Annotated in this window: 114 protein-coding genes, 6 tRNA genes and 1 pseudogene (2 of these 121 only partly in view); 93 read left to right on the top strand and 28 right to left on the bottom strand. The window is 61.0% G+C overall.

The features are described from left to right. The 3 genes in view from relA to CAF90_RS15840 are tightly spaced (at most 26 nt apart) and all read left to right on the top strand, a layout consistent with a single transcriptional unit that may run on beyond the window. Positions 1-561, top strand: partial view of a GTP diphosphokinase gene (gene relA / locus CAF90_RS15850; protein ID WP_007957789.1) — the final stretch only. Its footprint begins 1,683 nt before the window's first position; 561 of the gene's 2,244 nt are visible here — the last part of the coding sequence; the start codon falls outside the window, past its left edge; it ends in the stop codon at positions 559-561. 5 nt (positions 562-566) lie between these two features. Continuing rightward, complete coding sequence (mazG, locus tag CAF90_RS15845; protein WP_045121848.1) at positions 567-1,400, top strand: nucleoside triphosphate pyrophosphohydrolase; 834 nt, start codon at positions 567-569, stop codon at positions 1,398-1,400. A gap of 26 nt (positions 1,401-1,426) precedes the next feature. Next, a complete protein-coding gene (locus tag CAF90_RS15840) occupies positions 1,427-1,969 on the top strand; it encodes a DUF2058 domain-containing protein (protein ID WP_007957793.1) in 543 nt (180 codons plus the stop codon). A gap of 97 nt (positions 1,970-2,066) precedes the next feature. On the opposite strand, the gene CAF90_RS15835 is transcribed toward CAF90_RS15840, so the two are convergent. The 6 genes from CAF90_RS15835 to CAF90_RS15810 form a co-directional block, all read right to left on the bottom strand. Further along, positions 2,067-2,255, bottom strand: a complete 189-nt coding sequence (locus CAF90_RS15835) for a hypothetical protein (protein ID WP_007957795.1) — start codon at positions 2,253-2,255, stop codon at positions 2,067-2,069. Positions 2,256-2,533: 278 nt separating this feature from the next. Continuing rightward, entirely contained in the window at positions 2,534-3,754 is a 1,221-nt protein-coding gene (gene fabB / locus CAF90_RS15830; protein WP_007957797.1) for a beta-ketoacyl-ACP synthase I, read from the bottom strand. Positions 3,755-3,765: 11 nt separating this feature from the next. Next, a complete protein-coding gene (fabA, locus tag CAF90_RS15825; RefSeq protein WP_003227150.1) occupies positions 3,766-4,281 on the bottom strand; it encodes a 3-hydroxyacyl-[acyl-carrier-protein] dehydratase FabA in 516 nt (171 codons plus the stop codon). A 247-nt stretch (positions 4,282-4,528) separates the two neighbouring features. Then, positions 4,529-6,430, bottom strand: coding sequence for an ATP-binding protein (locus CAF90_RS15820; RefSeq protein WP_085607384.1), 1,902 nt, complete (start codon positions 6,428-6,430; stop codon positions 4,529-4,531). Beyond that, positions 6,427-7,359: an ABC transporter substrate-binding protein gene (locus tag CAF90_RS15815; protein WP_085607381.1), complete on the bottom strand. Its 933-nt coding sequence runs from the start codon at positions 7,357-7,359 to the stop codon at positions 6,427-6,429. The genes CAF90_RS15820 and CAF90_RS15815 overlap by 4 nt, the downstream gene beginning before the upstream one ends. Further along, positions 7,360-9,483, bottom strand: coding sequence for a TonB-dependent siderophore receptor (locus CAF90_RS15810; RefSeq protein WP_085607379.1), 2,124 nt, complete (start codon positions 9,481-9,483; stop codon positions 7,360-7,362). It lies immediately after the preceding gene. A 196-nt stretch (positions 9,484-9,679) separates the two neighbouring features. On the opposite strand from CAF90_RS15810, the gene CAF90_RS15805 reads away from it, so the two are divergent. The 10 genes from CAF90_RS15805 (at position 9,680) to CAF90_RS29580 (ending at position 18,078) form a co-directional block, all read left to right on the top strand. Continuing rightward, entirely contained in the window at positions 9,680-10,705 is a 1,026-nt protein-coding gene (locus CAF90_RS15805) for an NAD(P)H-dependent glycerol-3-phosphate dehydrogenase (protein ID WP_007957803.1), read from the top strand. 18 nt (positions 10,706-10,723) lie between these two features. Beyond that, positions 10,724-11,071, top strand: a complete 348-nt coding sequence (locus CAF90_RS15800) for a DUF4389 domain-containing protein (protein WP_007957804.1) — start codon at positions 10,724-10,726, stop codon at positions 11,069-11,071. Continuing rightward, positions 11,068-11,520: a phosphohistidine phosphatase SixA gene (sixA, locus tag CAF90_RS15795; RefSeq protein ID WP_007957806.1), complete on the top strand. Its 453-nt coding sequence runs from the start codon at positions 11,068-11,070 to the stop codon at positions 11,518-11,520. Before CAF90_RS15800 ends, sixA begins: the two co-directional genes overlap by 4 nt. A gap of 81 nt (positions 11,521-11,601) precedes the next feature. Continuing rightward, the gene (locus tag CAF90_RS15790; RefSeq protein ID WP_085607377.1) at positions 11,602-13,257 is read left to right on the top strand and encodes an AMP-binding protein; all 1,656 of its coding nucleotides are present in this window, start codon (positions 11,602-11,604) and stop codon (positions 13,255-13,257) included. A gap of 31 nt (positions 13,258-13,288) precedes the next feature. Beyond that, positions 13,289-13,732 carry a hotdog fold thioesterase gene (locus CAF90_RS15785; RefSeq protein ID WP_007957810.1) on the top strand — a complete coding sequence of 148 codons (444 nt, stop codon included), beginning with the start codon at positions 13,289-13,291 and terminating at the stop codon, positions 13,730-13,732. 118 nt (positions 13,733-13,850) lie between these two features. Then, a complete protein-coding gene (locus CAF90_RS15780; protein WP_085607375.1) occupies positions 13,851-14,657 on the top strand; it encodes an alpha/beta fold hydrolase in 807 nt (268 codons plus the stop codon). Next, positions 14,654-15,508: an alpha/beta hydrolase gene (locus CAF90_RS15775; RefSeq protein WP_085607373.1), complete on the top strand. Its 855-nt coding sequence runs from the start codon at positions 14,654-14,656 to the stop codon at positions 15,506-15,508. The genes CAF90_RS15780 and CAF90_RS15775 overlap by 4 nt, the downstream gene beginning before the upstream one ends. Before the next feature lie 127 nt (positions 15,509-15,635). Continuing rightward, entirely contained in the window at positions 15,636-16,442 is an 807-nt protein-coding gene (locus tag CAF90_RS15770) for a DUF4892 domain-containing protein (protein ID WP_007957816.1), read from the top strand. 70 nt (positions 16,443-16,512) lie between these two features. Then, positions 16,513-17,553: an AI-2E family transporter gene (locus tag CAF90_RS15765; RefSeq protein WP_039772850.1), complete on the top strand. Its 1,041-nt coding sequence runs from the start codon at positions 16,513-16,515 to the stop codon at positions 17,551-17,553. Between the two features lie 243 nt (positions 17,554-17,796). Continuing rightward, complete coding sequence (locus CAF90_RS29580) at positions 17,797-18,078, top strand: hypothetical protein (protein WP_170929388.1); 282 nt, start codon at positions 17,797-17,799, stop codon at positions 18,076-18,078. 219 nt (positions 18,079-18,297) lie between these two features. On the opposite strand, the gene xopAW is transcribed toward CAF90_RS29580, so the two are convergent. The 3 genes from xopAW to CAF90_RS15750 all read right to left on the bottom strand — a co-directional run bounded on the left by xopAW (position 18,298) and on the right by CAF90_RS15750 (position 21,064). Next, positions 18,298-19,155, bottom strand: coding sequence for an EF-hand domain-containing protein (xopAW, locus tag CAF90_RS15760; protein WP_085607371.1), 858 nt, complete (start codon positions 19,153-19,155; stop codon positions 18,298-18,300). 110 nt (positions 19,156-19,265) lie between these two features. Then, positions 19,266-20,315: an ATP-binding protein gene (locus CAF90_RS15755; protein ID WP_085607369.1), complete on the bottom strand. Its 1,050-nt coding sequence runs from the start codon at positions 20,313-20,315 to the stop codon at positions 19,266-19,268. Further along, the gene (locus tag CAF90_RS15750; protein ID WP_085607468.1) at positions 20,315-21,064 is read right to left on the bottom strand and encodes a response regulator; all 750 of its coding nucleotides are present in this window, start codon (positions 21,062-21,064) and stop codon (positions 20,315-20,317) included. Before CAF90_RS15750 ends, CAF90_RS15755 begins: the two co-directional genes overlap by 1 nt. A gap of 295 nt (positions 21,065-21,359) precedes the next feature. Here CAF90_RS15750 and pyrF point away from each other — a divergent pair, with 295 nt between their 5' ends. Further along, positions 21,360-22,058, top strand: a complete 699-nt coding sequence (gene pyrF / locus CAF90_RS15745; protein ID WP_007960372.1) for an orotidine-5'-phosphate decarboxylase — start codon at positions 21,360-21,362, stop codon at positions 22,056-22,058. A 52-nt stretch (positions 22,059-22,110) separates the two neighbouring features. On the opposite strand, the gene CAF90_RS15740 is transcribed toward pyrF, so the two are convergent. Further along, on the bottom strand, positions 22,111-23,115 hold the full coding sequence (locus CAF90_RS15740; protein ID WP_085607367.1) for an NADP-dependent oxidoreductase: 1,005 nt from the start codon (positions 23,113-23,115) through the stop codon (positions 22,111-22,113). A 228-nt stretch (positions 23,116-23,343) separates the two neighbouring features. On the opposite strand from CAF90_RS15740, the gene CAF90_RS15735 reads away from it, so the two are divergent. From CAF90_RS15735 to CAF90_RS29910, 4 genes and pseudogenes are all read left to right on the top strand, one after another. Continuing rightward, positions 23,344-24,105, top strand: a complete 762-nt coding sequence (locus CAF90_RS15735) for an SDR family oxidoreductase (protein WP_007917441.1) — start codon at positions 23,344-23,346, stop codon at positions 24,103-24,105. 194 nt (positions 24,106-24,299) lie between these two features. Further along, positions 24,300-25,700: a PLP-dependent aminotransferase family protein gene (locus tag CAF90_RS15730; RefSeq protein WP_085607365.1), complete on the top strand. Its 1,401-nt coding sequence runs from the start codon at positions 24,300-24,302 to the stop codon at positions 25,698-25,700. Between the two features lie 108 nt (positions 25,701-25,808). Further along, positions 25,809-26,864, top strand: a pseudogene (locus tag CAF90_RS29915) (methyl-accepting chemotaxis protein); the annotation flags it as partial. A 27-nt stretch (positions 26,865-26,891) separates the two neighbouring features. Further along, complete coding sequence (locus CAF90_RS29910) at positions 26,892-27,773, top strand: methyl-accepting chemotaxis protein (RefSeq protein ID WP_371857318.1); 882 nt, start codon at positions 26,892-26,894, stop codon at positions 27,771-27,773. Positions 27,774-28,442: 669 nt separating this feature from the next. Here the strand turns inward: CAF90_RS29910 and CAF90_RS15720 are convergent. Next, on the bottom strand, positions 28,443-29,201 hold the full coding sequence (locus CAF90_RS15720) for a hypothetical protein (protein WP_011335462.1): 759 nt from the start codon (positions 29,199-29,201) through the stop codon (positions 28,443-28,445). Between the two features lie 388 nt (positions 29,202-29,589). Between CAF90_RS15720 and CAF90_RS15715 the strand changes: the two genes are divergently transcribed. The 6 genes from CAF90_RS15715 to CAF90_RS15690 all read left to right on the top strand — a co-directional run bounded on the left by CAF90_RS15715 (position 29,590) and on the right by CAF90_RS15690 (position 30,214). Beyond that, positions 29,590-29,665: transfer RNA gene (locus CAF90_RS15715), tRNA-Glu, on the top strand. A gap of 2 nt (positions 29,666-29,667) precedes the next feature. Further along, a tRNA-Gly gene (locus CAF90_RS15710) sits at positions 29,668-29,743 on the top strand. Between the two features lie 104 nt (positions 29,744-29,847). Next, a tRNA-Glu gene (locus CAF90_RS15705) sits at positions 29,848-29,923 on the top strand. A gap of 3 nt (positions 29,924-29,926) precedes the next feature. Then, positions 29,927-30,002: transfer RNA gene (locus CAF90_RS15700), tRNA-Gly, on the top strand. A 58-nt stretch (positions 30,003-30,060) separates the two neighbouring features. Then, positions 30,061-30,136, top strand: a tRNA-Glu gene (locus tag CAF90_RS15695). 2 nt (positions 30,137-30,138) lie between these two features. After that, positions 30,139-30,214 (top strand) — tRNA-Gly (locus CAF90_RS15690). A gap of 126 nt (positions 30,215-30,340) precedes the next feature. Here the strand turns inward: CAF90_RS15690 and CAF90_RS15685 are convergent. The 5 genes from CAF90_RS15685 to CAF90_RS15665 all read right to left on the bottom strand — a co-directional run bounded on the left by CAF90_RS15685 (position 30,341) and on the right by CAF90_RS15665 (position 35,849). Then, positions 30,341-32,080, bottom strand: coding sequence for a dipeptidase (locus CAF90_RS15685; protein ID WP_085607361.1), 1,740 nt, complete (start codon positions 32,078-32,080; stop codon positions 30,341-30,343). 202 nt (positions 32,081-32,282) lie between these two features. Continuing rightward, the gene (gene cqsA / locus CAF90_RS15680) at positions 32,283-33,548 is read right to left on the bottom strand and encodes an alpha-hydroxyketone-type quorum-sensing autoinducer synthase (protein ID WP_085607359.1); all 1,266 of its coding nucleotides are present in this window, start codon (positions 33,546-33,548) and stop codon (positions 32,283-32,285) included. A 173-nt stretch (positions 33,549-33,721) separates the two neighbouring features. Then, complete coding sequence (locus CAF90_RS15675; protein WP_085607357.1) at positions 33,722-34,360, bottom strand: LysE family translocator; 639 nt, start codon at positions 34,358-34,360, stop codon at positions 33,722-33,724. A gap of 1 nt (position 34,361) precedes the next feature. Continuing rightward, on the bottom strand, positions 34,362-35,132 hold the full coding sequence (locus CAF90_RS15670) for a 2OG-Fe(II) oxygenase (protein ID WP_007952184.1): 771 nt from the start codon (positions 35,130-35,132) through the stop codon (positions 34,362-34,364). 90 nt (positions 35,133-35,222) lie between these two features. After that, complete coding sequence (locus CAF90_RS15665; RefSeq protein WP_085607355.1) at positions 35,223-35,849, bottom strand: hypothetical protein; 627 nt, start codon at positions 35,847-35,849, stop codon at positions 35,223-35,225. Positions 35,850-35,939: 90 nt separating this feature from the next. Between CAF90_RS15665 and CAF90_RS15660 the strand changes: the two genes are divergently transcribed. After that, positions 35,940-36,935: a LysR family transcriptional regulator gene (locus CAF90_RS15660; RefSeq protein ID WP_064598590.1), complete on the top strand. Its 996-nt coding sequence runs from the start codon at positions 35,940-35,942 to the stop codon at positions 36,933-36,935. Between the two features lie 58 nt (positions 36,936-36,993). On the opposite strand, the gene CAF90_RS15655 is transcribed toward CAF90_RS15660, so the two are convergent. Both CAF90_RS15655 and CAF90_RS15650 read right to left on the bottom strand, forming a co-directional pair. Beyond that, positions 36,994-37,401, bottom strand: a complete 408-nt coding sequence (locus CAF90_RS15655; RefSeq protein WP_007950758.1) for a PA2817 family protein — start codon at positions 37,399-37,401, stop codon at positions 36,994-36,996. 74 nt (positions 37,402-37,475) lie between these two features. Further along, the gene (locus tag CAF90_RS15650) at positions 37,476-39,923 is read right to left on the bottom strand and encodes an acyl-CoA dehydrogenase (RefSeq protein ID WP_085607353.1); all 2,448 of its coding nucleotides are present in this window, start codon (positions 39,921-39,923) and stop codon (positions 37,476-37,478) included. A 248-nt stretch (positions 39,924-40,171) separates the two neighbouring features. Between CAF90_RS15650 and CAF90_RS15645 the strand changes: the two genes are divergently transcribed. The 4 genes from CAF90_RS15645 to CAF90_RS15630 all read left to right on the top strand — a co-directional run bounded on the left by CAF90_RS15645 (position 40,172) and on the right by CAF90_RS15630 (position 43,340). Then, positions 40,172-40,831: a transglutaminase family protein gene (locus CAF90_RS15645; protein ID WP_085607351.1), complete on the top strand. Its 660-nt coding sequence runs from the start codon at positions 40,172-40,174 to the stop codon at positions 40,829-40,831. A gap of 43 nt (positions 40,832-40,874) precedes the next feature. Then, on the top strand, positions 40,875-41,498 hold the full coding sequence (locus tag CAF90_RS15640) for a glutathione S-transferase family protein (protein WP_085607349.1): 624 nt from the start codon (positions 40,875-40,877) through the stop codon (positions 41,496-41,498). 133 nt (positions 41,499-41,631) lie between these two features. Next, positions 41,632-42,564, top strand: coding sequence for an ABC transporter ATP-binding protein (locus tag CAF90_RS15635; RefSeq protein WP_007950762.1), 933 nt, complete (start codon positions 41,632-41,634; stop codon positions 42,562-42,564). Further along, entirely contained in the window at positions 42,561-43,340 is a 780-nt protein-coding gene (locus CAF90_RS15630) for an ABC transporter permease (RefSeq protein WP_007950763.1), read from the top strand. The genes CAF90_RS15635 and CAF90_RS15630 overlap by 4 nt, the downstream gene beginning before the upstream one ends. A 54-nt stretch (positions 43,341-43,394) precedes the next feature. On the opposite strand, the gene CAF90_RS15625 is transcribed toward CAF90_RS15630, so the two are convergent. Continuing rightward, positions 43,395-43,913 carry a DUF2062 domain-containing protein gene (locus CAF90_RS15625; RefSeq protein WP_007950764.1) on the bottom strand — a complete coding sequence of 173 codons (519 nt, stop codon included), beginning with the start codon at positions 43,911-43,913 and terminating at the stop codon, positions 43,395-43,397. Between the two features lie 137 nt (positions 43,914-44,050). Between CAF90_RS15625 and CAF90_RS15620 the strand changes: the two genes are divergently transcribed. The 12 genes from CAF90_RS15620 (at position 44,051) to CAF90_RS15565 (ending at position 55,502) form a co-directional block, all read left to right on the top strand. Beyond that, complete coding sequence (locus CAF90_RS15620) at positions 44,051-46,294, top strand: DNA internalization-related competence protein ComEC/Rec2 (RefSeq protein WP_085607347.1); 2,244 nt, start codon at positions 44,051-44,053, stop codon at positions 46,292-46,294. Positions 46,295-46,372: 78 nt separating this feature from the next. Further along, complete coding sequence (locus CAF90_RS15615; RefSeq protein WP_007950766.1) at positions 46,373-47,008, top strand: MotA/TolQ/ExbB proton channel family protein; 636 nt, start codon at positions 46,373-46,375, stop codon at positions 47,006-47,008. Continuing rightward, positions 47,005-47,433 (top strand): biopolymer transporter ExbD, encoded by a 429-nt coding sequence (locus tag CAF90_RS15610; protein WP_007950767.1) that lies wholly within the window; start codon positions 47,005-47,007, stop codon positions 47,431-47,433. The genes CAF90_RS15615 and CAF90_RS15610 overlap by 4 nt, the downstream gene beginning before the upstream one ends. Then, positions 47,433-48,443 carry a tetraacyldisaccharide 4'-kinase gene (gene lpxK / locus CAF90_RS15605; RefSeq protein ID WP_085607345.1) on the top strand — a complete coding sequence of 337 codons (1,011 nt, stop codon included), beginning with the start codon at positions 47,433-47,435 and terminating at the stop codon, positions 48,441-48,443. The genes CAF90_RS15610 and lpxK overlap by 1 nt, the downstream gene beginning before the upstream one ends. Positions 48,444-48,467: 24 nt before the next feature. After that, the gene (locus CAF90_RS15600; protein WP_003174668.1) at positions 48,468-48,653 is read left to right on the top strand and encodes a Trm112 family protein; all 186 of its coding nucleotides are present in this window, start codon (positions 48,468-48,470) and stop codon (positions 48,651-48,653) included. Continuing rightward, the gene (kdsB, locus tag CAF90_RS15595) at positions 48,650-49,414 is read left to right on the top strand and encodes a 3-deoxy-manno-octulosonate cytidylyltransferase (RefSeq protein ID WP_064383500.1); all 765 of its coding nucleotides are present in this window, start codon (positions 48,650-48,652) and stop codon (positions 49,412-49,414) included. The genes CAF90_RS15600 and kdsB overlap by 4 nt, the downstream gene beginning before the upstream one ends. Further along, on the top strand, positions 49,414-49,878 hold the full coding sequence (locus tag CAF90_RS15590; protein ID WP_007950772.1) for a low molecular weight protein-tyrosine-phosphatase: 465 nt from the start codon (positions 49,414-49,416) through the stop codon (positions 49,876-49,878). The genes kdsB and CAF90_RS15590 overlap by 1 nt, the downstream gene beginning before the upstream one ends. Then, a complete protein-coding gene (murB, locus tag CAF90_RS15585) occupies positions 49,875-50,894 on the top strand; it encodes a UDP-N-acetylmuramate dehydrogenase (RefSeq protein ID WP_085607343.1) in 1,020 nt (339 codons plus the stop codon). Before CAF90_RS15590 ends, murB begins: the two co-directional genes overlap by 4 nt. Positions 50,895-51,140: 246 nt before the next feature. Further along, on the top strand, positions 51,141-51,611 hold the full coding sequence (locus CAF90_RS15580; protein ID WP_039770687.1) for a (2Fe-2S)-binding protein: 471 nt from the start codon (positions 51,141-51,143) through the stop codon (positions 51,609-51,611). Continuing rightward, on the top strand, positions 51,608-53,929 hold the full coding sequence (locus CAF90_RS15575) for a xanthine dehydrogenase family protein molybdopterin-binding subunit (RefSeq protein ID WP_085607341.1): 2,322 nt from the start codon (positions 51,608-51,610) through the stop codon (positions 53,927-53,929). The genes CAF90_RS15580 and CAF90_RS15575 overlap by 4 nt, the downstream gene beginning before the upstream one ends. Further along, on the top strand, positions 53,929-54,909 hold the full coding sequence (locus CAF90_RS15570; RefSeq protein WP_085607339.1) for an XdhC family protein: 981 nt from the start codon (positions 53,929-53,931) through the stop codon (positions 54,907-54,909). Before CAF90_RS15575 ends, CAF90_RS15570 begins: the two co-directional genes overlap by 1 nt. Next, positions 54,906-55,502, top strand: coding sequence for a nucleotidyltransferase family protein (locus CAF90_RS15565; protein WP_085607337.1), 597 nt, complete (start codon positions 54,906-54,908; stop codon positions 55,500-55,502). Before CAF90_RS15570 ends, CAF90_RS15565 begins: the two co-directional genes overlap by 4 nt. A gap of 67 nt (positions 55,503-55,569) precedes the next feature. On the opposite strand, the gene rne is transcribed toward CAF90_RS15565, so the two are convergent. Then, on the bottom strand, positions 55,570-58,818 hold the full coding sequence (gene rne, locus CAF90_RS15560) for a ribonuclease E (RefSeq protein WP_085607335.1): 3,249 nt from the start codon (positions 58,816-58,818) through the stop codon (positions 55,570-55,572). A gap of 699 nt (positions 58,819-59,517) precedes the next feature. Between rne and rluC the strand changes: the two genes are divergently transcribed. From rluC to CAF90_RS15545, 3 genes are read left to right on the top strand one after another with little or no spacing between them, the layout of a single operon-like run. Next, entirely contained in the window at positions 59,518-60,480 is a 963-nt protein-coding gene (rluC, locus tag CAF90_RS15555) for a 23S rRNA pseudouridine(955/2504/2580) synthase RluC (protein ID WP_007950779.1), read from the top strand. Then, on the top strand, positions 60,467-61,129 hold the full coding sequence (locus tag CAF90_RS15550; protein ID WP_085607333.1) for an HAD-IA family hydrolase: 663 nt from the start codon (positions 60,467-60,469) through the stop codon (positions 61,127-61,129). Before rluC ends, CAF90_RS15550 begins: the two co-directional genes overlap by 14 nt. Before the next feature lie 24 nt (positions 61,130-61,153). Further along, positions 61,154-62,143: a S49 family peptidase gene (locus CAF90_RS15545; RefSeq protein WP_085607331.1), complete on the top strand. Its 990-nt coding sequence runs from the start codon at positions 61,154-61,156 to the stop codon at positions 62,141-62,143. A gap of 46 nt (positions 62,144-62,189) precedes the next feature. On the opposite strand, the gene CAF90_RS15540 is transcribed toward CAF90_RS15545, so the two are convergent. Then, the gene (locus tag CAF90_RS15540; protein WP_085607329.1) at positions 62,190-62,768 is read right to left on the bottom strand and encodes a nucleoside triphosphate pyrophosphatase; all 579 of its coding nucleotides are present in this window, start codon (positions 62,766-62,768) and stop codon (positions 62,190-62,192) included. Between the two features lie 106 nt (positions 62,769-62,874). On the opposite strand from CAF90_RS15540, the gene CAF90_RS15535 reads away from it, so the two are divergent. From CAF90_RS15535 to CAF90_RS15405, 27 genes are all read left to right on the top strand, one after another. After that, a complete protein-coding gene (locus CAF90_RS15535; RefSeq protein WP_003204262.1) occupies positions 62,875-63,402 on the top strand; it encodes a YceD family protein in 528 nt (175 codons plus the stop codon). 13 nt (positions 63,403-63,415) lie between these two features. Continuing rightward, the gene (rpmF, locus tag CAF90_RS15530; RefSeq protein ID WP_003179396.1) at positions 63,416-63,598 is read left to right on the top strand and encodes a 50S ribosomal protein L32; all 183 of its coding nucleotides are present in this window, start codon (positions 63,416-63,418) and stop codon (positions 63,596-63,598) included. Positions 63,599-63,602: 4 nt separating this feature from the next. After that, positions 63,603-64,613, top strand: a complete 1,011-nt coding sequence (plsX, locus tag CAF90_RS15525; protein WP_085607327.1) for a phosphate acyltransferase PlsX — start codon at positions 63,603-63,605, stop codon at positions 64,611-64,613. A gap of 125 nt (positions 64,614-64,738) precedes the next feature. After that, a complete protein-coding gene (gene fabD / locus CAF90_RS15520; protein ID WP_007950787.1) occupies positions 64,739-65,677 on the top strand; it encodes an ACP S-malonyltransferase in 939 nt (312 codons plus the stop codon). 16 nt (positions 65,678-65,693) lie between these two features. After that, a complete protein-coding gene (gene fabG / locus CAF90_RS15515) occupies positions 65,694-66,437 on the top strand; it encodes a 3-oxoacyl-ACP reductase FabG (protein WP_007950790.1) in 744 nt (247 codons plus the stop codon). A gap of 196 nt (positions 66,438-66,633) precedes the next feature. Next, positions 66,634-66,870 (top strand): acyl carrier protein, encoded by a 237-nt coding sequence (gene acpP / locus CAF90_RS15510; RefSeq protein WP_003175607.1) that lies wholly within the window; start codon positions 66,634-66,636, stop codon positions 66,868-66,870. Between the two features lie 108 nt (positions 66,871-66,978). Further along, positions 66,979-68,223 (top strand): beta-ketoacyl-ACP synthase II, encoded by a 1,245-nt coding sequence (fabF, locus tag CAF90_RS15505; RefSeq protein ID WP_007908259.1) that lies wholly within the window; start codon positions 66,979-66,981, stop codon positions 68,221-68,223. Then, positions 68,223-69,038, top strand: coding sequence for an aminodeoxychorismate lyase (gene pabC, locus CAF90_RS15500; protein WP_085607325.1), 816 nt, complete (start codon positions 68,223-68,225; stop codon positions 69,036-69,038). Before fabF ends, pabC begins: the two co-directional genes overlap by 1 nt. A 3-nt stretch (positions 69,039-69,041) precedes the next feature. After that, on the top strand, positions 69,042-70,205 hold the full coding sequence (gene mltG, locus CAF90_RS15495) for an endolytic transglycosylase MltG (RefSeq protein WP_085607323.1): 1,164 nt from the start codon (positions 69,042-69,044) through the stop codon (positions 70,203-70,205). A gap of 19 nt (positions 70,206-70,224) precedes the next feature. Further along, positions 70,225-70,857, top strand: a complete 633-nt coding sequence (gene tmk, locus CAF90_RS15490; protein WP_007950797.1) for a dTMP kinase — start codon at positions 70,225-70,227, stop codon at positions 70,855-70,857. After that, on the top strand, positions 70,850-71,833 hold the full coding sequence (locus tag CAF90_RS15485) for a DNA polymerase III subunit delta' (protein WP_085607321.1): 984 nt from the start codon (positions 70,850-70,852) through the stop codon (positions 71,831-71,833). Before tmk ends, CAF90_RS15485 begins: the two co-directional genes overlap by 8 nt. Before the next feature lie 42 nt (positions 71,834-71,875). Next, on the top strand, positions 71,876-72,232 hold the full coding sequence (locus CAF90_RS15480) for a PilZ domain-containing protein (protein ID WP_007950801.1): 357 nt from the start codon (positions 71,876-71,878) through the stop codon (positions 72,230-72,232). Between the two features lie 15 nt (positions 72,233-72,247). Next, the gene (locus tag CAF90_RS15475) at positions 72,248-73,033 is read left to right on the top strand and encodes a TatD family hydrolase (RefSeq protein WP_085607319.1); all 786 of its coding nucleotides are present in this window, start codon (positions 72,248-72,250) and stop codon (positions 73,031-73,033) included. A gap of 341 nt (positions 73,034-73,374) precedes the next feature. Beyond that, positions 73,375-74,013 (top strand): TetR/AcrR family transcriptional regulator, encoded by a 639-nt coding sequence (locus tag CAF90_RS15470; RefSeq protein ID WP_007950805.1) that lies wholly within the window; start codon positions 73,375-73,377, stop codon positions 74,011-74,013. A 138-nt stretch (positions 74,014-74,151) separates the two neighbouring features. Further along, positions 74,152-75,120, top strand: coding sequence for a GTP 3',8-cyclase MoaA (locus tag CAF90_RS15465; RefSeq protein WP_085607317.1), 969 nt, complete (start codon positions 74,152-74,154; stop codon positions 75,118-75,120). 122 nt (positions 75,121-75,242) lie between these two features. Beyond that, positions 75,243-75,848, top strand: coding sequence for a DUF4823 domain-containing protein (locus tag CAF90_RS15460; protein ID WP_007950810.1), 606 nt, complete (start codon positions 75,243-75,245; stop codon positions 75,846-75,848). A 15-nt stretch (positions 75,849-75,863) separates the two neighbouring features. Beyond that, positions 75,864-76,424 (top strand): DUF1285 domain-containing protein, encoded by a 561-nt coding sequence (locus CAF90_RS15455; protein WP_085607315.1) that lies wholly within the window; start codon positions 75,864-75,866, stop codon positions 76,422-76,424. Between the two features lie 102 nt (positions 76,425-76,526). Then, positions 76,527-77,243 (top strand): FadR/GntR family transcriptional regulator, encoded by a 717-nt coding sequence (locus CAF90_RS15450; protein WP_007950814.1) that lies wholly within the window; start codon positions 76,527-76,529, stop codon positions 77,241-77,243. Between the two features lie 25 nt (positions 77,244-77,268). Next, on the top strand, positions 77,269-78,144 hold the full coding sequence (locus tag CAF90_RS15445) for an SMP-30/gluconolactonase/LRE family protein (protein ID WP_085607313.1): 876 nt from the start codon (positions 77,269-77,271) through the stop codon (positions 78,142-78,144). Between the two features lie 270 nt (positions 78,145-78,414). Beyond that, the gene (locus CAF90_RS15440; RefSeq protein ID WP_011335425.1) at positions 78,415-79,233 is read left to right on the top strand and encodes an SDR family oxidoreductase; all 819 of its coding nucleotides are present in this window, start codon (positions 78,415-78,417) and stop codon (positions 79,231-79,233) included. A 144-nt stretch (positions 79,234-79,377) separates the two neighbouring features. Further along, on the top strand, positions 79,378-80,382 hold the full coding sequence (locus CAF90_RS15435; RefSeq protein WP_007950821.1) for a substrate-binding domain-containing protein: 1,005 nt from the start codon (positions 79,378-79,380) through the stop codon (positions 80,380-80,382). Between the two features lie 56 nt (positions 80,383-80,438). After that, positions 80,439-81,983 (top strand): L-arabinose ABC transporter ATP-binding protein AraG, encoded by a 1,545-nt coding sequence (gene araG / locus CAF90_RS15430; protein ID WP_007950823.1) that lies wholly within the window; start codon positions 80,439-80,441, stop codon positions 81,981-81,983. A 12-nt stretch (positions 81,984-81,995) separates the two neighbouring features. After that, complete coding sequence (araH, locus tag CAF90_RS15425; protein ID WP_011335422.1) at positions 81,996-82,964, top strand: L-arabinose ABC transporter permease AraH; 969 nt, start codon at positions 81,996-81,998, stop codon at positions 82,962-82,964. A 185-nt stretch (positions 82,965-83,149) separates the two neighbouring features. Then, positions 83,150-83,863 (top strand): GntR family transcriptional regulator, encoded by a 714-nt coding sequence (locus tag CAF90_RS15420; protein ID WP_085607311.1) that lies wholly within the window; start codon positions 83,150-83,152, stop codon positions 83,861-83,863. Beyond that, positions 83,860-84,858: an ADP-ribosylglycohydrolase family protein gene (locus tag CAF90_RS15415; protein WP_085607309.1), complete on the top strand. Its 999-nt coding sequence runs from the start codon at positions 83,860-83,862 to the stop codon at positions 84,856-84,858. Before CAF90_RS15420 ends, CAF90_RS15415 begins: the two co-directional genes overlap by 4 nt. A gap of 203 nt (positions 84,859-85,061) precedes the next feature. After that, complete coding sequence (locus tag CAF90_RS15410; protein WP_085607307.1) at positions 85,062-86,528, top strand: cytosine permease; 1,467 nt, start codon at positions 85,062-85,064, stop codon at positions 86,526-86,528. After that, entirely contained in the window at positions 86,521-87,450 is a 930-nt protein-coding gene (locus CAF90_RS15405; protein ID WP_085607305.1) for a PfkB family carbohydrate kinase, read from the top strand. Before CAF90_RS15410 ends, CAF90_RS15405 begins: the two co-directional genes overlap by 8 nt. Positions 87,451-87,580: 130 nt before the next feature. On the opposite strand, the gene CAF90_RS15400 is transcribed toward CAF90_RS15405, so the two are convergent. The 4 genes from CAF90_RS15400 to CAF90_RS15385 form a co-directional block, all read right to left on the bottom strand. Then, on the bottom strand, positions 87,581-87,961 hold the full coding sequence (locus CAF90_RS15400) for a Rho termination factor N-terminal domain-containing protein (RefSeq protein ID WP_085607302.1): 381 nt from the start codon (positions 87,959-87,961) through the stop codon (positions 87,581-87,583). A gap of 88 nt (positions 87,962-88,049) precedes the next feature. Further along, on the bottom strand, positions 88,050-88,304 hold the full coding sequence (locus tag CAF90_RS15395; protein WP_011335416.1) for a hypothetical protein: 255 nt from the start codon (positions 88,302-88,304) through the stop codon (positions 88,050-88,052). Positions 88,305-88,356: 52 nt separating this feature from the next. After that, on the bottom strand, positions 88,357-88,701 hold the full coding sequence (locus tag CAF90_RS15390; RefSeq protein ID WP_039770633.1) for a hypothetical protein: 345 nt from the start codon (positions 88,699-88,701) through the stop codon (positions 88,357-88,359). A gap of 82 nt (positions 88,702-88,783) precedes the next feature. Then, positions 88,784-89,446: an HD domain-containing protein gene (locus CAF90_RS15385; RefSeq protein WP_139834516.1), complete on the bottom strand. Its 663-nt coding sequence runs from the start codon at positions 89,444-89,446 to the stop codon at positions 88,784-88,786. Positions 89,447-89,563: 117 nt separating this feature from the next. Here CAF90_RS15385 and CAF90_RS15380 point away from each other — a divergent pair, with 117 nt between their 5' ends. The 10 genes from CAF90_RS15380 to CAF90_RS15335 all read left to right on the top strand — a co-directional run bounded on the left by CAF90_RS15380 (position 89,564) and on the right by CAF90_RS15335 (position 97,931). Further along, positions 89,564-90,043 (top strand): GNAT family N-acetyltransferase, encoded by a 480-nt coding sequence (locus CAF90_RS15380; protein WP_085607298.1) that lies wholly within the window; start codon positions 89,564-89,566, stop codon positions 90,041-90,043. A 159-nt stretch (positions 90,044-90,202) separates the two neighbouring features. Then, positions 90,203-90,865 (top strand): hypothetical protein, encoded by a 663-nt coding sequence (locus CAF90_RS15375; RefSeq protein WP_085607296.1) that lies wholly within the window; start codon positions 90,203-90,205, stop codon positions 90,863-90,865. Then, positions 90,862-91,374 (top strand): PAAR domain-containing protein, encoded by a 513-nt coding sequence (locus CAF90_RS15370; RefSeq protein WP_085607294.1) that lies wholly within the window; start codon positions 90,862-90,864, stop codon positions 91,372-91,374. Before CAF90_RS15375 ends, CAF90_RS15370 begins: the two co-directional genes overlap by 4 nt. Beyond that, the gene (locus tag CAF90_RS15365; protein ID WP_085607292.1) at positions 91,364-92,104 is read left to right on the top strand and encodes an alpha/beta fold hydrolase; all 741 of its coding nucleotides are present in this window, start codon (positions 91,364-91,366) and stop codon (positions 92,102-92,104) included. Before CAF90_RS15370 ends, CAF90_RS15365 begins: the two co-directional genes overlap by 11 nt. After that, on the top strand, positions 92,097-92,591 hold the full coding sequence (locus CAF90_RS15360; protein WP_139834515.1) for a hypothetical protein: 495 nt from the start codon (positions 92,097-92,099) through the stop codon (positions 92,589-92,591). The genes CAF90_RS15365 and CAF90_RS15360 overlap by 8 nt, the downstream gene beginning before the upstream one ends. 148 nt (positions 92,592-92,739) lie before the next feature. Further along, on the top strand, positions 92,740-93,729 hold the full coding sequence (locus tag CAF90_RS15355; protein ID WP_085607288.1) for a 2-dehydro-3-deoxygalactonokinase: 990 nt from the start codon (positions 92,740-92,742) through the stop codon (positions 93,727-93,729). A gap of 19 nt (positions 93,730-93,748) precedes the next feature. Further along, positions 93,749-94,369: a 2-dehydro-3-deoxy-6-phosphogalactonate aldolase gene (locus CAF90_RS15350; RefSeq protein WP_085607286.1), complete on the top strand. Its 621-nt coding sequence runs from the start codon at positions 93,749-93,751 to the stop codon at positions 94,367-94,369. Positions 94,370-94,417: 48 nt separating this feature from the next. Next, positions 94,418-95,566, top strand: a complete 1,149-nt coding sequence (dgoD, locus tag CAF90_RS15345; protein WP_085607284.1) for a galactonate dehydratase — start codon at positions 94,418-94,420, stop codon at positions 95,564-95,566. 190 nt (positions 95,567-95,756) lie between these two features. Beyond that, positions 95,757-97,067, top strand: coding sequence for an MFS transporter (locus tag CAF90_RS15340; protein WP_085607282.1), 1,311 nt, complete (start codon positions 95,757-95,759; stop codon positions 97,065-97,067). 60 nt (positions 97,068-97,127) lie between these two features. Beyond that, entirely contained in the window at positions 97,128-97,931 is an 804-nt protein-coding gene (locus tag CAF90_RS15335) for an IclR family transcriptional regulator (protein ID WP_007950852.1), read from the top strand. A 4-nt stretch (positions 97,932-97,935) separates the two neighbouring features. On the opposite strand, the gene CAF90_RS15330 is transcribed toward CAF90_RS15335, so the two are convergent. Further along, on the bottom strand, positions 97,936-98,988 hold the full coding sequence (locus CAF90_RS15330; RefSeq protein WP_011335405.1) for an NAD(P)-dependent alcohol dehydrogenase: 1,053 nt from the start codon (positions 98,986-98,988) through the stop codon (positions 97,936-97,938). Positions 98,989-99,179: 191 nt separating this feature from the next. Between CAF90_RS15330 and CAF90_RS15325 the strand changes: the two genes are divergently transcribed. Further along, positions 99,180-100,070, top strand: a complete 891-nt coding sequence (locus CAF90_RS15325; protein ID WP_007950856.1) for an AraC family transcriptional regulator — start codon at positions 99,180-99,182, stop codon at positions 100,068-100,070. Positions 100,071-100,136: 66 nt separating this feature from the next. On the opposite strand, the gene CAF90_RS15320 is transcribed toward CAF90_RS15325, so the two are convergent. Then, on the bottom strand, positions 100,137-101,801 hold the full coding sequence (locus CAF90_RS15320; RefSeq protein WP_085607280.1) for an electron transfer flavoprotein-ubiquinone oxidoreductase: 1,665 nt from the start codon (positions 101,799-101,801) through the stop codon (positions 100,137-100,139). Positions 101,802-102,326: 525 nt separating this feature from the next. Between CAF90_RS15320 and CAF90_RS15315 the strand changes: the two genes are divergently transcribed. The 10 genes from CAF90_RS15315 (at position 102,327) to CAF90_RS15270 (ending at position 111,770) form a co-directional block, all read left to right on the top strand. Continuing rightward, positions 102,327-103,076, top strand: a complete 750-nt coding sequence (locus CAF90_RS15315; protein WP_007950859.1) for an electron transfer flavoprotein subunit beta/FixA family protein — start codon at positions 102,327-102,329, stop codon at positions 103,074-103,076. A gap of 2 nt (positions 103,077-103,078) precedes the next feature. Beyond that, positions 103,079-104,008 (top strand): electron transfer flavoprotein subunit alpha/FixB family protein, encoded by a 930-nt coding sequence (locus CAF90_RS15310; RefSeq protein WP_007950863.1) that lies wholly within the window; start codon positions 103,079-103,081, stop codon positions 104,006-104,008. Positions 104,009-104,088: 80 nt separating this feature from the next. After that, positions 104,089-104,925: an ABC transporter substrate-binding protein gene (locus CAF90_RS15305; RefSeq protein WP_085607278.1), complete on the top strand. Its 837-nt coding sequence runs from the start codon at positions 104,089-104,091 to the stop codon at positions 104,923-104,925. A gap of 9 nt (positions 104,926-104,934) precedes the next feature. Next, positions 104,935-105,291 carry a DUF4398 domain-containing protein gene (locus CAF90_RS15300; RefSeq protein WP_170929392.1) on the top strand — a complete coding sequence of 119 codons (357 nt, stop codon included), beginning with the start codon at positions 104,935-104,937 and terminating at the stop codon, positions 105,289-105,291. Beyond that, positions 105,288-106,100, top strand: a complete 813-nt coding sequence (locus CAF90_RS15295) for an OmpA family protein (RefSeq protein WP_007950867.1) — start codon at positions 105,288-105,290, stop codon at positions 106,098-106,100. The genes CAF90_RS15300 and CAF90_RS15295 overlap by 4 nt, the downstream gene beginning before the upstream one ends. A 201-nt stretch (positions 106,101-106,301) precedes the next feature. Continuing rightward, positions 106,302-107,741 (top strand): PLP-dependent aminotransferase family protein, encoded by a 1,440-nt coding sequence (locus CAF90_RS15290; protein ID WP_007950868.1) that lies wholly within the window; start codon positions 106,302-106,304, stop codon positions 107,739-107,741. 74 nt (positions 107,742-107,815) lie between these two features. Further along, the gene (locus CAF90_RS15285; protein WP_085607276.1) at positions 107,816-108,295 is read left to right on the top strand and encodes a translation initiation factor 2; all 480 of its coding nucleotides are present in this window, start codon (positions 107,816-107,818) and stop codon (positions 108,293-108,295) included. 166 nt (positions 108,296-108,461) lie between these two features. After that, complete coding sequence (locus tag CAF90_RS15280; protein ID WP_007950870.1) at positions 108,462-108,716, top strand: YkgJ family cysteine cluster protein; 255 nt, start codon at positions 108,462-108,464, stop codon at positions 108,714-108,716. A gap of 41 nt (positions 108,717-108,757) precedes the next feature. Next, the gene (locus CAF90_RS15275; protein ID WP_007950871.1) at positions 108,758-109,363 is read left to right on the top strand and encodes an START domain-containing protein; all 606 of its coding nucleotides are present in this window, start codon (positions 108,758-108,760) and stop codon (positions 109,361-109,363) included. Positions 109,364-109,676: 313 nt separating this feature from the next. Continuing rightward, entirely contained in the window at positions 109,677-111,770 is a 2,094-nt protein-coding gene (locus CAF90_RS15270) for an LTA synthase family protein (RefSeq protein ID WP_085607274.1), read from the top strand. Between the two features lie 60 nt (positions 111,771-111,830). Here CAF90_RS15270 and CAF90_RS15265 read toward each other — a convergent pair whose 3' ends face one another. Next, a complete protein-coding gene (locus CAF90_RS15265) occupies positions 111,831-111,989 on the bottom strand; it encodes a DUF3309 family protein (protein WP_169432680.1) in 159 nt (52 codons plus the stop codon). A gap of 256 nt (positions 111,990-112,245) precedes the next feature. On the opposite strand from CAF90_RS15265, the gene CAF90_RS15260 reads away from it, so the two are divergent. Next, positions 112,246-112,422: the beginning of an SDR family oxidoreductase gene (locus CAF90_RS15260; RefSeq protein WP_007950873.1), read on the top strand. It continues 639 nt past the right edge of the window; the window shows 177 of its 816 coding nt (coding positions 1-177); the start codon lies at positions 112,246-112,248; its stop codon lies off the right edge, out of view.

The following is a 112,422-nucleotide window of genomic DNA, read 5'->3' as shown; positions in this document are numbered from 1 at the left end:
CTGGCGCAACTGGTCAACCTGGCGCAACAGCTGGTCGAGCCGGAACGCGGCAACGAACAGCTGGAACTGATTCCGCGCAAGGCCACCGGCTACAAACCGGGCAAGCGCGGCGACATTCAGATCCAGGGTGTCGGCAACCTGATGACCCAGATGGCCGGCTGCTGCCAGCCGTTGCCGGGCGATGCGATCGTCGGCTACATCACCCAGGGCCGTGGCGTGAGCATTCACCGTCAGGACTGCGCCTCGGTGCTGCAACTGGCCGGGCGCGAGCCGGAGCGGATCATCCAGGTCAGCTGGGGCCCGGTGCCGGTGCTCACCTATCCGGTGGACATCGTCATCCGCGCCTACGACCGTTCCGGTCTGCTGCGTGACGTTTCGCAGGTGCTGCTCAACGAGCGGATCAACGTGCTGGCGGTCAACACCCGCTCGAACAAGGAGGACAACACTGCGCTGATGTCCCTGACCATCGAGATTCCGGGTCTGGACGCGCTGGGGCGGTTGCTGGGGCGGATTTCCCAGTTGCCGAACATCATCGAAACGCGGCGTAACCGGACTCCATGAAACCGATCTACAGCCTTGAAGACCTGCTGCACCTGATGAACCGTCTGCGCGACCCGCAGTACGGTTGCCCGTGGGACATCAAGCAGACTTACGCGACCATCGTCCCGCACACCCTTGAAGAGGCCTACGAAGTCGCCGACGCCATCGAGCGCGGCGACTTCGACCACTTGCAGGGCGAGTTGGGCGATCTGCTGTTTCAGGTGGTGTATTACAGCCAGCTGGCGCGGGAGGAGGGGCGGTTCGAATTCGCCGGCGTGGTCGACAGCATCACCCGCAAACTGATTCGTCGTCATCCGCACGTGTTCCCCACCGGCGATCTGTATGCGCCGCTGGACGTGCCGCGTCTGAACGAAGAGCAGGTCAAGCAGCGCTGGGAGGAGATCAAGGCCGAAGAGCGCGCCGAGAAATCCGCCGAGCCGCAGCAACTGTCACTGCTCGACGATGTGCCGGCTGCATTGCCGGCCCTGTCCCGCTCGGCCAAGTTGCAGAAGCGCGCCGGGCAGGTCGGTTTCGACTGGCCGGATGCCTTGCCGGTGCTGGACAAGGTCCGTGAAGAGCTCGATGAAGTGCTCGAAGCCATGTCCGAAAATGACCCGCAAGCGGTGGCCGACGAGATCGGCGATCTGCTGTTTTCCGTGGTCAATCTGGCCCGGCATCTGAAGGTCGATCCGGAAACCGCGTTGCGTGGCGCCAACGGCAAGTTCGAACGACGTTTCCGTTTTATCGAACAGGCATTGCGCGACACCCACCGACCCATAGAAGATTGCACCCTCGAAGAGTTGGACGCCCTGTGGGGCGAAGCCAAACGTCAGGAAAAGAATTTGCCCAGCTGCGGCTGAGCCGTTGCCTAAGTGAGTAAGCATCAATGAGCCTTTCCCTTCGCGACCAGTTGCTCAAAGCAGGGCTGGTCAACCAAAAGCAGGCCAAGCAGGTCAGCAAAGACAAACAGAAACAACAGCGCCTGGCCCACAAGGGTCAGATCGAGCTGGACGACTCCCAGCAGCGTGCTGCCCAGGAAGCCCAGGCCGAGAAGGTCAAGCGCGACCAGGAGCTGAACCGTCAGCAGCAGGAGAAGGCGGAAGCCAAGGCCCGCGCTGCACAGGTCAAGCAGTTGATCGAAGTCTCGCGTCTGCCGAAGCTGACGACTGAGGACTACTACAACTTCGTCGACGACAAGAAGGTCAAGCGCATCTCGGTCAACACGCTGATGCGCAACAAGCTCAGCAGCGGTTCGCTGGCGATCGTGCACCACGCTGGCGGCTATGAAGTGATTCCGCGTGAGGCGGCCCTGAAGATTCAGGAGCGCGATCCACAGCGCATCGTGCAGCTCAACGAGAAGGTCGAAGAGGTCAATGCCGAGGACGATCCGTACGCGGCCTATGTGATCCCTGATGATCTGATGTGGTAATCGGGTCTCGCCGGGCTGCGAAGCGGCCCTGAAGCAGCCAACAACGACAAACCCCGCTCATGGCGGGGTTTGTCGTTTTCAATGCTGTGGTATTGATTCAGGCGGATTTCAGATCCCGCTGGCGTTCTTGCAGTTCCAGTTCGGCCTTGTAGTTGTGGGCGTCGATCTCGTTGTGGAACATGCCGACCAGTAAGTCTTGTTGGTGCACATCCCAGATCCGTACGCCGGCGGCTACGCCTTCATGGGACATGTGTGAATCGTCGCGTTCAGTTACTTTTACAGTCATCTGCTAGCTCCAAATCTCAAGTTATCTGCAGCAAGGCGTGTGCAGGACTCTGTTATAAATTTTGTTAGCCTGCTAAGTAAACGCTCGATTTGTGCAATGTATTCTTGCGAAATCTGCAACAGCGCTGGAGCCCGCTGAATCCGCGACATTCAGTCGCAGGGCGGTAAGTTGCATGACAAACGTTTCATCTTGGCGCCGCTGAAAATGCTTTTCTCCAGGCGAAAAAAAACGCCCCGAACCAGTCGGGGCGTTTTCATGTGCGGCTCAGCGGGAGGGAATTACTTGCCTTCCCAGCGCTTCAGCACGAGGGTGGCGTTGGTGCCACCGAAGCCGAAGCTGTTGCTCATCACGGTGTTGATGGTGGCGTTCTCGCGGGTCTTGGTCAGCACCGGCAGATCGGCCACTTCAGGGTCCAGTTCGTCGATGTTGGCGGAACCGGCGATGAAGTTGCCTTCCATCATCAGCATGCAGTAGATCGCTTCGTGAACGCCGGCGGCGCCCAGGGAGTGACCCGACAGGCTCTTGGTGGAGCTGATGGCCGGGGCCTTGTCGCCGAACACTTCACGCACACCTTTCATTTCCGCGACGTCGCCGACCGGAGTCGAAGTGCCGTGGGTGTTCAGGTAGTCGATCGGGGTGTCGACGGTGGACAGCGCCTGCTGCATGCAGCGGATTGCGCCTTCGCCGCTTGGTGCCACCATGTCGTAGCCGTCGGAAGTCGCGCCGTAGCCAACGATTTCCGCGTAGATCTTCGCGCCACGGGCCAGAGCGTGTTCCAGCTCCTCGACCACCACCATGCCGCCACCGCCGGCGATGACGAAACCGTCACGGTCGGCGTCGTAGGCGCGGGAAGCTTGTTCCGGGGTGTCGTTACGCTTGCTGGACAGAGCGCCCATTGCGTCGAACAGGAACGACTGGCTCCAGTGCTCCTCTTCACCGCCACCGGCGAACACGATGTCCTGCTTGCCCATCTGGATCTGTTCCATGGCGGTACCGATGCAGTGAGCACTGGTGGCGCAGGCAGAAGCGATGGAGTAGTTCAGGCCCTTGATCTTGAACGGTGTGGCCAGGCAAGCCGAAACGGTGCTGCTCATGGTCCGCGTTACACGGTATGGGCCGACGCGCTTGACGCCTTTCTCGCGCAGGATGTCCAGCGCTTCCATCTGGTTCAGGGTCGACGCGCCGCCCGAACCTGCGATCAGGCCGGTACGCGGGTTGGATACCTGCTCTTCGGTCAGACCGGAGTCAGCGATGGCGTCTTTCATGGCCAGGTAGGCGTAAGCCGCTGCGTGGCCGACGAAGCGATAGATCTTGCGATCGATCAGCTCTTCAAGGTTGAGGTCGATGGAGCCGGAAACCTGGCTACGCAGACCCATTTCGGCATATTCCGGGTTGAACCGGATGCCAGGGCGGCTTGCACGCAGGTTAGCGGAGACGGTCTCTTTGTCATTGCCCAGGCACGAAACAATGCCCAGACCAGTGATAACGACGCGGCGCATGCGAATAACCCTTAGAAGTTGTCAGTGGAGGTGAACACGCCGACGCGAAGGCCTTCGGCGGTGTAGATTTCGCGACCGTCGACAGTCACCGAACCGTCGGCGATGGCCAGGTTCAGCTTGCCCTTGAGGACGCGCTTGATATGAATGTTGTAGGTGACTTTCTTGGCGGTCGGCAGGACCTGGCCGAAGAATTTCACTTCGCCCGAACCCAGCGCACGGCCACGGCCCGGCAGGCCTTGCCAGCCCAGGAAGAAACCGACCAGTTGCCACATGGCGTCCAGACCCAGGCAGCCCGGCATCACCGGATCGCCTTCGAAGTGGCACGCGAAGAACCACAGGTCAGGGTTGATATCCAGCTCGGCGACCAATTCACCTTTGCCGTACTTGCCGCCTTCTTCGCTGATCAGGGTGATGCGATCCACCATCAGCATGTTCGGGGCGGGCAGTTGCGCGTTACCTGGGCCGAACAGCTCACCGCGACTGCAGCGCAGCAGGTCTTCCCGAGTAAAGGCGTTTTGTTTGGTCATGCGAGCTCCTCAATAATCCCATGCGGCAGGTGGGGCAAATCTTCCCGGCCGATCGACGCGTTCATGCCTCGAACCGGCAGCCTACTCATAGACTATTGCGTTGTGGTGAAAGTCACAGCACCAAGGACATGAATGTACACTTGTGCACTGAAATTTTTAATCAAGCCCCTTTTGAGGCCCGTTCGGGTGCCTAAGACTGCCGCACTTTCGCTTTTCACGCCAGTCGCAGATGCTCGAAAGGGCCCCGTTACTGCACCCAGCGCTGCAGAATCTGCTGCAGATCATTGCGTTTGAATGGCTTGGCCAGGTAATCGTTCATGCCCGCCGACAGGCAGTTTTCCCGGTCGCCCTGCAATGCATTGGCGGTCAGGGCGATGATCGGCACATGGCCGCAACCGGGCAGGCGGCGGATCTGGCGGGTCGCCTCGTATCCGTCGATGAGCGGCAGGCGGCAATCCATCAGGATCGCTTCGAAACGGCTGTCCCCGGCGCTGCGTACCGCCTGCACGCCATCGGTGGCGACGCTGACGGTAAAGCCGAGGCTGCGCAACATGGCTTCGATCACCGTCTGGTTGACCGGGTTGTCCTCCACCAGCAGCACATTGCGCCCTTCGCCGTGACCGTCGCCGTTCAACGTGCGCGGTGCCGCCAGCGCGGGCAGGGCCTGCTTATATAAAGCCAGCGGTATTTCCAGGGTGAAGACCGATCCGCGACCTTCTTCGCTCTGAGCGCGCAAAGTACCGCCCATCCGCTCGGCGAGGGTGCGGGCAATCGGCAGGCCCAGGCCGGTGCCGCCATAACGACGGGAAATCGAGCTGTCGGCCTGCTGGAACGCGTTGAACATCAGCTCCAGGCTCTCCGGCGAAATACCGATGCCGCTGTCACGCACCGCGCAGGTGAACCACAGCAATTCGTGATCCAGTGACTGCCACTGCGCCTCGATGCTGACGCGCCCTTGTTCGGTGAACTTCAGCGCGTTTCCGACCAGGTTGACCAGAATCTGCCGGATCCGCGTCGGATCGCCCTGTACCTGCAAGTCGCGCATGTCTTCGGGGATACGCAGTTGCAGGGCCAGCCCGCGTTGCGCCGCACTGTGCTGGAACGACTGGGCGCAGGCGCCGATCACCTCGGCGAGGTTGAACGGAATGTGCTCCAGCTCGAGTTCCGAACGCTCGATGCGCGAGAAATCCAGAATATCGTTGATCACCTTGAGCAAATGCTCGGTGGACTCGGAAGCCAGCGCCGCGTACTCGACCTGCTCCTCGGTCATCTCGGTGGTTTCGAGCAATTGCAGCATGCCCAGCACACCGTTCATCGGGGTGCGCAGTTCATGGCTCATCATCGCCAGGAAATCCGATTTGGCGTTGTTGGCCTTCTCCGCCTCTTCGCGGGTCTGGATCAGTTGCGCCATCGCCTGATGCTGTTCGCGGCTGGCCTGTTCCAGCGCCTGGGCCAGGTTGTTGATGTGCTGGGACAGGGCGCCCAGCTCGGTGTCATCGACAATCGGTAGCGGGGTCTTGTAGTCGCCGTCCTGAATCGCCTTGACCGCATTGCCGATGTCGCGGATCGGCTGGGAAAGGCTGCCGGCCAGCCGCCGCGCCAGCACAAACGTGAAGAGCAGGGCGAACAACGCCAGAATCCCGGCCTTGAGCAAAATCTCCTGTTGGCGCTGGCTGAAGGCGTCATTCGACAGCCCGACGATCACCCGCCCCAGATAATCCTCGCTGGCCACGCCGGGATTGCTCTTGCCGTCCTGAAAGAAATCGTTGTGCAGGGCGATGCGTTGCAGCCGCACCGGCGCCTGGAACACCTCGACCTGATGCGGACGATTGTGCGCATCCGCCGGCTGTTCGACATAGGCCAGAATCCGGTTGGCGCTGTCCTGCACTTCCAGAAACCGCACGTTCGGCGTGGCCAGCGTGGCCTTGAGCAGGCTTTCAAGGACTTCGTTGTTGCCGGAAATCACCCCGTACTCGGTGGCCGGTGCGAGCTGGTTGGCGATCAACTGGCCGGTGTGGTTCAGCTCCTGACGCAAATCCTGAATGCGCACGAAGGTGAAAAAGCTGATCAGCAGCAAGGTCAGCAACAGCGCAGGGCCCAGGCTGATCAACTGGGTGCGGGTGTTGATGTCCCAACGGCGGAAAATCATGGGCGGCGCTCTCCTTCGGCCAGCTCTGCGGCGACAGACGCTTCATTCATCGGTTCTATCCCTAAGGAACGAGCCACCTGCGCATTACTTGAGACTTTAAAACGCCCGGGGTAGAGCGTGCGCGGCCAGGTGGCCGGTGGCCGGTCGAGCAGTTCGTCGAGGACGGCCAGCCAATCGTTCTGATCGCTGTAGGTACTGGCCAGACTGCCGGCACGGACGAAGGCGACATTCGGGCCGACCAGCGCCAGTTGCCGAGAGTAACTGCTGAGCAACAGGTTTTTTGCGGTTTTCGGGTTGTACAGGTCAGGGTCGTCGAGGCCCAGCAGCACGTCGCTGTTTTTCAGCACCGTCTGCAAGGGGCGGCTGTCGTGGGTGTCGTCCCAGCGTTGCGGGACGATTTGCAGATTCAGCGGCTGGGCGGCCGATTGCAGTTCCTTGAGCAGGAACTCGCTGTGCTGATCGAACAGCACGCCGACTCGCCCGGCCTGGGGCAGGATCCGGCGGATCAGTTGCAACTGACGGCTCAGCGGCGGATCGGCCCAGAGCAGGCTCAAGTGGGGCGGTTGCGTGTCGCCGAAGCGTTGTCGGGCTTGCAGGCGGCTGATGCGCAGCACCAACGTCGCCGGGCCCTGGCTTTCCTGCATGCGCCAGTCGAGGCTCGGCAGATCCAGCAAAATCAGGCGCAGGCTCGAAGGCAACTTGCCCGGCGCCGGCAAACTGGCCAGCGGCTGGAAATGCACGCGATCGGTCGGGCGCAGTTCGCTCAGGGCCTGAACGAAGGACTGCACGCCGGGGCTTTCCTCGGCGCCAGTCAGCAGAATGTCGGCCGCCTGCACCGCCACGCCATGCAGCCACGCTGTCAGGAACAGACAAAGCCCGGCCAGCCATTGGCCGAGAGTTGGCATCTTCCGTGACATGGCGTAGCGCATCTAGAACTCCAGCTCGGCGCTGAAATACACCACGCGGCGTTCGTCGTAATTGTTGTCGACGAAGGTGGTCGGCTCATGGTCGAGCCGCTGTTGCAGCACGCCGGCCAGTTGCAGTTGGGCCTTGCCCAGGGCGATGCGTTTGGCGATGCGCGTGTCGACCCGCTCGAAGCGGTAACCGTTGAGCGCGTTGTCACCGTAATAGAAGAGGGCGCTGTTCCAGCCGTGGCCCCAATCGCGCAGCCAGCCGGCCGAGCCGCTGTTGCGTGCGGTGAATTGCTGGTCCAGCGGGTTGCTCGCCTCGGCGTCGACGAAGGCGTAGGTCAGGCGCAGGCGGTCGGCCGCACTCAGGCGCCAGTCCAGTTGCGTCTCGGTGCCGCGAAAGCGCGAATCGTTGGCATTGCTGGCGATGTACTGATTGTTGCGCAGCGGCTCGCTGATCATCCCGGTGATTTCGTCGTAGAACAGCTTCACGTCCAGCGCCAGGCCCCATTCCGGGAAATAACCGTTGTAGCCCAGTTCCCGCGAGCGCATGTGCTCCTGGTCCAGATCGCCGGGGCCCCGGGTCTTGACGAAGTAGCGGGCCGAAGACTGGCCATAGGCGGCGGGCCGCAGGTTGGTCACCTGATAACTCCAGTTGACGTTGTTCTCGAACATGTCCGGCGAACGGATGGCTTCCGAATACACCGCGCGCAGGCTGTGGCGCAGGTTGAACAGGTAGTTGACCGCAAACCGGGGCGTCAGCGAGCTGCCGATCAATTGCGTGTCTTCGAACATGGCGCCGCCCTGCAACAGCCAGTGTTCGCTGGCGCGCCATTCCAGTTGGCCGAATGCGCGCCAGGTGGTGTCGTCCAGCGTGCCGTTGAAATAGGTCTCGGAATCGGCACGGTCGTAACGATAGTTCAGGCCGCTGACCAGACGCAGGCTATCGGACAGGCTGAGGGTGTCCTGCAATTCCAGGTCGTAGCGCGATTCCCGCGCACTCTGGTCAATGTCGCCGCACAGGGTCTGGCGCGCACCGTTGCGCCACTGGTCCAGCACCTGATTGGCCAGGGTCATTTCCTGCGGCGTGCCGGCGGGTGCACCGGGGCCGGTGAACAGGGTCATGTTGCGCGCCAGGCGTTCGGTGTAGTTCGGGTTGAGCTGCCACAGTTCCGTCAATTGCGGGCTGAACGAGACTTCGGCGTCACAGGCGCGCCAGGTCTGCTGGCGGTCCCAGTGTTGCGCCGAGCCTTGCACATAAAGGCTGTGATCGGGATTGAGATCCAGATTCCAGCGCACCGACCCGGCGTAGTCCTTGGCAACCACGTCGGAATTGTTCCCGGCAGCGGTAATCCCGGAGAACACCGGACGGTAGGTATAGGGCCGCTGATTGGTACCGTCCTTGGCGTTGACCTGCCAGTCCAGGCTCTGGTTATCGCTCAGGGTCTGGCTGACGGCGAGGCTGAAGCGGTTCAAGCGGCGGTTGTCGCGGTAATCGGCGCCGGTACGGTCGCTGTCGAAGCCGTCGTCTTCCTGGCCGGACAGCGACAGACGCAGGTCGCCGCCATTCCAGCCGGTGCTCTGACTGGCGTAGAAGTCGTTGATGCCGCGTTGGCCGTGCGTCAGCTTCAGTCGCGTGCCATGGCTGTCAGCGGGATTGCGGGTAATGATATTGACCACCGCCATCAGCGCGTTGGCGCCGTAGCTGACGGTGTTCGGGCCACGAAAGACTTCGATGCGCTCGATGTCTTCCATGGCCACCGGGATGTCACTCCAGTCCACGGTCGCGAGGCCGGCGCGGTACACCGAACGGCCGTCGATCAGCACCTGCATGCGCCGGGCTTCAGTGGCGTTGGTCCCGTGATAATTCACCACCGCCTGATTGCCGCTGATGTTGCCGACCATCATCCCCGGCACCAGCCGCAACAGCTCGCTGATGTCCCGGGCACCGCTGGCGCTGATCAGTTCGCTGTCGAGTACGGTCATGCTGCCCGGGACTTCCGCCGGCGACTGTTTCAGGCGCGTGGCGGTCAGGATCTGCGGCAAGGCCTCACTGTCGACAAACAGGTCGTCCGCCAGCAGCACCGGGCTGAACAGCAGCGCCAGCAGCAGGGACGAACGCGGGGAAGGGGGGCCAGAAAACACGACGCAGCCTTGATAGCAAAGAATTGGCGCGCATGTTAACCGAGGACGACCACTTTTCCAGTCACGTTGCAGGCATTTTCCTCGGTTTTATTGGTCTTCTTCCTACAAGTGCGGGTAATTGACGCCGGGGCTGTCCGAGAAGGGGACGCTCCGTATAATGCCGGCATCGCCACTGGTATGGATTAACGGATTACATATGACTGAACAGCGCCCGATTGCGGTCCTGGGAGGCGGAAGTTTCGGTACCGCCGTGGCCAATCTGTTGGCCGAGAACGGCCATCAAGTCCGGCAGTGGATGCGTGACCCCGAGCAGGCAGAGGCCATCCGGGTCAATCGCGAAAACCCGCGTTACCTCAAAGGCATCAAGATTCTGCCGGGCGTGACTGCGGTCACCGACCTGCAGGAAACCCTCGACGCCTGCGATTTGTGTTTCGTCGCGTTGCCGTCCAGCGCGCTGCGCACGGTGTTGGCGGCGCACGCCGAACGCTTGAGCGGCAAGATGCTGGTCAGCCTGACCAAAGGCATCGAAGCCCACACCTTCAAACTGATGAGCCAGATTCTCGAAGAGATCGCCCCGCAAGCGCGCATCGGCGTGCTGTCCGGGCCGAACCTCGCGCGGGAAATCGCCGAGCACGCGCTGACCGCCACCGTGGTCGCCAGCGAAGATGAAGAGCTCTGCAAAGCGGTGCAGGCCGCGTTGCATGGCCGCACTTTCCGCGTCTACGCCAGCGCCGACCGTTTCGGCGTTGAACTGGGCGGCGCGCTGAAAAACGTCTACGCGATCATTGCCGGCATGGCGGTGGCGCTGGAGATGGGCGAGAACACCAAGAGCATGCTGATCACCCGCGCCCTGGCCGAGATGACCCGGTTTGCGGTGAATCAGGGCGCCAACCCCATGACCTTCCTCGGTCTGGCCGGGGTCGGCGATCTGATCGTTACCTGCTCGTCGCCGAAAAGCCGCAACTATCAGGTCGGTTTTGCCCTCGGTCAGGGCTTGAGCCTCGACGAAGCGGTGTCGCGCCTCGGTGAAGTAGCCGAAGGAGTCAACACCCTGAAAGTGCTCAAGGCCAAGTCTCAGGACGTCGGTGTGTACATGCCGCTGGTCGCCGGATTGCATGCGATTCTGTTCGAAGGGCGCACGCTTGAGCAGGTGATCGGTCTTCTGATGAGAGGCGAGCCGAAAACCGACGTCGACTTTATTTCCACCAGTGGTTTCAACTGATTCAGCAGGGAGCAGGGCATGAACGATCCGAAAACCGAAGCCAAATATGAATCCATCCTCCTGCGGGTGTTGTGGATGATCGTCTACGTGCTGGTCTGGCAGGTAGCGCAGTTCATCCTCGGTGCGGTGGTGCTGGTGCAGTTGATCTATCGTTTGATCTATGGCGCCCCGAGCGCCAGCCTGATGAATTTCGGCGACAGCCTGAGCCAGTTTCTGGCGCAGATCGGTCGTTTCGGCAGTTTCCACAGCGACCAGAAACCCTGGCCGTTCGCCGACTGGCCGACGCCGCGTACTCCGGAAGGTGAAGCGCCACACGTTGTTGCGCCGGCACCGCATCCGGCCCGGGATGAGGAACCCAAGCTATGAAACTCTGGGTATTGCGTCACGGTGAGGCCGAGCCCTACGGCTCGCGCCCCGACTCCGAGCGAGAACTGACCGCCCACGGTCGCAAGGAAGTGTTGAGCAGTGCGGCCCGTTTGATGGGCCAGCCGCTGACCGCCATCTACGCCAGCCCGTACCTGCGGGCGCAGCAGACGGCGCAACTGGTGCGCGAAGCCCTCGGCTTCGAGCCGGAGATCCGCACCGTCGAGTGGCTGACCCCGGAAGTTGACCCGGACCGCGTGGCCGAGCAACTGGTGTCGGTGAGCAACGTGCTGCTGGTCAGCCACAATCCGCTGGTGGGCAATCTGCTCAGCTACCTGCAACACGGCGCGGGCTACCCACCGGAAAAGGTCAGCACCGCCGGGCTCGCCGAGCTTGAACACAGCGAATTGCTGATCGGCTCGATGACGCTCAACAGCCTTAAACATCCCTGAAATTTTTTGTACGAAATAGTCAACCAAGCACTTGCTTGGTTGACTACGCTTGCTCCAGACCAAAAAACAGGAGCGAGTCGAATGTCTTCCGCCTTCCGTTTGCCGCTGGACGTGTTTTACGAACGCGAGGCCCGGCACCCGCGTCAGCGTTTTCTGGTGCAGCCGATCGGCGGCGGGCAGGTCGAGACACTGACCTGGGCCGACGTCGGCCATCAGGCCCGCTGCGCCGCGCACTGGTTGCGCTCCCGGGAATTGCCGCAAGGCAGCCACATCGCCCTGATCTCGAAAAACTGCGCGCACTGGATCATCGCCGATCTGGCGATCTGGATGGCCGGGCATGTCTCGGTGCCGCTCTATCCGAACCTCACTGCCGAATCGGTGAATCAGGTGCTGACCCACTCGGAAAGCGTGCTGGCGTTCATCGGCAAGCTCGATGACTGGCCGGGCATGTCGCCAGGCGTGCCGGCGGGTCTGACGATGGTCAGCCTGCCGCTGCATCCACCGGGCACGTTCGATTTCAACTGGGACGACGTGCAGCGCAGCTCGCCGATCCAGGACGATCCGCGTCCCGCCGCCGAGCAACTGGCGACCATCATTTACACCTCCGGCACCACCGGCCTGCCCAAGGGCGTGATGCACAGCTTCGCCAATCTCGGGTTCGCGACGACGCGCGGCACGCAGCTGTTCGGTCTCAATGAGCACGACCGGCTGCTGTCGTATCTGCCGCTGTGTCATGTGGCCGAACGGATGTTCGTCGAGCTGGCGTCGATCTATACCGGGCAGACGGTGTTTTTCGCCGAGAGCCTCGATACTTTCCTTGCCGATCTCAAACGGGCGCGACCGACGGCGATGTTCGGTGTGCCGCGGATCTGGACCAAGTTCCAGATGGGCGTCTACAGCAAGATCCCGGCGAAACGTCTGGACTTTCTGCTCGGTCTGCCCTTTATCGGCAAACGCATCGGCCACAAGGTGTTGGCCGGATTGGGGCTGGATGCCTTGCGCGTGGCGCTGTCCGGTGCGGCGCCGGTGCCGCTGACCCTGTTGCGCTGGTATCAGAAACTCGGGCTCGACGTGCTGGAGGTCTACGGCATGACCGAAAGCTGCGGTTATTCGCACATCTGCCTGCCGGGGCAATACAAGGAAGGCTGGATCGGCCGGCCATGTCCTGACGTGGAAGTGCGCATCGATGAGTCCGGCGAAGTGCAGGTGCGCAGCCAGGCGAACATGCTCGGCTATTTCAAGGAACCACAGAAAACCGCCGAAACCCTCACCGAAGACGGTTTCCTGCGCACCGGCGACAAGGGCGAGCAAGACGCCGAAGGGCGTTTGCGCCTGACCGGGCGGCTCAAGGAAATCTTCAAGACCAGCAAGGGCAAGTACGTCGCCCCGGCGCCGATCGAAAATCGGTTGGCGGTGCATTCGCGGATCGAGCAGGTCTGCGTGGTCGGCGATGGCCTGAGTGCGCCGCTGGGGTTGTGCGTGCTGTCGGCCGTGGGCCGGGAAGAGGCCCGCGCGCCGCTGCATTCGAGCCTGGAAAAATTGCTGGAGGAGGTCAACGCCGTACTCGACAAGCACGAGCGTCTGCGCCGGCTGGTGGTGGTCAAGGACAGCTGGGCGGTGGAGAACGGTTTTCTCACGCCGACCTTGAAGATCAAACGCAACATCATCGAAGACACCTACGGGGCACGTTTCGAAGAATGGAGCGAGCGCAGCGAGGCGGTGCTGTGGCAGGATTGAGCGTCGATCAAAACAACAAAGGAAGCCTGCGATGACCTTGTGGCGCACCACTCCGAACATCGAGCAGTTGAACGCAATCCAGAAAAACACCATCGGCGAAGTGCTGGACATTCGCTTCGAGTCCTTCGACGAGGAATCGCTGACGGCCAGCATGGTCATCGACCATCGCACCCACCAGCCTTATGGCCTGCTGCACGGCGGCGCCTCGGTGGTGCTGGCGGAAACGGTCGGCTCGATGGCCAGTTATCTGTGCATCGATGCCAGCAAGTTTTATTGCGTCGGCCTGGAAATCAACGCCAACCACTTGCGCGGACTGCGCAGCGGGCGGGTGACGGCGGTGGCCAAACCGATCCACATCGGTCGCACAACCCACGTCTGGGACATCCGCCTGACCAGCGATGAAGGCAAGGCCAGTTGCGTGTCGCGCCTGACCATGGCGGTGGTGCCGCTGGGAGAACAACCGCCGGCGCGTTGATGGCCGAAGCGTCATAGCCCTGACCGGACTGTCATCATTCCTGGCAGTTACGGTCATTGCTGTGGGACGCGGTCTTACGGACAATCAACGCCTGTTTTCCGCTCATGGATTTGCCGGTATGTCGCAACCGATCTTCTTCGCCCACGCCAATGGTTTCCCTTCGGGCACCTACGGCAAACTGTTCGCGGCGCTGGCGCCCGAGTACCGGGTCGCGCATCTGGAACAACACGCCCATGACCCGCGTTTCCCGGCGGGTGACAACTGGTACCACCTGGTCGACGAACTCATCCATCATCTTCAACAACAAGATGAACCGGTGTGGGGCGTTGGCCATTCCTTCGGCGGCATGTTGCATCTGCACGCCGCACTGCGTTGCCCTGAACTGTATCGGGGCGTGGTGATGCTCGATTCGCCGGTGCTGACCCGCACGGATCAATGGGTGATCCGCGCCGCCAAGCGCTTTGGTTTCATCGACAAACTGACTCCGGCCGGTCGCACGCTGGGGCGGCGCGAAGAGTTTGCCGATCTGGACAGTGCCCGTGGTTATTTTGCCGGCAAGACGTTGTTCCGCAGCTTTGATCCGGAATGTTTCGATGCCTACCTGCAACACGGTCTGCACAAGGTCGGCGACAAGCTGCGCCTGCGCTTCGATCCTGCGACCGAGATCAGCATCTATCGCGGCGTGCCGCACACCAGTCCTGCGCATACCCGGCAATTGAAAGTGCCGCTGGCGGTGGTGCGCGGGCACAAGAGTCGCGTGGTAATGAACCACCACACCCGCTTCGTCGGGCGCCTGCCTCAGGGCGAGTCGCTGACCGTGCCTGGCGGGCACATGTTTCCGCTTGAGCGCCCACAAGACACCGCGCAATTACTGAAAAGCCTGTTCGATCGCTGGGAGCGCCGGCAAGACAAGGATTGCGCATGAACCCCGGCGTCGAAGAAGTGCGCCTGAGCCTGCCGCATATCGAACTGGCCGCGCACCTGTTCGGCCCGGAAGACGGGTTGCCGGTGATCGCCCTGCACGGCTGGCTGGACAACGCCAACAGCTTCGCGCGCCTGGCGCCGAAGCTCAAAGGCCTGCGCATCGTCGCGCTGGATATGGCCGGTCACGGGCATTCCGGGCACCGGCCGAACGGCGCCGGTTATGCATTGTGGGATTACGCCCATGACGTGCTGCAGGTCGCCGAGCAATTGGGCTGGAAACGTTTCGGCCTGCTCGGGCATTCCATGGGCGCGATCGTGTCACTGGTGCTCGCGGGGTCGTTGCCCGAGCGCATCACCCATCTGGCGTTGATCGACGGGGTGATTCCTCCTACCGACAAAGGCGAAAACGCCGCCGAGCGCATGGGCATGGCCTTACAGGCGCAACTCGATCTTCGGGAAAAGCGCAAACCGGTCTACAACACCCTCGACCGGGCCATCGAGGCGCGGATGAAAGGGCTGGTGGCGGTCAGTCGCGAAGCGGCTGAACTGCTGGCCCAGCGTGGGTTGATGCCGGTGCCCGGGGGTTACACCTGGCGCACCGACAATCGTCTGACGTTGCCGTCGCCGCTGCGTCTGACCCAGGAGCAGGCGATGGCGTTCGTGCAGCGCATTGCCTGTCCCGCGCAGTTGGTGGTCGCTGCCGACGGCATGCTGGCCAAACATCCGGAGCTGCTGGAACGTCTACCCTTTGACCGGGAACAGCTGCCGGGCGGGCATCATCTGCACCTGAACGATGAAGCCGGGGCCGACCTTGTCGCAGACTGTTTCAATCGGTTCTTCGCCATTCCTTGACTTGCTCCCGGCAACTGTCGAGGCTGGGCAGGTTGAAATGGGAGACAACCAAGATGGATTTCTACACCGCTGCGACTTCGAACTGCCCTCAAGGCACCCAGGCCATGCCCCTGCGATGAGCCTGTCCATGCGATCTATCAGTCTGCTGGCGCTGTGCTGTTTCAGTCCCTTTCTATTCGCTGCCGACCTGCCGGGCAGTCAGGACCTGCCGATCGTGCCGCGTGTGGCCGATGCGCAGATCGTCGACTATCGCCCCGCCGTGGAGCTGGAGCGGATCTACCCGCTCGGCTCGATCCGCAAGATCAGCGGCCAGTTGCGTTTCGACGGCCAGGTCAGCGCCCGGGGGCAAACCACCTCGGTGACCTACGAATTGCCGCCGGAACATTCCGCCACCGAAGCCTTCACTCTCGCTCGCGAAGCCCTGCAAAAGCAGGATGCGCAGCTGTTGTTCTGGTGCCAGGCCCGGGATTGCGGCGAGAGCAGCCTGTGGGCCAATGAGGTATTCGGCAACGCCAAGCTGTACGGTGCCGACGAGCAGCAGGCCTATCTGCTGCTGAGGCTCGCGGCTCCGCGCGACAACACGCTGGTGGCGCTGTACAGCATCACCCGGGGCAATCGCAAAGCCTATCTGCATGTCGAACAGTTCGAGGCGCTGGCACCGCTCGGTGACCTGCTGCCGACCTCGGCCACGCTGCTGCGGGAACTCAAAAGCACCGGTGAGCTGGACTTTCCAAAGCTGGCCGGCGATCCGGATGACACCTGGCTGCGCTTGTTGTCCCGGGGTCTGAACCTCGACACCACCTTGCGGGTGACGGTGTCCGGGCCGAAAGCCGAGGCCTGGCGGCAAGCGCTGATCGGGCAGGGCGTGCGCGCCGCGCGAATGGAAACCGGCAGTGTTGATGGCGAAGGTCTGCGCATCGATCTGTTGCGATAAGGTGTCTTTGGCGGACACGCTCGACGTGTTCGCCTACTCTTTGCCTGACTGATTTTTTTCGAGATTTCACATGCCCAATAATGATCGTCTGCTGGTGCAGATCCTGTTGCTGGTGCTGTTTGGTGCCAGTTTCTGGGTGATGGCGCCGTTCTGGTCGGCGCTGTTCTGGGGCGCGGTGCTGGCGTTCGCCAGTTGGCCGCTGATGCGCTTGCTGACCCGCTGGCTCAATGGCCGGGAATCCCTGGCGGCCCTGGTTCTGACCATGGGCTGGATGTTGCTGGTAGCGGGGCCGCTGGTGTGGCTCGGCTTTAACCTGGCCGATCACGTGCGTGACGCTACGGCGTTTATCAAGGATGTGCAGGTCGACGGGCTGCCCGAGGCACCGAGCTGGCTGGGCGGCGTGCCGTTGGTGGGCGAACGGCTGGTGGGGATCTGGAACAGCATCGATCAGCAGGGCGCGGCCCTGATGGTGACGGTCAAACCTTATCTGGGGCAGGTCGGCAACTGGTTGCTGGCGCGCAGTGCGCAGATCGGCAGCGGGATTCTCGAGCTGACCCTGAGCATTGTCTTTGTGTTCTTTTTCTACCGTGACGGGCCGCGATTGGCGGCGTTCGTGCACAGTCTGCTGGAGCGCTTGATCGGTGATCGGGCCGGGTATTACATCGATCTGGTGGCCGGTACGGTGCAGCGGGTGGTCAATGGGGTGATCGGTACGGCGGCAGCGCAAGCGGTGCTGGCGCTGATCGGGTTCCTGATTGCCGGGGTGCCGGGTGCGCTGGTGCTGGGGATTGTGACGTTTTTGCTCAGTCTGATTCCGATGGGGCCGCCGCTGGTGTGGATTCCGGCCACGGCTTGGCTGGCCTGGAAGGGTGAGTACGGGATGGCGGTGTTTCTCGGGATCTGGGGGACGTTCATCATCAGTGGCGTGGATAACGTGCTCAAGCCGTATCTGATCAGCCGGGGCGGGAATCTGCCGTTGGTGATTGTGTTGCTTGGGGTGTTTGGCGGGTTGATTGCGTTTGGGTTTATCGGGTTGTTTATTGGGCCTACGCTTTTGGCTGTTGCTTATAGTTTGTTGACGGATTGGAGTAAGAGTCAGGCTCGGGTTTGAGGCTTTGGACTTGGCGGCCTTTGGGCCGACCAGGTTTTGGGTTGACTGTGTACATATCCGTTTCTTCGGTAACGGCGGCTTATGGTTTCGCCCTTACGGCGAGTCCCTTTGGCAAACGCCCCAAAGGAACCAAAGGTCTGGGCCCCTGCGTTCGGCGCCTCGCTGTGGCTCGGTGTTCCTTCGTTCTGGGATTCATCCGGGGGCATCGCCTACGGTTTGCTTCGCTGCACCTCCTCTCGATGCATGCGGCTGCGCCGCACGGTCGCTGCGCTCCCACCCCCGGATAAATCCCTCCACTCAGCCTTCCGATGGGGCCGACACGTCAAGAGCGGTACTCGAGCTAACGCTCATTGTGTTGAGTGGTGGGAAGCCAAAGCAAAAGCGAAAGCAGAAGTTTATGTGGAAGCTGGTGCTGGTGCTGGTGCTGGTGCGGAAGTGGACGCTGCCGCCGATGCTGATGCCGATGCCGATGCCGATGCCGATGCCGATGTTGGTTTTGGTGTTGGTGTTGGTGTTGGCGCGTAGGTATGAGTGGACTTATGTGCTTCAAAACCCGAGTTCACCTCGGTATCTCACGTCGGCGGATCTCTCCCAAACACCTCGGTCGGTTCCCTCTCCCTCTGGGAGAGGGCTAGGGTGAGGGCCGCTTTGATGACACACCGCAGAGCCAAAGCAAACCACTCACCCAGCCAGAGTTAATCGCCCCTCAAGTCTTGACCCGAAAGCGATCCTCTTCACCCAATCTCAAGTCGCCACATTCAAATACTTGCCCACCGACGCAGTGCTTTCGAGCGAGTACTGCTTGCTCAGATTGGCAATCATGCGGTTCAGCGCTTCGGTGGTGGTTTGAGTATTGCTGGCAGTCTGTTCGTCATCCGGGCGTTCGCGACCTGCATGCAGTGCAGCTTTCAGTTCGTCGCTGCTGACGCCTCCGCTGCTGTCGCTGTCCAGCACTTTGAGCAGTGCGGTGGCGGTGTCGGTGTTGTTTGAGGAGGTGCTGTCGCTGGTCTGCAGCGCGCTGTTCAGTTCGGTGGCGGTAACAGTGCCGTCGCCGTCTGCATCGAGTTGGCTGAAGAGTTCGTCGCTGGAGGCTTGCGGTGGTGGGGGTGGCGGTGGGGTGAGGCTGGCGGCGAGTTCGTCCTGGCTGACGACGCCGTCTTCGTTTTTGTCCAGGGCCGAGAAGATTTTGCTGCTGTCGGCGGTGCTGCCGGCGCTGGTCAGGCCGTTGCTCAGTTCGTCGCTGCTGATGGCGCCGTCGCCGTCGGCGTCGAGGGCGCTGATCAGGGCATCGGCCAGTTCGGTGTTCGGCGCTTGGTCGTGGGGCGGTGGCGGCGGAGGCGCCATGGCGGTCATTTCTTCGGCGCTGAGGCTGCCGCTGGAATCGCTGTCCAGATCGCCGAATTGTTTGCTCAGGCTGACCAGCAGGCCGTCGTTGGACTTTTGCGACAGGGCGCTGCCCAGTTCGTCCTGATCCACCGCGCCGTCGCCATTGCTGTCGAGTTTGGCGAACAGTTCCTTTTGCAGTTGCTGGCTGCGGGCGTTCTGGGTGGAGGTGCTGCTGGTGCTGGTATAGCTCGTGTAGTTGCTGACGCTACCGATCATCGGGCTCACTCCTTGGACTGGAAAACCGGTGGGTGTACCGGCTTATGCAGCCTCCAGTCGCAAGGTGTCGTGGGTATGTGGGGTTTGTACCGGTCGGTACACAGTCGGGATCAGTGGCGGGGCAGTTGGATTACGGCAGTCAGGCCGCCGCCGGGTGTTTCTGTCAGGGTCAGTTGTCCGCCCTGGCGTTGCGCGGCTTCCCGGGCGATGGTCATGCCCAGGCCGACGCCGCCGGAGTTGCGGTTGCGTGAGCCTTCGAGGCGGAAGAACGGTTCGAATACGGTTTCACGCTTGTCTGCCGCGATGCCCGGGCCGTGGTCGATGACGCGGATCAACAGTTGTTCGCGCTGGTCTTGCAGTTCGATGTGCGCTTGGCCGGCGTAGCGCAGGGCGTTGTCCATCAGGTTGTTGATGCACGAGCGCAGCGCCATTGGTTGTACCTGCAAGGGGGCGCAGTGGCCGCTGACCTGCACGTCGGCACCTTGATCCTGGGCGTTTTCGCACAGTGATTCGACCAATGCCTGCACGTCCATCAATTGCAAGGCTTCGCTGGTGCGCTGTTCGTGCAGGTAGGTGAGGGTGGCGTCGAGCATGCCGATCATGTCGTCCAGATCCTGGCGCATCTGGCCTTGCAGCTTGTCGTCGTTGATGTTTTCCAGGCGCAGTTTCAGCCGCGACAGCGGGGTGCGCAGGTCGTGGGAGACGGCGCCGAGCATCCGCGCCCGTTGCTGCACCTGTTCGCGGATGCGGTGTTGCATCAGGTTGAACGTGTGTGCGGCCTGCCGGGCTTCCCGGGGGCCGGTTTCGTCCAGCGGCGGGCTGTCGAGGTCTTCGCTCAGGCGCTCGGCTGCATCGCTCAGGCGCTGGATCGGCCGGGTCAGCAGCTTGGCGCCGTACCAGGCGGCGATGATCAGCGAGATGAACTGGAAGGTCAGCGGCACGATCGGTCCGCCGAACCAGGGGCGCGGCGGACGGGGCGGGTAGCGTGGATCCTGCGGCGGCTGTTTGCCGTCGATGGTTTCCGAGAACTCCGGCGGCGGAGGTGGTGGCGGCGGACCGTAGAGGCGGAACCATGCAAAGGCCAGCAAGTGCGCCAGGACGATCGCCACCAACAGCACGCCGAACAGACGGCCGAACAGCGTGTCGAAGCGCGCCCGCATCAGCCGATGTCTCGCGCGTCGAACAGGTAGCCTTCACCGCGTACGGTTTTGATCAACTGCGGGGCTTTCGGATCGTCGCCGAGTTTTTGCCGCAGGCGCGAGACCAGCAGGTCGATGCTGCGGTCGAAGGCTTCGATCGAGCGGCCACGGGCGGCGTCCAGCAACTGTTCGCGGCTGAGCACCCGGCGCGGACGTTCGATGAACACCCAGAGCAGGCGGAATTCGGCGTTGGACAGCGGCACCACCAGACCATCGTCGGCGATCAACTGGCGCAGGACGCTGTTCAGGCGCCAGTTGTCGAAGCGAATGTTCGCACGCTGTTCGGTGCGATCGTCGCGCACCCGGCGCAGAATTGTCTGGATCCGCGCCACCAGCTCCCGAGGTTCGAACGGTTTGGCCATGTAGTCATCGGCGCCCAGTTCCAGGCCGATGATCCGGTCGGTGGGTTCGCAGCGGGCGGTGAGCATCAGGATCGGGATGTCCGATTCAGCGCGCAGCCAGCGGCACAGCGACAGACCGTCTTCGCCGGGCAGCATCAGGTCGAGCACCACCACGTCGAAATGTTCGGCCTGCATCGCCTGGCGCATGGCCGCGCCGTCGGTGACGCCGCTGGCGTGAATGTTGAAGCGGGCCAGGTAGTCGATCATCAGTTCGCGGATCGGCACGTCATCGTCGACGATCAGGGCACGGATGCTCCAGCGCTTGTCGTCTTTCTGCTCGTCGTTCACGGAAGCTTGGGAGTTGTGCATGAGGCTGTTCATCTGCCAGTAGGCCGCCAACCACAAAGATAGGCTGCGAGGTTGTGGTTTCAGCATAGGCGTCCGGCCGTGAGGCGGGAAGGGCTGCTGTAAGGACTTGTTGCGGCTGGCGAGGCTAGCGCGGGCGCATGTTGCCGGCGTGTCGGTTGTGTATCGGGTTCGACACAATACCCTGCAAGGCTATGCTGATCACGGTTGGCGCGACGATTTACCGATCATCGGGTGCCGCGCCGCCGCCGGTTCCGCTACAATGCGCGCCGATTTCGACTTGCCTGAGAGCCCATCCATGTCCGCCTGCCAGACTCCTATCATCGTCGCCCTGGATTTCCCTACCCGTGACGCCGCACTGAAGCTGGCCGACCAGTTGGACCCGAAACTGTGCCGGGTCAAAGTGGGCAAGGAACTGTTCACCAGTTGCGCCGCGGAAATCGTCGGCACCCTGCGTGACAAGGGTTTTGAAGTATTCCTGGACCTTAAATTCCACGACATTCCCAACACCACGGCGATGGCGGTCAAGGCCGCTGCCGAGATGGGCGTGTGGATGGTCAACGTTCACTGCTCCGGCGGCCTGCGCATGATGGCGGCCTGCCGTGAAGAGCTGGACAAGCGCAGCGGCCCGCAGCCGTTGCTGATCGGCGTGACCGTGCTCACCAGCATGGAGCGTGAGGATCTGGCGGGTATCGGTCTGGACATCGAGCCGCAGGAGCAGGTGCTGCGTCTGGCGGCACTGGCCGAGAAGGCCGGGATGGACGGTCTGGTGTGCTCGGCGCTGGAAGCCACTGCGCTGAAAACCGCGCATCCGTCGCTGCAACTGGTGACCCCGGGGATTCGTCCGGCGGGCAGCGCCCAGGACGACCAGCGTCGCATCCTGACCCCGCGTCAGGCGCTGGATGCCGGTTCCGACTATCTGGTGATCGGCCGTCCGATCAGCCAGGCGGCGGATCCGGCCAAGGCACTGGCCTCGGTGGTTGCCGAACTGGCCTGAGCGAACAGCTGAAGCATCAAAGAAGGGAGCCCGATGGCTCCCTTCTTTGTTTTCAGACCTTCAACACCAGCTTGCCGAAGTTCTCGCCGCTGAACAGTTTGCCCAGGGTTTCCGGAAAGGTTTCCAGGCCTTCGACGATGTCTTCCTTGCTCTTGAGCTGACCTTTGGCCATCCAGCCGGCCATTTCCTGGGCGGCACTGGCGTACTGCGCGGCGTAATCCATCACCACGAAACCTTCCATCCGCGCGCGGTTGACCAGCAACGACAGGTAGTTGGCCGGGCCTTTGACCGCTTCCTTGTTGTTGTACTGGCTGATCGCGCCGCAGATCACCACACGCGCCTTGAAGTTCAGGCGGCTCAGCACCGCGTCGAGGATGTCGCCGCCGACGTTGTCGAAATACACATCCACGCCTTTCGGGCACTCGCGCTTGAGGCCGGCGAGCACGTCTTCGCTCTTGTAGTCGATGGCGCCGTCGAAGCCCAGTTCATCGATCAGGAACTTGCACTTGTCCGCGCCACCGGCGATGCCGATCACCCGGCAGCCTTTGATCTTGGCGATCTGCCCGGCGATGCTGCCCACCGCGCCCGCAGCGCCGGACAACACCACGGTGTCGCCGGCCTTCGGTGCGCCGACATCGAGCAGGGCGAAGTAGGCGGTCATACCGGTCATGCCCAGTGCAGACAAATAAACCGGCAGCGGTGCCAGTTTCGGATCGACCTTGTAGAAACCTCTTGGCTCGCCGAGGAAATAATCCTGCACGCCAATGGCACCGTTGACGTAGTCGCCGACGGCAAACCCCGGATTGTTTGACGCGACGACTTTGCCTACGCCCAGCGCGCGCATGACTTCGCCCAGACCCACCGGCGGGATGTAGGATTTGCCTTCGTTCATCCAGCCGCGCATGGCCGGGTCGAGGGACAGGTATTCGTTCTTGACCAGAATCTGCCCCGCCGCCGGCTCGCCGACCGGTACTTCCTGATAGGTGAAGGTCTCGCGGGTGGCGGCGCCCACCGGGCGTTTGGCGAGCAGGAACTGGCGATTGTTCTGGTTGGTCATGACAGGCACTCGAATTGAATGAAGCCTTGTTGATAGACCTTCATGGGCGATGCCGCAAGGTTGGCTCACGGGGCGAATGCAGGCTGATCCAGTACGGTGATAGTCCCCGGCGGGGTTTCATCACTGCGATTCATGCAAGCCTAACCGGCCTTTTGATAGTGCTGACGTCACTCAGGCCCCTGTGGCTATGCTGCCTTCATCAATCCCCCCGCATTCGAGGACATAACAATGAGCATGACGTTTTCCGGTCAGGTAGCCGTCGTCACCGGCGCGGCCAACGGCATCGGCCGCGCGACGGCCCAGGCATTCGCCGCCGAAGGTCTGAAAGTGGTGGTGGCCGATCTGGATGCGGCCGGGGGCGAGGGCACCGTGGCGCTGATTCGTACAGCCGGTGGCGAAGCGACCTTCGTGCGCTGCAACGTGACCGTCGAAAGCGAAGTGAAAAATCTGATGGACGAGGTGATCAATACCTACGGCCGTCTCGACTATGCCTTCAACAACGCCGGGATCGAGATCGAGAAGGGCAAACTGGCCGAAGGCTCGATGGACGAGTTCGACGCGATCATGGGTGTCAACGTCAAGGGCGTCTGGCTGTGCATGAAGTATCAGTTGCCGTTGCTGCTGGCTCAGGGCGGCGGGGCGATCGTCAACACTGCGTCGGTGGCTGGATTGGGCGCTGCGCCGAAGATGAGCATCTACGCCGCCTCCAAGCATGCGGTGATCGGCCTGACCAAGTCGGCCGCGATCGAATACGCCAAGAAGAAAATCCGCGTCAACGCCGTATGCCCGGCGGTGATCGACACCGACATGTTCCGCCGTGCTTATGAGGCCGACCCGAAGAAAGGCGAATTCGCCAACGCCATGCACCCGGTCGGTCGCATCGGCAAGGTCGAGGAGATTGCCAGCGCCGTGCTGTACCTGTGCAGCGATGGTGCGGCCTTCACCACTGGCCATTCGCTGGCAGTGGATGGCGGCGTGACCGCCTTCTAAGGAAGCGTCGACTGATACAAAAAAGGACCCGCCCATCGGCGGGTTTTTTTCGCCTCGGGAGCGGTTCCGTGAATCCGCTAAACAATGTGTTTCAAATGGTGAGAACGGAGGCTTTTGGCGGTTTTGTCGCACAGCCTCAAGGGCGTGGCTGTGATTTACTGCCGCCAGCAAAACGGACAGGAGTTTGCGTGCTCATGGAATTGAGAATTGACCGACTGGCAATGGTGCCGGTCGTACAGCAGATTGTTGACGGGTTGACCGAGTGGATCATGCAGGGGCAGGTGCCGCCGACGACGCGTCTGCCCTCCGTGCGAGAGATTGCGCGGTGCAATCTGCTCAGCCAGTCCTGCGTCATGGAGGCTTGCGAGCGCCTGGTGGCGCAAGGGGTACTGGCCTCGCGTCAGGGCTCGGGATTCATGGTGGCGGCTTCGTTGCCCGGGTGCTGCAAGGCGATCGATGGCTCCGGGTGTGAGGGGGAGCGCAGCGGGAGTGATCCCGCCGCCCGATGGCGCGGCGGTTTGACGCTGGGAAGTGGCGTCCTGCCGGAGAGTTGGCGCGAGCCAGATGATCTCGGCTATGCGATCCGCGAGGTGACGCGCGCCGACATGGCCAGTCTGTTCAACTACAGCACGCCCATGGGGCTGCCGGCGTTGCGCGAACAGATCGTCAAGCGCCTGGGATTGCTGAGTATCAAGGCCGTTGAAGAACAGGTAATGACCACCGCCGGCGCCAGCCACGGACTGGACCTGATCGTGCGTACCCTGTTCAAGGCCGGTGATTGCGTGGTGGTCGAAACCCCCGGTTATGCGCCGCTGTTCGATCTCCTGCGTTTGCACGGCGTGCGCATGCTGGAGGTACGCCGCACGCCGGGCGGGCCGGATCTCGAGGCGCTCGAAGCGTTGCTGCAGCAGTTTCGGCCCACAGCGTTGTTCATCAACAGTCACCACCACAATCCCACGGGCAGCTGCCTGCTGCCGGCCGTCGCGCGACGGATCCTGGAGTTGAGCAGGGCCTACGATCTGCGGCTGATCGAAGATGATGTCTACGCTGACCTGCATAACGGCAGCGGCACTCGACTGGCAGCGCTGGATGACGAGGGGCGGGTGATTTATGTCGGCAGTTTTTCCAAGACCCTGAGCAGCTCGCTGCGGGTGGGATTCGTGTTGGCCGACGGCGAACTGATCGAGCGGATGGCGCGGGTCAAGATGATCAGTTGCATGGGCACCTCGAGGTTTTGCGAGGCGGTGCTGGCCGGAATGCTGGCCAGTGGCGCCTATCGCAAACTGGTGCAGCGCCAGCGCCAGCGTCTCAATACCGATCGTGCGGCGGCCTTGCAGGCCCTGGAGGATGCCGACTGGGAAGTGTTCGGCAAGCCCACGGGCGGCCTGTTCATCTGGGCGCGCGCGCCGCTGGCCGATGAGGCGCACTTGCGCAGGCATGCCTCGCGCTGCGGGGTGCAGCTGTCTTGTGCAACGTCGTTCAGCCCCAGTGGCGAAGCCTGCGACTGGCAGCGCATCAACGTGGCTTACGCCTGTGATCCCCGGGCACGACAGTTTTTTCGCAGCACCACCGTGGATCGACCTCAAGCGTTCTGAAAACGACGCGTGCGTAGCTTTTTGCCATTATTCCGACGCCAGAGACTTGTGCTGGTTCAAGGCCGTTGCGAATCTTCGACAACAGACTATGGCAGGGGACTACGCGCAATGATTTCGGCCGTGCAAGGACGTTTTGCCAACCTCGGTATGGCAAAAAAACTGGGTATCGGGTTTGTGCTGGTGTTGCTGCTGACTGCACTGGTGGCAGCCATTGGCGTCTGGTCCCTGCAAACCATCAGTCAGCGCTTCGACGGCCTCAAGCAGATGTCGTCGCTCAACAGTGGTTTGCTCAAGGTGCGGCTGCTGGAGCAGGACTACGCCTTGCACGGCAACCCGAAAACCGTCGATGCCTTGCATGAGGGTGTCGACGGTCTGATCGCCATGGCCGACCAACTCAAGATTTTGTCGCCGGGCAATGAGTCGGTCATGAACGACGTCCAACAGTCATTGGGCGCTTACCGCAAGGCGTTCGATGAGTTCGTCTCGTTGTCCCAGGCTAAGGACCTGGCGCTGGAAATGGCCAGTTGGTCGGTGTCCAGCGTCGCCAACAATCTCGACGTGTTGCAGGCCGGTCTGGCCGACGACGGCGCGTACACCCTGAAAGACAGCGAGGGCAAGGACGGGGCGCAATTCATCGAGCAGGCCGGCCAGGTCAGCCAGGTCTCACGCTTGATGTTGCAGGCAATGAACGAAGCCCGGGTGCGTCTGGATCAGAGTCGCAAGGGTGACGACAGCGCCGGTCAGGGCAATATCGAGCAGGCTGCGCAAGCCCAGGCCCAGGCTGAGCAGCTCAAGTCTACGGTCAAGGACGAGGGTTACCTGACGGTGCTCAGTGAGGTCTCCGGGCACATTGCCGGTTTCAGCGACAAGCTTGCCGAGTACACCGGGTTGCTGGCCCAGGAAAAGACTGTCTATCAGCAGTTGCATCAGCGTGCCGACGAAGTCGTGGCGCGGGTCGATCAGGCGTATGTCGCGCAAGACGGCGCCATGCAGGGCGAACTGAAAAAGAATTCGGTGCTGATCATTGGCTCGTCGGCGCTGGCGTTGCTGGTCGGGCTGATTGCGGCGTGGGTGATCACCCGACTGATTGTGGCGCCGTTGCGCAGCGTGATCCATGTGGCGCAACAGATTGCGGCCGGCGATTTGAGCGCAACGATCGAGGTCTCCCGGCGGGACGAAATTGGTCAGTTGATGCTGGCCATGCAGCAGATGGGCGCGGGTTTGAGCACGATTGTCAGCGGGTTGCAGGCGGGGATCGAACAATTGGCCAGTTCGGCGCAATCGCTGTCGGCTGTGACCGAACAGACCAACCTTGAGGTCAGCAGCCAGAAAGAGGAAACCGAACAAGTCGCCACGGCCATGAACCAGATGACCGCCACCGTGCACGATGTGGCGCGTAATGCCGAAGAGGCGGCGCTCGCGGCGCAGACCGCCGATGGCAAGGTCGAAAGCGGCCAGCAGGTGGTGCGTCAGAGCATGGCGCGGATCGAGCAACTGGCGGATTCGGCGACATCGGCCAGTTCGAGCATCGAAAGCCTCAGTGCGGAAATCCAGAACATCGGCACGGTGCTGGGGGTGATCAAGAGTGTCGCCGAGCAGACCAACCTGCTGGCGCTCAACGCGGCGATCGAAGCGGCGCGGGCGGGCGAGCAGGGCAGGGGCTTTGCGGTGGTCGCCGATGAGGTGCGGGCGCTGGCCCGGCGCACGCAGCAGTCGACCGAGGAGATCGAGCGGTTGGTCAGTGCCCTGCGTTCGGCGGCGCATTCGTCGGTGCAGCAGATTCAGAGCAGTGGTGAGCTGGTGAAGCTGGCGGTGAGTGATGCGTTGCAGACCGAGAGTGCGTTGGGGAGTATTGCGGCGGCGGTTTCGTTGATTCAGCAGATGAATCAGCAGATTGCGGCGGCGGCCGAGGAGCAGAGTTCGGTGGCGGAGGAGATCAATCGCAGTGTGACGAGTATTCGGGCGAGTGCGGATCAGTCTTCGATTGCCATGCGGGGGAATGCGGCTTCGAGTGTTGAGCTGGCGCAGTTGGGGAGTGAGCTCAAGGGGATGGTGGGGCATTTTCGGCTTTGATTTGGACTTGGCGGCCTTTGGGCCGACCAGGTTCCCGTTTTATTGCGTTCATATCCGTTTCTGCGGGTGCTGCGGCTGGCGGTTTCGCCCTTACGGCGAGTCCCTTTGGCAAACGCCCCAAAGGAACCAAAGGTCTGGGCCCCGGCGTTCGGCCCCTCGCTGGGGCTCGGGGTTCCTTCGTTCCGGGATTCATCCGGGGGCATCGCCTCCGGTTTGCTTCGCTGCACCTCCTCTCGATGCATGCGGCTTCGCCGCACGGTCGCTGCGCTCCCACCCCCGGATAAATCCCTCCACTCAGCCTTCCGATGGGGCCGGCACGTCAAAAGCGGTACTCGAGCTAACGCTCATTGTGTTGAGTGGTGGGAAGCCAAAGCCAAAGCAGAAGCAAGAGTAGAAGAAGCAGAGGAAAATGCAGAAGGTGCAGAAGGTGCAGAAGGTGCAGGGTGCAGGGTGCAGCAGGTGCAGCAGGTGCAGCAGTGTGAGTTGAGTTGCATACGTTTCAAAACCCGAGTGCGACTCGGTATTTCACGTCGGCGTACCTCCCCCAGTCACCTCGGTCAGTTCCCTCTCCCTCCGGGAGAGGGCTAGGGTGAGGGCGCTTTTGATTTTTGATCTTTCTCGCGGGCAATAAAAAAGCCACCTCTCGGTGGCTTCTCTTTTTGACTGCACTCAGTCGTAAATCACTTTCTTCTTCCAGTCCGCATCAGCCTCGACATCTTTGAGGCCGGCAGTCAGTTGGTTTTCTTCGCCTTCGACCGGGGCGATTTTGTCCATGACCTGGGCGTTGGCGCGGGCCAGGAGTTTTTCCAGGTATTGGAGTTGTTCGGCGTAGATTTGCGGGTCCTGCTGTTTGCGCAGGTATTGCACGCCGCGTTCGAAGGCGAGGCGGGCCTGGCCGGGTTGGTTTTGCTGGAGGGCATGTTGGCCTAGGTTGTTGAAGAACTCGATGTGCAGGAGTACGAGTATGTGGCGTACTTCGCGGATCCAGTGTTTGGCTTCGTTCGGTGGCAGGAAGCCGTCCTGGGCGGCGCGGGTGATCTGGCCGTGGAGGGCTTCGAGGAGGAAGCGGACGTCTTTGGCCTTGGCTTCGGTCTGGATCGGGGCCGGTGGGTTGTTGACCGGGATCGATTCGCCCTGGGCGACGAGGGCGCTCAGTTCGGTGATGCGGGCCTTGGTGGTGGCGCTGGTCTTTTCCAGGTTCAGCAGGCGCTGGCAGACGTTCAGCTCAAGGCGGGTCAGCAGCAGCTTGAGGGCCGGGGTCATGAACTGGCCGGGGAAGGTTTCGGTCAGTTCGCCGCAACGGCGCAGGCGGTCGTTGAGTTCGACCTTGGTGCGGGCCTTCTCCAGTTTGGTGTTTTCCACCACATGGTTCATGTAGCCAATGGCGATCAAGATTGCGATCCCGGCTATGACTAGCAGGGTGATCATGAGTGGTGTCACCGGTAAGACCTCTTTATAGGGTTCGCGTGCGAGTGTAGTGGCTTGGCATAGAGGAGCCTAGCGCCGCTCGACGGGTTTGGATCGGCGAAGCTGAATCTGTATCGGCCAGGAACCGGCTTATATAAATGCTGGCCCTTGGGGTGCAGATTGCCATCACCTGTGCCGTGGACTATAACGCCTTGGCGAGTGTCGGAATATAGGCGTCAATCGTCGGGCGACGCAAAAGCCTGAAACGGCTGGTAAAGCAGGTCGAAGTCATTGATTTAAATAAATTTATATCTGGGGGTTGACGACCTTTCAATCCATCCATAGAATGCGCGCCACTTGCAGCGTAAAGCACACAGCGAAACGCGGCAGGGAGTGAATGTTGTAGTGTGTCCCCTTCGTCTAGTGGCCTAGGACACCGCCCTTTCACGGCGGTAACAGGGGTTCGAGTCCCCTAGGGGACGCCAATGCGGGAATAGCTCAGTTGGTAGAGCACGACCTTGCCAAGGTCGGGGTCGCGAGTTCGAGTCTCGTTTCCCGCTCCAATTTTAAACAGCAACGCTTTCGGGCGGTGCTGAGTGAAACCAGAACCCAATCTTCGGAGACGGATCTGGACACCGAAACACACACCATGTGTTCCGGGTAGCGTGTCCCCTTCGTCTAGTGGCCTAGGACACCGCCCTTTCACGGCGGTAACAGGGGTTCGAGTCCCCTAGGGGACGCCATTTGCGGGAATAGCTCAGTTGGTAGAGCACGACCTTGCCAAGGTCGGGGTCGCGAGTTCGAGTCTCGTTTCCCGCTCCAAATTCAAAAAGCGCCGCTTTGCAAAGAGCGGCGTTTTTATTAGTGAAAGTTGTAGCCTGTCCCCTTCGTCTAGTGGCCTAGGACACCGCCCTTTCACGGCGGTAACAGGGGTTCGAGTCCCCTAGGGGACGCCATTGCGGGAATAGCTCAGTTGGTAGAGCACGACCTTGCCAAGGTCGGGGTCGCGAGTTCGAGTCTCGTTTCCCGCTCCATATTCAACAAAAACGCCGCTCAGTGATGAGCGGCGTTTTTGTTTGTGCGTTTTTTGTCGCGCAATAAAAAAGGACCGCGAGGTCCTTTTTTTGTGGGCCCGCCAATGTGGCAGGCCCGATACGCGATCAGAGCTTCGGCAATTGCCCGATGCGTCCCATCATTTCGGTGACGATCTGCAGGTCCAGCAGGAACTGGTCAACGGTCTTGAACTCGCCGTCGGTGTGACCGGTGTACTTGACCTCCGGTCGTGCCAGGCCGAATTGCACGCCGTTCGGCAGTTCATGCACCGAGGTGGCGCCGGCCGAGGTGCCGAATTCGTGTTTCATGCCCAGATTCTCGGTGGCCACGGCCAGCAGCGCCTTGACCCATTCGCCTTCAGGGTTGCGGTACATCGGTTCGGCGATCGAATAGTCGAAGTTCACCGCGACATGGTTTTTCTTGCTCCAGGCTGCCAGTTTGTCGGCGATTTCGCTCTTGAGCACTTCCGGCGACTTGCCCTTCGGCACGCGCAGGTTGACCGCGAGTTTGAAGGTTTTGTCGTCCATGCCGACGTAGGTCAGGGAGGTGGTCAGCGGGCCCATGAAGTCATCGGCGAAACCGACGCCCAGTTTGCCCCCCTTGTAATCCAGGCCCCAGTTGTCGGCGGCGTAGTGCGCAGCGTCGGTGATGTGGTTGTGCTTGAAGGCGATCTTGCCGTCCACGCTGTGGATGAAGTCGAGCATGCGGGCGACCGGGTTGACGCCGGATTCAGGCTCGGACGAATGCGCGGAAACACCGGTGACGGTGAGTTTGACGTCTTTGCCATCGACCTTGGCGTTCACTTCGAAATCGCCGCCATTGCGCTTGGCGTATTCAGCGCCGGCCTTTTGCAGGCTGGCCGCCAGGTCGGCAGGTTTGTCAGTCACCAGGGTGACGACCGAAACTGATGGAATCTGGTTGGTCGCCAGGCCACCGGTCATCGAAGTGATTTCCGCGCCTTTGCCCTCGGCTTTGCGCTTGGCGAACTTGGCCATGACGGTGCCGTAGCCTTTCTCGGCAATCACCACCGGGTAGCCGCCGTCCAGTGCCAGGTTGTACTCCGGCGTCGGGTTGCGTTCGAAGTAGTAAGGAATCGCGTCACCGGTGGTTTCTTCGGTGGTGTCCACCAGCAGTTTGAAATTGCGCGCCAGTGGCAGCTTCTCTTCCTTGATCACCTTCATGGCGTAGAGCGTCACGACGATGCCGTTCTTGTCGTCCTCGGTGCCGCGGCCGTACATGCGGTCTCCGATCAGCGTGACCTTGAACGGATCAAGTTTGGTGCCGTCCTTCAGCACCCAGTTCTCCGGCGTTACCGGCACCACGTCGGCGTGAGCATGAATGCCGACGACGTCCTTGCCGCTGCCGTCGAGGGAGATTTCGTAAACGCGGTTGTCGATGTTGCGGTAGTTCAGGCCGAAGGACTCAGCCAGAGCTTTGATCTTGGCAGCGATCTTGATGAATTCGGGGTTGTCGTGCTGGTCGACACCGTCCTTGCGGAAGGTCGGGATTTCCACCAGTTCACGCAGGGTTTCCAGCGCAGCTTTGCCGTACTTCAGGCGGGTGTAGAGGCCGAGCAGGCGATGGATCTCGTTTTGCTGTTCGGCGGTCAGCGTCTTGTTGTCGAGGAAGGCGCTGATGGCCGGGCGCAGTTCGTCGGTCTTGCTCAGGTCGTTCTTGGCCAGATCGCCGAGAAACGCTCTGAAATCACTGACCTTTGCCTCGTTGAAGGTCTTGAGGATGGTCGCGCTCTGCTGCTCGGTAAGGTTGGCGTGGGCTGGCAGTGTGACGGACGAAAGGCTGGCCAGAATCAGTGTCGAGGCGGCCAGTTGCTTGAGTGAAAAGTCCATTGCTAAGGGCATTCCTTTGCAGGCAGTGAGTAGGATGTGTCTGATCGATGCGTCAGACGGTTTCGCAAACTAACACCACCAGCGAGTGATAGGGGAGCCCCCGAAGTGGGACGCGTCGCACAGAAATGCAAAAGCGGCGCAGAATCGAAAAAGGCCGGCTGGAAGTGTCTAGGACGGGACCGACAGTCAATATGGAAAATTTTCAGTCACTTTCCAGATCTGTCATGGGTGATCTACGCCCGGCCGAACTGGCGCATTTCCAGTCCTTCAACCTGACCTCATCCCTGATTTCGGCGCAGGCGCCGACAAGTCGTTCGACATCTTTCCCGGTGAGTTCCGAATTCATTGAGAAACGCATCAGGGAGCGATTGAGCGCAGTGGCCGGCGCGCAGAAAACCGATCCAAAAATACCGCGAGCCTGTAAGGCATCGCGCAACCGAAGCGTGAGCAGTTCTCGTCCAGGCTGTAATGCAATGATCTGTTCCGTGCCGGCGCTGACGTCATAGCCCAATTGCGCAAGGGCTGTCCGGACCAGGCGGGAGACTGCGCGCAGTCGGTCTCGTCGTTCATCGGCGTGTTGCAGAAAGTCCGCTGCGCGTTCAAACCAGCTCAATTCATTATCCCGCAGGCTGGAGCTGAAAATGGCGAGGTAGGACTCCGTGGCGAAGTAATCCTTGAACGAATCCGGGCAAGTGATCAGTCCTGCACGCCCGGCGAACGCCTTGGCCAGGCTGGCGGTCTGGAAGTGTACTTTCCCAGATAAATGCTCCTGAGCAACCAGTCCTGCACCCTCAGGGCCGTGTGTGCCAAGAGAATGGGATTCGTCGACGAGCAGCACGCAGTCACGGCGCTTGGCAAGAGCGGCAAAGTCCTTCAGGGGACAAAGGCTGCCGTTGGTGCTGTAGACCGCATCGACGACAATCACCCCTTGCCCATTCTTTTTGATTTGCCGTTCTGCATGCTCGGCATCGTTATGGATGAAGGGAATCGGACGCGCCCGCGCAGCCTGTGCGCCTTGCCAAAGCGACTTATGGGCGTTCATGTCCAGATAGACCGGATGATCCTCGCTGGCGATTGCCTGCAATAACCCGACGTTGGCAGCCCAACCTGACTGGCAGAGAATAGCGTTCCGGGCCCCCATGAATCGGGCCAATCGCTGTTCCAGTCGGGCCGTGGGCGTATCACCATGAAGGAAAACGGCCGACATCAGCAATTGATGACGAGCCTGGAGAACGGCTTGTGCCTGGGCCTCTATCAAATGATGTTCGCTAGTCAGACTCAGGTAGTCGTTGCTCGACAGGTGCAGCGCGCCGGGTGAGGGCTGTATACCTCGCAACAAGTGCTGACCCGCCCAGCGCTGTTGAACGCGACCGATGGTGTGGCTTTCGATTCGTTTTTGCACGAAGCCTGGCAGATCCGCATGAACGGATTCGCTTGGAGAATGAACGGATGGCTCATGAATCGGCATGATGGCGTTCCTATCAGCACGGGGCTGCGGGAGTACCCCGTGGATCGAACTACATGCCTTATCCGCTTTTCCGGCTACTGTCAGAGTTGACAGTCTGCGAAGAAAACCGACGAATGACTTCATTAAACAAGGCTCGCCAGTCCGACTGTGCGAGCCTTTTTTTGGTGGGTGGTTTACATCGACAACACCAGACGCCCGGCAAACAGGATCAGAATCACCCCCATGCTGCGCTCGAACCAGTGCCCCATGCGCATGAACAGCACGCGCACTTTGCTGCTGGAAAAGAACAGCGCGACGATCACGAACCACAACGCATTCACCCCGCACATCCACAACCCGTACAGGGCCTGAATTTGCAGCGGTGTGCTGGCGCTGATGATCGTGGTGAAGATCGCCAGGAAAAATAGCGTGGCCTTGGGGTTGGTGGCGTTGGTCAGGAAACCGGTGGTAAACGCCTTGAACAGCGATTGCTCGACCAGCGGTTCGTCGCTGGTCTTTTCGCCTTCCAGTGCCGTCTTGGGTTTACTGCGGATCAGGCTGACGCCCAGGTAAAGGATGTAAGCACCGCCGACCACTTTGGCGACGGTCAGCAGCCAGGGCGTGGTGTGCATCAAGGCGCCGACGCCCAGCAGGGTGTACAGCACGTGCACGGAAATTCCCGCGCCGATGCCCAATGCCGTGCAGATGCCGACCAAGCGGCCGAAACGTACACTCTGGCGGATGGTCACGGCGAAGTCCGGGCCGGGAGCGACCACGGCCAGAAAGTGGATGGTGGCCAGCGCCAGAAACTCGCCCAGGTAATTCGATGTCATTTCAGCTCCAGAAAGTCAGGGGTGAAGCATTGCCGCGATAGCCGACAAAAAACGAAAGGCTCAAGCGCGGATCGGCCACGCCCGGCGTTACCGAGTGCATGCGACGCGAATTGAACATGATGAAATCCCCCGGCTCCGGGCGTACTTCGAGTGCGGGCGGGCCGAGCAGTGCCGGGTCGATGCCGTAGCTGTCGCCACGCATTTCGTCGAAGCGGTCCGGCGAGATGTCGTCTTCCCACATCTGCAACGCGCCGCCCTCGGTCGGCATGTTGAGGTAGACGTTGCAGGCGAACTGCGCCTCCAGACTGCGGGCCTGGAAACTCTCCGGGGCGTCCTTGGCGAAGATGTCGTGATGGGCCAGAAAGCACACGCCCGGTTTCACCACTCGGGACAGGCCGACATACATCTTGCGACCGTAGAGGTTTTCCAGATGGGCACCCGCCGGCCAGGATTCGTCGAGCATGCAGCGCAGGGTGTCGACCGGCGACGAGTAGGGCGCGCAGCGGTTGCGCAGTTCGGCGATGTTGCTGGTGGCGCGCTCGAAGTAGTCTTCGATCAGCAGCGGCTGGTTTTCCGCCTCGTAGAACGCCATGCCGATGCGACCGATGCTGGGCGCGTTGATGTAGCCCTCGAAGCCGGGCGCGAGGATCTTGTCGCCAATCTGGATCGCCTGCGCCTGGGGCAGAAAGCCCTTGACGCGGATGGCGAGGACTTCTTCGTTGGCCAGTTTTTTTATGCACGTCTCATCGAGACGCTCGACGTCAAGCATCATGGTTTCAGGTCCATCTATCGAATAGTCAACGGAACCGGCGAACGCGGTTCCCCCGGCGTCGGACGCTGCATCTGGCAGCGCCCGAAATCCTCAATCCACGCTGTAGTGGACGGACAACGTGCCTTTCTTCTGCGAAAGGGACGCGATCGTGACTGTGCCCAGATCCTTCAGGCTGCGTACATGGGTGCCACCGCAGCCATAGGCTGGCAGTTCACCGAAACCGATTTCCCGCGCGCCTTCGCGCAGTGATGTCAGGCGTGGCAGATCGTGCTCGATCCATTGGCCGATGCCGTATTGAACGATTTGAGCATCGACTTCCTGGGCCGAATCCCCGGGTTTGAATTGCACCCGGCCTTCGTCCGGCCAATGGTGGGCCTTGATCGGCATCCAGCCCATGGCCTGGACAAAATGGCCGATCAAATGCCCGGCAGAGTGCATGCGGGTATTGAAGCGGCGGCGTTCTTCGTCGACGCGAATCTGGGTCATGCCCAGTGGCACCGGCTGATCGACGAAATGAATGATCCGGTCCGGTTCCTGGACGACCCGCAGCACCTGGCTGTCGCCAATCCAGCCGGTATCACAGGGTTGGCCACCGCCCTGGGGATGAAAAAGCGTGGCGCGCAACACAACGGCGAATTCGTTCTCGTGGGGCGTGCAGTCGAGGACTTCCACATTGGCCTTGAGGTCATCACTATGGAAAAAGAGGCGAAGCGTCATATTCCATGCCCTTATTAAAGTTTCTTTTTTAATTATATGAATCGTGCAATAACGTGATAATCCGTTCAAACATCAAAGGACTGTTGCGCTGTGAGCATAAATCTCCCGCTGCCGCTGCTCGGTGAAATGGCGATTTTCGTCAAGGTCGTCGAGACCGGCAGCTTCTCCGAAGCCGCTCGCCAATTGGGCTCATCGCCATCGGCCGTCAGCCGCAGCATTTCCCGGCTGGAGAAGGCGCTGGCCACACGGCTGCTGCAACGAACCACGCGCAAACTGCGCTTGAGCGATGGCGGAGAAGAAGTGTTCAAGCGCTGCCAGGAAATGGTCAGCGCAGCGAAGTCGGTGATGGAGATCAGCGGCCAGTTCACCCACGAAGCCGAAGGTCTGGTGCGGGTCAGCGTGCCGAAAGCGGTGGGGCGTTTCGTGATCCATCCGCACATGCCGGAATTTCTGCGGCGCTATCCAAAGGTCGATGTGGAGTTGTTGCTGGAAGACCGCCAGGTCGATCTGATCGACGATCATGTCGACCTGGCCATTCGCATCACGGATCGTCCACCGGCCGGACTGGTCGGACGACAACTGCTGACCATCGACCATTTGCTCTGCGCCACACCGCAATACCTCGCTGAACACGGGACGCCGACCCATCCCCATGACTTGCTCAACCACAGTTGCATCTATCTGGGCGAAACCCCGAGCGATGCGCGCTGGAAATTCAAGAAAGGCACGAAAGCCGTTACCGTCGGCGTGCGCGGGCGGTATGCCGCCAATCACACCGGCGTGCGTCTGGGCGCCGTGTTGCAACACATCGGCATTGGCAGCCTGCCGTATTTCACCGCGCGTTATGCCCTGGAGCAGGGGCTGATCGTGCAGGTGCTGCCGGACTGGACGTTCCTGGCGTCTTACCACGGCGGGTTGTGGTTACTGCATTCGCCGACGCGCTATCTGCCGCCGAAGTTGCGGGTGTTCATCGACTATCTGGTGGAGTGCCTGGAGAAAGAGCCGACCCTGAGCAAACCGGGAAAATCTGGCGGTTCAAAACCGTTGGCCGAGTACGAATTGCCCGAGAGTGAAGGGTTGCTTTGACCCGATAAAAAAAGGCCCGCATGGATCACCATGCGGGCCTTTTTTTATCGGGCGAAAATCAGTGCTTGCTGTCCTGGGCGGACATCGCCAGCAGCTGTTTTTCCTGGTTCCAGTCGAACGGTTCGTCGTTCTGTTCGGCTTCGTAGCGGCGCTCTTCCAGCGCCTGATACATGTCGATTTCTTCGTCGGACAGGTAATGCAGGCAGTCGCCGGCGAAGAACCACAGCAGATCCCGCGGGATCAGGTGGGCAATTTGCGGGTAACGGGTAATCACTTGAGTCAGGATGTCCTGGCCCAGGTATTGGCTTTCGATCGGCTCGATCGGCAGTGACGCAAGCAGTTCGTCGAAACGCTCCAGGAACAGGGCATGGCTTTCTTCGGGAACCTGATCGGCCTCACCTACGGCGACCAGGATACTGCGCAGGTGGTCGAGCAAAACCAGATGATCGGCAACGACGTTGGACACGAGATAAGTCCTCAAGAGCAAAACGGGCGCGGGAGTATAAAGCCCCTGCGCCCGTTTTTCACTGATTGAAGGGATCAGCGGATTTTGCCGTCCGCCGGTTTCAGTTGCTCCTTGTCGAAATCATCGACATCGATCACCTTGCGCCGCGCCGCTTCGGCATCACGCAGGGTCTGGGCTTCCACGGCTTGCAGCACTCCGGCTTCCAGCGCCGCATCGATGGCGTGTTCGCCGGCGACCGGTTTGACCTGACCGCTCTTGAGCGAGGTGTGCAGTTTCTTGTGCAACGGTTGCGCTGCATTCAGTTGATCGCAGGCATGTTGCAGCGCACCGACCGCATCGTCTGCCGATTGCGGGCGATAGCAGCCGGCAAGCAGTTCTTCCAGCGCCGGATCGCCCTTGGCCCGGCCGATGACCGTAGCCACTTCGGCACCGAGTCTGTCCGACGGGCCTTTGTGACGGCGACCGAACGGGAACACGATCACTCGCAGCAGGCAGCCGAAGACCCGGTTCGGGAAGTTGGTCAGCAGTTCATCCAGCGCTTTTTCCGACTGGCCGAGGCTTTCTTCCATGGCCCATCGGAACAGCGGTTCCATGTACGCCGGGGAATCGAGGTCGTGATAACGCTTGAGCGCCGCCGAGGCTAGATACAGGTTGCTCAGCACATCACCCAGACGCGCCGACAGACGCTCGCGGCGTTTCAGTTCACCGCCCAGCAGCATCATGCTCAGGTCGGCGAGCATGGCAAACGCGGCAGCCTGACGGTTGAGCGCACGGAAATAACCCTGGCTGAGCTTGTCTCCCGGTGCATGTTCGAAATGACCGAAACCGAGGTTCAGCACCAGCGTACTGGCGGCGTTGCTCACGGCAAATCCGATGTGCTTGAGCAGCAGGCCATCGAATTCCTTGAGTGCCTGATCCTTGTCCTCGCGTCCGGCGAGGGCCATTTCCTTGAGCACGAACGGATGGCAGCGGATCGCGCCCTGGCCGAAGATCATCAGGTTGCGCGAAAGAATGTTCGCGCCTTCCACGGTGATGAAGATCGGCGCGCCGTTCCAGCTGCGGCCCAGGTAGTTGTTCGGGCCCATGATGATCGCCTTGCCGCCGTGCACATCCATCGCGTGGCTGATGCACTCGCGACCGCGTTCGGTGAGGTGATATTTGAGGATCGCCGACAGCACCGAAGGTTTCTCGCCCAGATCCACCGCATTGGCGGTCAGCATCCGCGCAGCGTCCATCATCCAGGCGTTGCCGCCGATCCGCGCCATGGCTTCCTGAATGCCTTCGAATGCTGACAGCGGCACGTTGAACTGCTCGCGAATCTGCGCGTATTGCCCGGTCACCAGACTGGTGAACTTGGCCGCGCCGGTGCCCACCGCCGGCAGCGAGATCGAACGCCCGACCGACAGGCAGTTCATCAGCATCATCCAGCCTTTGCCGAGCATGTCCTGGCCGCCGATGAGGAAGTCCAGCGGGATGAACACGTCCTTGCCGGAGTTCGGGCCGTTCATGAACGCCGCGCCCAGCGGCAGGTGGCGGCGACCGATTTCCACGCCGGGAGTGTCGGTCGGGATCAGTGCGAGGCTGATGCCGAGGTCTTCCTTGTCGCCGAGCAGATGATCCGGGTCATAGGCCTTGAAGGCGAGGCCGAGCAAGGTCGCGACCGGGCCGAGGGTGATGTAGCGTTTTTCCCAGTTCAGGCGCAGGCCGAGGGTTTCCTGACCTTCCCATTCGCCTTTGCAGATGATACCGGTGTCGGGCATCGCACCCGCGTCTGAACCAGCGAGCGGACCGGTCAGCGCAAAGCACGGAATGTCGTCGCCCCGGGCCAGCCGTGGCAGGTAGTGATTACGTTGTTCGTCGGTGCCGTAATGCAGCAGCAGTTCGGCCGGGCCGAGGGAGTTGGGCACCATCACGGTGGAGGCCAGGTCGCCGCTGCGGGTCGCCAGTTTCATCGCCACCTGGGAGTGGGCGTAGGCGGAGAAACCCTTGCCGCCGAACTCCTTGGGAATGATCAGGGCGAAGAAACCGTGTTCCTTGATGTGAGTCCAGGCTTCGGGCGGCAGATCCATCGACTGGCCGATCTGCCAGTCGGTGACCATCGCGCAGAGCTCTTCGGTCGGGCCGTCGATGAACGCTTGTTCCTCGTCAGTCAGTTGCACTTTTGGATAAGACAGCAGCTTGTCCCAGTCCGGACGGCCGCTGAACAGTTCGCCGTCCCACCACACCGTGCCGGCGTCGATCGCGTCGCGTTCGGTCTGCGACATCGGTGGCAGGGTTTTCTGGAACCAGCTGAACAGCGGCGCGGTGAAGTGTTTGCGGCGCAGGTCAGGCAACAGCAGCGGGGCGGCCACCAGGGCCAGCACGACCCAGAAAATCAGCAGCAACCAGCCCGGTGCGTGGCTGAAAATCCCCATCGCCAACAGGTAAGCGGCAACGATGCCCAGTGCCGGCAGCGGGGCGATGCGCCGGTGGGCCAGATACGCCACGCCGACGATCAGAACCAGTATCCACAACAACAGCATATTTAATCCTCCGTGAACCAGGGCGAACCGACCCACCAGAGCTTAGACGGCATCTGCAAAACGGGGCGGTCAGAGCAAGGTGATTGAAATCGTGGGAAACCCCGGATGTCTTTTGTAGGTTCGGTGGGCAACACGCGTGGGAAATCGTTCGCCGCTTCCGCGTCTTTGCGTGCATGTTTGGCCGAAACGTCGTTATCTCTGTGCTGAACCTCTCGCTAGACTCGGGGCTCAATCAGGAGAATGTCGTCATGCACGAGTATCTGAGCCCCGGCCGCTTCATCGATAGTGACCACCCCTCGGTGGTGGAGTTCGCCGAGCAGCACCGTGGTGCCAGCCGCGATCCGCTCGCGCAGGCGATCAGTCTTTATTACGCCGTGCGCGAGGCGGTGCGCTACAACATGTACACCTTCAGCCGCGACCCGCAGACCTTGCGCGGCAGCTATGCGCTGGCGGCGGGTGAGAGTTATTGCGTACCCAAGGCCACGTTGCTCGCCGGTTGCGCGCGCCATTGCGGGATCCCCGCACGCATCGGTCTGGCGGATGTGAAAAATCATCTGTCGACGCCGCGTCTGCTTGAACTGCTGAGAAGCGAAGTGTTCGCCATGCATGGTTATACCGAGCTGTTTCTCAATGATCGCTGGGTGAAAGCCACACCCGCGTTCAACCAGAAACTCTGCGAAATGTTCAACGTTGCGCCGCTGGAATTCGACGGCGTGAACGACAGTGTTTTCCACCCGTACAACAGTGATGGCGCGCTGCTGATGGAGTACCTGGTCGATCACGGCCAGTTCGCCGATGTACCGGAATCTTTTTTCTTCGAACATCTGCAGAAATGTTATCCGCACCTGTTCAACGATCAGCAGAAGCCACTGTCCGGTGACATGCGCGGTGATGTCGGCAGCCTCTGATCCGGCGTATGCTGCCTGCCCATTTACTGGAAAAGAGGCGGTCATGCTGAAGATCTGGGGTCGCAAGAATTCGTCGAATGTCAGAAAGCCGTTGTGGGCTGCCGAAGAACTCGGACTGGCCTACGAGGCCATCGATGCCGGTGGTGCGTTTGGTGTGGTCGACACGCCGGAGTACCGGGCCATGAACCCGAACGGGCGGGTACCGGTGATTCAGGACGATGGTTTTGTGCTGTGGGAATCCAATGCCATTGTGCGTTACCTGCTGGCAAAGCATGCAGCCGACACTTCGTGGTACCCGGCGGATCCGCAGACCCGCGCCACCGCTGACAAGTGGATGGACTGGACGACTTCCAGTTTTGCAGGACCGTTTCGCACAGTGTTCTGGGGTGTCCTGCGTACCCCGGCAGACAAGCAGGACTGGCCGTCAATCCATGCGGCGATCAAGGAATGTGATGGTTTGCTGGCGATGGCCGATCAGGCGCTGAAGCACCAGCCGTATCTGTCCGGCAATGAAATCGGCATGGGCGATATCCCGCTCGGCAGTTTCATTTACGCCTGGTTCGAGATGCCGATCGAGCGCGCGCCACAGCCGAATCTTGAAGCCTGGTACGCGCGGTTGAAGCAGCGTCCGGCGTATCAGAAAGCTGTCATGACCGCGTTGACTTAATACCTACTATCGACACACTTGACTGTACTTGTGCGGCGACGGCAAGCACCATTGCGCTCGTGCGCTGCGGTTGTCTTCCTCGCCGCCGGCCTTTTATCAGTCCTTTTTTCTTCACTGGGTGCGTAAATCCGATATGAGTTCCGCTCTGTCCATCCGGCAGCTAACCAAAACCTACGGCAACGGGTTCCAGGCCTTGAGTGGTATCGATCTGGACGTCGCCGAAGGTGACTTCTTCGCCTTGCTCGGCCCCAACGGCGCCGGCAAATCCACGACCATCGGCATTCTCTCGACCCTGGTCAACAAGACCAGCGGCACCGTGAATATCTTTGGCCACGACCTGGACAAGAACCCGGCGGCGCTCAAACGCTCGATCGGCGTGGTGCCCCAGGAATTCAACTTCAACCAGTTCGAAAAGACCTTCGACATCGTCGTGACACAGGCCGGTTATTACGGCATTCCGGCGAAGATCGCCAAGGAACGCGCCGAGCAGTACCTGACCCAGCTCGGCCTGTGGGACAAACGCGATGTGCCGTCGCGTTCGCTGTCCGGCGGCATGAAGCGTCGTTTGATGATCGCCCGGGCGCTGGTGCATGAACCGCGTCTGCTGATCCTCGATGAACCGACCGCCGGGGTGGATATCGAACTGCGCCGTTCGATGTGGACGTTCCTCACCGAACTGAACCAGAAAGGCATCACCATCATCCTCACCACCCACTACCTGGAGGAGGCTGAGCAGTTGTGCCGCAACATCGGCATCATCGACCACGGCACCATCGTCGAGAACACCAGCATGCGTCAGCTGCTCGGCCAACTGCATGTGGAGACTTTCCTGCTGGATCTGAAGAACGGTCTGAGTGCCGCGCCGCAACTGGCGGGCTATCCGGCACGTCTGCTGGACGGCCATACCCTGGAAGTCCAGGTCGACAAGTCCATGGGCATCACAGCGCTGTTCGGCCAACTGGCCCTGCAGAACATCGAAGTGCTGAGCCTGCGCAATAAAACCAATCGCCTCGAGGAGCTGTTCGTGTCCCTGGTGGAGAAAAATCTGTCGAAGGTGGCGGTATGAGTTCCGAGCTGCGCCCCAACCTCGTTGCCCTCAACACCATCGTTTACCGCGAAGTCAGACGCTTCACCCGGATCTGGCCGCAGACCCTGCTGCCGCCGGCGATCACCATGGTCCTGTACTTTGTGATCTTCGGTAACCTGATCGGTCGGCAGATCGGCGACATGGGTGGCTTCACCTACATGGAGTACATCGTGCCGGGTCTGATCATGATGTCGGTGATCACCAACTCCTATGGCAACGTGGTGTCGAGTTTCTTCGGCAGCAAGTTCCAGCGCTCCATCGAAGAACTGATGGTGTCGCCAGTGTCGCCGCACACGATCCTGATCGGTTACACGATCGGTGGCGTCCTGCGAGGCCTGATGGTGGGTGTGATCGTGACGATCCTGTCGCTGTTCTTCACCCATTTGCAGGTACACCATCTCGGCGTGACGGTGCTGGTGGTGGTGCTGACGGCGACGATCTTCTCGCTGCTGGGCTTCATCAACGCCGTGTTCGCACGCAACTTCGATGACATCTCGATCATCCCGACTTTCGTGCTGACCCCGCTGACGTACCTCGGTGGCGTGTTCTATTCGATCACCTTGCTGCCGCCGTTCTGGCAGACCGTGTCGCTGGCCAACCCGGTGCTGCACATGGTCAACGCCTTCCGTTACGGCATCCTCGGTGTGTCGGATATCCGTATCGGCATCGCGATCACCTTCATGCTGGTGGCGACGGTGGTGTTGTATATCGGTTGTTCGCGGTTGCTGGTGAGCGGGCGCGGCATGCGCACCTGATCCCTTCAATGCTGCAATGAAAAACGGCCTCCCACAGTGGAGGCCGTTTTGCATTCACGCCTGACGTCTTTTCTTGCGCCGCGCCCATTGCCGGGCCACCCACCAGCGCCAGTACATCATCACCAGACAATAGGCGAGGGCGCCCAGTGCCAGCCCGACCACCACCGAACCCAGCAGGAACGGTTGCCACAAGGTCGAGAGCTCGCCGCTGATCCATTCCCAGGTCAATTCGTCGGGGAGCGTGCGTGCGGGCACATCCATCAGCCAGGCCCCGGCCTGATACGTGCAGAAGAACACCGCCGGCATGGTGATCGGGTTGGTCAGCCAGACCAGACTCACGGCAATCGGCATGTTGCCGCGCACCATGATCGCGAGGACAGCGGCCACCAGCATTTGCGCGGGAATCGGCAGGAACGCGGCGAACAGGCCAACGGCCATGGCGCGGGCCACCGAGTGCCGGTTGAGGTGCCAGAGGTTCGGGTCATGCAGCAACGTGCCGAGAAAGCGTAAGGATTTGTGTTCCCTGATGCTCGTCGGGTCGGGCATGTAACGTTTGAATAAGCGCCGGGGCATAAGGCTTCTCGGTCGGTTAAGGCGGCAAGTATGTCTGGATTCTACGAACCGCCCATTCAGACTTTGTGACAATTGATAACGACGCACGTGCCCCGCAACCGCTATGCCTTGAAGGGGGGACTCTCAAGGACGGGCTTATGCGCACAGGGATGATGGCGCTGGCGGTCGGTCTGCTGGCGCCGGTTTTTTTGCCGGCCTTGCCGCCGGTCGGGTTATTGCTGGTGTTGCCGTGGGTGGCGCTGATGCTGCTGCCGTTTCGCAGCTATCCGCTGGCGTTTTTACTGCTTGGATTCGCATGGGCGAGCTTCAACGCGCAGATGGCGTTGAATGACCGGCTGCCTTCCCGGCTGGATGGCGAAACGCGCTGGGTGGAAGGGCGCGTCGTCGGCTTGCCGCAGAATGCCGAGGGCGTCGTGCGCTTCGAACTGGCCGATGCACGCTCGCGTCACGAGAAACTGCCGTCGCTGATGCGCCTGGCGTGGTACGCCGGGCCTGAGGTCAGCAGTGGCGAACGCTGGCGACTGGCGGTCAAGCTCAAGCACCCCGGTGGCCTGCTCAATCCGGATGCGTTCGATTACGAAGCCTGGCTGCTGGCGCAGCGCATCGGCGCCACCGGGACGGTGAAGGATGGCCAGCGACTGGCGCCGGCTCATTGGGCCTGGCGCGACAGCATTCGCCAGCGCCTGCTTGCAGTGGATGCCCAGGGACGTAACGGAGCCTTGGCCGCGTTGGTACTCGGCGATGGTTCGGGGCTCAGTCGCGAAGACTGGCAGACCTTGCAGGACACCGGCACCGTGCACCTGCTGGTGATTTCCGGTCAGCACATCGGGCTGTTGGCGGCGTTGATGTATGCGCTGGTCGCCGGGCTGGCGCGGGTCGGGATCTGGCCGTTGCGTTGGCCCTGGCTGCCCTGGGCGTGCGGTCTGGCATTCACGGCGGCACTGGGTTACGGCCTGCTAGCCGGATTCGACGTGCCGGTGCGGCGGGCCTGCGTGATGGTTGCGCTGGTGTTGTTGTGGCGTTTGCGTTTTCGCCACCTCGGTGCGTGGTGGCCGTTGCTGCTGGCCTTCAACGGCGTGTTGTTGATGGATCCGCTGGCCAGTCTGCGTCCGGGGTTGTGGCTGTCCTTTATCGCGGTCGCCGTGCTGATCTTCACCTTCGGTGGCCGTCTGGGGCCATGGCGCTGGTGGCAGACCTGGACGCGCGCGCAGTGGCTGATTGCGATCGGCTTGTGCCCGGTGCTGGTGGCGCTGAGCCTTCCGATCAGTCTCAGCGGGCCACTGGCCAATCTGCTGGCGGTGCCGTGGGTCAGTTTCGCGGTGCTGCCGCCGGCGTTGCTGGGCACATTGCTGCTGCCGATCCCCTATGTCGGGGAAGGGCTGCTGTGGCTGGCCGGTGGACTGATCGACGGATTGTTCCGTGCATTGGCCCTGATTGCCGGTCGTTGGCCAGCGTGGGTGCCGACGACGATGGAGTGGTGGGTCTGGGCGCTGGGAGGTCTTGGTGCAGTGCTGGTATTGCTGCCTCGAGGCGTTCCCTTGCGTCCTTTGGGCTGGCCATTGCTGCTGGTACTGGCATTTCCGCCCCGAGAGCGTCTGGCCGAAGGCGTGGCCGATGTCTGGCAACTGGATGTCGGTCAGGGGTTGGCGATTCTGATCCGCACCCGGCATCACACCTTGCTGTACGACAGCGGCCCGCGTTTCGGCGACTTCGACCTCGGCGAGCGAGTGGTGCTGCCGGCCTTGCGCAAACTGGGGGTGGAACACCTCGATCTGATGCTGCTCAGCCATGCCGATGCCGATCACGCGGGTGGCGCACTCGCGGTGGCGAAAGGATTGCCGGTCAGCCGGGTCATCAGCGGCGATCCGCACGGGCTGCCCGAAGCGCTGAACGCCGAAGCCTGTGAAAGCGGCCGGCAATGGCAGTGGGACGGCGTTGCCTTTCATCTATGGCAATGGGCTGACGCCCATGACAGCAATCAGCGTTCCTGCGTGTTGCAGATCGAAGCCAACGGCGAGCGGTTGCTGCTGACCGGCGATATCGACAGCGCCGCCGAACGGGACCTGCTCAACAGCGCACTGGCAGTTCAAACCCAGTGGCTGCAAGCCCCGCATCACGGCAGCCGCAGTTCCTCATCGATGGCCTTGCTCAAGGCTTTGCAGCCACAGGCCGTGCTGATTTCCCGAGGGCAGGGCAATTCGTTCGGCCATCCGCACCCGACGGTCATCGCCCGCTACCGCAAACAGGGAATGCACATCCATGACAGCGCCGAGCAGGGCGCCATTCATCTGCAACTGGGGCGGTTTCAGCCGGCCCGCTCGATGCGTCAACAACGCCGCTTCTGGCGCGACCCGCCGTTGCCGGGGGCGGAGTACCGTTGAGCACGGTCGTCGGGGCGACGGGTCTTTATCGCGAACCGGTATGGTAAAGTGGCGCACTTTTTCGAGGGGGCTGTCACTGTGTGGGAATTGGTCAAATCCGGCGGCTGGATGATGTTGCCGATCATTCTGAGTTCCATCGCCGCCATGGCGATCGTCGCCGAGCGCCTGTGGACCCTGCGCGCCAGTCGCGTCACCCCTGAGCATCTGCTGGGTCAGGTCTGGGTCTGGATCAAGGACAAGCAGCTCAACAAGGAAAAACTCAAGGAATTGCGCGCCAACTCGCCGCTGGGTGAAATCCTCGCCGCGGGCCTGGCCAACTCCAAGCATGGTCGCGAGATCATGAAAGAGTGCATTGAAGAAGCCGCTGCCCGGGTCATCCACGAGCTGGAACGCTACGTCAACGCGCTGGGCACCATCGCTGCCATGTCGCCGCTGCTCGGTCTGCTGGGTACGGTGCTGGGCATGATCGATATCTTCAGTGCGTTCACCGGTTCCGGCATGACCACCAACGCTTCGGTGCTGGCCGGCGGTATTTCCAAGGCGCTGATCACCACTGCTGCGGGCCTGATGGTCGGTATTCCGGCGGTATTCTTCCACCGTTTCCTGCAACGCCGCATCGATGAACTGGTGGTGGGCATGGAGCAGGAAGCGATCAAACTGGTGGAAGTGGTGCAGGGCGACCGTGACGTCGATCTGGCCGGGGAAAAAGCGTGAAATTCCGTCGCAAGCCCCGGGAAACCATCGACATCAACCTCGCGTCGCTGATCGACGTGGTGTTCATCCTGTTGCTGTTTTTCGTCGTGACCACCACCTTCACCCGCGAAACCCAGCTGCGCGTCGATCTGCCGGAAGCGGTCAGCGGCTCGCCGGCCGAGGATCAGCAGGTCAAGCAACTGGACGTGGCCATCAGCGCCGAAGGCGTGTTCTCGGTGAACAATAAGATTCTGCCGAAAAACGATCTGGCGACCCTGATGGAAGCCATGCAGAAAGAAGCCAACGGCGACACCAACATGCCGTTGTCGATCAGTGCTGACGGCAAGACTCAGCACCAATCCGTGATCACCGCCATGGACGCGGCCGGCAAGCTCGGTTTCAGCCATCTGCGCATGACCACGGTCGAGGCGGCGCCCAAATCCTGATGGCCATGTCCGATCGTCTGCTCGCCGCGTGGTATCAGGGGCATCCGGCCCTGACGCTGTTGCGGCCGCTGGAGTGGCTGTACCGCCGCGTCGTGGCCGGCAAGCGTCAGCGTTTTCTCGACGGCGAGGGTGAGATCTATCAGTCGCCGGTGCCGGTGATCGTGGTTGGCAATATCACCGTTGGCGGCACCGGCAAGACGCCGATGATCCTGTGGCTGATCGAGCACTGCCGACGCCACGGGCTGCGGGTCGGTGTGGTCAGCCGTGGTTACGGCGCCAAACCGGCGCAACTGCCGTGGCGGGTCGAAGCTGACCAGACTGCCGACATCGCCGGCGACGAACCCTTGCTGATCGTGCAGCGCACCGGCGTACCGCTGATGATCGATCCTGATCGCAGCGCCGCCGTCAGAGCCCTGCTGGACAGCGAGCCGCTGGACCTGATCCTGTCCGATGACGGCATGCAGCATTACCGCCTCGCGCGGGATCTGGAACTGGTGCTGATCGACGCCGCCCGTGGCCTTGGCAACCAGCGCTGCCTGCCCGCCGGCCCCCTGCGCGAACCGGCCGAACGCCTGCAAAGCGTTGACGGTGTGCTGTTCAACGGCGCCCTTGAAGATCGCGACGGCGGTTTCGCTTTCCACCTCAAGCCGTCGGCGCTGGTCAATCTGCGCAGCGGCGAACGCCGGCCGCTCGATCATTTTCCGCCCCGTCAGGCCGTGCACGCGGTGGCCGGGATCGGCAACCCACAACGTTTCTTCAATACCCTCGAAGCGCTAGACTGGCGGCCTGTGCCCCACGCGTTTGCCGATCACGCCGAATACAGCGTGCAGGCCTTGAGTTTCACGCCGTCATTGCCAGTGGTGATGACTGAAAAGGACGCGGTGAAGTGCCGTGCCTTTGCCGCCGATGACTGGTGGTACCTGGCGGTCGATGCCGTGCCGTCGCCGGCCTTCGTGGCCTGGTTCGACACACAGTTGATGCGCCTGTTGCCGGATCGTCTTTTGCCTTAATCCGTTTTTATCCAGGGAATGTTCATGGACACCAAATTGCTCGACATCCTCGCCTGCCCGATCTGCAAAGGCCCGCTCAAGCTCAGCGCCGACAAGACCGAACTGATCAGCAAGGGCGCCGGCCTGGCGTACCCGATCCGCGACGGCATTCCGGTCATGCTGGAAAGCGAAGCCCGCACCCTGACCACCGACGAGCGTCTGGATAAATGACCACAGCCTTCACCGTTGTCATCCCGTCGCGATATGCCTCGACCCGCTTGCCGGGCAAGCCGTTGCTGGATATCGCCGGCAAGCCGATGATCCAGCACGTCTGGGAACAGGCGAGCAAAAGCAGCGCCAGCCGTGTGGTCGTGGCGACCGACGATGCGCGCATTGTCGAGGCCTGCAAGGCCTTCGGCGCCGAAGTGGTGCTGACCCGTGAAGATCACAACTCCGGCACCGATCGTCTGGCTGAAGTGGCTGCGAAGCTGGGTCTGGAGCCGGATGCCATCGTGGTCAACGTGCAGGGTGACGAACCGTTGATCCCGCCGAGTGTGATCGATCAGGTCGCCGCCAACCTCGCGGCCCACACCGAAGCGCGCATGGCCACCCTGGCCGAGCCGATCGAGGACGTGGAAACCCTGTTCAACCCGAACGTGGTCAAGGTTGTCAGCGACCTCAACGGTCTGGCGCTGACCTTCAGTCGCGCGACTCTGCCATGGGCTCGCGATGCGTTCGCCAAGAGCCGCGATGTTTTGCCGGAGGGCGTGCCGTATCGTCGTCACATCGGCATTTATGCCTACCGCGCAGGTTTTCTTCAGGATTTCGTGAGCTGGGGTCCGTGCTGGCTGGAAAACACCGAATCCCTCGAACAGCTGCGTGCCCTGTGGCACGGCGTGCGGATTCACGTGGCTGACGCGTTGATCGCGCCGCCGACCGGGGTCGACACCGCCGAAGACCTCGAGCGCGTCCGTCGCCTGCTGGAGGCCTGATGCGCGTTCTGTTCGTTTGCCTGGGCAACATCTGCCGTTCGCCCACCGCCGAAGGTGTGTTGCGCCACAAGTTGCGTGAAGCGGGGCTGGCGGATCAGGTCGAAGTGGCCTCCGCTGGCACCGGCGACTGGCACGTCGGCAATCCTCCGGACAAGCGCAGTCAGGCTGCGGCCAAACTGCGGGGTTATGACCTGTCGGCGCAACGCGCTCAACAGGTCAGCCGCGCCGATTTCGCCAGCTACGACCTGATCCTCGCCATGGACAACAGCAACCTGCGCAACCTCAAGGCCTTGCAACCGTCCACCGGCAAGGCTGAGCTGGATCTGTTCCTGCGCCGCTATGCAGGCGTGGTCGATGAGGTGCCGGATCCGTATTACGACGGCGATCAGGGTTTCGAGCAGGTGCTGGATCTGATCGAGCGTGCCTGCGATCAGCTGTTGATCGAAGTGAAGGGGCGGTTATGAGTTTGCAGGTGCAACCGCAGGTTTCCCTGAAACCCTTCAATACCTTCGGCGTCGACGTTCGCGCGCAGCTGTTTGCCGAAGCCCACAGTGACGCCGATGTGCGCGAAGCCCTGGCTTACGCGACTTCCCACGATGTGCCGTTGCTGGTGATTGGCGGCGGCAGCAACCTGTTGCTCACGGCGGACATCCCGGCGCTGGTGCTGCGCATGGCCACTCGTGGCATCCGCGTCATCAGCGACGACGGCAACCGCGTGGTGATCGAAGCCGAAGCTGGGGAGCCATGGCACCCGTTCGTGCAGCACACGCTGGCGCAGGGTTTTTCCGGGCTGGAGAATCTCAGTCTGATCCCCGGCACCGTTGGCGCCGCACCGATGCAGAACATCGGTGCCTACGGTGTCGAGATCAAGGATGTGTTCGCTGGCCTGACGGCGCTGGATCGCCAGACCGGCGAGCTGCGCGACTTCAGCCTGGAAGAGTGCAACTTCGCCTACCGCGACAGCGTGTTCAAGCAGCAGCCGGGGCGTTGGCTGATCCTGCGGGTGCGCTTCGCACTGGATCGAGTAGCGCATCTGCATCTTGAATACGGCCCGGTGCGTCAGCGCCTGACCGAGCAGGGCATCGAGCAGCCGACGCCGACAGACGTCAGTCGAGCGATTTGCAGCATCCGCAGCGAAAAGCTGCCGGACCCGGCGGTGCTCGGCAATGCCGGCAGCTTCTTCAAGAACCCGCTGGTGTCGGCGGCCGTGGTCGCACAGATCAAGGCCCAGCACCCGGATCTGGTGGCTTATGCGCAACCGGACGGGCAGATGAAACTGGCGGCCGGTTGGTTGATCGAGCGCGCCGGCTGGAAAGGTTTCCGTGAGGCCGATGCCGGCGTGCATAAATTGCAGGCGCTGGTGCTGGTCAACTACGGCGCGGCGACCGGGCTGCAATTGCTCGATCTGGCCCAGCGCATCCAGAAAGACATTGCAGAACGTTTCAATGTCGAGCTGGAAATGGAGCCCAACAGGTATTGAGGCTACGCTTTCAAGGCTGAACCCAAAGCCCTGCATTATTTAAAAAGTGCAGGGCTTTTTTGTTAATCGCGGGTTAACGTAGCCAGCTAACGATACCAGTCATTTGCTCCACCAAAGGCCCGGTGCAGACGTTCCCGTCGGCACAAGAGAGCCTGATTAGCCTGAGCCGATCTGCGCGAACCACTACCGTCCCTGCGGTGGCAGATGGCTCGACCCCATAACCTCCATGAATATGCGGGCGTGCCCATGATTACCCTGAAACTTAATGGTCAAGACCATCCACTCGATGTCACCGAGGACATGCCGCTGTTGTGGGCGATCCGTGACGTCGCCGGTTACAACGGCACCAAGTTCGGCTGCGGTATGGGCCTGTGTGGTGCGTGCACCATTCATATCGACGGCGCGCCGGCGCGCAGTTGCATCACCCCGATCGGTTCGGTGGTCGGGCAGAACGTGACCACCATCGACAACCTGCACGCCGATCCGGTCGGTCAGATCGTCCAGCAAGCCTGGCTCGACACGGCTGTGGCCCAATGCGGTTACTGCCAGGGCGGGCAGATCATGTCCGCCACCGCGTTGCTCAAGACCAACCCGAACCCGAGCGATGAGCAGATTGAAGAGGCGATGGTCGGCAACATCTGCCGTTGCGGCACCTACAACCGGATCAAGACCGCGATCCGTCAGGCCTCCACTCACCTGAAGGAGGCCAAGGCATGAGCCGTCTACCGAACGATTTCGCCCTGAGCAACCTGAGTCGCCGGGGCTTTCTCAAGGGCGTCGGCGCCACCGGTGCGCTGGTGCTGGCGGCGAGCTGGGGCTGGCAGGATGCGCTGGCCGAAGACAAACCGAAGCAGTTCGGCGCCGACGGCATGCCCAACGGCTGGATCGACGATCCGAAGGTTTACGTCAGCATTACCGCCGATGGCACGGTGACCGTGGTCTGCAACCGTTCGGAAATGGGCCAGGGCGTGCGCACCAGCCTGACCATGGTGGTCGCCGATGAGCTGGAAGCCGACTGGGCCCACGTCAAGGTTCAGCAGGCGCCGGGTGATGAAGTGCGCTTCGGCAACCAGGACACCGACGGCTCGCGCAGCATGCGTCACTGGTACGAACCGATGCGTCGTTGCGGCGCTGCCGCGCGGACCATGTTGGAGCAGGCCGCCGCCGCGCAGTGGAAGGTGCCGGTCGGCGAATGCCGCGCGCAACTGCATAAAGTCATTCACACACCGTCCGGGCGCGAGCTGGGTTACGGTGAGCTGGCCGCTGCGGCCAGTGCGCTGACGGTGCCGGCCCGTGACAGCCTGCGGCTCAAGCAGCCGTCGGAATTCCGCTACATCGGCAAGGAAGGCACCAAGGCCATCGACGGTGCCGACATCGTCAATGGCCGCGCGGTGTATGGAGCCGACGTGCATTTCGACGGCATGCTGTTCGCGGTTATCGCGCGTCCGGCGGTGTACGGCGGCAAGGTCAAGTCGGTCGACGACAGCGCCGCGCTGAAAGTGCCGGGCGTCCTCAAAGTCATCCAGATCGAACCCCGGCCATTGCCTTCGGAATTCCAGCCTTTGGGTGGCGTGGCCGTGGTGGCCAGCAACACCTGGGCGGCATTGAAGGGGCGTGAAGCGTTAAAGATCGAGTGGGACGATGGCCCGAACGCCACTTATGACTCGGTCGCCTATCGCAAGGAGATCGAAGCCGCTTCGCTGAAACCGGGCAAAGTGGTACGCAACACCGGCGACATCGACAAAGCCATCGGCAGTGCAGCCAGCACGCTCGAAGCCTCTTATTACTTGCCGCATCTTGCTCAGGCGCCGATGGAGCCGATGGTCGCCATCGCCCGTTACAAGGATGGCACCTGCGAGGCATGGGCACCCAGCCAGGCGCCGCAGGTCACCCGCGAGCGCATCGCCGAACGCCTGGGGCTGCCGTTCGATAACGTCACCTTCAATGTCACGCTGTTGGGCGGTGGTTTCGGCCGTAAGTCGAAACCGGACTTCGTCGTTGAAGCTGCCGTGCTCGCCAAGGAGTTTCCTGGTAAAGCAGTGCGTGTGCAGTGGACCCGGGAAGACGACATCCACAACTCGTATTTCCACACCGTGTCCGCCGAATACCTCAAGGCCGGCGTGGGCAAGGACGGCTTGCCTTCCGCCTGGCTGCACCGCACGGTGGCGCCGAGCATAACCGCGTTGTTTGCGCCGGGCATGAATCACGAAGCTGCGTTCGAGCTGGGCATGGGCTTTACCAACATGGCCTACGCGATTCCCAACGTGCGCCTGGAAAACCCTGAAGCCACGGTGCATACGCGGGTCGGCTGGTATCGCTCGGTGTCGAACATTCCCCATGGTTTCGCGATCCAGAGTTTTGTCGACGAACTGGCGCACAAAGCCAAGGAAGATCCGCTCAAGTACCAAATCAAATTGCTCGGACCGGATCGGCAGATCGACCCGCGTACGCTCAGTGAAGAATGGAACTACGGCGAATCCCCCGAGCGTTATCCGATCGACACCGGGCGCATGCGCACCGTGCTGGAAACGGCAGCCAAGGCGGCAGGTTGGGGGCGTCAATTGCCCAAGGGCCGTGGCCTGGGGCTGGCCGTGCATTACAGCTTCGTCACCTACGTGGCGGCGGTGATCGAAGTCGAGGTCAAGGACGACGGCACGCTGATCGTGCACAAGGCCGATATCGCCGTGGATTGCGGCCCGCAGATCAACCCCGAGCGGATCCGTTCGCAGTTCGAAGGCGCGTGTGTGATGGGCCTGGGCAACGCCGTGTGGGGTGAAATCAGCTTCAAGGACGGCAAGGTGCAGCAAGACAACTTCCATATGTATGAAGTGGCGCGCATGTCGCTGGCGCCGAAGGAAGTCGCGGTGCATCTGGTAACGCCGCCGGGCGAGGTGCCGCTGGGTGGTGTCGGCGAACCGGGCGTGCCGCCGATTGCGCCGGCGCTGTGCAATGCGATCTTCGCCGCCACCGGTCAGCGCATCCGTAACCTGCCGGTGCGCTACCAGTTGCAGGGCTGGCAGAAGGCGCAAGCGTGATGGACAGCGCCGATCTGAATGTCCTGCGCAGTGTGCTCGAATGGCGTCGTGCCGGACAGCGGGTAGTGTTGTTTTCGGTGGTGCAGACCTGGGGCACCGCGCCCCGGGCGCCCGGCGCGATGCTGGCGTTGCGTGAGGACGGCGTGGTGATCGGCTCGGTGTCCGGCGGTTGCGTCGAGGACGATCTGATCGCCCGGCTGCACGATGGGCGGATTCCCGCCAACGGGCCGCCGGTGCAGTTGATCACCTACGGCGTAACGCAGGAAGAGGCCGCGCGCTTCGGCCTGCCATGCGGCGGCACCCTGCGCCTGACCGAGGAGCGGGTCGGCGATCCGGCGTGGGTCGCCGAGTTGCTGGACCGTTGCGAGGCTCACGAAATCGTCGCGCGCGAGCTGAATATCGGCACTGGCGAAGTGGTGTTGCGCCCGGCCGGCAAGACCGACACCTTGAGCTTCGACGGCCAGACCCTGCGTGCCATTTACGGCCCGCGCTGGCGCCTGCTGTTGATCGGCGCCGGGCAGTTGTCGCGGTATGTGGCCGAGATGGCGCGGCTGCTGGATTTCGAAGTGCTGATCTGTGATCCGCGTACCGAGTTCGTCTATGGCTGGGAAGAGCAGCATGGGCGGTTTGTGCCCGGCATGCCCGACGAGGCGGTGCTGAATATCCAGACCGATGAGCGCACGGCGATTGTCGCGCTGACTCACGATCCACGGCTGGATGACATGGCGCTGCTCACGGCGCTCGACTCCAAAGCGTTCTATGTCGGTGCGCTTGGCTCGCGGGTCAACAGCATCAAGCGCCGGGAAAATCTCGCTGAGCTAGGCTTGTCAGAAGCGGCCATCGCCCGTTTGCACGGGCCGATCGGTTTGCATATTGGCAGCCATTCCCCGGCGGAAATCGCCTTGTCGCTGTTGGCGGAAATCGTCGCGATCAAGAATGGTGTCGAGCTCAAGCAGAAGAAAACAGTGGAGAGTGTATGAGCCGATCCATCGGAGTGATTGTGCTGGCGGCGGGCGAGGGCAGCCGCTTTCGCGAGGTGGCGGGTGCCGACAAGGACAAGCTGCTGGCCGATTGCACCGGGCGTGATGGCGCGGTGCGTTCGGTGATCGAGCAGGTGTTGGTCAACCTGCCGGCGAGCCTCGACCGGCGAGTGCTGGTGACGACCGAGGCGCGGCCGCAGGCGATGCGCATGGCGCAGGCTTACGGGTGTGACATTGTCTCGATCGAGACCGCGGGAATGGGCGATAGCATCGCGGCGGGTGTGGCGGCTTGCCCGGATGCCGATGGCTGGCTGATTGTGCTGGGCGACATGCCGTTCATTCTGCCGTCGAGCATTGAGCGGATCGTGGCGGCGATTGCCGAGGATGCGGTCAGCGTACCGACGTTGAACGGTGACTATGGGCATCCGGTCGGGTTTGGTCGCTCGTTCGCCGCAGGGCTGATGGCCTTGTCCGGTGACCGGGGCGCCCGACCGCTGTTTGCCCAAGGACGGGTGATTGAAGTCGCGGTGGATGATCCGGGTGTGTTGTGGGATATCGATGTGCCCGACGCGCTGGTTTTTCCGCCGTCCTGATAAAACCTTGAGGCATAAAAAAGCCCCGCCTGGATTACCAGGCGGGGCTTTTTATTGGCTTTTGGAATCAGACGAGGGGTTTAGGCTCGTGTTCTTTTTCCTGGGCCTCTTCGTGTTGCTCGACCGCTTCCTGAACGGAGCGTGGTGCTTCGGCAATCACGGCTTCAACGGCAGCTTCTTCAGCGACCGGGGCAGGAGCTGCCTCGACCACTTCGGCAACCACTGGCTCGGCAGCGACTGGAGCAGCAGCGGCAGCCAGTTCGGCTTCCTTCTGCAGACGCTCTTCTTCACGCTTGCGACGACGCACTTCACGCGGATCGTTCGGCGCGCGACCGCTTGGGGTCAGGGCGCTGACCGGAGCAGCTTCAACCACTGGCGCTGGTGCTTCGGCTACCACTGGCGCTTCAACCACAGGGGCTTCAACGACCGGTGCCGGTTCAGCAACAACTACTGGCTCGGCAGCCTTGGCTTCTTCAACAACAGGCGCTTCAACCACTGGCGCTGGTGTTTCAGCGACAGCCGGCTCGGCGACCCAGTTGAATGCGGTCTGTTCTTCGCGAACTTCACGCACGGTTTCGGTCACGGTTTCAGCGACGGTTTCGACAACCGACTCTTCAACTACGGCTGGTGCTTCGAAGGTCACTGCTGGTTCGGCAGCCGCTTCAACCTGAGGCTGAGCTTCGCGAACCGGAGCCACTTCGACTTCCGGAGCGGCAGCTACTTCTACCGGAGTGGTTGCTTCAACAACCGGCGCTTCTACTGGAGCAGTTTCCAGAGTGGCAGCGGTGGCGCGTTCAGCTTGCTCGTGGGCCTGAGCTTCAGCCGGAGCGCTGATCACGGTGCTGGCAACAGCAGCGGTCACAGCCAGGCCAGCGGCCAGATCGGCAGTGCTTGGGGCTTGAGCGTTTTCGCCGGACTCGGATTCTTCCGAACCTTCGATCACGTTGCCGTTGGCATCACGCTGACGCTCGCGACGGTTGCTGCGACGACGCTGACCACGGGAGCGGCGGCGTGGACGATCGCCTTCGGCGTTCTCCGAACCGTCTTCCGGCAGTTGCTCTTCGTTGGTGGTGATTTCTTCTTCAGCGACGGCAGCAGCGGCCTGTTCGGCACGCGGTTGACGCTCTTCACGCGGAGGACGTGGCGCACGTTCTTCACGCGGCTGACGGGCCGGACGCTCTTCAGCGGTGGCGGCGGCAGCAACGGCCGGAGCAGCATCCAGAGGTTCGCGCAGTTCACGTACGCGTTCTTCACGCTCGCCACGCGGCTTGCGATCTTCACGCGGAGCACGTGGTGCACGTTCTTCACGAGGCGCGCGTGGTGCGCGTTCTTCGCGGGCTACCGGTGCTTCGTCACGGGATTCGCGTGGCTCGCGGACTTCACGTGGTTCGCGCGGCTGACGCTCTTCACGCGGCTCACGCGGCTCACGTGGCGCGCGCTCTTCACGCGGTGCACGTTCTTCGCGCGGCTTGCGTTCTTCATCGCGGCGACCGTTACGGTTGCGGCTCTGTTGACGACCGTTGCGACGCTCTTCGTTGCGGGCCGGACGCTCGGTGGCTGGTTTTTCAACCACAACCGGAGCAACTGGCTCTTCCTTGGTGGCGAACAGGCTGACCAGCGACTTCACCAGGCCTTTGAACAGGCTTGGCTCTGGCGCGGCAACCGGAGCAGGTGCCGGGGCCGGCGCGGCGACTTCGGTCGGAACCGGAGCGTTGGCGCGGGCCGGAGCAGTCTTGACCGCGGCTTCCTGGCGAACCAGGGTGCGGGTCGCGGCGGCTGGCTGGACGTCTTCGACATCGGCGGCAGCGGCAGCGATTTCGTAGCTGGACTGGTTGGTCGCGGCTTCCGGGCTGTCGTCACGCAGGCGCTGAACTTCGAAATGCGGGGTTTCGAGGTGATCGTTCGGCAGGATGACGATACGGGCGCGGGTGCGCAGTTCGATCTTGGTGATCGAGTTGCGTTTTTCGTTGAGCAGGAACGCGGCCACCGGGATCGGCACTTGAGCGCGAACTTCGGCGGTGCGGTCTTTCAGGGCTTCTTCTTCGATCAGGCGCAGGATCGCCAGGGACAGCGATTCGACGTCACGGATGATGCCGGTGCCGCTGCAGCGCGGGCAGACGATGCCGCTGCTTTCGCCCAGCGAAGGACGCAGACGCTGACGGGACATTTCCAGCAGGCCGAAGCGCGAGATGCGACCGATCTGCACACGGGCGCGGTCGGCTTCCAGGCATTCGCGGACTTTCTCTTCCACGGCGCGCTGGTTCTTGGCAGGGGTCATGTCGATGAAGTCGATGACGATCAGGCCGCCGATGTCGCGCAGGCGCAACTGACGGGCGATTTCTTCAGCCGCTTCAAGGTTGGTCTGCAGGGCGGTTTCTTCGATGTCGCTGCCTTTGGTGGCGCGCGCCGAGTTGATGTCGATGGACACCAGGGCTTCGGTCGGATCGATGACGATGGAGCCGCCGGACGGCAGTTCGACGACGCGCTGGAAAGCGGTCTCGATCTGGCTTTCGATCTGGAAACGGTTGAACAGCGGAACGCTGTCTTCGTACAGCTTGATCTTGCTGGCGTACTGCGGCATCACCTGGCGGATGAAGGTCAGGGCTTCGTCCTGGGCTTCAACGCTGTCGATCAGCACTTCGCCGATGTCCTGGCGCAGGTAATCGCGGATGGCGCGGATGATCACGTTGCTTTCCTGGTAGATCAGGAATGGCGCGGAACGATCCAGCGAGGCTTCTTTGATGGCGGTCCAGAGTTGCAGCAGGTAATCGAGGTCCCACTGCATTTCTTCGCTGCTGCGGCCAAGGCCGGCAGTGCGCACGATCAGACCCATGTCGGCCGGAGCGACCAGACCGTTCAGCGCTTCACGCAGTTCGTTGCGCTCTTCGCCTTCGATGCGACGGGAGATGCCGCCGGCACGCGGGTTGTTCGGCATCAGAACGAGGTAACGACCGGCCAGGCTGATGAAGGTGGTCAGGGCTGCGCCCTTGTTGCCACGTTCTTCTTTTTCGACCTGAACGATGACTTCCTGGCCTTCGCTCAGGACGTCCTTGATGTTGACGCGGCCTTCAGGGGCTTTCTTGAAGTATTCGCGGGAGATTTCTTTGAGGGGCAGGAAGCCGTGGCGCTCGGAGCCGAAATCGACAAAGGCAGCCTCAAGGCTTGGTTCGATGCGAGTGATGCGGCCTTTATAGATGTTGGCCTTTTTCTGCTCGCGTGCACCGGATTCGATGTCCAGGTCGTAGAGGCGCTGGCCATCTACCAGTGCAACACGCAACTCTTCGGGTTGAGTTGCGTTAATCAGCATTCTTTTCATGTAGTACCGTCGGTTTCCGGGCTGCCGGAAACGGCGTTCGGCACACACGACTTCTCACGGTCGGTGTCAGGTGCGTCGGGAGTGGTTGGCCATTCCCGTGTCCAGCGATGTCCGGCCAATTGGGCCGTTATCGCGACGTACGCGTCCTGCTTGCTGTGGCTACTTAAGCACTCAGTCAGGAGGAGGAATCAACCGGTGGCTGTGGACGAGATGAAGCGTCTTGATAAAGCCTGTTGCTACACAGTCCAGCGGTTGTGCATCTCCACCCTACACGTATCCCTGATAATTCGGGTGCTGCCGCGCGCAGAATCCGCAGCGGGTTGGCATTTACCGTGAGCTCCGAAAGGGGAGGTCACGCATCATGGCTAATTCAGGCGGTGTTTCCGGAGTCTTCGCTCGGGGTCATCCGCGGCTGACTGCACTTTGTGAACTGGCCGTGAATATGGCTCGCGTGGCGAGTCAAAACTCTGCTTTGCGGCGTGATTCAGGCCTCATGTCACCTGCGCTTGTTACAGCTGCAAACTCCACCGTTACGTAGCAAAAGCCCCGTAGGACGGCCTCGCGTCCTGGTGAATTGCGTTGGTCAGGGCCGGTTTTTGACCGTGGTTCCGCTGTCCAGGCCGCTTTTGGCGGCGTTCGCGACTATAGCAGCAATGATTAAGTGCTTCAATTCCATAAAAAATTGTTATCATCGGCGCCATGACGACTACTGCCCCTTCGACTCCAGGCGTTCAACTGCTTGAGGTCTCGCCGGAATATGCCGGCCAACGAATCGACAATTTCCTCCTCGCCCGGCTCAAAGGCGTGCCCAAGACCTTGATTTACCGCATTTTGCGCAAAGGCGAAGTGCGTGTGAACAAAGGTCGGATCAAGCCCGAATACAAGCTGCAGGCCGGCGACATCGTGCGCGTGCCGCCCGTGCGCGTGCCTGAGCGTGATGAGCCGGTGCCTTTGGCCCAAGGCCTGTTGCAGCGCCTGGAAGCCTCGATTGTCTACGAAGACAAGGCCCTGATCGTGATCAACAAGCCCGCCGGCATTGCGGTTCACGGTGGCAGCGGCCTGAATTACGGCGTTATCGAAGCCTTTCGTCAGTTGCGCCCCGATGCCAAGGAGCTCGAGCTGGTTCACCGTCTCGATCGTGATACCTCCGGCCTGCTGATGATCGCCAAGAAGCGCAGCATGTTGCGTCACTTGCATGCCGCGTTGCGCGGTGACGGCGTCGACAAACGCTACATGGCCCTGGTTCGCGGCAACTGGGCGACCTCGATCAAGCAGGTCCGTGCGGCGCTCGGCAAGAGCAATCTGCGCTCCGGTGAGCGCATGGTCGAAGTCGACGAGGAGGAGGGCAAGGAGTCCGTGACCGTGTTCAAGGTCCTGCGTCGCTTTGGCGATTTTGCCACTTTGATCGAAGCCAAGCCGATCACCGGTCGCACGCACCAGATCCGCGTCCACACGTTGCACGCCGGGCACTGCATTGCCGGTGACACCAAATACGGCGATGACGGTTTCAGTAAGGAAATCCGTGATCTGGGCGGCAAGCGCCTGTTTCTGCACGCCTACATGCTGACCGTGCCGCTGCCTGATGGCGGTGAGCTCAAGTTGCAGGCGCCGGTCGATGAAATGTGGGCCAAGACTGTGGAGCGATTGAGTGCGCCCATCTGATTACAAACTGCTGATTTTCGATTGGGACGGCACGCTCGCCGATTCCATTCATCGGATTGTCGAGGCGATGCACTCGGCGTCCGGGCGCTCCGGTTTCGAGTTGCGTGATGACTTTGCCGTCAAAGGCATTATCGGTCTGGGTTTGCCCGAGGCGATCCGTACGCTGTATCCCGAAATCAGCGATGCCGAAATGACCTTGTTTCGCGAGTATTACGCCGATCACTACATCGCTGCAGAAGCCGTGCCTTCGCCGTTGTTCGAAGGCGTAGTCGAGTCGATGGCGTCCTTTCGCGAGCAGGGTTATCACCTGGCTGTCGCGACCGGCAAGAATCGTCGCGGGCTGGATCGGGTGCTCAAGGCCAATGGCTGGGAAGATTATTTCGATATCACCCGCGCGGCCGATGAAACTGCAAGCAAGCCGCACCCTCTGATGCTGGAGCAGATCCTTGCGCATTGCGGTGTGCGTGCCGAGCAGGCGCTGATGGTTGGCGATTCGTCCTTCGATCTGCTGATGGCGCGCAATGCGGGGATGGATTCGGTGGCGGTCAGTTATGGCGCGCAATCGATCGAATCGCTGCAGCAATTCGAGCCGCGACTGTCGATCGACCATTTTTCCGAATTGCACGCCTGGCTGGGGCAGCAGGCTTAATACGTTTTTGCTGGGGTGGATGGCATGACCGACGAATGGAAAGCACCGGCCAAGGCAACTGCCGACGACGGTGATGCGAAAAGCTGGAAGCTGCTGGAAAAGACCCTGCTGGCCGGCGTGCAGGAGCAGCGTCGATCGCGGCGCTGGGGCATCTTCTTCAAGCTGCTGACCTTTGTTTATCTGTTTGTTGCGCTGATCCTGTTCACGCCGTTGATGGACATGGAGAAGAGCGCTACGCGCAGCTCCAACTACACCGCGTTGATCGACGTCACCGGCATGATCGCCGACAAGGAGCCTGCCAGCGCCGACAATATCGTCGGCAGCCTGCGTGCAGCGTTCGAAGACAAGAAGGTCAAGGGCGTAATCCTGCGCATCAACAGTCCGGGTGGTAGTCCGGTGCAGTCGGGTTATGTGTATGACGAGATCAAACGTCTGCGCGGCCTGCATCCTGACACCAGGCTGTACGCGGTGATTTCCGACTTGGGCGCTTCCGGTGCCTATTACATCGCCAGTGCTGCTGATCAGATCTATGCCGACAAGGCCAGTCTGGTGGGCTCTATTGGTGTGACAGCGGCCGGTTATGGGTTTGTCGGCACCATGGAGAAGCTTGGTGTCGAGCGTCGAACCTACACCTCCGGCGAGCACAAGGCGTTCCTCGATCCGTTCCAGCCGCAGAAGCCGGAAGAGACGGCGTTCTGGCAAAGTGTGCTGGATACCACGCACAAGCAGTTCATCAATAGCGTCAAGCAGGGGCGTGGCGATCGCTTGAAAGACAAAGAGCATCCGGAGCTGTTCTCCGGGCTGGTCTGGTCTGGCGAGCAGGCGCTGCCACTGGGTTTGATCGATGGTCTGGGCAATGCCAGTTCGGTGGCGCGTGACGTGATTGGCGAAAAGGAACTGGTGGACTTCACCGTTCAGGAATCGCCGTTCGACCGCTTCTCGAAGAAGCTCGGTGCCAGCGTTGCCGAGAAACTGGCAATGTGGATGGGTTTCAACGGCCCGTCGTTGCGCTGATCGAATGCTGCAAGAAAAACCGGCCTGAGGGCCGGTTTTTTGTGGGTCAGGGAATCTGTACGCCTTCCATCAACAGCATGTCGATCAGGCGAATCAGCGGCAGGCCGATCAGGCTGGTGGCGTCCGGGCCTTCGGTGGATTGAAACAGGCTCACGCCCAGTCCTTCGGCCTTGAAGCTGCCGGCGCAGTCGTAGGGCTGCTCGGCGTGCAGGTAGCGCTCGACGCGGGTCTGGTCCAGCACGCGCATGTGCACGGTGAAAGGCACGCAGTCGACCTGGCAGTGGCCGGTGTGGCTGTTGAGCAGGGCCAGGCCGGTGAGGAAGGTCACGCTGGCGCCGCTGGCGGCCATCAGTTGTTCGCGGGCGTTTTCGAAGGTGTGCGGCTTGCCGATGATGCGCTCGCCGAGTACCGCAACCTGGTCGGAGCCGATGATCAGATGAGCAGGGTGGCTGTCGGCCAAAGCTTGGGCCTTTTGTTCGGCGAGGCGCTTGACCAGCTCGATTGCCGACTCGTCCGGGCGATGGCTTTCATCGATATCCGGCGAGCTGCAGACGAACGGCAGGCGCAGGCGGCTGAGCAATTCCCGACGATAGGTCGAGCTTGAAGCGAGTAATAAAGGCAGCATTCGCATCTCCAGAGGCAGGCGACAGATTCTAGCGGAGCCGCGCAAGTGACGGACAGGGCACAATTTCCTTTGACATGGGTGGGTGCATCCCTATAATGCTGCGCCTATGTTGAATGACCCGATTCCACCTCACGTTGACCCGCGCAAATTGGCTGACCGTGGCACCACCCTTCAAGGTGAACTGCTGCTGGCCGATTTGAAGAGACTCTGCGACCCGCTTTCCGACGATGTCGGTACGGTGCAGGCAAAATTCGTTTTTGAACGAGATGAACGTAAATCTGTGGTGATCCACAGCTTTATCGACACCGAAGTCAAAATGGTTTGCCAGCGTTGTCTTGAGCTGGTCACCCTGCCGATCCACAGCGAATGCAGTTACGCTGTTGTGAAGGAGGGTGCGAATACCCAGTCGTTACCGAAAGGTTATGACGTGCTGGAACTGGGCGAAGATCCATTGGATCTGCAGTCACTGATCGAGGAGGAGCTTCTGCTCGCCTTGCCCATTGTGCCTGCTCATCATCCGGAAGAATGCCAGCAGCCGGCGGGAGCAGATGAGCCCGAACCGAGCGAGGACGAGGTAACGCGGTCCAACCCGTTCAGTGTATTGGCGCAGTTAAAGCGTGACCCAAACGTTTAGGAGTTAATCAATTATGGCTGTTCAGCAGAACAAAAAATCCCGCTCTGCCCGTGACATGCGCCGTTCGCACGACGCTCTCGAGGCTAGCACCCTGTCTGTAGAAAAAACCACTGGTGAAGTTCACCTGCGTCACCACGTATCGCCAGAAGGCGTATACCGTGGCCGTAAAGTGATCGACAAGGGCGCTGACGAGTAATCACTTGTCCGCTCAAGTCATCGCGATTGACGCAATGGGCGGGGACTTCGGTCCCCGCAGCATTGTTCAGGCCAGCCTTGCTTGCCTTTCTGCTACACCCTCGCTGCACCTGACCCTAGTCGGTCAACCCTCCCTTCTTGAAGAACTGATCACCGGCCAATCGGCTGCCGATCGCGCGCGCCTGACGATTGTTCCGGCGTCCGAAGTCATCACCATGAACGAAAAACCTGCCCAGGCCCTGCGTGGCAAGTCGGACTCGTCGATGCGTGTCGCCCTCGAATTGCTGCGTGACGGCAAGGTTCAGGCCTGTGTCAGTGCCGGCAATACCGGTGCCTTGATGGCCCTGTCGCGATTTGTGCTCAAGACCCTGCCGGGGATTGATCGTCCGGCCATGGTCGCCGCGATCCCTACCCAGAAGGGCTATTGCCAGTTGCTCGATCTGGGCGCCAACGTCGATTGCAGCGCCGAGCATCTGTTGCAGTTTGCCGTGATGGGGTCGGTGGCGGCGCAAACCCTGGGCATTGCCCGACCGCGTATCGCGCTGCTGAATATCGGTACCGAAGACATCAAGGGCAATCAGCAGGTCAAGCTGGCTGCGACGTTGCTGCAGGCTGCTCGGGGCATCAATTACATCGGTTTCATCGAAGGCGACGGCTTGTATCGCGGCGAGGCAGATGTGGTGGTTTGCGACGGTTTCGTCGGCAATATCCTGCTCAAGTCCAGCGAAGGTCTGGCGACCATGATCGCTGCGCGCATCGAGGCCTTGTTCAAGAAAAACCTCGCCTCCCGCGCTGTCGGCGCACTGGCGCTGCCATTGATGAAGCGTCTGCAGGCTGATCTGGCACCTGCGCGACATAACGGCGCAAGCTTCCTCGGTTTGCAGGGCATTGTCGTGAAAAGTCACGGTTCGGCCGGGGTTCAGGGGTTTCAGAGTGCCATTCAGCGAGCGCTGATCGAGATTCAGGAGAATCTTCCCGAACGCCTGCACGGCCGTCTGGAGGATTTGTTGTCTTAGGCGTTTTCGTCGGACAATGCTTAAATGTGACCGCCCGGTTCAAAGGGCCATCCAACTGTCAGTTTCTTGCGTCCCTCTAGCGGGATGCCATTTTTCCGACGACAAGATCATTAGGGGCTTGTTACATGTCTGCTTCCCTCGCATTCGTCTTTCCAGGACAGGGTTCGCAGTCCCTCGGCATGCTGGCCGAGCTGGGCGCGCAACATCCACTGATCCTCGAAACTTTCAAAGAAGCATCCGATGCTCTGGGCTACGACCTGTGGGCGCTGACCCAGCAGGGCCCGGAAGAGCTGCTCAATCAAACCGACAAAACCCAACCGGCCATTCTGACCGCTTCGATCGCCCTGTGGCGTCTGTGGTTGGCGGAAGGCGGTGCGCGTCCGGCCTTCGTTGCCGGTCACAGTCTGGGTGAATACAGCGCGCTGGTCGCTGCCGGCAGCCTGAGCCTGGCCGACGCGGTAAAGCTCGTTGAACGCCGTGGCCAACTGATGCAGGAAGCCGTTCCGGCCGGGCAGGGCGGCATGGCTGCCATCCTCGGTCTGGAAGATGCCGATGTTCTCGCTGCCTGTGCCGAAGCGGCGCAAGGCGAAGTGGTCAGCGCGGTGAACTTCAACTCCCCGGGCCAGGTGGTGATCGCCGGTGCCAAGGCTGCCGTTGAGCGCGCCATCGAAGGCTGCAAGGCCCGTGGCGCCAAGCGCGCCATGCCGCTGCCGGTCAGCGTGCCGTCGCACTGCGAGCTGATGCGCCCGGCCGCCGAGCGCTTCGCCGAATCCATCGCTGCCATCGACTGGCAGGCGCCGCAGATCCCTGTGGTACAGAACGTCAGCGCCCAGGTGCCGGCGGATCTGGAAACCCTCAAGCGTGATCTGCTGGAGCAACTCTACAAGCCGGTACGCTGGGTCGAGTCCGTACAGACTCTGGCCGCCAAAGGCGCGACCAACCTGGTCGAGTGCGGTCCTGGCAAGGTGCTGGCCGGTCTGAACAAACGTTGCGCCGAAGGCGTTTCGACTTCCAACCTCAATACCCCAGACGCTTTCGCTGCTGCTCGCGCAGCGGCTGTCTGAATCAGGAGAAGCTTGCATGAGTCTGCAAGGTAAAGTTGCACTGGTCACCGGCGCAAGCCGTGGCATCGGCCAGGCTATCGCACTGGAACTGGGTCGTCAGGGCGCCATCGTTGTTGGCACCGCGACTTCCGCTTCGGGCGCCGAGCGTATTGCTGCGACCCTGAAGGAAAACGGCATCCAGGGCGCAGGTTTCGAACTGAACGTCACCAGCGATGAGTCGGTCACCAAGGTGCTGGCGAGCATTCAGGAGCAGTTCGGTGCGCCGGTGGCGATTCTGGTCAACAATGCCGGCATCACCCGCGATAACCTGATGATGCGCATGAAAGACGACGAGTGGTACGACGTGATCGATACCAACCTGAACAGTCTGTATCGCCTGTCCAAGGGCGTTCTGCGCGGCATGACCAAGGCGCGTTGGGGCCGAATTATCAGTATTGGCTCGGTGGTGGGTGCCATGGGCAACGCTGGCCAAGTAAACTATGCAGCCGCCAAGGCCGGTCTGGAAGGTTTCAGCCGTGCCATGGCGCGTGAAGTCGGTTCGCGTTCGATTACGGTCAACTCGGTAACCCCTGGGTTCATCGACACCGATATGACTCGCGAGCTGCCTGAAGCACAGCGTGAAGCCTTGCAGACGCAGATTCCGCTGGGCCGTCTGGGACAAGCTCAAGAGATCGCGTCCGTGGTCGCTTTTCTTGCATCCGACGGTGCGGCATACGTGACCGGGGCTACAATCCCGGTTAACGGCGGGATGTACATGTAATTCAAATGTGACGGATTGCTTCAAAAAAATGTCATACGAGCTGTCTAAAATCCGTTATAAAGCTGCAATCTATTTATAGGCAGAGGGCCGCAGGGTTTGAGGAGTGAAGCTTTCAGTTGAAAAGCTGAAAAGTCTTTCTATACACTTACCCACTGGCCAGCTGCCTGAATTTGTCCATTAGGAGTGAAAACAAGGTATGAGCACCATCGAAGAGCGCGTCAAGAAAATCGTTGCCGAGCAACTGGGTGTTAAAGAAGAAGAAGTGGTCAACACCGCTTCCTTCGTAGAAGACCTGGGTGCCGACTCCCTTGACACCGTTGAGCTGGTGATGGCTCTGGAAGAGGAATTCGAGACCGAAATCCCTGACGAAGAAGCTGAGAAGATCACTACTGTACAAGCTGCAATCGACTACGTTACTAGCCACCAGGCGTAATAGTTTGTAATCGTTGCTTGCTGTCATGGAAAAACCGCACTGCCATCATGGCGTGCGGTTTTTTCTTTAGGCCTGATGCAAAGTCGTCATTTGAAAAAGGAGAGTGCTGTGTCGCGTAGACGCGTCGTAGTCACCGGTATGGGTATGTTGTCGCCACTGGGCACGGATGTGCCGAGCAGTTGGCAGGGCATTCTGGCTGGCCGCAGTGGCATTGGTCTGATCGAACACACCGACCTTTCTGCCTATTCCACCCGCTTTGGCGGCTCGGTAAAGGGCTTCAATGTCGAGGAATACCTGTCGGTCAAGGAAGCGCGCAAGCTCGACCTGTTCATTCAGTACGGTCTGGCGGCCGGCTTTCAAGCCGTACGCAATGCCGGTCTGGAAGTCACCGATGCCAACCGTGAACGCATTGGCGTGGCCATGGGTTCGGGTATCGGCGGTCTGACCAACATCGAAGAAACCAGCCGCACCCTGCACGAGACTGGCCCGCGCCGGATTTCTCCGTTCTTTGTGCCTGGCTCGATCATCAATATGATTTCCGGTTTCCTGTCCATCCACCTGGGTGCACAGGGGCCTAACTACGCCATCGCCACAGCGTGTACCACCGGTACGCACTGCATCGGCATGGCGGCGCGCAACATCATGTACGACGAAGCCGACGTGATGATTGCCGGCGGTGCCGAGATGGCCGCGTGCGGTCTGGGCATGGGCGGCTTTGGTGCTTCCCGTGCGCTGTCGACCCGCAACGACGAGCCGACCCGCGCCAGCCGTCCGTGGGACAAGGGTCGTGACGGTTTCGTACTGTCCGACGGCGCCGGTGCCCTGGTGCTCGAAGAGCTCGAGCACGCCAAGGCCCGTGGCGCGACCATCTACGCCGAGCTGATCGGTTTCGGCACCAGTGGCGACGCCTTCCACATGACGTCGCCACCCGCCGACGGCGCTGGTGCCGCGCGCTGCATCACCAATGCGCTGCGCGATGCGAAGATCAACGTCGATCAAGTGCAATACATCAACGCCCACGGCACTTCGACGCCGGCCGGCGACCTCGCTGAAGCCAACGCGATCAAGTCGGTGTTCGGTGATCACGCCTACAAGCTGGCGGTCAGCTCCACCAAGTCCATGACCGGTCACCTGCTGGGTGCGGCGGGCGCGGTCGAGGCGATCTTCAGCGTGCTGGCGATCAACAGCCAGGTGGCGCCGCCAACCATCAACCTCGATGAGCCGGACGAAGGCTGCGACCTCGATTTCGTGCCGCATACCGCGCGCAACATGGACATCGATGTCGTGCTGTCCAACTCGTTCGGGTTTGGCGGCACCAACGGCACGTTGGCGTTCCGTCGGTTCGCCGGCTGATGGACTGCTGGGTCGACGGTCTGCCGGCTGACGCTCTGTCGCTGAAAGATCGCGGCCTGGCTTACGGCGACGGTCTGTTCGAGACCATCGCCGTGCGTGGCGGTCAGCCGTTGCTGCTGGATCGGCATCTGACGCGACTGGCCGATGGCTGTGCGCGTCTGGCCATCGCAGCCGACATCGAGCAGGTTCGCCATGAGCTGCAATCCTATGCCGCCGCAATGGGCGAGGGCGTGCTCAAGCTCATCCTCACCCGTGGCGACGGATTGCGCGGTTATGCGCCGGATCCTTCGGCGCAGGGCCGACGCATTCTGCAAGGCAATCCTCCCGCCGCTTATCCAGCGGCCCACGCCGAGCAGGGCGTTCGCCTGTTTCCGTGCAGCACGCGTTTGTCCAGACAACCGTCGCTCGCCGGGCTCAAACACCTCAATCGACTGGAACAGGTTATTGCCCGCGCCGAATGGCAGGACAGTGAGCATGCCGAAGGTTTGATGCTCGATCAGGCCGGTCGGGTGATCGAAGGCGTGTTCAGCAATCTGTTCCTGGTGCGTGACGGTGTGCTGATCACGGCGGACCTGAAACGCTGCGGCGTGGCCGGGGTGATGCGCGCAGAAATATTGTTTCAGGCCGAGTCCCTGGGCATCCCCGTGCAAATCACCGACATCCCCCTCGAACAGCTGCAATGGGCGGATGAAGTCTTTGTCTGCAACAGCGTGTATGGCGTCTGGCCGGTACGCGCCTGTGCTGCTCTGAGCTGGCCGGTTGGCCCGCTCACCCGTAAACTGCAAACCATTGCCCGCGCGCTACTGGATGCCTGATTCGTGAGACGTAAACTTTTGCTGCTGCTGGAAACCGGACTGGTTCTGGCAGGGCTGCTGTTGGGCGCCAGCGCCTGGAAGATTCATTCGGCACTGGAACAGCCCCTGAACATCACGCAGGAAGAACTGCTGGATGTGCCCAAGGGATCCACCCCGACCCGTACTTTTCTTGGACTCGAAGCCGATGGCGTCATCAAGGACGCTTTCTGGCTGCGGGTCTATTGGCGTTTCAACCTCGCCGGCACGCCGATTCACAGCGGTGAATACCGCATGCAGCCGGGCATGACCGTCAACGGCCTGATCGACCTGTGGAAGCGCGGCGATGTGGTTCAGTACAGCCTGACCCTGGTCGAAGGCTGGAATTTCCATCAAGTGCGCGCCGCGCTGGCCAAAGATGAAAAGATCGAGCAGACCCTCAACGGCCTGAGCGACAGTGATGTGATGGCCAAAATCGGTCACAAGGGCCTGTTCCCTGAAGGCCGCTTTTTCCCCGATACCTACCGCTTCGTGCGCGGTGTGACCGATACCGAACTGCTGAAAAAGGCTTTCGACCGCCTCGACGAAGTGCTGGCCAAGGAGTGGGAAAAACGCTCCGCCGACGTGCCTTACACCGAGCCCTATCAGGCGCTGATCATGGCGTCGCTGGTGGAGAAGGAAACCGGCGTGCCTCAGGAGCGTGGCCAGATTGCCGGCGTCTTCGTGCGGCGCATGGCGCTGGGCATGCAGCTGCAGACCGATCCGACGGTGATCTACGGCCTGGGTGACCGCTACAACGGCAAACTGACTCGTGCGCATCTCAAGGAAGCCACGCCGTACAACACGTACATGATTCCCGGCTTGCCGCCGACGCCGATCGCCATGGTCGGACGTGAAGCCATTCACGCCGCACTCAACCCGGTGGATGGCACCAGCCTCTACTTTGTTGCCCGTGGCGATGGCAGCCATGTGTTCTCCGATGATCTGGACGCGCACAACAACGCGGTGCGCGAGTACCAGCTCAAGCGGCGCGCGGATTACCGCTCGAGCCCGGCGCCGGCGACCGCGCCCGAGGAGGCGATTCCTGCCGCCTCGCCCGATACCGCACCGGAATCGTTGCCGCAGCCGCCTGCTCAAGAGCCTGCGCCGACGCCGGAGCCGGAAGCGTCCGCTCCCCAAAACACGCAATGACTTTGATTAAGGACTGCCTGTGACTGGCTTGTTTATTACCCTGGAAGGCCCGGAAGGCGCCGGCAAAAGCACCAACCGCGAATACCTCGCCGAGCGCCTGCGCGCCGCCGGTATCGAAGTGGTGCTGACCCGCGAGCCCGGCGGTACGCCGCTGGCCGAGCGCATTCGTGAGGTGTTGCTGGCCCCGGTCGACGAAGTGATGAACCCGGACACCGAGCTGCTGCTGGTGTTCGCCGCCCGTGCCCAGCATCTGGCTGAAGTCATTCGCCCGGCGCTGGCCCGTGGTGCGGTGGTGCTGTGTGATCGTTTCACCGATTCGACTTACGCCTATCAGGGCGGTGGTCGCGGCTTGTCGCTGGAGCGCATCGCGGCGCTGGAGACATTCGTGCAGGGCGATTTGCGTCCCGACCTGACGCTGATTTTCGATCTGCCGGTGGAAATCGGCCTGGCCCGGGCCAGCGCCCGTGGACGTCTGGATCGTTTCGAGCTGGAAGGCCGTGAGTTTTTCGAGGCCGTACGCAGTGCGTTCCTCAAGCGCGCCGAAGCTGATCCGGCGCGCTATGTGCGGATCGATGCCGGCCAGCCGTTGGCCAAGGTTCAACAATCGCTGGATACGCTGATTCCGAACTTGCTGGAGTTGAGCCGTGGCTGAGGCCTATCCGTGGCAGGACAGCCTCTGGCAGCAACTGGCCGGTCGCACTCAGCACGCCCACGCGTATCTGTTGCATGGCCCGGCCGGTATCGGCAAACGCGCGCTGGCCGAGCGGCTGATGGCCAGCCTGCTGTGCCAGCGTCCGATGCCTGAAGCCTGCGGCGAGTGCAAATCCTGCCTGCTGCTCAAGGCCGGCAGCCACCCGGACAATTACATCCTCGAACCGGAAGAAGCGGATAAGGCGATCAAGGTCGACCAGGTGCGCGATCTGGTCAGTTTCGTGGTGCAGACCGCGCAACTGGGCGGGCGCAAGGTGGTGCTGATCGAGCCGGTGGAGTCGATGAACATCAACGCCGCCAACGCCTTGCTCAAGAGCCTTGAAGAGCCGTCCGGCGATACCGTGCTGTTGCTGGTCAGCCACCAGCCGAGCCGGTTGTTGCCGACCATCAAGAGCCGCTGCGTGCAGCAGGCCTGTCCGCTGCCGAGCGAATCCGTGAGCCTGCAATGGCTGGCTCAGGCACTGCCGGAATGTTCCGAAGACGAACGTGTCGAACTGTTGACCCTGGCCGCCGGCTCGCCGTTGGCCGCCGTCACGTTGCAGGGGCAGGGCGTGCGTGAACAGCGCGCGCAGGTGGTGGAAGGCGTGAAGAAGCTGCTCAAACAGCAGCAATCACCGACACAACTGGCCGAGGAATGGAAAAGCATTCCGATGCTGCGGCTGTTCGACTGGTTCTGCGACTGGTCGAGCCTGATCCTGCGCTATCAATTGACCCAGGATGAAGCAGGCCTCGGCCTGACCGACATGCGCAAGGTCGTGCAGTATCTGGCGCAGAAAAGTGCTCAGCCTAAAGTGCTGGATATTCAGGACTGGATTCTCGCCCAGCGCCAGAAAGTCCTGAGCAAGGCCAACCTCAACGCGGCGTTGCTGCTGGAAGCGTTGCTGGTGCAATGGGCGAGCTTGCCTGGCCAAAGATAAGAATGTGTACCTAGACTCTGAACATCAGCAGTGGAGGTCAACATGAATGAACCTGTCAGCCCGGGGCCGCGCAACGGCATCTTGTCCCTGACCATCAAGGACAAGTCGGTCCTTTACGCCGCCTACATGCCGTTCATCAAGAACGGTGGCCTGTTCATCCCGACCAACAAGAGCTACAAGTTGGGCGACGAGGTGTTCATGCTGCTGAACCTGATGGATGAAGCGGAGAAGATTCCGGTGGCCGGCAAAGTGGCCTGGATCACCCCCAAGGGCGCCCAAGGCAACCGCGCAGCCGGCGTCGGCGTGCAATTCAACGATGGCGACAACACCGCGCGCAGTCGCATCGAAACTCATCTGGCCGGAGCCCTGAAGTCCGACCGTCCCACTCATACGATGTAAGTTGCAGTCCTTTTTATGCTCGTAGATTCCCATTGTCACCTTGATCGCCTCGACCTCGCCGTTCACGACGGTTCACTGGATGCCGCGCTGGATGCGGCCCGTCAGCGCGGGGTCGGACACTTCCTGTGTATCGGCGTCAGCGCCGACAACGCGGCCGACGTCAAAGCCCTGGCCGAGCGTTACGACGACGTCGATTGTTCGCTCGGCGTGCATCCGCTGGATGTGCAGCCGGGCGCGGCGCCGGCGCTGGACTGGCTGTTGCACGAGCTCAATCACCCGAAAGTGGTGGCGATCGGTGAAACCGGTCTGGACTATCACTACGAGCCAGAAGCCGCCGAACTGCAGCAGGAATCGTTCCGTCTGCACCTGCAAGCTGCGCAGCAGACCGGCAAACCGGTGATCATCCACACCCGTGGCGCCCGCGCCGACACGCTTGAATTGTTGCGCGAAGCCGCTTTGCCCCAGGCCGGTGTGTTGCATTGCTTCACCGAAGACTGGGACATGGCCAAGGCAGCGCTGGACATGGGTTATTACATTTCCCTGTCGGGCATCGTCACCTTCCGCAATGCCGACGCGCTGCGCGATGTGGCGAGCAAGGTTCCGGCCGATCGCCTGCTGGTGGAAACCGATTCGCCGTACCTGGCGCCGATCCCTTATCGCGGCAAACCGAACCTGCCGCAATACGTGCGGGAAGTGGCAGAGTTTCTGGCGATGCTGCGCGGCGAGAACTACGAGCGTTTTGCCGAGCAGACCACCGAGAATTTCAAGCGACTGTTTCCGCTTGCGAATGTAAAAGCCTGAATCGCAGGCAAAAAAAACCCGGGTTCTGGGGGGTGAATCCGGGTTAAGACCATTAGGAGTAAAACAAAGGCACGCGGTCCCTTGGTACCTTTACCGGCGCGACACTTGGGGGAGATGTCGCCCGACAGTTCAAGTATTGATCAGTCTGGCGCCGAGTCCAGTTGGCCGGCCGGGGTTTTTAAACAAATTTGGAATACGTTCGCTTCGGTTATGTTCTCATTCCCCCCGAAACGTTCGTGAAATGAACAAGAAACACAGATATGGTCGGATGATCCGTGCATTTTTGCGCAAGTTAGGCATAATACGCGGCTTCGAATTTTGACCCCTACAGACCTTTTCTTATGCACAAAGAACCTCGTAAGGTCCGTGAGTTTCGTCGCCGCGAGCAAGAAATTCTCGATACCGCGCTCAAGCTGTTCCTCGAACAAGGTGAAGACAGTGTCACCGTCGAGATGATTGCTGATGCCGTGGGTATCGGCAAAGGCACGATCTACAAGCACTTCAAGTCCAAGGCCGAAATCTATCTGCGCCTGATGCTCGATTACGAGCGCGACTTGAACGAGCTGTTGCATTCGGCCGATGTCGACAAGGACAAGGAAGCGCTGTCCCGTGCCTACTTTGAATTCCGCATGCGCGACCCGCAGCGCTATCGCCTGTTCGATCGCCTGGAAGAGAAGGTGGTCAAGGGCAATCAGGTGCCCGAGATGGTCGAGGAGCTGCACAAGATCCGTGCCTCGAACTTCGAACGTCTGACGCTGCTCATCAAGGGCCGCATCAGCGAAGGCAAGCTTGAGGACGTGCCGCCGTACTTCCATTACTGCGCTTCCTGGGCGCTGGTGCACGGCGCGGTGGCGCTGTATCACTCGCCGTTCTGGAGCAATGTGCTGGAAGATCAGGAAGGTTTCTTCCAGTTCCTGATGGATATCGGCGTGCGTATGGGCAACAAGCGCAAGCGTGACCCTGAAACCCCAAGCAGCTGAGTCATTCAGTCGCCTTATGCGCCGTGTTTTTCGCTACATGGCGCAGTACCGCAGGAATATACTCAGGCATAGGGCTTGCTAAAACTTGAATTGTGAGTCAAGTTTTAGCCGCTCGATTTTCCATCGCCGGAGTGCTTCATGATCGTTGACCGTCAAGGCAGGCGTTTTCGCAATTTGCGGATCAGTCTGACTTCAGCCTGCAATTACGCCTGTACCTACTGCGTGCCCAACGGCAAGCGGCTGGTGGCTGCGCAGGATGAACTGTCGGCCGAGGCCATGGCACGTGGCGTGGCCTATCTGATCGAAGCCGCCGGCATCGAGCGCCTGCGCATCACCGGCGGCGAGCCGCTGGTCAGCCCCAAGCTCGAATCCTTCATGAGCGCCGTCGGCAGGATGGGCCTGGAAGACATCAGCCTGACCACCAACGGTCAGCTCCTGGCGAAAAAACTCCCGCTGCTGGTCGATGCCGGCCTGCGACGCATCAACGTTTCCCTCGATACCCTGGACGCCGGCGCGTTCCGCAGCATTGCCCGTGGCGGCGATCTGGCCACCGTGCTGGATGGCATGGATCAGGCGGCCGCGGCGGGGATGAAGATCAAGGTCAACATGGTGCCGTTGCGCGGACAGAACCTCGACCAGGTGATGCCGCTGCTCGATTACTGCCTCGAGCGCGGCTTTGAGCTGCGCTTCATTGAGCTGATGCGCATGGGCCACCTGGCCTCTGATTCCAATGCCTTCCTGCAACAGTTCGTCAGCCTGCAACAGCTGCTGAGCCTGATCGGCGAACATTACGAGTACGCGCAAACCGACGCGCCGGTGGACGCCACGGCGGTTCGCTATGCGATTCCCGGTCGGGGCAACTTCGGCGTGATCGCCAACGAAAGCGTGCCGTTCTGCCGAACCTGCTCGCGCCTGCGCCTGTCGTCGACCGGATGGCTGCATGGCTGCCTGTCGTCGAGCAACCGCCACTACGTCGGTGACCTGCTCGACAAGCCGCGTCACGAAGCGCTGCCGGCGTTGCAGCGACTGCTGGTCAAGGCTTTGGGCGACAAGCAGGAAGTCGCATTCTCCGGCGGCGCCACCGTTATGAAGATCATCGGCGGCTAAGTCCGGTTTAGCCACAAAGTCTTATTTCAAAGCGGATACCTGCACATTTCCAAGGACTGGCGCAAAAGCTGCATCCTACGGCCATTCGCCGGTTTTCCGTCACCGGCTTCTGGAGGATTAGGATGCGTAGCCTGGTTTTGCTGCTGGCCGTTTTGGCGCTGGGCGGCTGTATGACTGTCAGTGACATGGCCGAAGGGACTCGCTACCAGATGAGCGACGCTGGGCTGCTGGATCACAGCGACAGCCGTCGCGTAAACAATTTCCGCATTCAGCCGGATTCGTTCATCTACATTGCGCAAGGCTCGTTCGCGCCGCCGGGTGGTTCTTACCCGCGTCCCAACGTCGTCGCCGAAGAGGCCTTCAAAGGCTTCGTCGAATACTTCCCGATGGTCCGCCGCGCCCGCGCGCCGGAAGGCCTCGATCAGGCGATGGGCGAAGCTCGCGACGCCGGTGCCCACTACCTGCTGTACACCCGTTTCGCCAAGGCGGACGACCGCATCGGCAACTCCGATGAATGGCTGGATCAGGAAGCAGTGGATCGCCTCGGTATCGACGGCGGCGTGATTCAGATCATGTTGATCGAGACCAGCACCCAGTATTTGATTGATACTGCACGGATCAAGAGTCGTGGCGGTTTACTGACGTTCCACGACAACAAGCCCGAAGACCTGATCGGCCCACCGCTTGCGCAGTACGCGCGCAGCCTGCTGGGCGTCGGGGACCAGTAATTCAAGGAGTACGCCATGAGTGGCCCGCAAAAAGCCAATGACCTGCTGGGGCAAATCCCCAAAACCAAAGGCTTGCCGCCGGTGCACTTGTGGAACCCGGATTTCTGCGGCGACATCGACATGCGCATCGCCCGCGACGGAACCTGGTATTACCTGGGCACGCCGATCGGGCGCAAGCCGATGGTCAAGCTGTTCTCCACCATCATCCGCCGCGACGGCGATGACTATTTCCTGATTACTCCGGTTGAGAAAGTCGGGATCAAGGTCGACGACGCGCCATTCGTGGCGATTGCCGTCGAGGTGGAAGGCGAGGGTGAGGCGCAAGTGCTGCGCTTCACCACCAACGTCGATGAAACCACCGAGGCCGGCGCGGAACATCCGATCCGGGTCGAGATCGATCCGACCACGCAAGAGCCCGCACCTTACGTGCATGTACGCACCAACCTCGAAGCGCTAATCCACCGCAACGTGTTCTACCAATTGGTCGAACTGGCAGTCAGCCGTGAAATCGATGGCCAGCGCTGGCTCGGCGTCTGGAGCGGCGGCGAGTTCTTCCGCATCAGTCTCGAACCTTAAAAAAACCGCAGTCTGTGAAAGCAGGCTGCGGTTTTTTGTCGTTGACTCTTAATCGTATGATGATTAGCGTGGGCATCCACAGCGAACGGCTTCGGGGTGTCCATGTCGAGCAGTTTTCACGCATCAACGGTTGACTGGCTGGGCGCCTGGATTGCCGCCGGCCAGGTCAAACCCGGGCAGGCGATCAAGGTCGAGGCCGATCTGGGCGAGCAGCTCGGGGTCAGCCGCACCGTGATCCGCGAAGCCATCAAGACCCTCGTCGCCAAAGGCATGCTCGAAGTCGGGCCGAAAGTCGGCACGCGGGTGTTGCCGATCAAGCGCTGGAACCTGTTCGATCCGCAAGTCGTGGGCTGGTTGTCACGCAGCGGCCTGCCGGAAAACTTCGTCGATGACCTGCTCGACCTGCGCCGCACCATTGAACCGATGGCAGTGCGCTGGGCCTGCGAGCGGGCGACCGTCGAACAGGTCCAAGCCGTGCAGCAGGCCTACAACGCGCTCGAGCGGGCGGTCGACAGCGGCATCGATTACAACCGCGCCGACCAGTTCTTCCACGAATGCATTCTCGCCGCCAGCCACAATCAATTCATCGAGCAAATGGTGCCGGCCCTCGGCGCGCTGCTTGCCGTGTCCTTCGAAGTCTCGGCGGCCGATCCTGACGAACTGCGCCGCACTTTGCCCATCCACAAAGACATGGCCGACGCCATCGCCGCCCGGGATGCCGCGCGCGGGGTGTGGGCCTGCATGACCCTGATCGACAATGCCGACCTGGCCATCAAGCGGTTCTACCCGCAGGTGATGGCCGACAAAAAAGCCAGCTGACAAAAACAACAAGACAGGAGGTTGCATGACGTGGACTGCGGTGACAGAACATCGGGCGCAACTGGGCGAAGGCCCGTTCTGGGATGCGCCGACCCAGGCGCTGTACTGGGTGGACATCGCCGGCCAGCAGGCGCTGCGGCTGATCGGGCAGAACGTGCAGATCTGGCAGATGCCGGAGCACGTCTCGGCGTTCATTCCTTGCGCCAGCGGCGACGCGCTGGTGACCCTGAGCAGCGGCGTCTACCGGCTCGATCTCGATTCCCCCGGACTTGAGCCGCGACTGACGCTGTTCTGCGTCGCCGACCCGCAGCCGGGCAATCGCGCCAACGAAGCACGTTGCGATGGCCAGGGCCGCTTGTGGCTCGGCACCATGCAAAACAATATCGGCGAGCAGGGCGAGGATCTGCCGATCACCCGTCGCTCCGGCGGGCTGTTCCGGGTTGATCCGGATAAACGCGTCACGCCATTGCTGCGCGGCCTGGGCATTCCCAACACGCTGCTCTGGAGCGACGACGGCACCACGCTGCTGTTCGGCGACAGTCTCGACAGCACTTTGTACCGCTATTTCATCCACACCGATGGCAACCTCGACACCGCCCAGCCTTGGTACAGCGCCGATCAGAACGGCGGCCCGGACGGTTCAGCGATGGACGCGGAAGGCTATGTGTGGAACGCCCGCTGGGACGGCAGCTGCCTGCTGCGTCTGACACCGGATGGCCAGATCGATCGCAAGATCGAACTGCCGATCAGCCGCCCGACCAGTTGCGTATTCGGCGGCGCCGACCTGAAAACCCTGTACATCACCAGCGCCAAAAGTCCGCTGAACCACCCGCTGGACGGCGCCGTGCTGTCTTTGCGAGTGGACGTCGCCGGAAAGCTCTGTACGCGATTTGCCGGTTAAATCCCAAAATATGGGATGCAAAATTATATATTGAGATTATTCGGTGGTCGGGTTTATAGTCGGCTCCAGCAGTAACACGCACTCACACTTAAAAAGAACAAAACAGGTGAAGTGATGCAGCGAATTTCCATCGCACTCCACAGCGGAGTCAGCGCTTCGGGCCGTTTAGGTACTGAGGCGTGCGCTCGCCTGTTTTGTTCCACAAGCCTTCCAGACCGGACATCGTCAGATGCCCGGTTTTTTTATGCTTTCGAACAGGAGTCCTGATTCATGGCTGAACCTCTGTCCCTGCCACCGGTGCCCGAGCCACCGAAAGGTGAGCGCCTGAAAAACAAGGTCGTGCTGCTGACCGGCGCCGCTCAAGGCATCGGCGAAGCAATCGTCGCGACCTTCGCCTCGCAGCAGGCCAAACTGGTGATCAGCGATATCCAGGCTGAAAAGGTCGAGAAAGTCGCCGCGCACTGGCGCGAGCAGGGCGCCGACGTGCAAGCGATCAAGGCCGACGTCTCGCGTCAGCAGGATCTGCATGCCATGGCCAAACTGGCCATCGAGCTGCACGGTCGCATCGACGTGCTGGTCAACTGCGCCGGGGTCAATGTGTTCCGTGATCCGCTGGAAATGACCGAAGAAGACTGGAAACGCTGCTTCGCCATCGACCTCGACGGCGCTTGGTACGGCTGCAAAGCCGTGTTGCCGCAGATGATCGAGCAAGGCATCGGCAGCATCATAAACATTGCCTCGACCCATTCCACAAACATCATTCCCGGCTGCTTTCCGTACCCGGTGGCCAAGCACGGCTTGCTCGGGCTGACCCGCGCGCTGGGCATCGAGTACGCGCCGAAGGGCATTCGCGTTAACGCCATCGCCCCGGGCTACATCGAAACCCAGCTCAACGTCGATTACTGGAACGGCTTCGCCGACCCACACGCCGAACGTCAGCGCGCCTTCGATCTGCACCCACCGAAACGCATCGGGCAGCCGATTGAAGTGGCGATGACCGCCGTGTTCCTGGCCAGTGATGAAGCGCCGTTCATCAACGCCTCGTGCATCACCATCGATGGTGGTCGCTCGGTGATGTACCACGACTGAAAAATCCGGATTTCAGGTGGCAAGCTCCGCCTGAAATCCAATCATCATACGATATGACTATTGTCGTCATGATTTGCGGGAAACGCTTCGACCGCTGTAACGCTTTTCAAATAACGCTCAAGAAAAATAACAAGGAGTCTGCTTATGAAACGTCGTTTCGGGATTCGTACCCTGTGCAGTACCGCTCTGGCGGTCACTGCGTTCAGCCTGAGCAGTTCGCTGCTGGCCGCCGATCCGGTGAAGATCGGTTTCCTGGTCAAGCAGGCCGAAGAGCCGTGGTTCCAGACTGAATGGGCCTTCGCCGAGAAAGCTGCCAAGGACAAAGGCTTCGAGCTGATCAAGATCGCCGTACCGGACGGTGAGAAAACGCTCTCGGCCATCGACAGCCTCGCGGCCAACGGCGCCAAGGGTTTCGTCATCTGCCCGCCGGACGTGTCCCTCGGCCCTGCGATCATGGCCAAGGCCAAACTCAATGACCTGAAAGTCATCGCCGTCGACGACCGCTTCGTCGATGCCAATGGCAAGTTCATGGAAGACGTGCCGTACCTCGGCATGGCCGCGTTCGAAGTCGGCCAGAAGCAGGGCGCCGCCATGGCCGCCGAGGCGAAAAAGCGTAACTGGGACTGGAAAGACACCTACGCGGTGGTCAACACCTACAACGAACTCGACACCGGCAAGAAGCGCACCGACGGCTCGATGAAGGCCCTCGAAGACGCGGGCATGCCGAAAGATCACATTTTGACAGCCGCTCTGAAAACCCTCGACGTACCGGGCAGCATGGACGCCACCAACTCGGCGCTGGTCAAGCTGCCGGGCGCGGCGAAGAACCTGATCATCGGCGGCATGAACGACAACACCGTGCTCGGCGGCGTGCGCGCCACCGAAGCCGCCGGGTTTGCCGCGGCCAACGTGATCGGTATCGGCATCAACGGCACCGATGCGATCGGCGAGCTGAAAAAGCCCAACAGCGGCTTCTACGGTTCGATGCTGCCGAGCCCGCACATCGAGGGCTACAACACCGCGAGCATGATGTACGAGTGGGTCACCACCGGCAAGGAACCGCCGAAGTACACCGCGATGGACGACGTCACCCTGATCACCCGCGACAACTTCAAGCAGGAGCTGGAGAAGATCGGCCTGTGGAACTGACGGCAGCGGCGGCCCGGGCAGCCGGGCCGCTTGAACGGTGTGATGAGGTGGCTTAAATGCACGCGCAAGTACAGACACAAGAACACAGCGCCAGCGGCAGCCTGCGTTTCAACGGGATCGGCAAGACCTTCCCGGGCGTGAAGGCGCTGGACGGCATCAGTTTCGTCGCTCACCCCGGGCAGGTCCACGCCTTGATGGGCGAGAACGGCGCCGGCAAATCGACCCTGCTGAAGATCCTCGGCGGTGCCTACATTCCGAGCAGCGGAGAACTGCAGATCGGCGAGCGGACGATGGCATTCAAGTCCACTGCCGACAGCATCGGCAGCGGCGTGGCGGTGATTCACCAGGAGTTGCATCTGGTGCCGGAAATGACCGTGGCCGAGAACCTGTTTCTCGGTCATCTGCCGGCCAGTTTCGGCCTGATCAATCGCGGCGCGCTGCGCCAACAAGCCTTGGCTTGCCTCAAAGGCCTGGCCGATGAGATCGATCCGCAAACCAAGGTCGGACGCTTGTCCCTCGGTCAGCGGCAACTGGTTGAAATCGCCAAGGCGCTGTCCCGTGGCGCGCATGTGATTGCCTTTGACGAACCGACCAGCAGCCTTTCGGCGCGGGAAATCGACCGGTTAATGGCGATCATCGGCCGACTGCGCGACGAAGGCAAAGTCGTGCTTTACGTCTCCCATCGCATGGAAGAAGTGTTCCGCATCTGCGACGCGGTGACGGTGTTCAAGGACGGTCGCTACGTGCGCACCTTCGACGACATGAGTCAGTTGACCCACGATCAACTGGTGACTTGCATGGTCGGGCGCGACATTCAGGACATCTACGATTATCGCGGTCGTCCACGCGGTGCCGTGGCGCTGAGAGTCGATGGCTTGCTCGGCCCGGGCCTGCGCGAGCCGATCAGTTTCGATGCGCACAAAGGCGAGATTCTGGGCCTGTTCGGACTGGTTGGGGCAGGGCGCACCGAGCTGTTCCGGCTGCTCAGCGGTCTTGAGCGCAACACCGCCGGACGCCTGGAATTGCGCGGCCATGAACTGAAGCTGCGTTCGCCCCGCGATGCAATTGCTGCCGGGATTCTGCTGTGTCCGGAGGATCGCAAGAAGGAAGGCATCATCCCGCTCGCCAGCGTCGCCGAGAACATCAACATCAGTGCGCGTGGCGCGAACTCCGGTCTCGGTTGCCTGCTGCGCGGGATCTGGGAAAAGGGCAACGCCGACAAACAGATCAAGGCCCTGAAGGTGAAAACGCCCCACGCCGGGCAACAAATCAAGTTCCTGTCCGGCGGCAATCAGCAGAAGGCGATTCTCGGCCGCTGGCTGTCGATGCCGATGAAAGTCCTGCTGCTCGACGAGCCGACCCGGGGCATCGACATCGGCGCCAAGGCCGAGATCTACCAGATCATCCATAACCTGGCCGCCGACGGTATTTCGGTGATCGTGGTGTCCAGCGATCTGATGGAAGTAATGGGTATCTCCGACCGCATTCTGGTGCTGTGCGAGGGCGCCCTGCGTGGCGAAGTCAGCCGCGACCAGGCCAACGAATCCAACCTGCTGCAACTGGCTTTGCCGCGCCACCGCGCTGACGGCGTGGCGAACTGAGAGGTGACTATGATGACAACCCAAAACGAAACCCTGCCGACCGAGCGCAAACCTCTGGATATGCGGCGCTTCCTCGATGACTGGGTGATGCTGCTGGCGGCGGTGGGCATTTTTGTCGCCTGCACCTTGCTGATCGACAACTTCCTCTCGCCGCTGAACATGCGTGGCCTGGGCCTGGCGATTTCCACCACCGGGATCGCCGCGTGCACCATGTTGTATTGCCTGGCGTCGGGACATTTCGACTTGTCGGTGGGTTCGGTGATTGCCTGCGCCGGGGTGGTTGCGGCGGTGGTCATGCGCGACACCAACAGCGTGTTTCTCGGCGTCAGCGCGGCGCTGGTGATGGGCCTGATCGTCGGCCTGATCAACGGCATCGTGATCGCCAAGTTGCGGGTCAATGCGCTGATCACGACGTTGGCGACCATGCAGATCGTCCGTGGCCTGGCCTACATTTTTGCCAACGGCAAAGCGGTGGGCGTATCGCAGGAATCGTTCTTCGTGTTCGGCAACGGCCAGTTGTTCGGCGTGCCGGTGCCGATTCTGATCACCATCGTCTGCTTCCTGTTTTTCGGTTGGTTGTTGAACTACACGACCTACGGGCGCAACACCATGGCCATCGGTGGCAACCAGGAAGCGGCGTTGCTGGCAGGGGTGAATGTTGACCGCACGAAGATCATCATCTTCGCGGTGCATGGGGTGATCGGTGCGCTGGCGGGGGTGATTCTGGCGTCGCGGATGACTTCGGGTCAGCCGATGATCGGGCAGGGTTTTGAGCTGACGGTGATTTCGGCTTGCGTGCTGGGCGGGGTGTCGCTGAGTGGCGGGATCGGGATGATCCGGCATGTGATTGCCGGGGTGTTGATTCTGGCGATTATCGAGAATGCGATGAACCTCAAAAATATCGACACGTTCTACCAATACGTTATTCGAGGGTCGATTTTGTTGTTGGCTGTGGTTATCGACCGACTCAAGCAACGGTAATCCGCAATACCCTGTGGGAGCGAGCTTGCTCGCGATAGCGGTAGATCCGACACTTTGATGTCGGATGTGCAGGCCTTATCGCGAGCAAGCTCGCTCCCACAGTTCATCCTGTCTACCGAACCTTCCGTCACTTCCAGATAAATACTCCTTGCTCGCCCTGTCTTGTTTCGGTTATCACTTTGTACATGATTAGACAGGTACGATTTGACAAGAAACAACGGGTGGTCGACGAGCTCGTCCGACGCATCGAAAGCGGTCTCATGGAGGACGGCTTTCTGTTGCCCGGCGAGCATCAGTTGGCTCAGGAATTCAACGTCAGCCGTGGCACGTTGCGCGAAGCGCTGGCCGAACTGAAGCGGCGCAATTACATCGCCACGCAAAGCGGGGTCGGCTCCATCGTCACGTTTGACGGGGTGGTGCTCGACCAGCGCAGCGGCTGGGCCCAGGCCCTGGCCGACAGCGGGGCGATGATCAATACCGACGTGCTGCGTCTGGAGGCCGTGACACGTGCGGATCTGCTTGCGCGTTTCGGCTCCGATCAATTCATTCTTCTCGAACGTCGCCGCCGTTCCAACGACGGCACGGCGGTGTCCCTTGAACGCTCTCTGATGCCCGCCAGCGGAGGCCTGGAAAGCCTGCCGCGAGTGGGCCTGATCGATAACTCCCTGACCATCACCCTGGCCGCCTACGGTTACATCGGCGAGCGCGGCGATCAGTGGATCGGTGCCGAACCGCTCAACGCCGTGGACGCCGAACTGCTCGGCCGCCCAGAAGGCACGGTGTTCCTCAAGGCATTGCGCACCACCTACGACCGGCAGAACCGTTTCATGGAACAGGTCGAAAGCCTGCTCGACCCGGTGCATTTCCGTCTGCACCTGCAATTTGGAGAATCGAAATGACCGCCCTCGACCGTGCCTTGGGCGCGTTTTATGGCCTTGCCCTGGGCGACGCGCTGGGCATGCCGACCCAATCCCTGAACCGCGAAACCATCAAGCAGCGCTTCGGCCAGATCACCGACCTGCAGGACGCCGGCCCCTTGCAGCCGATTGCCGCGAACATGCCCAAAGGCTCGATCACCGACGACACCGAACAGGCGATTCTGGTCGGCGAGTTGCTGGTCGAAGGCAAGGGTCAGATCGAACCGGCGGTGCTCGCGCAACGGCTGATCGAATGGGAAGCCGAGATGCAGGCCAAGGGCTCGCAGGACTTGCTCGGCCCGTCGACCAAACGTGCGATCGAAATGATCCTCGCCGGCCATTCGCCCGAAGAGGCCGGGCGCTACGGCACCACCAACGGCGCAGCCATGCGCATCACCCCGGTGGGCATCGCGGCGGATGTCGCCGACCCCGAGCGTTTTATCGCGGCGGTGGTGCAGGCGTGTCAGGTCACTCACAACACCACGTTGGGGATTTCCAGCGCGGCGGCGGTGGCGGCGGTGGTTTCGGCCGGCATCAACGGTCTGGATCTGGGTGAGGCGCTGAACCTCGGCCAACAGATCGCCCAGCAAGCTGAATCGCACGGCCACTGGGTGGCCGGCGGGCGCATCGCCTCGCGAATCAGTTGGGCGCGCAGCATCAGTGTCGAGAGCGACCCGGTGTTGCTCGCGGATCTGCTGTACGACGTGATCGGCACCTCGGTGGCCTCGCAGGAATCGGTGGTGGTGTCGTTCGCCCTCGCGCAGCAAGTCGCGGTCGGTGAAATGACGCCGTTCGATGCGCTGTGCATGGCCGCGAGCCTGGGTGGCGACACCGACACCATCGCCGCGATTCTCGGCGCCATGCTCGGGGCCTGCCTGGGCCTGCAGAGCTGGCCGGCGCCGATGATCGAGACGGTGAAGTCCGTCAATGGTCTGGAGCTGGAACCGTTGGTGCAGGGGCTTTTGGCCCTGCGTTGACCGGGCTGACGCCATCGCGAGCAAGCTCGCTCCCACAGGGGTAACGCCGTACTTGTGGGAGCGAGCCTGCTCGCGATGGGCGCACCACAAGTCTTGAATATTCACCCGCAATGGATCGTGCAGACAGGCCCAGGAAGGGCGGGATGTCTTGTCGTTCTGCGTCATTGCCACAACCACAATAAAGGCAAACAGGAGCATTTTTCATGAGTTCATCGAACGCCGGGCAAAGCGCCGGGCAACTGGAAACCCGGGGCATCGAACCGGTGCCGGAGGGCGAGTGCAACGGCCATCCGCTGCAACTGTTCTGGGTCTGGTTCGCTGCCAATATTTCCATCCTCGGCCTGCCGCTGGGCGCCACGCTGGTGGCGTTTCGCGGCCTGGCGATCTGGCAGGCGATCATTGTCGCGATCCTCGGCGCTGCCGGTTCGTTCGCAGTGGTGGGGATCATCTCGATTGCCGGCCGTCGCGGTCGTGCGCCTAGCCTGACCCTGTCGCGGGCGATCTTCGGTGTGCGCGGCAATATCGGCCCGACGCTGGTCTCGCTGATGTCGCGTCTGGGCTGGGAAACCGTCAACACCACCACGGCCGCATTCGTGCTGCTGTCGTTGTGCTCGATCCTGTTCGGCTCGCCGGTGGAAGCCAAAAGCGCGCCGGTGCTGACCCTGATCTTCATCGCGATTTTCGTGCTGCTGACCCTGTCGGTATCCGGCCTCGGCCACGCCACGTTGCTGGTGATCCAGAAGTGGGCGACCTACGTGTTCGGCGCGCTGAACATTCTGGTCGGCGGCTTCCTCTGCGCGACCATCGACTGGAGCGCGGTGTTCAACGCCACACCAGCTCCGATGAGCGCAATGATCATCGGTATCGGCACCATGGCCGCCGGCACCGGGATCGGCTGGGCAAATGCTGGCGCCGACATGTCGCGCTATCAGCATCGCAGCGTCAAAGCCGTGCGCCTGGTCGCTTCGGCGGCGTTCGGCGCAGGGATTCCGCTGGTGCTGTTGATCACCCTCGGCGGCCTGCTGTCGGTGGGCAACAACGACCTGGCGTCGGCGACTGACCCGATCGTGGCGATCCGCGACATGCTGCCGACCTGGATGGCCGTGCCATACCTGATCACTGCATTCGGCGGCCTGCTGTTGTCGAACAACCTGTCGGTGTACTCCGCCGGCCTGACCACGCTGACCCTCGGCCTGAAGGTCAAGCGCGTGTACGCGGTGGTGGTCGACATCGTGGCGATCTTCGCCGGTTCGATCTACTTCATGCTGATCGCCGACAGCTTCTACGGCCCGTTCATCACCTTCATTTCCCTGCTGGCAGTGCCGATCACCGCGTGGGTCGGGATCTTCGTGGTCGACCTGATTCACCGTCACTACTACAGCCCGCAAGACCTGCTCGACGTCAGCCCGAGCAGCGCCTACTGGTACAGCGGCGGCATCGAATGGCGCGCGTTCGGCGCGTGGGCGATTGCCATCGTGCTGGGCTTCAGTTTCACCACCATCGGCACCACGGCTGAAAATGTCTGGTTCAAGGGCTTCCTGTCCGACTCGTGGCTGGGCCACAACGGCCTGGGCTGGATCGTGACGTTCGTGGTCGCCGGCGGCCTGTACTTCGTACTCGGCGGGGCGAGAGATCGCCGCGCTGCGCAATCCGAGAATGCTCATGCCTAAGATGTTGCACACCGGCCAGGTCATCATCGACCTGGTCATGGCCGTGGATGCGCTGCCGCAAATCGGCGGCGACGTGTTGGCGCAGTCCGCCAGTTTCGAAGCCGGCGGCGGCTTCAATGTGATGGCTGCCGCTGCGCGTAACGGCTTGCCGGTGGTCTATCTCGGTCGCCACGGTAGCGGCCGATTCGGCGATCTGGCGCGGCAGGCGATGAACGCCGAAGGCATCCGCATCGGCATCGAACAGCCTGCAGAACGTGACACGGGCATCTGCGTGGCGCTGACCGATGCGTCGGCCGAGCGCAGTTTCATTTCCTACATCGGCGCGGAAGGTGAGGTGACGGCAGCGGAGCTGAACAGCGTTGCCGCCGAGGCGGGGGACTACGTCTACGTCAGCGGCTACAGCCTGCTGCACAGCGGCAAGGCCCAGGCGCTGCTGGACTGGACGCTGGCGCTGCCGAAGACGATCAACGTGGTGTTCGATCCAGGTCCGCTGGTGGAATCGCCGGACTCACCGATGATGCAGGCGTTACTGCCGCGCATTGATGTGTGGACCAGCAACCGCGTCGAGGCGCTGCGTTTCACGGGCGCGGCTGACATTGAAACCGCGCTGGACCGATTGGCCGTGCATCTGCCACAGGAAGTTTTGATGGTGGTACGCGATGGCCCGCAGGGTTGCTGGATTCATCAGCGCGGCGAACGCCAGCATGTGCCGGGTTTCAAGGTGCAGGCGGTGGACAGCAACGGCGCGGGCGACGCGCATGCAGGCGTATTCGTCGCCGGGCTGGCACAAGGACTGGCCGCTCACGAAGCCGCCCGGCGCGCCAACGCTGCGGCTGCGTTAGCGGTCACTCGCTGGGGCCCGGCGACCGCTCCTGGCACTGCGGAGGTTGATGTGCTGATCAGCAAAAAATGCACTGACTGAACGATCGCAATCGCTGGCAAGCCAGCTCCCACAGGTTTCAGTAGGGGGCGCAGTTTTTGCGAGCACTTTGATTTCTGTGGGAGCTGGCTTGCCAGCGATAAGGCCTTCAGGCGTTACGTCCAGTCTGGACCTAGCCGGCTCTGCGCAACGCCGCAATCAACTCATCTTTACGCATCGACGAACGCCCGGGAATCTTCCGCTCCCGGGCCTCCTTACGCAGACTGTCGACCGTCTGCACTTCGCGTGAAGCCTTGCTATCGCGCGAATGTCCCTCACGACTCACCGCCGCGCGCCGCGCTGATTCCTTGCGATCCTCGGCCTTGGCATTGGCCGGTTTCCGACGCCCGGAACCTCCGGCCTTCTCGCCGCCGCCGGACTGTTTGTTCACTGTCGCCCAGGCGCGGGCCTCGGCTTCGTCCTTGGACATCCCTTTGTTTTGATAGCTGTCTTCGATGTGTTCGGCTTTGCGCTTCTGTTCTTCAGTGTATTTGGCTTTGCTTCCACGAGGCATGGCGAGTCTCCTGGTGGTTGGATAAATCCCGGTATGAGCTGGCGCAGGCAATGCATTCGAACACTGCCTGCGCCAGTGACCGCAAGCGTCAGGTATCGAGTTTACGCGCCGCTTCCACACCTGCAGCGCTGAGCTTGATCGGCAGATTCAGCGAATGCTCTCCTGCTTCATTGCAAGTGATGTGTCCGTGGTGAATCAGTCCACGCTCCTGCAAGGCGGCGAGGGCACTGGCCACGACTTTCTCGCCGCGATAATTGTCCAGCACCTCTTTGCCGAGGCCGCTCGGGTGGGCATGCAGCAGGCGGGTGAGGACTTCTTTCTCCAGGTTTTTATCGACGTTCATGGTTACCTCTTCAGGGAAGTGGATAAGACACGTTGCGTGGATGAAGCACGGATCACTGTCCTGCGCCTTCAGAGCCCGAACCACCCGTGGTGGTTTTCGAGCCGACGCCGGGACCGGCGTTGTCGGGGGCGGCCGGAGCGTCGGGGGTGTTCATGCCGCCCTGGCGTCCGGGATCGCTGCCTTGGGTGCGAGGATCTGTTCCCGTGGCGGGTGGCTGATTGATCAGCGGTACACCCGAACCGTCGGTATTCATACCGGGGGCACTGTTGATGGCGGGGGCTCTTGGCTGGGTAACCGGATCGGTCGGTCCGGTACCGGCAGCGGTAGTCGAGGCGGCGAATACCGCCGGGCTGAGGAGGGTAGCGAATACGAGTGCAGTCAACCTTGACGAGATCATAGGGTGTCTCCAGTGATTGAAATCCTTACCTCCTTTTGGTCTGCCCTCGTGAAAGATTGGTGCCTGATGATCGACGAACGGTTCAGAAGGGCTGAGCGCTTTCGAGGCCGATCTCTTCCTTGAATTGCTCCATGAAACCTTTCAAGCGTCGATGACGGAGCTGTGCCAGACGTTGACCGGCAACGGTCTGGAAACCGTCGGCGAGGTGCAGCAGTTTGGTCTGGAAATGGTCGAGGCAGAATCGCTTGTCGTCGTAGTCCCTTTCCCGGGCCTCGGGATCTTGCGGGTCGTACAGCGCGCTGCCCATGCGTCCGGCGGTGTAAAAGGTGCGGGCGACGCCGAGCATGCCGAGGGAGTCGAGACGGTCGGCGTCCTGCACCAGTCGCGCTTCGAGGGTGAGCGGGGCGATGTTTGCGGAAAAGCTGTGGGCCTCGATGGCGTGGGTAACGGCGTCGATTTTGGCTTCGGGCCAATGCATGTTCGCCAGCACCTTCGAGGCTTTTTCCGCTGCCAGGCGTGATGCCTGTGAACGCAGCGGCGAGTTCTTTTCCACGGCCACACAATCGTGCAGCAACACTGCAGCGAGCAGCACTTCAAGGTCGCCACCTTCCTCGGCCTGCAAGGTGCGCGCGTTGTGCCAGACCCGTTGCAGATGCGACAGATCATGAGCGCCGTCTTCCGACGGTTCCAGCGCGTGGGGCAGCAGTTCGGCGGCGAGTGAGGCCAGTGGTTCGAATGCGTTCATGAATATCCTTCAGACCAGTCAAAAATCCCTGTGGGAGGGTAGTGTTTGCTTTGCCATGTGACGAGCGCCGCGCGCCGCCTTAGTATGGCGTTTTCCTTTTTCCGACAAGGCCCGTCCATGACGATCGAAATCCGCCCGGCGACCCCCAGCGATGCACCGCAAATCCTCGCGTTCATCACCGAATTGGCAGACTTCGAAAAGGCCCGTCACGAAGTCATCGCCAGCGTTGCCGACATCGAGCGCAGCCTGTTCAGCGAAGGCGCCACCGCCCACGGTCTGATCTGCCTGCGCGACGGCGTACCGATCGGTTTTGCGGTGTTCTTCTTCAGCTATTCGACCTGGCTGGGCAGCAACTGCCTGTACCTCGAAGACCTCTACATCACCCCCGAACAACGAGGCGGCGGCGCTGGCAAAACCCTGCTGCGTCACCTCGCGAAAATCGCCTGCGCCAACGACTGTGGCCGCTTCGAATGGAGCGTGCTGGACTGGAACACTCCGGCCATCGAGTTCTACAAATCCCTTGGTGCCCAGCCGCAGGAAGAGTGGGTGCGTTACCGCATGGATGGCAAGGTGTTGCGCGAGTTTGCCGAGGGCTGAACAAATAGTGGCAATCTGACTGCTGATCTGATTGTCCAAACCGCTCTAGTCCGGCATTCTACGCGCCATTTTTGCGCGCTCACGGACGACACCTGCAATGCCTCTGGCACTCTTTCTCCACGCCCGTGGAGCCTTCGCTGCGTCAACGAGTGACCGGCGATGAGCGGACTACGGGCGTCGATCCGCCTGTACGGTCTGGTCAAAAACCTCGGCTCAAGCGACAACCCGAACCGCCAACCGGTGGACATCCTCTGCACGGTGAATCGCATGGGCGGCAAAGCCATCCGTGCGTTTGTCTCGCGCCTCGATGCCGAGCTGATGACGCGCAGTGCGGGCTACGAAAACTACCGGGTGATACCGCTGCGCACGTTCGATCCGAACGGATTTATCGATGCGCATCAAGGCTGGCTGACATTGCACGTGTGCTGCGGTTTTGTCGCGCCCGCGGGGCAATCGATTTTCCACCAAGGCGTGTTGTCGCCGATGGGCTGGTACGTCTACTCGGAAACCGGCCGCTGGACAGCCGAGCGCTATCTGGAACTGGGCCCGCAAATGGCCGAGCTGCTGCAAACCACCTACGACCAGCACCGACTGACCGGCTACAACACCTGGCTCAACCAACTCGACGACGCCACAACTGCAGAGTTGAACTGGTTTGCCGACGAAGCCTGGCAACAACTGCAAACCCTCACACCCCCGAACAGCCGCGAGCATTGTCACGCGCTGTTTGATTCCGTCGACAACCGCTGGCGTTTCGCCGCGACCGACGTCGACCTCTATCAGCCTCACCCGGAACCTCTGAAGCAAGGAGCTTTGAATTGAGTGGTAAACCCGCTGCACGCGTCACCGACCCAACCGCCTGCCCACTGCCTGGCCACGGCAACAACCCGATTGTCTCCGGCTCGCCGGACGTGTTCTTCGACGGACTCCCCGCTGCGCGCATGACCGATAAATCGGCGTGCGGCAGCCCGATTACCGGCGGTGTTTCCGCCACGGTCTTCATCAACGGCCTGAATGCCGCGATGCTCGACAGCACCGGCGGGCACGGCAATGTCGTGGTCGGTGGGTCGGGGACGGTGATTATTGGACAGAGCGGGGGAGGGGCGGCGTTTAGTGGGTTGTTGCCGATGCCGGTGCATTTCAATGATCGGATGCAGGTGATTAACGAAATTACTGGTGAGCCCATGCCAAATCACCCTTACGCGATTCAACGCGCTGATGGGAGCGTGGAGCACGGCGTAACCAATGACGCGGGCTTCACCCATACGGTGAGTTCGCATTTGCCTGAGTCGATCAAGCTGTTCGTGGAGCAGGAAAGATATGACCGCTGAAAATCCTGCTCTGAAAGGGTGTAAAAGACTGGTCGTGACCCACGACCTGACCTGCAAAACGGACGGAACAGTCAAGCAGGCCACGATCACTCCCAAAAAGATTGTTCTGTTTTTTGTGGGTGGTGCGGGTGATAAAGAAAGTTATTACGGCACAGGCCCCAATAATAACGTTGCTGACGTCATGAAGGTGTTCGTTAGGGATATGGAGGCTGAGGGTATTTGTTCTGATAACTATGATGCCCACCATATTGGTTATAACTATTTTATTAGTGATGATGATCTGAAAAAGAATGTGCTGGAAAAAATTACTGATGTGACCACGCCTGTATATATCATTGGGCATAGCCTGGGCGGATGGAATGGTGCGCACCTGTCAGCTGTATTGACTGATAAGGGGTATCGAATTCCGTGTCTGGTTACACTCGATCCGGTTGGCGAAGGAAAAATCGTGTGGGGGGTTTCTAACATCTACCGTCAGGAGCCGAAGCCGAAGGCGGAATATTGGGTTAACGTCAGAGCTGATGCCAAAGACTGGAATTTTTCCGATCTCGTAGCCGATTTCGGAGAGCAATGGGATATGAAAAGTGGGCCCAATATGAACGGGCGAGTGAATGTGAATCACGCCGATGCCTGGGTTATCTACACATCAGTCCTGCAAAGTGGGATCTCGGCCAGAGACGCTTTGACGCAGGTTGTTGTTACTCATTTTAAAGGACGGAAATGTGCGTAATATAATTTTATGCATGGCTTTCTTGCTTTGCACTTCCTGTGCGATGAATCATGGTAAGCCCATTGCTCATTTACAATACGTTGGAGTTGAACGTTATTTGGACAGGGGTATTTATCAGGTGCGTTTCTCGTCCGATGTTGATGTTGTCAATCTTTTCAAATCAAAAGTAAGCCAGACGCTGCTGTGTTCTTTTGAGGGCGATTTCGATTTTTCGGCACCTCACTCTGCGGGTAGATATGGAGAGGGTTTTATCGAGCCTGAAATTTCAAGTGCCGGGCCGGTTTTCAGGGCGGATGTTTTATTTTTCGAAAGAAAAAACGATACCAGTGAAAAAATCATTGAAGGTGAGGTATTGAGGTCTTTATTAGTGGGCCGAGAGTCTATTGCCTGTAAGGTCAGGATTAATTCCTACTCCTATAAAATATATTTGTCGGAGGACATGGAAGTTCCAACGGCAGATCTATTAAGAGAGATCGATAAGTTTTAAACGAACTGCGATTGCTGCTCAGCTCGCTGTCCGATTTTCTAGGAATGCGAATCCCAAAATATGGGATGCAAAATTACATATTGAGATTTCCAGCCTGAGAGGTCTATAGTCCAGCTCACTCACTGCCAATAACAAAACAGGTGAAGCGATGCTGGCGCAATTGATCGCGCTCGATTGGGGGACGACCTCACTACGTGCTTACAAACTCGCGGCGGGCGGGCAGGTGCTGGCGCAGCGGTCGCTGTCGTTCGGGATCATGCAGTTGCCGAAGACGCCGCGGGTCATCAACGGTCGTGAATGCTCCGACGGTTTTGAACTGGCGTTCGACGAGGCCTGTGGCGACTGGCTCGACGCGCAGCCCGACTTGCCGGTGATTGCCTGCGGCATGGTCGGCAGCGCCCAGGGCTGGCGCGAAGCGTCCTACCGCGATACGCCGGCCAACGTGGCCGATCTCGGAAAATCCCTGCAAACCGTTCGCAGTCTTCGCGGTGTTGATGTGCACATCGTGCCGGGTGTGATTCAGCGCTCGACGCTGCCGAACGTGATGCGCGGCGAAGAAACCCAGGTACTCGGCGTCCTGCAGAATCTGCCGGTCGAGGCGGGCAATGATCTGCTGATCGGCCTGCCGGGCAGTCATTCGAAATGGGTGGAAGTGGCCGACGGCTGCATCACCCGTTTCGACACCTTCATGACCGGCGAAGTGTTCGCCGTACTCAGCGAACACAGCATTCTCGGCCGTACCCAACAGCACAGCGCGACGTTCGATGCCGAGGCGTTTGATCGCGGCGTGCAGGTGGCGTTGTCGGCAGAAGGCGAAATCGGCGTGCTGTCGACCCTGTTCAGCGCCCGCAGCCTGGGCCTGACCGGTGAACTCGGCGCCACCGCGCAACCGGACTATCTGTCCGGCCTGCTGATCGGCCATGAACTGACGGCGCTGGCCGCCGTGCAACGACGTCGGCGCAACAGCACACATCTTCCTTCGATCATCCTCATCGGCAACGCGCAGTTGTGCGCCCGTTACAGCCGTGCCCTCGACGCCTGCGGTTTCGCCCGGGTGACCCTGGCCGAGCAAGCCACCGAACGTGGTCTGTGGCAACTGGCGCTCGCCGCCGGACTGATCGATTCCTCATCCCGTTAACCCTGACTGGAGGCCTGACATGCTCAAGCAAGCACTGGCGCAAAACGGTCTGATCGCGATCCTACGCGGCCTGCATCCGCAGGAAGCGGCCGCTGTCGGAGAAGTCCTGTATGCGGCCGGATTTCGCGTCATTGAAGTACCGCTCAATTCCCCTGCACCGTACGAAAGTATTCGCATCCTGCGTAAGACTTTGCCCGCCGATTGCCTGATTGGTGCCGGCACGGTGCTGACCCCGGAACAAGTGGAATTGGTAAAGGAGGCCGGCGGCCAGGTGATCGTCATGCCTCATAGCGATGCCAAGGTGTTGCGGGCAGCGAAAGCGGCGGGGCTGTACCTGTCGCCGGGCGTCGCCACACCGACCGAAGCCTTCGCGGCACTGGAGGAGGGCGCGGACATTCTCAAGCTGTTCCCGGCCGAACAGATGGGCCCGGCGGTGGTGAAAGCCTGGCTGGCGGTGTTGCCGGTCGGGACGATTCTGGCGCCGGTCGGCGGCATCACGCCGGACAACATGCAGGCGTTCATCGACGCCGGCGTCAAAGGCTTCGGCCTCGGGTCCGGGCTGTTCAAACCGGGCCTGACGACTGAGCAAGTGGCGGTCAATGCCAAGGCCTACGTGGCGGCCTGGAAAGCCCTTCGCTAAGACTTTTCCGGCGCTGCGTGCGCTGCATCTAACAAGAGAGACAAGCAGATGAAAATCATCAAACTCACCACCTTCATCGTCCCGCCGCGCTGGTGCTTCCTGAAAGTCGAAACCGACGAGGGCGTGACCGGTTGGGGCGAGCCCGTGGTCGAGGGTCGGGCCCACACGGTTGCCGCAGCGGTTGAGGAATTGTCCGACTACCTGATCGGCAAAGACCCACGCAATATCGAAGACATCTGGACTGTGCTGTATCGCGGCGGCTTCTACCGCGGCGGCGCAATCCACATGAGCGCACTGGCCGGCATCGATCAGGCGCTGTGGGACATCAAGGGCAAGGCGCTGGGCGTGTCGGTCAGCGACCTGCTCGGCGGCCAGGTGCGGGACAAGATCCGAGTGTATTCGTGGATCGGCGGCGACCGTCCGGCGGACACCGCGCGAGCTGCGAAAGAGGCGGTGGGCCGTGGTTTCACAGCGGTGAAAATGAACGGCACCGAAGAGCTGCAATTTCTCGATACCTTCGAAAAAGTCGATCTGGCGCTTGCCAACGTTGCCGCCGTACGTGATGCGGTCGGGCCGAACGTCGGCATCGGCGTCGACTTCCATGGCCGGGTGCACAAACCCATGGCCAAGGTGCTGATGAAGGAACTCGACCCGTACAAACTGATGTTCATCGAAGAGCCGGTGCTCAGCGAAAACTACGAAGCGCTGAAAGAACTGGCACCGCTGACCAGCACCCCGATTGCCCTCGGCGAGCGGCTGTTTTCGCGGTGGGACTTTAAACGGGTGTTGAGCGAAGGTTACGTCGACATCATCCAGCCGGATGCCTCCCACGCCGGCGGCATCACCGAGACCCGCAAGATCGCCAACATGGCTGAAGCCTACGACGTGGCGCTGGCACTGCACTGCCCGCTGGGGCCGATTGCGCTGGCCGCGTGTCTGCAACTGGACGCCGCTTGTTACAACGCGTTTATCCAGGAGCAGAGCCTGGGCATCCATTACAACGAGAGCAATGACCTGCTCGATTATGTGAAGGATCCGCGGGTGTTCGACTACGACAAAGGCTTCGTGAAAATCCCGAACGGCCCGGGCCTGGGCATCGAGATCAACGAGGAATACGTGATCGAACGCGCGGCGGTCGGCCACCGCTGGCGCAACCCGATCTGGCGTCATGCCGATGGCAGTTTTGCCGAGTGGTGAGTCGCTGATTTCCTTCTAAGAGATCGTTCCCACGTCGAGGCGTCGAACCGCCCGCGTGGGAATGCCTCAATGGACGTTCTGCGTCCGCTCTTGGGACGCAGAGCGTCCCGGGCTGCATTCCCACGCGGAGCGTGGGAACGATCTCGCCAACAACCCCCGACCTCAATAAACATAAGAAGAGGCGCTCCCCATGCAACCGCAAACCCTCACCGGGCAAGCGACGTTAGTCACGCCCAGCCGCAAGCGATTTTTCATCATGGTGTTGCTGTTCATCACCGTGGTCATCAACTACCTCGACCGCAGCAACCTGTCGATTGCCGCCCCGGCACTGACGACGGATCTGGGCATCGACCCGGTGCACGTCGGGCTGATCTTTTCCGCCTTCGGCTGGACCTACGCCGCCATGCAGATCCCCGGCGGCTGGCTGGTGGATCGGGTGCCACCGCGCATCCTGTACAGCGTTGCGCTGCTGTTGTGGTCGCTGGCCACGGTGATGCTCGGTTTCGCCGCCAGTTTCATCGCCCTGTTCGTGCTGCGCATGGCGGTCGGTGCGCTGGAAGCACCGGCGTATCCGATCAACAGCCGCGTGGTGACGACCTGGTTTCCCGAGCGTGAGCGGGCCACGGCCATCGGCTTCTATACCTCCGGGCAGTTTGTCGGGCTGGCGTTTCTGACCCCGGTGCTGGCGTGGCTGCAACATGAGTTTGGCTGGCACATGGTGTTTGTCGCGACCGGCGCGGTGGGCATTGTCTGGGCGGCGATCTGGTACGCGGTGTATCGCGAACCGCGTGATTTCAAAGGCGCCAACCAAGGCGAAATCGATCTGATCCGCGAGGGCGGCGGGCTGGTGGATATCGCCGCCGAAACCGCCAAGGTGAGGGCGAAATTCAGCTGGACCGATCTCGGCATCGTCCTGAGCAAACGCAAGTTGTGGGGGATCTACCTCGGCCAGTTCTGCCTGAATTCGACGCTGTGGTTTTTCCTGACCTGGTTCCCGACCTACCTGGTGAAGTATCGCGGAATGGACTTCATCAAGTCCGGCCTGCTGGCGTCGCTGCCGTTTCTCGCCGCGTTCATCGGCGTGCTGTGCTCCGGGTTCTTCTCCGACTTCCTGATCCGTCGCGGCTGCACCGTCGGGTTTGCACGCAAGCTGCCGATCATTGGCGGGCTGCTGATTTCCACCTCGATCATCGGCGCCAACTTCGTCGAATCGACGCCGTTGGTGATTGCCTTTTTGGCGCTGGCGTTTTTCGGCAATGGGCTGGCGTCGATCACCTGGTCTCTGGTCTCGACACTGGCGCCGGCGCGGTTACTGGGCTTGACCGGCGGGGTGTTCAACTTCATCGGCAACCTGTCGGCGATTGCCACGCCGATTGTCATCGGCTTCCTGGCCAGCGGCGATTCGTTCGCACCGGCGATCACCTACATCGCGGTTCTGGCATTGATTGGTGCTTTGTCCTACGTGCTGCTGGTGGGCAAGGTCGAGCGCATCGAGTTGTAGTCGGCCATGCCGGGCGACCATAATGCCGCCCGTTCCCTCGCTCAACGCTAAAGGCTGGATATGCAGGAAGACGCCCCAAAAACCGCCAAGGACGCCGCGCCGACCGGCACCCAGACCCTGCTTCGCGGGTTGGGTGTGGTGCAGGCCGTCGCCAGTGGCGCCCGCGATCTCAAAGAGATTGCCCGCCTGATCGGTACCACGCGCAGTACCACTCATCGTCTGGCCAGTTGTCTGGTGGACGAGCGCTACCTGCGCGTCGTGCCGCAAGTCGGTTATCTGCTGGGGCCGAAGCTGATCGAACTGGGTTTCCAGGCGCGCGAAGAGTTGCCGCTGGTGACCCTGGCCGGTCCGTATCTGGACGAGTTGTCGGCGCTGACCGGCGACACCGTTCACTTGGGGATTCGCGAAGGCGACGAGGTGCTTTATTTGCTGAAGAATCCGGGACGCAACGGCCCGGAAATGCGCTCGCGGGTCGGCCATCGCATGCCGTTGGCGCGGACCGGGATCGGCAAGGCCTTGATGCTGGATGACGCGCCGCAGGACTGGCAGCGTCTGTACGACATCAGTCTGCCGGCGGGTGGGAAAAGTCAGTTCTGGCCGCAGCATCCCCAGCAGTCGTGGGAGCAGCTGGAGCAGCGGATGACCGAATACGTGGCCGGCGGCTACGCGTTCGATCTGGAAGACAACGAGCCGTCGATCCGTTGCGTGGCGGCGCCGATCCGCGACGCGAGCAAGCGCATCGTCGCGGCGATCAGCATCGCCAGCACCGTGCCGTACATGCCGCTGGAAAAAATGGCCGAGCTGATTCCCCTGATCAAAGGGGTCACAGCCCGGCTCTCGGCGGAGCTAGGCTTGAAGGTCTGAGGAATCAGAGCTTCAGAGTCGCCATGTCGATGACGAAACGATACTTCACGTCGCCGGCGATCATGCGGGCGTAGGCTTCGTTGATCTGGCGGATGTCGAGCATTTCGATGTCGCAGCTGATGTTGTGCTCGGCGCAGAAATCCAGCACTTCCTGGGTTTCAGCGACGCCACCGATCAACGAACCGGCCAATACGCGACGACCCAGCACCAGTTTCGCGGCGTGAACCGGCGGATCGATCGGTTCGATCAGGCCCACCAGAATGTGCACGCCGTCGAAGCGCAGGGTGTCGAGGTACGGGTTGAGATCGTGCTGCACCGGAATGGTGTCCAGCAGGAAGTCGAAACGACCGGCTGCAGCTTTCATCTGCTCTTCGTCGGTGGACACGATCACATGATCGGCGCCCTGACGACGACCTTCCTCGGCCTTGCTCGCCGAGCGGGTGAACAACGTCACTTCAGCGCCCATGGCCTTGGCGAACTTGATGCCCATGTGGCCGAGGCCGCCCATGCCCAGAATCCCGACCTTGTCGCCGGCCTTCACGCCGTAGTGCTTGAGCGGCGAGTAAGTGGTGATGCCAGCGCAGAGAATCGGTGCGGCAGCCGCCAGATCCAGCTTCTCTGGAATGCGCACCACGAAGTGCTCGCTGACCACGATGCTGTCCGAATAACCGCCCATGGTGTTGCTGCCATCGACCCGGTCCGGAGTGGCGTAGGTCATGGTCGGGCCTTCGAGGCAGTATTGCTCGAGGTTCGACTGGCAGGCTTCGCAGGTGCGGCAGGAGTCGACCATGCAGCCGACGCCGACCAGATCGCCGACCTTGTGCTTGGTGACATTCGCACCGACGGCGGTGACTTTTCCGACGATCTCGTGGCCGGGCATCAACGGGTAAACGGCGATGCCCCATTCGTTGCGCGCCTGGTGGATGTCGGAGTGGCAGACGCCGCAGTACAGAATTTCGATGGCGACGTCGTCGGCCCGTGGGCTGCGGCGTTCGAACTTCATCGGGGCGAGGGGCGTGGTGGCCGTTTGAGCGGCATAGCCGATGGCGGTGTACATGTGAAACCTCGCAAAAGCAGTGACAAGTGAGGCGGCGCATTCTGGGCGCCGTCCGGTCGTCCGGCCATGGCGATTCCTCCGGGTGTCATGCCTAATCCTCCGGCATGCGGGGTTGATCGGTCGCATTGGCAAAAGGATCTGCGATGATGCTTTCATCCCTTTTTTCGTGATTTTTTCTGAAGAGCTACCCGATGCAATTGACCCGTCACCTTGATGCCAACGCCACCCTGGTTTCGCTGATCGAACCGCTGGCGCTGCGCGATGGTTACAGCCAGACCGGGCTGCCGGGCGTGCAGGTGTTGCGCGCCAGTTGCGATGTCGCCCGTGGTCCGCACATTTATGAACCGAGCCTGATGATCATCGCCCAAGGCAGCAAACTGGCGTATCTGGGGCCGCGCACCATGGAGTACGGCGCCGGGCATTACCTGATTCAGGCGTTGCCGGTGCCGTTCGAGTGCGAGACCTACGCGTTGCCGGACGCGCCGTTGCTCGGCGTGTCGGTGGCGATCGACCGGGTGCTGCTCGGTGAACTGGTGCTGGCCATGGGGCTGGCGCCGGGGCGGCATATTCCGGCGCAGACACCGGAGTCGATGACTTCGGTGGTGCTCGACGATGACATGCGCGGTTGCGTCGAACGCTTGCTGCGCTGTCTGCACGATCCGCTGGAGTGCCAGATTCTCGGGCCGGCGCGGGTGCGGGAGTTGTTGTTCGTAGCCTTGCGCGGTCCCCAGGCCGATGTGCTGCGGGCATTGGTGGAGCAGCAGGGTCAGTTTGCCCGGGTGGCGGCTTCGATCAGCCATTTGCACTCGCACTACACCGAACCGTTGAACGTCGAGACGCTGGCCAGTTGCGCGAACATGAGCGTTTCGACCTTTCATGAGCATTTCAAACGCAGCACGTTGCTGTCGCCGGTGCAGTATCTGAAGCGTTTACGTTTATTGAAGGCGCAGACGTTGTTGATCGCCGAAGGACTGGGAGTGGCGCAGGTGGCGCATCGGGTGGGGTATCAGAGCACGTCGCAGTTCAGTCGCGAGTACAAACGCTATTTCGAGCGCAGCCCTGGGGATGAGCGAGCGGCTTGATCTTCAGCAAATCGCGGGCAACAAAAAGGCCCCCGTTTCGGGAGCCTTGATGTTCAGCAATTCGACTTACATGTTCGGGTAGGTCGGGCCGCCGGCGCCTTCCGGCGTCACCCAGGTGATGTTCTGCGAAGGGTCCTTGATGTCACAGGTCTTGCAGTGCACGCAGTTCTGGGCGTTGATCTGGAAGCGCTTCTCGCCGTCTTCCTTGGTGATCACTTCATACACACCGGCCGGGCAGTAGCGCTGTGCCGGCTCGTCGTACAGCGGCAGGTTCTTGCTCAGCGGGATAGTCGGGTCGGTCAGTTTCAGGTGGCACGGCTGTTCTTCTTCATGGTTGGTACCGGAGATGAACACCGAGCTCAGCTTGTCGAAGCTGATCTTGCCGTCGGGTTTCGGGTAGTCGATCTTCTTGCAGTCGGCCGCGAGCTTGAGGCAGGCGTAGTCAGGCTTGGTGTCGTGCAGGGTGAACGGCAGTTTGCCGCCGAAGATGTTCTGATCCAGCCAGTTGAAACCGCCGCCGACGATGGCGCCGAACTTGTGGATCGCCGGGCCGAAGTTGCGGCTGGCGAACAGTTCTTCGTAGAGCCAGCTCTTCTTGAAGGCGTCAACGTAAGTGGTCAGCTCTTCGGTGCCGTCCTTTTCAGCGAACAGCGCATCAGCCACGGATTCAGCGGCGAGCATGCCGGACTTCATCGCGGTGTGGCTGCCCTTGATCTTGGCGAAGTTCAGGGTGCCGAGGTCGCAACCGATCAGTGCGCCGCCCTTGAACACCATCTTCGGCAGCGAGTTCAGGCCACCTTTGCAGATTGCACGTGCGCCGTAGCTGATGCGCTTGCCGCCTTCCAGGTACTGCTTGAGTACCGGGTGATGCTTGAGGCGCTGGAATTCGTCGAACGGCGACAGGTAGGTGTTGCTGTAGGAAAGATCGACGATCAGACCGACCACCACCTGGTTGTTTTCCAGGTGATAGAGGAAGGAACCGCCGGTGTTCTCGGTGCCCATGATGTCCATCGGCCAACCGGCGGTGTGCACCACCAGGCCTGGCTGGTGTTTGGACGGGTCGATTTCCCAGATTTCCTTCAGGCCGATGCCGTAGTGCTGGGCGTCGGCGTCGCTGTCGAGGTTGTAGCGCTTGATCAGTTGCTTGCCGATGTGGCCACGGCAGCCTTCGGCGAACAGCGTGTATTTGCCACGCAGTTCCATGCCAGGGGTGTACAGGCCTTCTTTCGGGTGACCTTCGCGGTCGACGCCGAGGTCGCCGGTGATGATCCCGCGCACCACGCCGTTTTCATCGATCAGCGCTTCCTGAGCGGCGAAGCCCGGGTAGATTTCCACGCCCAGGTTTTCAGCCTGCTGAGCGAGCCAGCGGCACAGGTTGCCGAGGGAGATAATGTAGTTGCCTTCGTTGTGCATGGTCTTGGGCACAAAGAAGTCAGGAATTTTCTGCGCGCTTTCGGCGTTTTTCAGCACGAAAATGTCATCGCGGGTGACTGGCGTGTTCAGCGGAGCGCCGAGTTCTTTCCAGTCCGGGAACAGTTCGTTCAGGGCACGTGGTTCGAATACGGCACCGGACAGGATGTGCGCGCCGACTTCGGAGCCTTTTTCGACCACGCAGACGCTGATTTCCTTACCGGCTTCGGCGGCCTTCTGCTTCAGACGGCAGGCGGCGGACAGGCCAGCGGGGCCGGCACCGACGATGACCACGTCGAATTCCATGTATTCGCGTTCCACAGGCTATCTCCTACTCAAGGCTCAACAGTTTTTTTTCTAATTTGGAGGTTCGGTGTCGTATCCGTTATTGCCTTTACGTTAACGTCAAGGCTAATAATGGGCAAACCACCTTTCTCTCTAGGCGGCGCATTATATCTACACCACTCCTAGCGTCCAATACAAACGTTTGTTTGAATCGGCTCCAGCCCAGAGAAATCAAAGAAGCGCGGCTTATGACAGGGCATTTTGGCGTATTGACCAGAATGGGCGTTCCGGTCAAGATACGGGCGGTTTTGCGCTCGCCGTAGGCTGAATGGTGGTTTCAAGAGCACCTCTAAAGACAGGGCGTAGGCGGTAACCGGTGATGCGCAGCGCAGGTTCGGCGCGCAGTTTACACACCGCGAAGCGGCATGACTCGTCGGTCACGACTGACGAACGGTCATCCCGCTCAGCCGGCGTTTTTAGAGGTGCCCTTGTGCCCGATGAGCATCAACCGCCAGGTTCGCCTAGGCGACTTTCTTTTCACCGGAGAGTAACGAGGAATCCATGAAGGTTCTTGTAGCTGTCAAACGCGTTGTGGATTACAACGTCAAGGTTCGCGTCAAGGCGGACAATTCCGGCGTAGACCTCGCCAACGTCAAGATGTCGATGAACCCGTTCTGCGAAATCGCAGTGGAAGAAGCCGTACGCCTGAAAGAAAAAGGCGTTGCGACTGAAATCGTCGTCGTCTCCATCGGCCCGTCCACCGCTCAGGAACAGCTGCGTACCGCACTGGCTCTGGGTGCCGACCGCGCCATCCTCGTCGAATCCGCTGAAGACCTGACTTCCCTGGCCGTGGCCAAGCTGCTCAAGGCCGTGGTCGACAAGGAACAGCCTCAGCTGGTGATCCTGGGCAAACAGGCCATCGACAGCGACAACAACCAGACCGGCCAGATGCTCGCTGCACTGAGCGGCTACGGTCAGGGCACTTTCGCCTCGAAAGTCGAAGTCTCCGGCGACAGCGTTGCCGTGACCCGCGAAATCGACGGCGGCGCGCAGACCGTTTCCCTGAAACTGCCAGCGATCGTCACCACCGACCTGCGTTTGAACGAGCCGCGCTACGCGTCCCTGCCAAACATCATGAAAGCCAAGAAGAAGCCTCTCGAGACGCTGACTCCGGACGCTTTGGGCGTTTCCACCGCCTCCACCAACAAGACCCTGAAAGTCGAAGCGCCGGCTGCACGCAGCGCGGGCATCAAGGTCAAGTCGGTGGCTGAACTGGTCGAGAAACTGAAAAACGAAGCGAAGGTAATCTGATCATGACTATCTTGGTAATCGCCGAACACGACAACAAGGTGCTGGCTCCGGCCACCCTGAACACCGTGGCTGCCGCTGCCAAAATCGGCGGCGACATCCACGTTCTGGTTGCAGGCCAGGGCGCTGGCGCCGTGGCTGAAGCCGCCGCGAAAATCGCTGGCGTGAGCAAAGTCCTGAACGCTGACAATGCTGCCTACGCGCATCAGCTGCCGGAAAACGTTGCTCCTCTGGTAGCAGAGCTGGGCGCTGGCTACAGCCACATCCTGGCTGCCGCCACTTCCAACGGCAAAAACATCCTGCCGCGCGTTGCTGCCCAGCTGGACGTTGACCAGATCTCCGAGATCATCTCGGTAGAAAGCGCTGATACCTTCAAGCGTCCGATCTACGCCGGTAACGCCATCGCTACCGTGCAATCGACCGCTGCGATCAAAGTGATCACCGTGCGTGCCACCGGTTTCGACCCGGTTGCCGCTGAAGGTGGTTCGGCTGCCGTTGAATCCGTTGCCGCTGCTCACAACGCCGGCACTTCCAGCTTCGTCAGCGAAGAACTGGCCAAGTCCGATCGTCCTGAGCTGACCGCTGCCAAGATCGTCGTTTCCGGCGGCCGCGGCATGCAGAACGGCGACAACTTCAAACACCTGTACGCTCTGGCCGACAAGCTGGGTGCTGCTGTGGGTGCATCCCGCGCCGCGGTCGACGCAGGTTTCGTACCGAACGACATGCAGGTCGGTCAGACCGGCAAGATCGTTGCGCCACAGCTGTACATCGCCGTCGGTATTTCCGGCGCGATCCAGCACCTGGCCGGCATGAAAGACTCCAAAGTGATCGTTGCGATCAACAAGGACGAAGAAGCGCCGATCTTCCAGGTGGCCGATTACGGCCTGGTGGCGGATCTGTTCGAAGCCGTACCTGAGCTGGAGAAGCTGGTCTAATTCGGCCGCTTCACTTATAAAGAGCCCGACCTTTTGGTCGGGCTTTTTTTTGTCTCGGATTTGAGTGGGAGCGTTTCGCCATGGATCTGCATCGTCGGTTGGGCTGCTCGTGGTTGCTGGGGCTGGCATTGTTGCCGGGCCTGTCGGTGGCGGCGGGCAAATGCGAGCGGCTGGTCGTCACCGGCAGCCCGGATGCACCGCCGTATCTCTGGCAGGATCCGCAGAACCCCAAACAACTGATCGGTGCCAGCGCCGACCTGTTGCAACAGGTGGCGAAAGAGCTGGGGATCAAAGTCGATCTGCTGTACGCCGGCAAGCGTTCCCAGGCCCTCGACGAAGTGCGCAGCGGGCGCATGGACATGCTGGCTGACGCGCCGCTGACCTTCAACGAGCTAGAAAACCTCGACTATATACACCCGCCGTTGCTGGAAAACGACTATCTAGTTTGGACCCGCAAGGGGTCGACTCTGGTCTACAGCGAAGCGAAGGATCTCCAGGGCCATCAAGGAGGCTTGTCGGAAAAGTCTCGAATGACCCCGGCATTCGGCACTTTCGCCGAGCAGCAATTGACCCTGACCCGTACGGCAAACCTGACCCAGGCGTTTCAGAAACTTCTGCTGGGCGAGGTGGAATATGTACTCGCCGGTCGCTACTCAGGCATGGCGGCCGCGCAGGCACTGGGCATGGCCAATGATCTGCTGGCTTTTGAACAACCCATCGACCGGCCCGGTCTGTTCCTCGCGGTTTCGCACAACTCGGCCTGCAACGATCCGTGGTTGCGCGGACAGTTGGCCAAAAAGATGACAGAATTGCCCGCGTCCGGCCTGACGGAAGCCGCGCTGCAACGCAACATCGAGCGATGGAAGGCGCAGCAGCAACAGCCGCCGCAACCACCTGTCAGCGCCCCAAAACAGTAGGGATTCTTAGTGAGTAATCGACTTCTTTTCGCGGCCATGGCCGTTCTGGCCCTGGCCGGTTGCGCCAGCGATCCGGCACCCAACGAACAAATGCGCCTGACCGAGCAGGCCCTTGAGCAAGCCAAAGCCGTGGGCGCCACCGCCGAAGACGTGCCGGAAATGAAACTGGCAGAAGACAAGTTCAACCGGGCCAAAGGCAGCATGGCGGGTGAGTCCTACAAGAATGCGCGGATGCGATTCGAACAGGCCGAACTCGACGCACGTCTGGCGGAAGCCAAAGTGTTGACCCAGAAGAGCGAAGAGCAAGTGAACGTGCTCAACACCCGCATCGTCCGACTGCGCAAGCAACTGGGGGATGCCCAATGAGCCTGAAGTCCAAAGCCCTCGGCACTCTGATCCTCGCCGGTTGCGCCAGTCTTTACGGCTGCGCCGGTCAGCACAGCGAATCCGCATTGCAGCAGGCCAGCACCGACTTCCAGAAGGTCAAGGAAGATTCCAACGTGCTGCGTATCGCGCCGAAAGACGTGATCCGCGCCGGTGAGTCCCTGGCCCGTGCCGATCGTCTGTCGACGTACTGGGGCAGTGGCTCGGACGTGGTGCATTACGCCTACCTGAGCCAGCGCTACAGCGAAATCGCCCGTGAGCACACCAATCAGGTGCTCAACGAAGAGCGTGTGGCGAAGCTGGAGCTGGAGCGCCAGCGCCTGCAACTGGCCTTGCGCGAGTCCAAACTGCTGAGCGTGCAACAGCAGGGCAAATGGCTGGAAGAGCAGATCGTCGCGCTGGCCACCACCCAGACCGATCGTGGTCTGGTGATGACCCTCGGTGACGTGCTGTTCGATACCGGTGAAGCCGAGCTGAAAAACTCGGCCAACCGCGTGGTGCTGAAGATCGTGCAGTTCCTGCAACTCAACCCGAAACGCATCGTGCGCATCGAGGGCTACACCGACAGCACCGGCGGCAAGCAGGAAAACCTCAAGCTGTCCCGTGATCGCGCGCAGTCGGTGGCTGACGTGCTGACGGACCTGGGCATCGACGAAAAACGCATTCAGGTCGAAGGCTACGGCGACGAATATCCGGTGGACGCCAACGCTTCCGAGCGTGGGCGTGCGCAGAACCGTCGAGTGGAAATCGTGTTCTCCGACGAAAAAGGCCAGCTCGGCGCCGCCCGCTGAGGGTGGCGTTACTGGAAAGCCCGGGCTGTCAGGCAGCACCGGGCTTTTTTACGTCTGTCGATTACCTCACAAAGCAGTACAGATTTAACCGACACAGCACTGTATGGTTGACTAATATGGCAACTGTCCCAGTACACTTCCAAACTGTTCCGGTATTGTTTCACACAAGAATAAAACGCCCGTGAAATCGAGTGCTGCGTCATGACCAATCTCTTGCTCTACCAACGTATTGCTCAACAGCTGGCCGAAGATATCCGCCGTGGCGTCTATCAACCGGGCGAGCGCGTGCCTTCGGTGCGCAAGATGAGTTCGCAGCTCAACGTCAGCCATGCCACCGTGTTGCAGGCTTACGCGAACCTCGAGGATCAGGGCCTGATCCGCGCGCGGCCGCAGTCCGGTTACTATGTCCACCAGACTCCCGCACTGACGGCGCCCACGCCGGACATTGCCCGGGTCGAGCGGCCAGGCCTGGTCACCCGCAGCAGTATCATTCAACAAGTATTGGTCGAGTCCCGTCGTGAAGGCGTGTTCCCGCTGGGGGCGGCGGTGCCGAGTGTCGATTACTTGCCGGTACGCGCCCTGCATCAGCAACTGGCCAAGGTCACCCGCTTTCACAGCCCTCGGGCGTTCAGCTACATGTTCAGCCCGGGTTTCGAGCCGCTGCGCCGGCAGGTGGCGATTCGCATGCGTGATGCAGGTGTGGTGGTTGACCCGTCGGAAGTGGTGATCACCCACGGCTGTGTCGACGCATTGCAGATGTCGTTGCGAGTGCTGACCCGCCCCGGCGACCTGATCGCCGCCGAATCCCCCACCTATTACGGGTTGCTGCAACTGGCCGATCTGCTGGGCCTGAAAGTCATCGAGATCCCCAGCGACCCCGCCACCGGCATGAGCCTCGAAGCCCTGCAACTGGCGGCCAATCAATGGTCGATCAAGGCGCTGGTGCTGACCACTCGCCTGAGCAATCCACTCGGCGGCACCATGCCCGAAGAGCGGCAGAAACAACTGCTGCGCCTGGCCTCGGACTTCGACATCCAGATCGTCGAAGACGACATCTATGGCGAGTTGATGTTCGAGCAGGGCCGCACCAAGTCTCTCAAGGCCTACGACCGGCTCGACCGGGTGATCTACTGCTCGAGTTTTTCCAAGACGTTATCGCCCGGTGTACGCATCGGCTGGATGATCGCCGGCAAGTACCAGCAGGAAATCCAGCGCTTGCAGACTTTCAGCACCCATTCGGCGTGCAGCGTTACGCAAATGGCCATCGCGGCGTACCTGGAAAACGGCGGCTATGACCGGCATTTAAGGTACATCCGCCAGGAATACCGAAAAAATCTCAGCGCGTTTCAACTGGCAGTCCAGCAGTACTTTCCCGAAGGCACGCAGATGACCCGGCCCACCGGCGGATTCATTCTGTGGGTCAGTCTGCCAGGGCGGGTCAATACCCAGGAATTGCACGTGCGGGCGCTGCAACAGGGCATCAGCATTGCGCCGGGCCTGATCTTCAGCAACACGGAACAGTTCAACCACTGCATCCGGTTGAACTGTGGCATCCCGTGGAATCGCGAGGCGGAACGGGCGCTGATGACCCTCGGAATGCTGGCGACACAGCTCTGCCAGGAGATGGCCGGCGGATTTTGAAACAATGGCGGAGCTTGTCATGTGGCGTCCAACAGGCGAGCATATGGCCCTCTGCCGTTAGCTTCGTTGGGTTCATGAAAGCGAAATTTTCTGCCGTCTGGGTTGTGCTCTGCCTGTTGATGATGGGCCATGTGCCTGGCGCCATGGCGGCCGCGGCTCAGGAAAAGACGCCGGCCGCTGCCGCCGCGAAAAAACCGGTCACGGCCAAGAAAACCGTTCCAGCGAAAAAAGCACCGCAGAAAAAGGCTGCTCCCGCCAAGAAGCGCGCTCCGGTCGCTTCCAAGTCGAAGTCGGCGAAAGAAGTGGCCAAGACGCCATTGCCGTCCGCGAAGCTCGATTTGAGTCTTCCCAAAGACATGGTTCAGGAGTTGAAGCCTCCTGGCTCCGTGACGCTGCCCAAGCGCGAACCGATCCTGCCGCAGATGTTCGGCGACAAGAACAGCGGGTTCCAGCTCAACGGCCGTTTGCTCAGCAACGAAATGCAGTTGCAGCTGCGTAACGAAGAGCGCCGGGAAGTCGAAGGCGCGGCGCTGGATTTCGAGTTCAAGCAATAAATCGTCCCCGTCGGTGACCCGCAGACCAGACGCTTTGTCGGAGACTGGTCAGTCACTTTCGTTTCTGCGTAAAAACCCCGGTTCAGGCAATTTAAAACAGCCGTTTAAGCGGTTACCCTGTTCCGCGTCCCTTTAACACATTGCCCGCTGCGAGGAATGCGTCGTCATGAAATGCCGTGAAGGCTGTGGCGCCTGCTGCATTGCCCCTTCCATCAGTTCGCCGATTCCAGGCATGCCCGATGGCAAACCTGCCGGTGAACGCTGCGTTCAGTTGTCGGTCGATAACCTGTGCAACATTTTCGGCCGACCGGAACGTCCGGCGGTCTGCTCAGGATTCAAGGCCGATCCCGAAGTCTGCGGCAGCAGCCAGGAAGACGCGATCAGACTGCTCGGCTGGTGGGAGCAGATGACGGCGGCGTGATGTGTCAAACGAACGGAACTTCAACAATAAGGAATAAGACTATGGGTTCGCTGCATCGTATCGCTGTGTTGTGTGGTTTGACGGCCGTGCTGGCCACCTCGGCCGCCCAGGCTGAAGACTGGAAAGTCGCCAAGAACGAGGACGGCATCAAGGTCTCCCTGAGCGAAGTGCCGGGTTCGGACTACAAGTCTTATCAGGGCGTGACCGTGATGAAGACCACCATCGCCAAACTGCGCGCCTTGCAGGAAGACGTCTCCGGTGCGTGCGCGTGGATTCACGAGTGCAAGACCCAGAAACTGCTCAAGCACGAAGGCGACCAGAGCTGGACCTACACTCAGTTCAACACGCCATGGCCGGTGACTCCGCGCGATTCGATCCTGCATGTCACCACTGTTGAAGGCGCCGATGGCAGCCTGACCCGTAATCTGGAAGGCGTGCCGAAGTACCTGCCTGAAGAAAAGGGCTTTGTGCGGGTTGCTCAAGTCAAAGGCTTCTGGAAGTTCGTACCAAAAGGCGACCAGGTTGAAGTGACCTATCAGGTTCACACCGAGCCGGGCGGCAGCGTGCCGTCGATGATCGCCAACAAGTTTGTGGTCGATGCACCGTTCAACACCCTGAAAGCCTTGAAAGAACGCGCCGAGAAGTAACGGTCGCGTTCATCTGTAAACGCCCCGAAGAACTCGGGGCGTTTTGTTATCCAGGTTTATTGTGTTTCCAGATATGCGTTGGACGAAATTTTCACAAAGTCTCCAAGACAATTCGCCCGCGCTGTCTGCACCTGTCCCGGTGCGCCGTGCCTTGAATGAAAGCGTCCGGCAACGGGCACTAATCAATGGCAATGCCGCCGGTGATCGTGCAACATTTGCGCTCCGCGCAAGCCCCGGGGCCTGGAATGGCCAACAGAGGGCAGGGCGCAGCTGAATTTTTGCAACTTCAACTTCCAATGGGTCCTAAAACGACATGGCAAACCCGGACGCCCTGAGTCAGCAGCGATCTTCCAGTCGCCTGCTGCAACCGACCGTCAAATCGCATCTGGCCTACACGCTCCTGTGCGCGCTGGTCATGATGGTGATGTTTTCCGTGCTGCGCCTCGCGCTGCTGGTCTACAACCGCGAGATGATCCTCGACACCCCGGCCTCGACCTTCCTCGAAGCCTTCGCCAACGGCCTGCGCTTCGATATTCGCCTGGTGGTGTATGTCTGCATTCCGCTGGTGCTGGCGCTGTTCAGTGCCCGGGCCATGGCGGCGCGCGGGTTCTTCCGTCTGTGGCTGACCGTCGCTTCGAGCATCGCGCTGTTCCTCGGCCTGATGGAGATGGACTTCTATCGCGAGTTCCACCAGCGCCTCAACGGCTTGGTGTTCCAGTACGTGAAGGAAGACCCGAAAACCGTGATGAGCATGCTCTGGTACGGTTTCCCGGTGGTGCGCTACCTGCTGGCCTGGGCCGTGGGCACGCTGATCCTGACCCTGGCGTTCAAGGGCGCCGACCGTCTGACCCGTCCGCGTGGCCCGTTCAGCGGTGGCAACGTCGGCACCCGTCAAGTGGCGCCATGGTATGCGCGTCTGGCGGTGTTCGTGGTGTGCCTGCTGATTTGTGTGGTCGCCGCTCGCGGCACCCTGCGTCAAGGCCCGCCGCTGCGCTGGGGTGACGTGTACACCACCGATTCGAACTTCGCCAACCAGCTCGGCCTCAACGGCACGCTGTCGCTGATCGCGGCGGCCAAGGACCGGATGGGCGAGGATCGCGACAACATCTGGAAAGCCACGCTGCCGCAGGATCAGGCGCAGAAAGTGGTTCGCGAAATGCTGATGACGTCGGACGACAAACTGGTGGATGCCGATATCGCCGCCGTGCGTCGTGAATACACGCCGCCTGCCGACAAGATCCTGCCGATCAAGAACGTCGTCGTGATCCTGATGGAAAGCATGGCCGGTCACTCGGTGGGCGCACTGGGCGCGCCGGGCAACATCACGCCGTACCTCGACAAGCTGTCGAAGGAAGGCCTGCTGTTCGACCGTTTCTTCTCCAACGGCACCCATACCCACCAGGGCATGTTCGCCACCATGGCCTGCTTCCCGAACCTGCCGGGTTTCGAATACCTGATGCAGACCCCGGAAGGCAGCCACAAACTGTCCGGCCTGCCGCAGTTGCTCAGCGCTCGTGACTATGACGACGTGTACGTCTACAACGGCGACTTTGCCTGGGACAACCAGTCCGGTTTCTTCAGCAATCAGGGCATGACCAACTTCGTCGGCCGCAACGACTTCGTGAACCCGGTGTTCTCCGATCCGACCTGGGGCGTGTCCGACCAGGACATGTTCGACCGTGGTCTGGTGGAGCTCAAGGCGCGCGAAAACGGCAAGCCGTTCTACGCGCTGCTGCAGACCCTGTCCAACCACACGCCGTACGCCTTGCCGACACCGTTGCCGGTCGAGCGCGTGACTGACCGTGGCCCGCTCAACGAGCACCTGACCGCCATGCGTTATTCGGACTGGGCGCTGGGTCAGTTCTTCGAGAAGGCCCGCAAGGAGCCGTACTTCAAGGAAACCCTGTTCGTCATCGTCGGCGACCACGGCTTCGGCAACGAGCGTCAGATCACCGAAATGGACCTGGGCCGTTTCAACGTGCCGATGCTGATGATCGCACCGGGCATCCAGGAAAAATTCGGTACTCGTGACCACACCGTGGGTACGCAGATCGACATCGTGCCGACCATCATGGGTCGCCTCGGCGGCGAAGTGCGCCATCAGTGCTGGGGCCGCGATCTGCTGAACCTGCCGCAGGGTGACACCGGTTTCGGTGTGATCAAGCCGTCGGGCAGCGAGCAGACCACCGCCATCGTCACCGCCGACCAGATCCTGGTGCTGCCGAAAGAGAAGGAAATGGCACCGAAGATCTATCAGTACGAACTGGGCGCGAACCCGCACGCCGAAGTGGTACCGGATGCACCGCGCACTGCCGAGCTGAAACTCAAGCTCGAAGCGTTCCTGCAAACGGCCACCAAGAGCCTGATCGACAACACCGCCGGTGTGATTAACGGCAAGCCGGACTGATCATTCGGCGCAATAAAAAAGAGGCCCTTGAAGGGCCTCTTTTTTTTGTCGGTCAAACAGTCATATCCGACCGAGTAACAACAGCACCAACAGTACTACCAGCACCACACCGATAATGCCCGAAGGGCCATAACCCCAACTTCTGGAGTGCGGGAAGACCGGCAGACCACCGATCAGCAACAGGATCAGGATAATGATTAGAATTGTGCCCATGTCTATTTCCTTGTTGATAGTGTCTGTGAAGTCTTGGTGTTCAAGGGCGGCTGGAAGTTGAACTAAATCCAGACGGCTTACAAATTCCGACTGGTGCGCATGAAAGAAAATTCAATGTTTTTTTAAGGTATTTGGCTCGCGTGCTTATTTCGTTTGTTGTCGCGGTTTGCCCTCGCCATTCAGCAATCTGATGGAGCGTGGGTCGCTGCGGATCCTTCGCTACACTCCGCGCATCTTCCCCGGAACAACAAGGCTGTCTGCTATGCAAAATCGCATGATGATCACTGGCGCGGGCTCAGGCCTGGGTCGCGAAATCGCGCTGCGCTGGGCGCGTGAAGGCTGGCAACTGGCCTTGTCCGACGTCAGCGAGCCCGGTTTGCAAGAGACCCTGAAACTGGTTCGCGAGGCCGGCGGCGACGGTTTCATCCAGCGCTGCGAC

The sequence above is a fragment of the Pseudomonas sp. B37(2017) genome, from assembly GCF_002112885.1.
GTDB classification, from domain to species: Bacteria; Pseudomonadota; Gammaproteobacteria; order Pseudomonadales; family Pseudomonadaceae; genus Aquipseudomonas; species Aquipseudomonas paraglycinae.
The sequence above is the reverse complement of the archived record's forward strand: the minus strand, read 5'-3'. Positions and strand labels throughout refer to the sequence as shown.

Coding starts and splice junctions, on each gene's coding strand:
- CAF90_RS15820 (WP_085607384.1), bottom strand. CDS start 6,430: ATGATTTTCCGCCGTTGGGACATCAACACCCGCACCCAGTTGATCAGC.
- CAF90_RS15470 (WP_007950805.1), top strand. CDS start 73,375: ATGCACAAAGAACCTCGTAAGGTCCGTGAGTTTCGTCGCCGCGAGCAA.
- CAF90_RS15305 (WP_085607278.1), top strand. CDS start 104,089: ATGGATCTGCATCGTCGGTTGGGCTGCTCGTGGTTGCTGGGGCTGGCA.
- CAF90_RS15635 (WP_007950762.1), top strand. CDS start 41,632: ATGAGTTCCGCTCTGTCCATCCGGCAGCTAACCAAAACCTACGGCAAC.
- CAF90_RS15630 (WP_007950763.1), top strand. CDS start 42,561: ATGAGTTCCGAGCTGCGCCCCAACCTCGTTGCCCTCAACACCATCGTT.
- pabC (WP_085607325.1), top strand. CDS start 68,223: ATGGACTGCTGGGTCGACGGTCTGCCGGCTGACGCTCTGTCGCTGAAA.
- CAF90_RS15465 (WP_085607317.1), top strand. CDS start 74,152: ATGATCGTTGACCGTCAAGGCAGGCGTTTTCGCAATTTGCGGATCAGT.
- CAF90_RS15590 (WP_007950772.1), top strand. CDS start 49,414: ATGCGCGTTCTGTTCGTTTGCCTGGGCAACATCTGCCGTTCGCCCACC.
- rluC (WP_007950779.1), top strand. CDS start 59,518: ATGACGACTACTGCCCCTTCGACTCCAGGCGTTCAACTGCTTGAGGTC.
- CAF90_RS15335 (WP_007950852.1), top strand. CDS start 97,128: ATGCAGGAAGACGCCCCAAAAACCGCCAAGGACGCCGCGCCGACCGGC.
- CAF90_RS15375 (WP_085607296.1), top strand. CDS start 90,203: ATGAGCGGACTACGGGCGTCGATCCGCCTGTACGGTCTGGTCAAAAAC.
- CAF90_RS15435 (WP_007950821.1), top strand. CDS start 79,378: ATGAAACGTCGTTTCGGGATTCGTACCCTGTGCAGTACCGCTCTGGCG.
- CAF90_RS15535 (WP_003204262.1), top strand. CDS start 62,875: ATGTTGAATGACCCGATTCCACCTCACGTTGACCCGCGCAAATTGGCT.
- CAF90_RS15685 (WP_085607361.1), bottom strand. CDS start 32,080: ATGGACTTTTCACTCAAGCAACTGGCCGCCTCGACACTGATTCTGGCC.
- CAF90_RS15675 (WP_085607357.1), bottom strand. CDS start 34,360: ATGACATCGAATTACCTGGGCGAGTTTCTGGCGCTGGCCACCATCCAC.
- CAF90_RS15565 (WP_085607337.1), top strand. CDS start 54,906: ATGAGCCGATCCATCGGAGTGATTGTGCTGGCGGCGGGCGAGGGCAGC.
- dgoD (WP_085607284.1), top strand. CDS start 94,418: ATGAAAATCATCAAACTCACCACCTTCATCGTCCCGCCGCGCTGGTGC.
- CAF90_RS15455 (WP_085607315.1), top strand. CDS start 75,864: ATGAGTGGCCCGCAAAAAGCCAATGACCTGCTGGGGCAAATCCCCAAA.
- CAF90_RS15735 (WP_007917441.1), top strand. CDS start 23,344: ATGAGCATGACGTTTTCCGGTCAGGTAGCCGTCGTCACCGGCGCGGCC.
- CAF90_RS15415 (WP_085607309.1), top strand. CDS start 83,860: ATGACCGCCCTCGACCGTGCCTTGGGCGCGTTTTATGGCCTTGCCCTG.
- fabB (WP_007957797.1), bottom strand. CDS start 3,754: ATGCGCCGCGTCGTTATCACTGGTCTGGGCATTGTTTCGTGCCTGGGC.
- murB (WP_085607343.1), top strand. CDS start 49,875: ATGAGTTTGCAGGTGCAACCGCAGGTTTCCCTGAAACCCTTCAATACC.
- CAF90_RS15390 (WP_039770633.1), bottom strand. CDS start 88,701: ATGATCTCGTCAAGGTTGACTGCACTCGTATTCGCTACCCTCCTCAGC.
- CAF90_RS15270 (WP_085607274.1), top strand. CDS start 109,677: ATGGCAAACCCGGACGCCCTGAGTCAGCAGCGATCTTCCAGTCGCCTG.
- CAF90_RS15445 (WP_085607313.1), top strand. CDS start 77,269: ATGACGTGGACTGCGGTGACAGAACATCGGGCGCAACTGGGCGAAGGC.
- CAF90_RS15645 (WP_085607351.1), top strand. CDS start 40,172: ATGCACGAGTATCTGAGCCCCGGCCGCTTCATCGATAGTGACCACCCC.
- CAF90_RS15770 (WP_007957816.1), top strand. CDS start 15,636: ATGCGATCTATCAGTCTGCTGGCGCTGTGCTGTTTCAGTCCCTTTCTA.
- CAF90_RS15570 (WP_085607339.1), top strand. CDS start 53,929: ATGGACAGCGCCGATCTGAATGTCCTGCGCAGTGTGCTCGAATGGCGT.
- CAF90_RS15620 (WP_085607347.1), top strand. CDS start 44,051: ATGCGCACAGGGATGATGGCGCTGGCGGTCGGTCTGCTGGCGCCGGTT.
- CAF90_RS15355 (WP_085607288.1), top strand. CDS start 92,740: ATGCTGGCGCAATTGATCGCGCTCGATTGGGGGACGACCTCACTACGT.
- CAF90_RS15280 (WP_007950870.1), top strand. CDS start 108,462: ATGAAATGCCGTGAAGGCTGTGGCGCCTGCTGCATTGCCCCTTCCATC.
- fabD (WP_007950787.1), top strand. CDS start 64,739: ATGTCTGCTTCCCTCGCATTCGTCTTTCCAGGACAGGGTTCGCAGTCC.
- CAF90_RS15640 (WP_085607349.1), top strand. CDS start 40,875: ATGCTGAAGATCTGGGGTCGCAAGAATTCGTCGAATGTCAGAAAGCCG.
- CAF90_RS15785 (WP_007957810.1), top strand. CDS start 13,289: ATGACCTTGTGGCGCACCACTCCGAACATCGAGCAGTTGAACGCAATC.
- CAF90_RS15665 (WP_085607355.1), bottom strand. CDS start 35,849: ATGACGCTTCGCCTCTTTTTCCATAGTGATGACCTCAAGGCCAATGTG.
- CAF90_RS15310 (WP_007950863.1), top strand. CDS start 103,079: ATGACTATCTTGGTAATCGCCGAACACGACAACAAGGTGCTGGCTCCG.
- CAF90_RS15410 (WP_085607307.1), top strand. CDS start 85,062: ATGAGTTCATCGAACGCCGGGCAAAGCGCCGGGCAACTGGAAACCCGG.
- CAF90_RS15450 (WP_007950814.1), top strand. CDS start 76,527: ATGTCGAGCAGTTTTCACGCATCAACGGTTGACTGGCTGGGCGCCTGG.
- CAF90_RS15545 (WP_085607331.1), top strand. CDS start 61,154: ATGACCGACGAATGGAAAGCACCGGCCAAGGCAACTGCCGACGACGGT.
- sixA (WP_007957806.1), top strand. CDS start 11,068: ATGAAACTCTGGGTATTGCGTCACGGTGAGGCCGAGCCCTACGGCTCG.
- CAF90_RS29580 (WP_170929388.1), top strand. CDS start 17,797: ATGCGGCTGCGCCGCACGGTCGCTGCGCTCCCACCCCCGGATAAATCC.
- CAF90_RS15460 (WP_007950810.1), top strand. CDS start 75,243: ATGCGTAGCCTGGTTTTGCTGCTGGCCGTTTTGGCGCTGGGCGGCTGT.
- CAF90_RS15295 (WP_007950867.1), top strand. CDS start 105,288: ATGAGCCTGAAGTCCAAAGCCCTCGGCACTCTGATCCTCGCCGGTTGC.
- CAF90_RS15650 (WP_085607353.1), bottom strand. CDS start 39,923: ATGCTGTTGTTGTGGATACTGGTTCTGATCGTCGGCGTGGCGTATCTG.
- CAF90_RS15290 (WP_007950868.1), top strand. CDS start 106,302: ATGACCAATCTCTTGCTCTACCAACGTATTGCTCAACAGCTGGCCGAA.
- kdsB (WP_064383500.1), top strand. CDS start 48,650: ATGACCACAGCCTTCACCGTTGTCATCCCGTCGCGATATGCCTCGACC.
- CAF90_RS15330 (WP_011335405.1), bottom strand. CDS start 98,988: ATGTACACCGCCATCGGCTATGCCGCTCAAACGGCCACCACGCCCCTC.
- CAF90_RS15340 (WP_085607282.1), top strand. CDS start 95,757: ATGCAACCGCAAACCCTCACCGGGCAAGCGACGTTAGTCACGCCCAGC.
- fabG (WP_007950790.1), top strand. CDS start 65,694: ATGAGTCTGCAAGGTAAAGTTGCACTGGTCACCGGCGCAAGCCGTGGC.
- CAF90_RS15835 (WP_007957795.1), bottom strand. CDS start 2,255: ATGACTGTAAAAGTAACTGAACGCGACGATTCACACATGTCCCATGAA.
- CAF90_RS15800 (WP_007957804.1), top strand. CDS start 10,724: ATGAACGATCCGAAAACCGAAGCCAAATATGAATCCATCCTCCTGCGG.
- CAF90_RS15285 (WP_085607276.1), top strand. CDS start 107,816: ATGAAAGCGAAATTTTCTGCCGTCTGGGTTGTGCTCTGCCTGTTGATG.
- CAF90_RS15325 (WP_007950856.1), top strand. CDS start 99,180: ATGCAATTGACCCGTCACCTTGATGCCAACGCCACCCTGGTTTCGCTG.
- CAF90_RS29910 (WP_371857318.1), top strand. CDS start 26,892: ATGCTGGCCATGCAGCAGATGGGCGCGGGTTTGAGCACGATTGTCAGC.
- CAF90_RS15395 (WP_011335416.1), bottom strand. CDS start 88,304: ATGAACGTCGATAAAAACCTGGAGAAAGAAGTCCTCACCCGCCTGCTG.
- CAF90_RS15670 (WP_007952184.1), bottom strand. CDS start 35,132: ATGATGCTTGACGTCGAGCGTCTCGATGAGACGTGCATAAAAAAACTG.
- CAF90_RS15765 (WP_039772850.1), top strand. CDS start 16,513: ATGCCCAATAATGATCGTCTGCTGGTGCAGATCCTGTTGCTGGTGCTG.
- CAF90_RS15740 (WP_085607367.1), bottom strand. CDS start 23,115: ATGACCAACCAGAACAATCGCCAGTTCCTGCTCGCCAAACGCCCGGTG.
- araH (WP_011335422.1), top strand. CDS start 81,996: ATGACAACCCAAAACGAAACCCTGCCGACCGAGCGCAAACCTCTGGAT.
- CAF90_RS15730 (WP_085607365.1), top strand. CDS start 24,300: ATGGAATTGAGAATTGACCGACTGGCAATGGTGCCGGTCGTACAGCAG.
- CAF90_RS15350 (WP_085607286.1), top strand. CDS start 93,749: ATGCTCAAGCAAGCACTGGCGCAAAACGGTCTGATCGCGATCCTACGC.
- CAF90_RS15420 (WP_085607311.1), top strand. CDS start 83,150: ATGATTAGACAGGTACGATTTGACAAGAAACAACGGGTGGTCGACGAG.
- fabA (WP_003227150.1), bottom strand. CDS start 4,281: ATGACCAAACAAAACGCCTTTACTCGGGAAGACCTGCTGCGCTGCAGT.
- rpmF (WP_003179396.1), top strand. CDS start 63,416: ATGGCTGTTCAGCAGAACAAAAAATCCCGCTCTGCCCGTGACATGCGC.
- CAF90_RS15780 (WP_085607375.1), top strand. CDS start 13,851: ATGTCGCAACCGATCTTCTTCGCCCACGCCAATGGTTTCCCTTCGGGC.
- CAF90_RS15380 (WP_085607298.1), top strand. CDS start 89,564: ATGACGATCGAAATCCGCCCGGCGACCCCCAGCGATGCACCGCAAATC.
- CAF90_RS15365 (WP_085607292.1), top strand. CDS start 91,364: ATGACCGCTGAAAATCCTGCTCTGAAAGGGTGTAAAAGACTGGTCGTG.
- CAF90_RS15840 (WP_007957793.1), top strand. CDS start 1,427: ATGAGCCTTTCCCTTCGCGACCAGTTGCTCAAAGCAGGGCTGGTCAAC.
- CAF90_RS15815 (WP_085607381.1), bottom strand. CDS start 7,359: ATGCGCTACGCCATGTCACGGAAGATGCCAACTCTCGGCCAATGGCTG.
- CAF90_RS15775 (WP_085607373.1), top strand. CDS start 14,654: ATGAACCCCGGCGTCGAAGAAGTGCGCCTGAGCCTGCCGCATATCGAA.
- CAF90_RS15385 (WP_139834516.1), bottom strand. CDS start 89,446: ATGAACGCATTCGAACCACTGGCCTCACTCGCCGCCGAACTGCTGCCC.
- CAF90_RS15755 (WP_085607369.1), bottom strand. CDS start 20,315: ATGCGGGCGCGCTTCGACACGCTGTTCGGCCGTCTGTTCGGCGTGCTG.
- CAF90_RS15600 (WP_003174668.1), top strand. CDS start 48,468: ATGGACACCAAATTGCTCGACATCCTCGCCTGCCCGATCTGCAAAGGC.
- CAF90_RS15580 (WP_039770687.1), top strand. CDS start 51,141: ATGATTACCCTGAAACTTAATGGTCAAGACCATCCACTCGATGTCACC.
- rne (WP_085607335.1), bottom strand. CDS start 58,818: ATGAAAAGAATGCTGATTAACGCAACTCAACCCGAAGAGTTGCGTGTT.
- xopAW (WP_085607371.1), bottom strand. CDS start 19,155: ATGATCGGTAGCGTCAGCAACTACACGAGCTATACCAGCACCAGCAGC.
- CAF90_RS15575 (WP_085607341.1), top strand. CDS start 51,608: ATGAGCCGTCTACCGAACGATTTCGCCCTGAGCAACCTGAGTCGCCGG.
- CAF90_RS15405 (WP_085607305.1), top strand. CDS start 86,521: ATGCCTAAGATGTTGCACACCGGCCAGGTCATCATCGACCTGGTCATG.
- CAF90_RS15315 (WP_007950859.1), top strand. CDS start 102,327: ATGAAGGTTCTTGTAGCTGTCAAACGCGTTGTGGATTACAACGTCAAG.
- CAF90_RS15625 (WP_007950764.1), bottom strand. CDS start 43,913: ATGCCCCGGCGCTTATTCAAACGTTACATGCCCGACCCGACGAGCATC.
- cqsA (WP_085607359.1), bottom strand. CDS start 33,548: ATGCCGATTCATGAGCCATCCGTTCATTCTCCAAGCGAATCCGTTCAT.
- CAF90_RS15440 (WP_011335425.1), top strand. CDS start 78,415: ATGGCTGAACCTCTGTCCCTGCCACCGGTGCCCGAGCCACCGAAAGGT.
- CAF90_RS15720 (WP_011335462.1), bottom strand. CDS start 29,201: ATGATCACCCTGCTAGTCATAGCCGGGATCGCAATCTTGATCGCCATT.
- CAF90_RS15275 (WP_007950871.1), top strand. CDS start 108,758: ATGGGTTCGCTGCATCGTATCGCTGTGTTGTGTGGTTTGACGGCCGTG.
- CAF90_RS15790 (WP_085607377.1), top strand. CDS start 11,602: ATGTCTTCCGCCTTCCGTTTGCCGCTGGACGTGTTTTACGAACGCGAG.
- araG (WP_007950823.1), top strand. CDS start 80,439: ATGCACGCGCAAGTACAGACACAAGAACACAGCGCCAGCGGCAGCCTG.
- CAF90_RS15400 (WP_085607302.1), bottom strand. CDS start 87,961: ATGCCTCGTGGAAGCAAAGCCAAATACACTGAAGAACAGAAGCGCAAA.
- lpxK (WP_085607345.1), top strand. CDS start 47,433: ATGGCCATGTCCGATCGTCTGCTCGCCGCGTGGTATCAGGGGCATCCG.
- CAF90_RS15805 (WP_007957803.1), top strand. CDS start 9,680: ATGACTGAACAGCGCCCGATTGCGGTCCTGGGAGGCGGAAGTTTCGGT.
- pyrF (WP_007960372.1), top strand. CDS start 21,360: ATGTCCGCCTGCCAGACTCCTATCATCGTCGCCCTGGATTTCCCTACC.
- CAF90_RS15475 (WP_085607319.1), top strand. CDS start 72,248: ATGCTCGTAGATTCCCATTGTCACCTTGATCGCCTCGACCTCGCCGTT.
- CAF90_RS15480 (WP_007950801.1), top strand. CDS start 71,876: ATGAATGAACCTGTCAGCCCGGGGCCGCGCAACGGCATCTTGTCCCTG.
- acpP (WP_003175607.1), top strand. CDS start 66,634: ATGAGCACCATCGAAGAGCGCGTCAAGAAAATCGTTGCCGAGCAACTG.
- CAF90_RS15540 (WP_085607329.1), bottom strand. CDS start 62,768: ATGCTGCCTTTATTACTCGCTTCAAGCTCGACCTATCGTCGGGAATTG.
- CAF90_RS15750 (WP_085607468.1), bottom strand. CDS start 21,064: ATGCACAACTCCCAAGCTTCCGTGAACGACGAGCAGAAAGACGACAAG.